At 39.2% G+C, this 115,343-nt stretch carries 88 protein-coding genes and 1 tRNA gene (2 of these 89 running past the window's edge); 21 read left to right on the forward strand and 68 right to left on the reverse strand.

All coding sequences use genetic code 11. From position 1 onward, the window contains the following. On the forward strand, positions 1–356 hold the end of the coding sequence (gene eno, locus OQ268_RS00470; protein WP_265854093.1) for a phosphopyruvate hydratase. The gene continues 940 nt to the left of window position 1, outside the view; the window shows 356 of its 1,296 coding nt (coding positions 941–1,296); the start codon falls outside the window, past its left edge; its stop codon occupies positions 354–356. A gap of 169 nt (positions 357–525) precedes the next feature. Further along, complete coding sequence (locus OQ268_RS00475) at positions 526–825, forward strand: FtsB family cell division protein (protein WP_265854094.1); 300 nt, start codon at positions 526–528, stop codon at positions 823–825. Between the two features lie 18 nt (positions 826–843). Here OQ268_RS00475 and OQ268_RS00480 read toward each other — a convergent pair whose 3' ends face one another. Both OQ268_RS00480 and OQ268_RS00485 read right to left on the reverse strand, forming a co-directional pair. Then, positions 844–1,464, reverse strand: a complete 621-nt coding sequence (locus OQ268_RS00480) for a trimeric intracellular cation channel family protein (protein WP_265854095.1) — start codon at positions 1,462–1,464, stop codon at positions 844–846. Further along, positions 1,451–3,535: a hypothetical protein gene (locus tag OQ268_RS00485; RefSeq protein WP_265854096.1), complete on the reverse strand. Its 2,085-nt coding sequence runs from the start codon at positions 3,533–3,535 to the stop codon at positions 1,451–1,453. Before OQ268_RS00485 ends, OQ268_RS00480 begins: the two co-directional genes overlap by 14 nt. A 264-nt stretch (positions 3,536–3,799) precedes the next feature. Here OQ268_RS00485 and OQ268_RS00490 point away from each other — a divergent pair, with 264 nt between their 5' ends. After that, positions 3,800–4,534: a L,D-transpeptidase family protein gene (locus OQ268_RS00490; protein WP_265854097.1), complete on the forward strand. Its 735-nt coding sequence runs from the start codon at positions 3,800–3,802 to the stop codon at positions 4,532–4,534. 100 nt (positions 4,535–4,634) lie between these two features. On the opposite strand, the gene fabG is transcribed toward OQ268_RS00490, so the two are convergent. The 12 genes from fabG to sucD all read right to left on the reverse strand — a co-directional run bounded on the left by fabG (position 4,635) and on the right by sucD (position 21,528). Beyond that, the gene (gene fabG / locus OQ268_RS00495) at positions 4,635–5,378 is read right to left on the reverse strand and encodes a 3-oxoacyl-[acyl-carrier-protein] reductase (RefSeq protein ID WP_265854098.1); all 744 of its coding nucleotides are present in this window, start codon (positions 5,376–5,378) and stop codon (positions 4,635–4,637) included. A 110-nt stretch (positions 5,379–5,488) separates the two neighbouring features. Next, positions 5,489–6,562 (reverse strand): agmatine deiminase family protein, encoded by a 1,074-nt coding sequence (locus tag OQ268_RS00500; RefSeq protein WP_265854099.1) that lies wholly within the window; start codon positions 6,560–6,562, stop codon positions 5,489–5,491. Positions 6,563–6,688: 126 nt separating this feature from the next. Next, positions 6,689–7,564, reverse strand: coding sequence for a carbon-nitrogen hydrolase (locus OQ268_RS00505; RefSeq protein WP_265854100.1), 876 nt, complete (start codon positions 7,562–7,564; stop codon positions 6,689–6,691). A 178-nt stretch (positions 7,565–7,742) separates the two neighbouring features. Then, positions 7,743–11,303 (reverse strand): glycoside hydrolase family 2 TIM barrel-domain containing protein, encoded by a 3,561-nt coding sequence (locus tag OQ268_RS00510; RefSeq protein ID WP_265854101.1) that lies wholly within the window; start codon positions 11,301–11,303, stop codon positions 7,743–7,745. Between the two features lie 172 nt (positions 11,304–11,475). Beyond that, complete coding sequence (locus OQ268_RS00515; protein WP_265854102.1) at positions 11,476–13,434, reverse strand: SPFH domain-containing protein; 1,959 nt, start codon at positions 13,432–13,434, stop codon at positions 11,476–11,478. Positions 13,435–13,905: 471 nt separating this feature from the next. Then, entirely contained in the window at positions 13,906–14,178 is a 273-nt protein-coding gene (locus tag OQ268_RS00520; RefSeq protein WP_265854103.1) for a cysteine-rich CWC family protein, read from the reverse strand. Between the two features lie 206 nt (positions 14,179–14,384). Then, positions 14,385–16,769, reverse strand: coding sequence for a ribonucleoside-diphosphate reductase subunit alpha (locus OQ268_RS00525; protein ID WP_265854104.1), 2,385 nt, complete (start codon positions 16,767–16,769; stop codon positions 14,385–14,387). Positions 16,770–16,896: 127 nt separating this feature from the next. Continuing rightward, the gene (locus OQ268_RS00530) at positions 16,897–17,868 is read right to left on the reverse strand and encodes a ribonucleoside-diphosphate reductase small subunit (RefSeq protein WP_265854105.1); all 972 of its coding nucleotides are present in this window, start codon (positions 17,866–17,868) and stop codon (positions 16,897–16,899) included. A 450-nt stretch (positions 17,869–18,318) separates the two neighbouring features. After that, entirely contained in the window at positions 18,319–18,699 is a 381-nt protein-coding gene (locus OQ268_RS00535) for a septal ring lytic transglycosylase RlpA family protein (protein WP_265854106.1), read from the reverse strand. Positions 18,700–18,842: 143 nt separating this feature from the next. Further along, positions 18,843–19,346 carry a methionine-R-sulfoxide reductase gene (locus tag OQ268_RS00540; RefSeq protein WP_265854107.1) on the reverse strand — a complete coding sequence of 168 codons (504 nt, stop codon included), beginning with the start codon at positions 19,344–19,346 and terminating at the stop codon, positions 18,843–18,845. 579 nt (positions 19,347–19,925) lie between these two features. Continuing rightward, entirely contained in the window at positions 19,926–20,318 is a 393-nt protein-coding gene (locus OQ268_RS00545; RefSeq protein ID WP_265854108.1) for a GxxExxY protein, read from the reverse strand. Positions 20,319–20,655: 337 nt separating this feature from the next. Continuing rightward, positions 20,656–21,528, reverse strand: a complete 873-nt coding sequence (sucD, locus tag OQ268_RS00550; protein WP_265854109.1) for a succinate--CoA ligase subunit alpha — start codon at positions 21,526–21,528, stop codon at positions 20,656–20,658. A gap of 265 nt (positions 21,529–21,793) precedes the next feature. Between sucD and OQ268_RS00555 the strand changes: the two genes are divergently transcribed. Next, a complete protein-coding gene (locus tag OQ268_RS00555) occupies positions 21,794–22,213 on the forward strand; it encodes a cupin domain-containing protein (protein ID WP_265854110.1) in 420 nt (139 codons plus the stop codon). Between the two features lie 252 nt (positions 22,214–22,465). Continuing rightward, a complete protein-coding gene (locus OQ268_RS00560) occupies positions 22,466–23,155 on the forward strand; it encodes a VIT1/CCC1 transporter family protein (RefSeq protein ID WP_265854111.1) in 690 nt (229 codons plus the stop codon). A gap of 226 nt (positions 23,156–23,381) precedes the next feature. Here OQ268_RS00560 and rlmF read toward each other — a convergent pair whose 3' ends face one another. From rlmF to truA, 5 genes are all read right to left on the reverse strand, one after another. Beyond that, positions 23,382–24,371, reverse strand: a complete 990-nt coding sequence (gene rlmF / locus OQ268_RS00565) for a 23S rRNA (adenine(1618)-N(6))-methyltransferase RlmF (protein WP_265854112.1) — start codon at positions 24,369–24,371, stop codon at positions 23,382–23,384. Between the two features lie 182 nt (positions 24,372–24,553). Next, positions 24,554–25,819, reverse strand: a complete 1,266-nt coding sequence (gene dctA / locus OQ268_RS00570) for a C4-dicarboxylate transporter DctA (RefSeq protein ID WP_265854113.1) — start codon at positions 25,817–25,819, stop codon at positions 24,554–24,556. A gap of 43 nt (positions 25,820–25,862) precedes the next feature. Continuing rightward, on the reverse strand, positions 25,863–26,891 hold the full coding sequence (locus OQ268_RS00575) for an isoaspartyl peptidase/L-asparaginase family protein (RefSeq protein ID WP_265854114.1): 1,029 nt from the start codon (positions 26,889–26,891) through the stop codon (positions 25,863–25,865). Between the two features lie 51 nt (positions 26,892–26,942). Beyond that, positions 26,943–28,712 (reverse strand): ABC transporter ATP-binding protein, encoded by a 1,770-nt coding sequence (locus tag OQ268_RS00580; protein ID WP_265854115.1) that lies wholly within the window; start codon positions 28,710–28,712, stop codon positions 26,943–26,945. Between the two features lie 112 nt (positions 28,713–28,824). Beyond that, a complete protein-coding gene (gene truA, locus OQ268_RS00585) occupies positions 28,825–29,580 on the reverse strand; it encodes a tRNA pseudouridine(38-40) synthase TruA (RefSeq protein WP_265854116.1) in 756 nt (251 codons plus the stop codon). 83 nt (positions 29,581–29,663) lie between these two features. Between truA and OQ268_RS00590 the strand changes: the two genes are divergently transcribed. From OQ268_RS00590 to OQ268_RS00610, 5 genes are all read left to right on the forward strand, one after another. Beyond that, positions 29,664–30,137: a DUF4293 domain-containing protein gene (locus OQ268_RS00590; RefSeq protein ID WP_265854117.1), complete on the forward strand. Its 474-nt coding sequence runs from the start codon at positions 29,664–29,666 to the stop codon at positions 30,135–30,137. Between the two features lie 69 nt (positions 30,138–30,206). After that, entirely contained in the window at positions 30,207–30,572 is a 366-nt protein-coding gene (locus OQ268_RS00595; RefSeq protein ID WP_265854118.1) for a DUF2200 domain-containing protein, read from the forward strand. A 497-nt stretch (positions 30,573–31,069) separates the two neighbouring features. After that, positions 31,070–32,941, forward strand: a complete 1,872-nt coding sequence (locus OQ268_RS00600) for a DEAD/DEAH box helicase (protein ID WP_265854119.1) — start codon at positions 31,070–31,072, stop codon at positions 32,939–32,941. Positions 32,942–33,199: 258 nt separating this feature from the next. Further along, positions 33,200–34,786 (forward strand): bacillithiol biosynthesis cysteine-adding enzyme BshC, encoded by a 1,587-nt coding sequence (gene bshC, locus OQ268_RS00605; RefSeq protein ID WP_265854120.1) that lies wholly within the window; start codon positions 33,200–33,202, stop codon positions 34,784–34,786. A gap of 113 nt (positions 34,787–34,899) precedes the next feature. Then, positions 34,900–35,985, forward strand: coding sequence for an Ldh family oxidoreductase (locus OQ268_RS00610; protein ID WP_265854121.1), 1,086 nt, complete (start codon positions 34,900–34,902; stop codon positions 35,983–35,985). 91 nt (positions 35,986–36,076) lie between these two features. Here OQ268_RS00610 and lepB read toward each other — a convergent pair whose 3' ends face one another. The 5 genes from lepB to OQ268_RS00635 are packed head-to-tail and all read right to left on the reverse strand — an operon-like array spanning position 36,077 to position 40,513. Beyond that, on the reverse strand, positions 36,077–37,267 hold the full coding sequence (gene lepB / locus OQ268_RS00615; RefSeq protein ID WP_265854122.1) for a signal peptidase I: 1,191 nt from the start codon (positions 37,265–37,267) through the stop codon (positions 36,077–36,079). Between the two features lie 51 nt (positions 37,268–37,318). After that, positions 37,319–38,053 (reverse strand): 4-hydroxy-tetrahydrodipicolinate reductase, encoded by a 735-nt coding sequence (dapB, locus tag OQ268_RS00620; protein ID WP_265854123.1) that lies wholly within the window; start codon positions 38,051–38,053, stop codon positions 37,319–37,321. A gap of 5 nt (positions 38,054–38,058) precedes the next feature. After that, on the reverse strand, positions 38,059–38,793 hold the full coding sequence (locus OQ268_RS00625; RefSeq protein WP_265854124.1) for a DUF5683 domain-containing protein: 735 nt from the start codon (positions 38,791–38,793) through the stop codon (positions 38,059–38,061). Next, positions 38,793–39,701, reverse strand: coding sequence for a ParB/RepB/Spo0J family partition protein (locus OQ268_RS00630; protein ID WP_265854125.1), 909 nt, complete (start codon positions 39,699–39,701; stop codon positions 38,793–38,795). The genes OQ268_RS00625 and OQ268_RS00630 overlap by 1 nt, the downstream gene beginning before the upstream one ends. A gap of 8 nt (positions 39,702–39,709) precedes the next feature. Further along, positions 39,710–40,513, reverse strand: a complete 804-nt coding sequence (locus OQ268_RS00635) for a ParA family protein (protein ID WP_265854126.1) — start codon at positions 40,511–40,513, stop codon at positions 39,710–39,712. A gap of 181 nt (positions 40,514–40,694) precedes the next feature. On the opposite strand from OQ268_RS00635, the gene OQ268_RS00640 reads away from it, so the two are divergent. Beyond that, complete coding sequence (locus tag OQ268_RS00640) at positions 40,695–41,216, forward strand: NADPH-dependent FMN reductase (protein ID WP_265854127.1); 522 nt, start codon at positions 40,695–40,697, stop codon at positions 41,214–41,216. Positions 41,217–41,228: 12 nt separating this feature from the next. Here OQ268_RS00640 and OQ268_RS00645 read toward each other — a convergent pair whose 3' ends face one another. Continuing rightward, positions 41,229–42,305 carry a DUF2891 domain-containing protein gene (locus OQ268_RS00645; protein ID WP_265854128.1) on the reverse strand — a complete coding sequence of 359 codons (1,077 nt, stop codon included), beginning with the start codon at positions 42,303–42,305 and terminating at the stop codon, positions 41,229–41,231. Positions 42,306–42,345: 40 nt separating this feature from the next. Further along, positions 42,346–42,798, reverse strand: coding sequence for a substrate-binding domain-containing protein (locus OQ268_RS00650; protein ID WP_265854129.1), 453 nt, complete (start codon positions 42,796–42,798; stop codon positions 42,346–42,348). Between the two features lie 46 nt (positions 42,799–42,844). Here OQ268_RS00650 and OQ268_RS00655 point away from each other — a divergent pair, with 46 nt between their 5' ends. Further along, positions 42,845–44,479 (forward strand): ABC transporter substrate-binding protein, encoded by a 1,635-nt coding sequence (locus OQ268_RS00655; protein WP_265854130.1) that lies wholly within the window; start codon positions 42,845–42,847, stop codon positions 44,477–44,479. Here OQ268_RS00655 and OQ268_RS00660 read toward each other — a convergent pair. The 12 genes from OQ268_RS00660 to OQ268_RS00715 all read right to left on the reverse strand — a co-directional run bounded on the left by OQ268_RS00660 (position 44,476) and on the right by OQ268_RS00715 (position 61,504). Then, positions 44,476–46,545: a S9 family peptidase gene (locus tag OQ268_RS00660; protein WP_265854131.1), complete on the reverse strand. Its 2,070-nt coding sequence runs from the start codon at positions 46,543–46,545 to the stop codon at positions 44,476–44,478. The genes OQ268_RS00655 and OQ268_RS00660 overlap by 4 nt on opposite strands. An 81-nt stretch (positions 46,546–46,626) precedes the next feature. Next, a complete protein-coding gene (locus tag OQ268_RS00665; protein WP_265854132.1) occupies positions 46,627–48,060 on the reverse strand; it encodes a SusD/RagB family nutrient-binding outer membrane lipoprotein in 1,434 nt (477 codons plus the stop codon). Between the two features lie 10 nt (positions 48,061–48,070). Further along, positions 48,071–51,196, reverse strand: coding sequence for a SusC/RagA family TonB-linked outer membrane protein (locus tag OQ268_RS00670; protein ID WP_265854133.1), 3,126 nt, complete (start codon positions 51,194–51,196; stop codon positions 48,071–48,073). Positions 51,197–51,494: 298 nt separating this feature from the next. After that, positions 51,495–53,939, reverse strand: a complete 2,445-nt coding sequence (locus tag OQ268_RS00675) for a TonB-dependent receptor domain-containing protein (RefSeq protein WP_265854134.1) — start codon at positions 53,937–53,939, stop codon at positions 51,495–51,497. A 266-nt stretch (positions 53,940–54,205) separates the two neighbouring features. Continuing rightward, positions 54,206–55,444, reverse strand: coding sequence for an SAM-dependent methyltransferase (locus OQ268_RS00680; RefSeq protein ID WP_265854135.1), 1,239 nt, complete (start codon positions 55,442–55,444; stop codon positions 54,206–54,208). Positions 55,445–55,455: 11 nt separating this feature from the next. Further along, positions 55,456–56,268 (reverse strand): DUF1365 domain-containing protein, encoded by an 813-nt coding sequence (locus OQ268_RS00685; RefSeq protein ID WP_265854136.1) that lies wholly within the window; start codon positions 56,266–56,268, stop codon positions 55,456–55,458. A gap of 59 nt (positions 56,269–56,327) precedes the next feature. After that, complete coding sequence (locus OQ268_RS00690; RefSeq protein ID WP_265854137.1) at positions 56,328–57,572, reverse strand: NAD(P)/FAD-dependent oxidoreductase; 1,245 nt, start codon at positions 57,570–57,572, stop codon at positions 56,328–56,330. A gap of 39 nt (positions 57,573–57,611) precedes the next feature. Beyond that, positions 57,612–58,649 (reverse strand): SAM-dependent methyltransferase, encoded by a 1,038-nt coding sequence (locus tag OQ268_RS00695; RefSeq protein ID WP_265854138.1) that lies wholly within the window; start codon positions 58,647–58,649, stop codon positions 57,612–57,614. A 29-nt stretch (positions 58,650–58,678) separates the two neighbouring features. Beyond that, complete coding sequence (locus OQ268_RS00700) at positions 58,679–59,482, reverse strand: DUF1295 domain-containing protein (protein WP_265854139.1); 804 nt, start codon at positions 59,480–59,482, stop codon at positions 58,679–58,681. Positions 59,483–59,541: 59 nt separating this feature from the next. Continuing rightward, a complete protein-coding gene (locus OQ268_RS00705) occupies positions 59,542–59,871 on the reverse strand; it encodes a DUF1475 family protein (RefSeq protein WP_265854140.1) in 330 nt (109 codons plus the stop codon). A gap of 249 nt (positions 59,872–60,120) precedes the next feature. After that, positions 60,121–60,849, reverse strand: a complete 729-nt coding sequence (locus OQ268_RS00710) for an acyl-CoA desaturase (protein ID WP_265854141.1) — start codon at positions 60,847–60,849, stop codon at positions 60,121–60,123. Positions 60,850–61,006: 157 nt separating this feature from the next. Next, positions 61,007–61,504 (reverse strand): cupin domain-containing protein, encoded by a 498-nt coding sequence (locus OQ268_RS00715; protein ID WP_265854142.1) that lies wholly within the window; start codon positions 61,502–61,504, stop codon positions 61,007–61,009. 324 nt (positions 61,505–61,828) lie between these two features. Here OQ268_RS00715 and OQ268_RS00720 point away from each other — a divergent pair, with 324 nt between their 5' ends. Further along, positions 61,829–64,501: an alpha-L-rhamnosidase gene (locus OQ268_RS00720; protein ID WP_265854143.1), complete on the forward strand. Its 2,673-nt coding sequence runs from the start codon at positions 61,829–61,831 to the stop codon at positions 64,499–64,501. 381 nt (positions 64,502–64,882) lie between these two features. Here the strand turns inward: OQ268_RS00720 and OQ268_RS00725 are convergent. The 3 genes from OQ268_RS00725 to OQ268_RS00735 form a co-directional block, all read right to left on the reverse strand. Further along, positions 64,883–64,956, reverse strand: a tRNA-Ala gene (locus OQ268_RS00725). A 342-nt stretch (positions 64,957–65,298) separates the two neighbouring features. Continuing rightward, positions 65,299–65,928, reverse strand: coding sequence for a chloramphenicol acetyltransferase (locus OQ268_RS00730; protein ID WP_265854144.1), 630 nt, complete (start codon positions 65,926–65,928; stop codon positions 65,299–65,301). Then, positions 65,925–66,620: an HAD family hydrolase gene (locus tag OQ268_RS00735; protein ID WP_265854145.1), complete on the reverse strand. Its 696-nt coding sequence runs from the start codon at positions 66,618–66,620 to the stop codon at positions 65,925–65,927. Before OQ268_RS00735 ends, OQ268_RS00730 begins: the two co-directional genes overlap by 4 nt. A gap of 60 nt (positions 66,621–66,680) precedes the next feature. On the opposite strand from OQ268_RS00735, the gene OQ268_RS00740 reads away from it, so the two are divergent. The 4 genes from OQ268_RS00740 to OQ268_RS00755 all read left to right on the forward strand — a co-directional run bounded on the left by OQ268_RS00740 (position 66,681) and on the right by OQ268_RS00755 (position 69,509). Continuing rightward, positions 66,681–67,277, forward strand: coding sequence for a Crp/Fnr family transcriptional regulator (locus tag OQ268_RS00740; protein WP_265854146.1), 597 nt, complete (start codon positions 66,681–66,683; stop codon positions 67,275–67,277). A 337-nt stretch (positions 67,278–67,614) separates the two neighbouring features. Beyond that, positions 67,615–68,214, forward strand: a complete 600-nt coding sequence (locus OQ268_RS00745) for a hypothetical protein (protein WP_265854147.1) — start codon at positions 67,615–67,617, stop codon at positions 68,212–68,214. 117 nt (positions 68,215–68,331) lie between these two features. Then, entirely contained in the window at positions 68,332–68,841 is a 510-nt protein-coding gene (locus tag OQ268_RS00750) for a flavodoxin family protein (RefSeq protein ID WP_265854148.1), read from the forward strand. 41 nt (positions 68,842–68,882) lie between these two features. Next, positions 68,883–69,509: a carbonic anhydrase gene (locus OQ268_RS00755; RefSeq protein WP_265854149.1), complete on the forward strand. Its 627-nt coding sequence runs from the start codon at positions 68,883–68,885 to the stop codon at positions 69,507–69,509. A 61-nt stretch (positions 69,510–69,570) separates the two neighbouring features. Here OQ268_RS00755 and OQ268_RS00760 read toward each other — a convergent pair whose 3' ends face one another. Continuing rightward, positions 69,571–70,338 (reverse strand): SDR family NAD(P)-dependent oxidoreductase, encoded by a 768-nt coding sequence (locus tag OQ268_RS00760; protein WP_265854150.1) that lies wholly within the window; start codon positions 70,336–70,338, stop codon positions 69,571–69,573. Between the two features lie 64 nt (positions 70,339–70,402). Beyond that, positions 70,403–71,242: a 5-dehydro-4-deoxy-D-glucuronate isomerase gene (kduI, locus tag OQ268_RS00765; protein ID WP_265854151.1), complete on the reverse strand. Its 840-nt coding sequence runs from the start codon at positions 71,240–71,242 to the stop codon at positions 70,403–70,405. Between the two features lie 301 nt (positions 71,243–71,543). Between kduI and OQ268_RS00770 the strand changes: the two genes are divergently transcribed. The 3 genes from OQ268_RS00770 (at position 71,544) to OQ268_RS00780 (ending at position 73,752) form a co-directional block, all read left to right on the forward strand. Next, positions 71,544–71,984, forward strand: a complete 441-nt coding sequence (locus tag OQ268_RS00770) for a hypothetical protein (protein WP_265854152.1) — start codon at positions 71,544–71,546, stop codon at positions 71,982–71,984. Between the two features lie 88 nt (positions 71,985–72,072). Next, entirely contained in the window at positions 72,073–73,320 is a 1,248-nt protein-coding gene (locus OQ268_RS00775; RefSeq protein WP_265854153.1) for a M23 family metallopeptidase, read from the forward strand. 9 nt (positions 73,321–73,329) lie between these two features. Continuing rightward, the gene (locus OQ268_RS00780; protein WP_265854154.1) at positions 73,330–73,752 is read left to right on the forward strand and encodes a secondary thiamine-phosphate synthase enzyme YjbQ; all 423 of its coding nucleotides are present in this window, start codon (positions 73,330–73,332) and stop codon (positions 73,750–73,752) included. Between the two features lie 32 nt (positions 73,753–73,784). On the opposite strand, the gene OQ268_RS00785 is transcribed toward OQ268_RS00780, so the two are convergent. The 25 genes from OQ268_RS00785 to surE form a co-directional block, all read right to left on the reverse strand. Beyond that, complete coding sequence (locus OQ268_RS00785) at positions 73,785–74,762, reverse strand: YihY/virulence factor BrkB family protein (protein WP_265854155.1); 978 nt, start codon at positions 74,760–74,762, stop codon at positions 73,785–73,787. A 122-nt stretch (positions 74,763–74,884) separates the two neighbouring features. Continuing rightward, positions 74,885–77,518 (reverse strand): PAS domain-containing protein, encoded by a 2,634-nt coding sequence (locus OQ268_RS00790; protein WP_265854156.1) that lies wholly within the window; start codon positions 77,516–77,518, stop codon positions 74,885–74,887. Between the two features lie 103 nt (positions 77,519–77,621). Further along, positions 77,622–78,941 carry an alpha/beta hydrolase gene (locus tag OQ268_RS00795; protein ID WP_265854157.1) on the reverse strand — a complete coding sequence of 440 codons (1,320 nt, stop codon included), beginning with the start codon at positions 78,939–78,941 and terminating at the stop codon, positions 77,622–77,624. A 320-nt stretch (positions 78,942–79,261) separates the two neighbouring features. Continuing rightward, positions 79,262–79,651 carry a LiaF transmembrane domain-containing protein gene (locus tag OQ268_RS00800; RefSeq protein WP_265854158.1) on the reverse strand — a complete coding sequence of 130 codons (390 nt, stop codon included), beginning with the start codon at positions 79,649–79,651 and terminating at the stop codon, positions 79,262–79,264. Between the two features lie 147 nt (positions 79,652–79,798). Next, positions 79,799–80,479 (reverse strand): ribose-5-phosphate isomerase RpiA, encoded by a 681-nt coding sequence (gene rpiA / locus OQ268_RS00805; RefSeq protein ID WP_265854159.1) that lies wholly within the window; start codon positions 80,477–80,479, stop codon positions 79,799–79,801. Positions 80,480–80,694: 215 nt separating this feature from the next. Next, complete coding sequence (locus tag OQ268_RS00810) at positions 80,695–83,040, reverse strand: TonB-dependent receptor (protein WP_265854160.1); 2,346 nt, start codon at positions 83,038–83,040, stop codon at positions 80,695–80,697. A gap of 70 nt (positions 83,041–83,110) precedes the next feature. After that, on the reverse strand, positions 83,111–85,078 hold the full coding sequence (locus tag OQ268_RS00815; RefSeq protein WP_265854161.1) for a hypothetical protein: 1,968 nt from the start codon (positions 85,076–85,078) through the stop codon (positions 83,111–83,113). Positions 85,079–85,089: 11 nt separating this feature from the next. Continuing rightward, the gene (locus OQ268_RS00820) at positions 85,090–86,499 is read right to left on the reverse strand and encodes a 3-keto-disaccharide hydrolase (RefSeq protein ID WP_265854162.1); all 1,410 of its coding nucleotides are present in this window, start codon (positions 86,497–86,499) and stop codon (positions 85,090–85,092) included. An 82-nt stretch (positions 86,500–86,581) separates the two neighbouring features. Then, positions 86,582–88,870, reverse strand: coding sequence for a GH92 family glycosyl hydrolase (locus tag OQ268_RS00825; protein WP_265854163.1), 2,289 nt, complete (start codon positions 88,868–88,870; stop codon positions 86,582–86,584). 45 nt (positions 88,871–88,915) lie between these two features. After that, positions 88,916–89,587: a basic secretory protein-like protein gene (locus tag OQ268_RS00830; protein ID WP_265854164.1), complete on the reverse strand. Its 672-nt coding sequence runs from the start codon at positions 89,585–89,587 to the stop codon at positions 88,916–88,918. A gap of 198 nt (positions 89,588–89,785) precedes the next feature. Further along, complete coding sequence (locus tag OQ268_RS00835) at positions 89,786–90,457, reverse strand: basic secretory protein-like protein (protein ID WP_265854165.1); 672 nt, start codon at positions 90,455–90,457, stop codon at positions 89,786–89,788. Between the two features lie 9 nt (positions 90,458–90,466). Beyond that, the gene (locus OQ268_RS00840; RefSeq protein WP_265854166.1) at positions 90,467–91,447 is read right to left on the reverse strand and encodes a basic secretory protein-like protein; all 981 of its coding nucleotides are present in this window, start codon (positions 91,445–91,447) and stop codon (positions 90,467–90,469) included. A 64-nt stretch (positions 91,448–91,511) separates the two neighbouring features. Then, positions 91,512–92,480: a hypothetical protein gene (locus tag OQ268_RS00845; RefSeq protein WP_265854167.1), complete on the reverse strand. Its 969-nt coding sequence runs from the start codon at positions 92,478–92,480 to the stop codon at positions 91,512–91,514. A gap of 50 nt (positions 92,481–92,530) precedes the next feature. Further along, the gene (locus OQ268_RS00850) at positions 92,531–94,363 is read right to left on the reverse strand and encodes a RagB/SusD family nutrient uptake outer membrane protein (protein WP_265854168.1); all 1,833 of its coding nucleotides are present in this window, start codon (positions 94,361–94,363) and stop codon (positions 92,531–92,533) included. Between the two features lie 10 nt (positions 94,364–94,373). Beyond that, a complete protein-coding gene (locus tag OQ268_RS00855) occupies positions 94,374–97,574 on the reverse strand; it encodes a SusC/RagA family TonB-linked outer membrane protein (RefSeq protein WP_265854169.1) in 3,201 nt (1,066 codons plus the stop codon). An 86-nt stretch (positions 97,575–97,660) separates the two neighbouring features. Beyond that, entirely contained in the window at positions 97,661–98,221 is a 561-nt protein-coding gene (locus tag OQ268_RS00860; protein ID WP_265854170.1) for a discoidin domain-containing protein, read from the reverse strand. Positions 98,222–99,158: 937 nt separating this feature from the next. Further along, on the reverse strand, positions 99,159–100,034 hold the full coding sequence (locus OQ268_RS00865) for an ROK family protein (RefSeq protein WP_265854171.1): 876 nt from the start codon (positions 100,032–100,034) through the stop codon (positions 99,159–99,161). A 57-nt stretch (positions 100,035–100,091) separates the two neighbouring features. Further along, on the reverse strand, positions 100,092–102,359 hold the full coding sequence (locus tag OQ268_RS00870) for a GH92 family glycosyl hydrolase (protein WP_265854172.1): 2,268 nt from the start codon (positions 102,357–102,359) through the stop codon (positions 100,092–100,094). A gap of 28 nt (positions 102,360–102,387) precedes the next feature. Further along, the gene (locus OQ268_RS00875) at positions 102,388–104,559 is read right to left on the reverse strand and encodes a hypothetical protein (RefSeq protein ID WP_265854173.1); all 2,172 of its coding nucleotides are present in this window, start codon (positions 104,557–104,559) and stop codon (positions 102,388–102,390) included. 345 nt (positions 104,560–104,904) lie between these two features. Beyond that, positions 104,905–105,906 (reverse strand): LacI family DNA-binding transcriptional regulator, encoded by a 1,002-nt coding sequence (locus OQ268_RS00880; RefSeq protein ID WP_265854174.1) that lies wholly within the window; start codon positions 105,904–105,906, stop codon positions 104,905–104,907. A 171-nt stretch (positions 105,907–106,077) separates the two neighbouring features. Continuing rightward, positions 106,078–107,715: a RagB/SusD family nutrient uptake outer membrane protein gene (locus tag OQ268_RS00885; RefSeq protein ID WP_265854175.1), complete on the reverse strand. Its 1,638-nt coding sequence runs from the start codon at positions 107,713–107,715 to the stop codon at positions 106,078–106,080. Positions 107,716–107,725: 10 nt separating this feature from the next. Beyond that, entirely contained in the window at positions 107,726–110,827 is a 3,102-nt protein-coding gene (locus tag OQ268_RS00890; protein ID WP_265854176.1) for a SusC/RagA family TonB-linked outer membrane protein, read from the reverse strand. A 257-nt stretch (positions 110,828–111,084) separates the two neighbouring features. Continuing rightward, positions 111,085–112,197, reverse strand: a complete 1,113-nt coding sequence (lpxB, locus tag OQ268_RS00895) for a lipid-A-disaccharide synthase (RefSeq protein WP_265854177.1) — start codon at positions 112,195–112,197, stop codon at positions 111,085–111,087. A gap of 64 nt (positions 112,198–112,261) precedes the next feature. After that, the gene (locus tag OQ268_RS00900; protein WP_265854178.1) at positions 112,262–112,531 is read right to left on the reverse strand and encodes a stationary phase survival protein SurE; all 270 of its coding nucleotides are present in this window, start codon (positions 112,529–112,531) and stop codon (positions 112,262–112,264) included. A gap of 10 nt (positions 112,532–112,541) precedes the next feature. Next, entirely contained in the window at positions 112,542–113,387 is an 846-nt protein-coding gene (gene surE / locus OQ268_RS00905) for a 5'/3'-nucleotidase SurE (protein ID WP_265854179.1), read from the reverse strand. A 217-nt stretch (positions 113,388–113,604) separates the two neighbouring features. On the opposite strand from surE, the gene OQ268_RS00910 reads away from it, so the two are divergent. Next, positions 113,605–115,343 carry the 5' portion of a M16 family metallopeptidase gene (locus OQ268_RS00910; RefSeq protein ID WP_265854180.1) on the forward strand. Its footprint extends 1,195 nt past the window's final position, so 1,739 of the gene's 2,934 nt are visible here — the first part of the coding sequence; it begins with the start codon at positions 113,605–113,607; the stop codon falls past the right edge of the window.

Consider the following 115,343-nt stretch of genomic DNA (forward strand, 5'->3'; position numbering starts at 1 on the left):
TAGGTGATGATTTATTTGTAACCAACGTAACACGTTTACAACGTGGTATCGATGAGGATACAGCAAATTCAATCCTGGTAAAAGTAAATCAAATTGGATCGTTAACAGAAACCATAAACGCAGTAACATTAGCACAAAACAGTGGCTATACTTCAGTAATGAGTCATCGTTCTGGCGAAACAGAAGATGTTACCATTGCAGACTTGGCCGTTGCTCTAAATTGCGGACAGATTAAAACCGGTTCTGCATCTCGTTCTGACAGGATTGCAAAATACAATCAGTTATTACGCATTGAAGAAGAACTGGGCGAAAATGCTCGTTTCATTGGTTCTTCATTTAAATACGCAAAGAAATAGGTGTTGGTTAGTTGAAACTAACGGACAGGATTTGTTAACAAGTTGAAAAACTTATTTGTAGAACATCCGGAGAATTTAAATCTTCGGATGTTTTTACTTTATATGCTTTAATGAAATAAAACTGCAGCAAAGTCATTTTGATTTTTTAATTTTAACTTTCTAATTATATATGAAACGTTTAATAGATCTTTTCCGCAGTAAGTATTTCCTGGCAACAGCGGCTTTTGCTGTTTGGATGTTGTTTTTTGATAAAAACGACATGATGTTGCAGTATGAATACCGTAGTCAGGCAAACAAATTACAAGAAGAAAAAGAATATTTCGAAAATGAAACCGAGCATGTTAAAAAGGATTTAAACGAGTTAAATACAAACTTAAACACAGCTGAAAAATTTGCCCGCGAAAAATATTTCATGAAAAAGGACAACGAGGATGTTTTTGTTATCATCCGCGAGGATAAAAAGGATTAACCTAAATCAGATTCAGAATTAATACTCGAATTTAGGCAAAGACAGTTTAAACTTAACGGCCACAATCCGAAACAGAAAGATAAATGCCACTACTGTAAGCTTGGCTACAATACTTTCTACACTAATGTAGATGAGTAAGTAATACAACAAGCCTCCCATAATACAGGCTGAAGCATAAATTTCTCTACGAAATACCAATGGAATGGTATTAAGCAAAGTGTCTCTTATAATGCCTCCAAAACAACCGGTAATGGTTCCTAAAGCGATACAAATACCGGGATTAAGACCAAAGGCCATCCCTTTCAGTAAACCTACCATGGTAAACAAACCCAAGCCCAAGCTATCAAACAAAAAAAGCGTAACTTTCATTTTTTGGACATGAGTTTTGAAAAACATGGTTACCAGTGCAGTAATTAAAATAACCAGGCAAGTTTGCATATCCCGCATCCACTCCACCGGCGTATCGCCGATTAGCAAATCCCTAACTGTCCCCCCACCTATTGCTGTCACGAAAGCAATAATAAGTACTCCAAAAGGATCTAACTTACGCTGCATGGCGGTAAACGTGCCCGATATTGCAAAAGCAATGGTACCTAGTACCTCGATAATTTCTGATGTAGAGATGTTATAATTCTCCATAACGCTTTCTTAAAAACCATTCGGTGGCCAATAGAGCTACAATTAATCCGAACAGCCATTTCATATTGATAAGCTCATTATAGGTTCGGTCTTCGTAGCTTATGGTTTTAATATTTTCATTTTTTAGAATTTCATCGGCAATTTGCAGCAGGTTTGCAGGCATAAACAGCTTACCATTGCTTTGCTTCGAGATGGTATTAAGCAATTGGTGGTTAGCAGTAGTTTGCTGAAACTCGGCAACAAGTGCATTAACATAAAAACTGCCCGTAGCTGCGAGCTTGTTTTCTCCTAAAGTGGTTTTTGCAACATAAGTATAATTACCAGCGGGCATAGCGCCAGCATCTAACTGATAAGCATTTTCAGTTTTTGAAAAAATATAGTTGAAAACCCTACCTGCCTCATTTTTAATTTGCAAAGCTACTTCGGGTTGGTTGGTGGGTTCATAACTTTCGTTGTACAAAGTGCCATTAAACTGAACAGCTTCATTCTCATCATATGCAGATTTTGAGGTAAAAACCTTAAACCTCCTTTTATCATCTTTTATAGAGAGGAATTGTATTGTTTTAGCAATTAAATCATTTAAAATAGATGGATTTTCTTCATTTGCTGCGGCTGATAATTTCCAGCGCCATAATCCCTCACCCAAAAGGTAACCTCGCTTTAATCCATTATCAGTAGTAAAGAATAGCAATGGCTGCTGCGTATTTACTTTGCCAATACGTTGGTTAAAAATTGGCGTGATGGTTGTGTTTAAGGTCAACCTACCAAAAGGCATCAATAAAGGATCGTAAGTAGAGAAAGATTTTTTCTCTACTTCTGATAAACTGAAACTGGAAAAATCGCTAGCTACGGTTGGGTATACCTCTTGCAACGACCCAGTAGCACCGCCAATGTTCACCTGTTTTTGCATTTGGTTAAAAGCATTTATTCCGCTTTGCGCACCTAAAATAAACCAAAGTGGTTTTTTTAAATTTGATATTTTCTGAGTAAAACCAGCAGATAAATTCTGGGCATCGGGCATTTGATAGAGCACAATCAAATCGAATTTTGCAGCATCGACCGTTGCTAGATCCTCAGCCAATACAAGTTTGGCTTCATAATGCTTATTGAGCGAAATGGCATCCCTTAGCACGGTTAAATCAGGGTGTGGTGCCGCGGCTGCAAGCAAAACCTTTTGCCGCCCATCAATTACTTCAACATAAAATGTTTGACTATTATTCTTTAAAGTGATTTCATTAGGAAGCGAACTTAATCCAATGGTAAATTTTTGAACGCCAATTTTTCCAGCATGTAACTTTACTGGAACGGTTTTAATGAAAGCATTACCACTAATCGCGACTGTTTGCTGTGAAACTTTATCTCCGTTTTGGTTAACAGTTAAAGTGGCATTTTCGCCAGTGCTCTGGTAGGCCTGCACCTGAACTTCTACAGTAAAATCATCATCAAGGTAAACAATGTTATTGTAATTCACGTTCGCGATAAGCAAATCTCGTTTAGGAATGCTATCGCCAAGAGCAATGGTATATATGGGTGAGTTAATTTGCCCTATTCCGTATAGCGGGTTGCCACCACGATTGAAGATTCCATCTGTTGCCAAAATTATGGCGCCAACATTTCTATTGGTGTATTCATCTTTTATCTTTTGGAAAAACAGTGATGCATCTGTAATTTTTCCCTTGTTACTAAAGCTGAGTCCATCTTTAACCTCATCTGAAAAATTATAAGTTTCAACTTCATATTTTTCTGACAAGCGATCTTGTAAAGTTTTTAAGTTTTGTTCGTACAATTTCTGATCAAAACCTGATGGCTTCACCTGCCCAATTGATAACGAATTATCCTGGCCAATTACAATGATTGGCTTATCTAAAGTATAATTAAGTGTTTTGATTAATGGCGAAAACAATAACCAGGCAATGGCGCTAACCTCAATAATTCGAAGTGCTATTAATCCATACCGTAGTTTTTGATTTAAATTATTATTGCTACGATAGAGTAACCACGCATATAAAATGCCTAATGCCAAACAGCCGATAAATGAGATGATAGAAGTACCTGAAAAAAAGCCATTCATATTTTATAAAGATGTGAATTTTGAGGTGAAATTCAAGTTTTTTTCATGCATAAACCAGTCAAAAACCAGGTTCCAAACAAAGATATTTGAAGCTTAACATTATTAGACAAATCACTTTGATTAGGTTTCAAATCTGTATTAATGGAAATACCTTTACAAATTACTTTGAAAAAACAGAATCCAAGATGAGAATCGATACAAAATAAATTCATAGCTTTCGGATTGTTGGCAGTAAAGTATTAGCTTTAGCACAAAGTAAAATTTATGAAATTTCAGTTTTTAACAATTTTATTGATGCTAAGCATGATGGTAAATGCCCAGGAAAATTTCAAAAAAGACCAGATACAATTCGAACGAGTTGGGAAAGCCTATACTGAAAAATGGGAGGTACTACAAAAATTTTTAAAATCTGATGGTTTTGGCGAAGATTTCTCTATGTTGATTAATGCTTACAAAGCAGAAGGGAAATTAGAGGTTTGGTTAAAGAACAAATCAGGCAAAAAATATGCTATTTTTCGAATTTACGATTTCTGTGCACATTCGGGGAAACTAGGACCAAAAATTACTGAAGGAGATTTGCAAACGCCCGAAGGGTTTTACTACATCAACATATTTAATCCTTTAAGTTCATATTACTTATCCTTAGGAATAAATTATCCTAATGAGGTAGATGTAGCAAGAACGGGAAAAGATCGGAAACCAGGTGGAGATATTTACATTCATGGCGATTGCGTTACGGTGGGCTGCATTCCACTTACCGATGAAAAAATTAAAGAAGTGTATTTGTTGGCACTAGAGGCAAAAAATGCTGGACAGGAAGAAATCCCAGTAAATATTTATCCGTTTAGAATGAATGATGGAAATATGAAAAAATATGGGGTACAATTTCCAACACAGATCGCTTTTTGGAAAACGCTACAACCTGGTTATGTTGCATTTGAAAAGAATAGTATTCTTCCAACTATTGTGCAGGAAAATGGAAAATATCTGATAAAATAAAAGGCGTGAGGTTTAGGGATTTACCCTCAACTCACACCTTCAAATTAACATCCAGAAGAGAAAACCTCCCACCCTGGATCTTTATATCATCAACTTTAGTTTAAAGCATCCCCCCACAAACTGATAAAGTTTGTCCGGTTACATAAGCGCTCATATCTGAAGCTAAAAATACACAAACATTAGCGATATCTTCCGTTTCGCCAGCACGTTTCAATGGGATGTCTTTTTCCCAACCGGCAACAACTGCCGGGTCTAAAACAGCAGTCATTTCGGTACGGATAAAACCCGGAGCGACTACATTAGCACGAATATTTCGTGAACCAAGTTCTTTAGCTACTGATTTGGTAAACCCAATAATACCTGCTTTAGAGGCGGCGTAATTTGCTTGTCCCGCATTCCCCTGAACACCTACTACAGAACTCATATTTATAAAAACTCCTTTTCGGGCTCTCATCATTATCCTGGAAGCAGCTTTGGTTACATTGAAGATAGATTTTAGGTTGATATTAATCACATCATCCCAGTTTTCCTCACTCATGCGCATCAGTAAACCATCTTTGGTAATACCGGCATTGTTCACTACGATATCAATTCCACCAAAATCTGCAACAATATCATTAATTAACTGCTCTGCCTGATCAAATTTTGAGGCATCAGAACGATAGCCTTTAACTTTCGTACCAAAGCTTTGCAATTCTTGCTCTAAAGCTTCGCCTTGCGCTACAGATGATAAGTATGTGAATGCCACATTAGCACCTTGTTCGGCGAATTTCTCGGCAATTTTGCGTCCAATTCCTTTAGATGCTCCTGTAATCAGCGCTGTTTTTCCTTCTAGTAATTTCATAAACCCTAAATCTCTTAATCGAGACTTTTAAATAATGTATAAAAATTTAAACTGTTGTAAAGTTAATATTTAATATGATTTGTTACCATGCTGCTTATCGTTCATAATTACTATGCTGGCTCCTGCTGACTTAAACAGTGAAAACTTCCCAATCCCCAAATAATATCTACGGAGTTGATCCCAAGAACTTTTCTATCTGGAAAACAACTTTGAATAATGGCCAAGGCCTTTTCATCGTTTACATCATCAAAAACCGGAACGATAACCGCAGCATTCGCAATGTAGAAGTTTGCATAAGATGCCGGCAAACGGGTATCTTCAAAGATAACGGGTGATGGCATTGGTAGTTCGACAATATTCAACGGACGTCCGTCTTTTAACTTCATTTCTTTTAAAGCCGCTAGATTCTCTTGCAACAAAATGTAATTTTCATCAAGAGGATTGCTTTCTACTACGGTTAAAACAGTGTCTTCATTAACGAAACGGGTAATATCATCGATATGTCCATCCGTATCGTCACCTACAATTCCATCGCCTAACCACAGTACCTGATCTTGACCATAATATTCAAGCAAATACTGTTCTATTTGTACCTTCTCTAGGTGTGGATTACGATTTTCGTTTAACAAGCAAGCTGTTGTTGTTAAAATTGTGCCTGCACCATTAAATTCTACCGAACCACCTTCCATCACAATGTCTGGCAGGAATAAAGGCAGATTGAATTTTCTGGCAATTTTCGTAGGTACGACATCATCCAAATCAAAAGGCGGATATTTGCCCCCCCAAGCATTGTAACCCCAATCTACAACGGCCTTTTCAGTTCCCCTAAGTACAAAAGCCGGTCCATGGTCTCTGCACCAGGCATCGTTGGTTTCGTTGTAAAAAAACTCAATTTGCGCTAAATTAGCTCCAACTTTATCAAGCTCAGCAACCGCAAAAGCTTTCATTTCATCATCTTTAATATTGATGCGTACTTTTTCGCCTTCTGCAACTGCTTTAATAAATTGGCAATATGGCTTGTAAATGGTTTCGATTTTACCAGGCCAGCTCGCCTCTTTGTGTGGCCAACTTAACCAGGTAGCTTCATGTTTCGCCCATTCGGCAGGAAAAGAAAAACCCTGTTGTTTAGGAGAGTAATCAAATTGATTAATATTTAATTCTTTTCTTGGAGGAAAGTTTGACATATGCTTTTAAGAATGAAAGACGGGTTGCCGAAATTCGATGTTTTAATTTTATCAATAGTCCGAAATTCGGATGTATAAGTTGTAGGATAGTTGGTTTATCAATCCGAAGATTATAAAGCGATCCAACTAATCTCCATCGAGATATCTTTTGGTAATTGGTTGGTAAGAATCGATTCTTCTGTCTCTCAAAAATGGCCAATGCTTCCGCATAAAATCACTTTGATCTAGATCGAGCTCAACCACTTCAGTTTCTTCCTGATCGTGAGAGGCGAGATACAGTAATTTACCCTGGGCATTAGTTGCAAAACTACCACCCCAAAATTTCATTGCACCATCTTGCTCGAAACCTACACGGTTTACACTTACCACAGGCACGCCGTTGGCAACCGAATGCGACCTTTGGATGGTTTGCCAAGCATTGTATTGGTCTTGATTGGTTTCTTCATCCTGGTCTGTTGCCCAACCAATAGCCGTTGGATAAAACATAATATCTGCACCCATTAACGCTGTTATGCGTGAAGCCTCCGGGTACCATTGATCCCAGCAGATGAGAATGCCGATTTTAGCAAATTTAGTCTCGAAAACTTTATAGCCTAAATCGCCCGGCGTGAAGTAAAATTTCTCATAAAAAGCAGGATCATCAGGAATGTGCATTTTGCGGTATTTGCCTAGGTAAGCACCGTCGGCATCTAAAACTGCTGTTGTATTATGATACAAACCTTCTGCACGTTTCTCAAACAAAGATGCAATAATCACAACGCCTAGTTCCTTGGCTACCACGTGAAGTGCATTAGTTGACGGACCAGGAATGGCTTCGGCAAGATCGAAATTATCATAATCTTCTACATCACAAAAATATAAGGAAGTAAAAAGCTCTTGTAAACATACAATTTGTGCTCCTTTGGCAGCAGCATCACGCACCTTTACAATCGCCTTATCTAAATTCTCTTGCTTATTTCTAGTACAGCTCATCTGCACCAATCCAACTTTTACTTTCTTCATGATCTTTTTAAACTATCTAATGGTTAAAGGAGAGATATTTGCGATAATTCTCACCCATTACAAAACCACGCATTCAAAATTTTCGTCAAAGTTACTATTTTGTTTAAAAGTAGAACGGCATATTTATGTAATTGTTTTAGACAACAATGCTCGGTTTTGGCTAAACAGATGGCTAAAACTATGGTGCAGAATCTATGCCTTCAATTCTAAAGGTATAACGTTGTTCGCCAGTTGGAAGTTCATATTTAAGCAATTGACCCGGACCGCAACTGGCGTTCCCTAGTCCCCTTTGCTGATAATCTAAATTTAAGATTGTCTGTGGCAAGCGGTTATCTTTCAATTTAAAACCATGCTTAAGTTTCCACGGCGTTTGATTTTTAAAATGCAGAGCCGAAAAGTTCAAATTTCCATCAGCACTAATCTTAAATCCTCCATTTGCGCCGGTTAATGTGACCCAACGTACATCTTCACGATTTCCCATACTTTGTGCCCTTACGTACGCTTCTTCCATCCCGGTAACCGTATTCTGGTAAACGCCGAGGTCTGCAGATACTTTCCTATCGATGTAATTTTCCTGAGGCCCACGACCGTAATAACTTACTTTTTCCAATCCGGGAGTTAAAGCCAGCTGTACACCTAATACCGGAATTTTAACTTTATCGTTTGTGTTATCAATCATCACATTTACATCTACAGTTCCAGTATTGTAAAATGTATAAACCAGTTCGTAGGGAATTGTAGTTTTAGCTTGATCCATAAACTCAGCCTTCATTTCCATCTTTAGCTTGATGGATTCGCCATTGTTTACCAAGGCATAATTGAATTTAGCTAAACTGTTTTTTATACTTTGATCTTTTTGCGGATCGTTATTGATGCTTCTATACCAGTCTAAAACGATGCCCTCCTGGTTGAAAATAAGCTCCTTACCTTTCAACTTCAAACTATTTAATAGGCCATTTTTAATGTTAAATACTGCCTGAACATTATCTCCAGTAATATTAAAGTACTCATCGGTGCGTTGCAATGCAAGTTTAACTCCCGCTAAAGACTCAACTTTTGGTAACATGCTTCGCTCGTTGATAGCGAATTGTGCACTTGAAATTTCCATACCTGCTTTACCCCACACCTGGTCTTTTTTTAGTGTGAAAGAAAGGTTCAAAAAGTATTCGTGTCCATTTGCAATGGGCACATCATTTGGGATACTAATGGTTTGCGAACGGTTAGGATCTAAATCGAGGGTTGCCAAATTGCCTTCCTTAACCACGTAGCCATCCTTCAGTAACTTGTAGCTCAGATTAAATTCATTCAGGTTAGTAAAATCGTATTTATTGGTGATTTTAATTTTTCTATTTATCAAATCTTCTGCCTCAATTTTAATATATTGATAAACACGCTTTACCTCCAATAGCTTCGGGGTGATCTGTCTATCTGGTGTAGTTAAGCCATTCAAGCAAAAATCACCATCATTGGGTTTGTCGCCAAAGTCGCCCCCCATGTAATACTGGTCTTTTGGCGCACCAAATTTATTAATACCCTGGTCAACCCAGTCCCAAATGCATGCGCCAATTGTACCATGTGCTTTATTCTCGATAAAGTCCCAGTATTCGGCCAGGTTTCCTACTGCATTGCCCATGGCATGAGCATACTCGCATAAGAAATAAGGCTTTACCGTTTGTTCATCGTCCATTTTCTTCATGTAGTCGATAGATGGATACATGTTCGAATACATATCAGCTGCGCTATTTTTACCTTCATAATGAACAGGGCGTACAGGGTCTAATTTTTTAATTGCCAAATAAACCGAATCGAAGTTGGCACCATTGCCAGATTCGTTACCCATAGACCAGAAAACAACCGAAGGAAAATTTTTGTGTTCTTCAACGTTCCGGATATTGCGATCGAGATATGCTGGTAGCCAAGAGGGCATCCTACTGATGGAATTGTTACCATGACATTCTAAGTTTGCTTCGGCCATGGTATATAAACCATAGTAATCAAACATGGCATACATCTTTATATCGTTAGGATAATGGCTGGTTCTAATGGTATTGATGTTAGCCTGTTTCATCATCAGTATATCTTTTTGCATGGATTCTACAGGAACTGCCTTACCAAACTCCGGATGAATATCGTGGCGGTTTACGCCTTTAAACAATACGATTTCGTTATTGATGTATACGTTCTTATCTTTAATTTCTATCTTTCGAAAGCCGAATTTTGAAGAAAAAACTTCGGTAGGCATCCCATTATTATCTGTTAAGCTGAAAATTAAAGTGTATAAGTTTGGGTGTTCGGCCGACCAAAGCAGGGGATTTTGAACCTGGGCAGATAAATCAATCTGCGCTGTTGCCTTGCCCTTCATGCCATCTACCGCTTGATTTACCGACACTACTTCTTTCCCATCTGGATTAAGTACAACTACCCCAAGGTTACCCTTTTTCCCTTTTTTCTTATCGGCATTATTAAGTAAGGCGCTTATTTTTAGGGTGGAAGAACTGAAATCGTTTCCATTAAAATCGGTATTGATGGTATAATCGCCAACATGCATTTTTGGTGTGGCATAGATGGCAACGTCTCTATATATGCCGCTTAAGCGAAACATATCTTGATCTTCGAGATAACTTCCATCGCACCAACGATAAACCTCCACAGCCAGCATATTGTTGCCTGTGTGCACTTGTTCTGTAATGTTAAATTCCGCAATCCCGTTAGAATCCTGACTATACCCCACCTTTACGCCATTTACCCAAACATACATGGCGCTATAAACGCCATCAAAGCGAAGATAGATAGCCTTTCCGTTCCAGGTTTCAGGGACATTAAAATCTCTTCTGTACGATCCTACCGGATTAATTTCTTTCTCATTGGTATATCCATCCTGTGGGCGAATAAATGGCGGCGAATTTTTAAATGGATAGGTGATGTTGGTATAGATGGGTGTACCATACCCTAGCATCTCCCAATTAGAGGGCACCGAGATTTGTTTCCATTTTGAGATATCAAAATCTGTTTTATAAAAATCTACCGGTCGTTCTGATGGTTGCTTCACCCAGCTGAAAGCCCAGTTACCGTTTAACAATTGGTATAAAGTAGATTTGTTCCTTTCCCATGGGAAGTTGAACGAAGCATCTGCTTTGAGGCTTTGCAGATCTGCGAAAGGAATGATGGGTGTGTGTGGCTTTTCCTTATTAATACCGAAGATGGTTTCATTTTCGATTTCCGTATCTCCCACTTTTTTTATGGGAACAATCTTGGCGATAGATTCGTTAATATCCCAAAATGCAGCACCTACAGTATCTTTAAGCTGATAAAGTTTGCCATCCTTCTCTGCCAAGGCATACCCGCTAGCCCTTGAAACGATGCTATACTTCCCATTTGCTTGCTTGGTAATACGCCATTGCTGATTATTATTGTAGGCATCGTTATCCCACAACACTGACGGGTTTCCAACACCTGTTTTTCTATTTGCATTATCAATACTTTTAAAGCCATCTGGAGTAGAGATGGTATAATAACCGTTTCCTAATGAGGAGAATAGCCATGCCTGGCTGGCTGCCTGTTCATCTGCTGCCTTAAAAATTGGCACATCATCATTTTGCATGTTACCATTATTATCGACCGCCATATTTCCTTTGATGAGTTTATAAAAGACACCCGTTTGGAAATTCTGGGCTAACAAAATATTAGGTATCGTAAGAATGATGAACGCGACAACGATACGAAGTTTTAGATTTGGCATTTTTTTTCTGTGGTTGGTTAGTGTTGATCTCCAAATATAAAAAACTATTACTAAAACGATTAACCAAATCCTAAATCCGCTTAACTTTAATGCAAAATGCGGGACTTTACTTTCGATGATATGTAAAAAGGCCTCGATTCTCATCAAAGCCTTTTTCAACTGTATCATAAGTCTATCCTATCCTGTCAGGCCCGGTCTTGGTTTCTATCATCTCAGTTACCGAAATGATATCATGGCGTTTTTCAGGGTCCATCAATTCCATCAACTTTAGACCAAGCAAACCATCCATTGCAGAACCGCCATTATTAGCGCCATTCCCGCCGATTAACACATCAGGTATGAGTTTCACATTTCCTTTAGACAATTCTTCAGTAATTTTATACCGCGTAAAGTTTTCTCCACCTAACGCTTTTACGGCAAGTTCATACGCTTCGGCTGTTGATTTACCTACGGCTAAAATTTTACCTGCCTCTGCACTACCTGTTAACGAAATTTGCTCCGCCTCGGCTGATGCCCGAAGCTTGATGGCTTCAGAATCTGCCTGCGCTCTTGCTTTGGTTGCTTCTGCCTCGGCATGTGCACGCATTTTGGTCGCTTCTGCCTCGGCACCAACGGCCAATTTCACGCCAGCTGCATCACCTTCCGATTTTTTTACGGTAGCACTCGCTGTTCTTTCCGCAATTTCGACACTTTGTTGTGCTTTAACTATGTCTTTTTGCATATCTGCAATGGCGGTTTCTTTCTCCATACCCTGCCTGGTTTCCTGGGCTTGTTTCTGGGTTTCGTAAGTTACCTTTTGCTCTTCTGCAATTTTTCTGTCAGTTAAAGTTTTCATCAAACTCTCTGGCGGAACAATGTCACCGATCAAGGTATCCACGGCATTAACATTATATTCATCGAGCACTTTGCGGATATGTTCCTTGGCAGATTCCTGACGCTCTTTACGTGTGCTTAGAAAAGCAATCACATCGCTTCCTTGTGCCGAGTTACGGAAATAGTTGCCAATGGTTGGCTCCAAAACCTGCGAAACCAAATTCACCATATTGCCAAACCTTGCAATCACTTTCGGGGCTTCCGTTGTAGGAACGTGAATAATCTGCGCAACATCTAAATTGAACGGAAAACCATCTTTAGAGCGCACGGTAATGGTGCAAAGGTTTTTATCTAAATTATGTGCCTCGCTCCGTGCCGAAGCCCAATTTAAAACCAGGTTGGTAGTGGGCACCAATTCAACTTTCATCACATATTTGTTTATTGGATACTTTCCTGGTCCGAGTGGTTCTAGCCAAACGCCCTTTGATCCCTTAGCTACAATATTTCCATGTTTGAAATCGGCACCGGTCAAATCACTTCCGTCGGTTCCAATAAATGAAATAACCACACCCACATAGCCAATAGCAATTTCGGTCATCGGGATCTCTTCCAATTGGATCGCCCATGGATTTAGGTTATAGGATCCAGCTAAAATAACTTGAGGTTGCAAACCACGGTTGCCTCCGCTCTTTATAAAAGCATCAAAATTCTGGAAGTTGTTATGCCCTTCTACAAGTTTGCCGGCGATTTGATTGGCCTCAATTGGCAAACCATCTAAGGTAGTCACAATCCCTACCATGCTCTCCTGAATACGGATCATATCTGTTACCGAAACCTGAAAAAGCATAGTATTGATACGGTAAGATCCGGAAGTGATGTACGAAGTCTGTCTACCTCGCTGACCACCATTTTCCAAAAACTTTACTGCGTCTTGGAAATTGTCGGAGTCTACCTTTTGTCCCAAAATGTTACCTGTAGGGATTTCGGCACCATCTTTTGCCATAATTAGTCCTATTTTTCCTTCGGGGATGATGGTAAAATGCTCCATCATAACACTGTACTGCCAAAACCACATCCCAAAGTATAAGCCGGGCGCCAACGTCTTTCCCTGAAAACCCGCTTCCCCTTTGATGGCAATAATTCGCCCATCGGGCAACTCTCGGTCCGAGCCGAAGAGCACAAATTTTTTGGTAATTAAACCGATTCTATCTTCGGGTACGATGACCATCCCAAACAGAAATCTTAAAATGTATTTGTATAAAACAATGCACAACAGTGCCACTAAAACCCACCAGTAATTAGAAATGAGCGTTTCCATAATCTTATATGTTTTCTATTTTTAAGCTTGATAAACCATTTATCAGGCAGCATGTTGATAGCAAATTGAATGCGGATCTGGCCGTTTTTAGGTGCCATTAGAAAATATATTATCTTCCGTTTTTTGACGTCAAATAGCTTAGGAGCAAGCGTATCTCGAAAATCTCACCTGCACTTGACTTGCTTAGAGATCATCTTTTAAACCCTACGAAAACATCAAAACTAACCCTTTAGGTTTAGGGGTGTTAACTCAGAACCTGATCAATATTATATCCTAATTTTTCGGTCTAAAAGATGCATGTTTTTGAATACAGAAAAATGTTTCAAAAACTATACAGCGCCTATTCAGTTCCTGGTTTGTAAACTGTTTGGCTGTGGATAGCTCCTATCTGAAAGCTGTTAGAGAATTCCATTTGCATGCAGCTATTGATGTAGATTGATCTTTTGTAATGAAGATGGTAGATTACTTTATTTAAAAGCCCATTTCGTCTCGGTATTCTTGCTGTAACTCAAATAAGCATTTTGCACAGAGGCAACCATCATGTTGCTCGGAAATATACTGCACCTCATTGATACTGAGCTGTACCACACTGCACTGGCATTTGGTGTAGGCATTTGCTTTACACTCGATAGCTGTTCCGCAACGTTCGCAAGGAATGATTTCGTGCTTGGTGTGTTTTTGAGTGTTCATAAGTTGAATGGTCATTAGTTCATTGGTGTTTGGTGCATCAAATGAATCAATCATTGTCTAACGAAGTATTGCGGTAAACAAAAGTAAGAACAAAAAAAAGGTTTCGAGCGTTTGCCCAAAACCTTGTGTATTTTATTGCTTTGCAATGTTCATCAGGTCATTTCCAATCATTCGAAATGTTTACTGGTTCAGTTGTTTTTGATGCATTATAAATGTATGTTTCAATGCAACATAAGTTGAACCAATGGCTAACAAATCTACTATCCAGAACAACTAATGCAACCTTCTTCCATTGAGCAAACTGGTCCGTCAACAATTTCTTCTGCAACCTGGTCTGCTGTCATTTGTGCTGGAATAACGGCTTCAATGGCTTTTCCGCCCTGGTTTTCTACTGTAAATTTAACCGCTTGCGATGCTGCTTGCGTACGTAGGTAGTACATTCCAGTTTTCAAACCTTTCTCCCATGCATAGAAATGCATTGAAGTTAACTTCGAAGTGTTAGGTGCATTTACAAACAAGTTTAACGATTGCGATTGACAGATATAAGCGCCACGATCTGCAGCCATGTCAATGATATTCCGCATTTTTATTTCCCAAACCGTTTTGTATAATTCTTTGATATAATCTGGAATAGATGGAATAGCCTGGATAGAACCATTAGCCAATATGATTTGGTTTTTCATATCGTTGTTCCATAAACCTAATGCAACTAAATCTTTTAAAAGGTGCTTGTTCACCACAACAAACTCTCCACTTAAAACACGACGTGTATAAATATTTGATGTATATGGTTCGAAGCACTCGTTGTTACCTAAAATTTGTGAAGTGGAAGCTGTTGGCATTGGCGCTACCAATAATGAATTGTAAACGCCGTCTTTTACCACTTTTTTACGTAAATCTTCCCAATCCCATCTTCCACTGTCTGGTGTTACATTCCATAAGTCGAACTGGAACTGACCTTTAGAAAGTGGAGAGCCTTTAAATGTTTGATATGCACCATTTTCAACTGCTAAATCGTGAGATGCCGTCATCGATGCAAAATAAATGGTTTCGAAGATATCTTTGTTCAAACGTTTTGCCTCATCGCTTTCGAAAGGTAAACGCATTAAGATAAACGCATCTGCCAAACCTTGTACACCTAACCCAACCGGACGGTGGCGCATGTTTGAGTTTTCTGCTTCCTGAACCGGATAGTAGTTATGGTCGATGATTTTGTTCAGGTTTAAAGTAGCCTGATAGGTAACATCGTATAATTTTTGATGATCAAATGCGCCATTAATTACGAAACGAGGTAAAGCCAATGAAGCCAAGTTACAAACCGCAACTTCATCTTTAGAAGTGTACTCGATAATTTCGGTACATAAGTTGGAACTCTTAATTGTACCGAGATTCTGTTGATTAGACTTACTATTAGCAGCATCTTTGAACAACATATAAGGTGTACCTGTTTCAATCTGCGAGTCTAAGATGGCGAACCAAAGCTCTTGTGCCTTGATGGTTTTACGTCCCCTGCCTTCAGCTTCGTATTTTGTATATAAGGCTTCAAACTCTTTTCCAAAACAATCTGCTAAACCTGGCGCTTCATGCGGACAGAATAAAGTCCAATCACCATTGTCTTTAACACGTTGCATAAACAAGTCGTTTATCCAAAGGGCATAAAATAAATCACGGGCACGCATTTCTTCTTTACCGTGATTTTTACGCAGGTCTAAAAACTCGAAAACATCAGCATGCCAAGGCTCTAAATAAATTGCAAAAGCACCTTTACGTTTACCTCCACCCTGATCTACATAACGGGCTGTATCATTAAATACACGCAACATTGGGATAATACCGTTACTTGTACCATTTGTACCTCCTATGTAAGAACCAGTAGCGCGGATATTGTGAATGCTTAAACCAATACCGCCAGCACTTTGAGAGATTTTTGCCGTTTGTTTTAAGGTATCATAAATTCCTTCAATGCTATCATCTTGCATGGTTAGCAAGAAGCATGATGACATTTGAGGTTTCGGTGTAGCTGCATTAAATAAGGTTGGTGTAGCATGTGTAAACCAACGCTCGCTCATTAGATTATAGGTTTTAATTGCACTTTCGATATCTTCTTTATGGATACCAACAGATACCCGCATAAATAAATGTTGTGGGCGCTCTACAATTTTACCATTAACTTTTAATAAATATGATTTCTCTAGGGTTTTGAAACCAAAATAATCGAAACCAAAATCGCGATCGTAGATAATAGAACTATCTAAAATATCGGCATTTTTTTCAATAATCTCATACACGTCATCAGCAATAAGTGGTGCTGCTTTTTGTGCTTTTGGGTCGAAGTACTCGTACAACATTTTCATCGTACCCGAGAATGATTTTGTGGTGTTTTTATGCAAATTGGAAACCGCAATACGTGAGGCTAACAAAGCATAATCTGGGTGTTTCGTTGTTAACGATGCCGCAGTTTCAGCCGCCAGGTTATCTAACTCTGAGGTAGTTACACCATCGTATAAACCCTCAATTACCTTTTTGGCAACATCAATCGGATCTACAAGATCGGCATTCAAGCTATAGCAAAGCTTTTGGATACGTGCCGTGATTTTGTCAAATTGCACCGCTTCTCTACGGCCATCTCTTTTTAGTACGAACATAATTTTTGAGATTTATTTTTTTTATCTAATCGTGATTAATAATCATCAAGACGCTTATTCACATTTATATTTTTTTCCTGGTACGAAGCAACAAGACTTCAAACCATCAATCGTTAACTATTAAGCTTTAGAAGTCTTCATCCAGAGAAAACGCCTGCGCTTTATTATCGGCAGAAGTTAATACGCCACTTTTTTGATAATCGCCAACGCGTTTCTCGAAGAAATTGGTTTTTCCTTGCAAAGAAATCATCTCCATAAAATCGAAAGGATTGGTGGCGTTATAAATTTTCTTGTAGCCTAATTCCTGTAACCACCTGTCGGCAACAAACTCAATATATTGACTCATTAACTTAGCATTCATGCCAATTAGCGCAACTGGCAAAGCATCAGTAACAAATTCTTTCTCAATTTCAACTGCGTCGCTGATGATCGAATGAACTTGCTCTTCACTTAATTTATTGCTTAACATGCTATACAATAAACAAGCAAATTCGCAGTGAGAACCTTCATCTCTTGAAATTAACTCATTACTGAAAGTTAAACCCGGCATCAAGCCGCGTTTCTTTAGCCAAAAAATTGAACAAAAACTTCCGCTAAAGAAGATACCCTCTACTGCAGCAAATGCCACCAAGCGTTCTGCAAAAGTTCCGTTATCTATCCAACGTAAAGCCCATTCTGCCTTTCTTTTTACAGCGGGCACGGTATCAATAGCATGAAACAATCTATCTTTCTCTTCTGGATCTTTGATATAGGTATCAATTAATAATGCATAGGTTTCGGCATGGATGTTTTCCATCATAATTTGGAAACCGTAGAAACAACGTGCTTCAGGCAACTGCACCTCGCTCATAAAATTCACAGCCAGGTTTTCGTTTACGATGCCATCACTAGCAGAGAAGAAGGCAAGAATGTGAGAAATAAAATGTCTTTCTCCATCATTTAAACTATCCCAGTGTTTTTGATCATCAGACAGATCAATTTCTTCTGCTGTCCAAAAACTTGCTTCAGTTTTTTTATACATTTCCCAAATAGCTGGGTATTTAATGGGTAATAATACAAACCTGTCTTTGTTCTCTTGTAGTAATAATTCTTGTTCCATACCTGATACTTATTTCTTCTATTTAAACAGAGCCGACAAAACCACGCATCCATCAATTTTAATATGATGATTGAAATGTTTTGTATTAAAACTCTAGTGAAAGTGCTAACCCTTGCATTTGGCAAACAACTGAGTTATTAGTCGAGAAAATTTATATCGTTATCAGAGAGATATACCTGTAAATTACTAAAAACTAAGCTTTTATATTTGTTTTCAAGCGCAAGAAGTTAAAGAACTTTGTTATAACAAATATATAGAAGCAGGCCGTTTTTTGTGAACCAAAGTTGTTAACACTACCATGAAACTGGTGGATAAAACAATCAGCTAAATATCATTTTTAAGCAAAAAAAAAGCTAATTGTTTCTTTTCAAGGGTTTAGCAAACAGAAATTAGTGTTAATAACTTAAATCGGAGTTGTAAACCGACTGTAAATTAGAGCAAAATGGTGTATTACTCTACAGTATAACTAAGCTTAACCTTAGCAACACCTTTGCTGTAGATACCGATCTGTTTAGCAGCACTTTCGGATAGATCTATAGCCAGTTTTTTTGAGAAAGGACCACGATCGTTTACCTTTACGACAACTGATTTTCCGTTATCAGGATTAGTTACTGTGATCATGGTACCGAATGGCAAAGTGCGGTGGGCGGCAGTAAGTTTTTTAGCCCGATATTTTGCGCCGCTTGTAGTTCGGCGGCCTTCGAATTTTCTGTGGTAATAAGTGGCGAGAACTGTTTTTTTAATACTATCAGGCTCGTTTGATGAACCATCAGTTTGTGCTTTACCTTGTAAAAACAGGAAACAAATACTTAATAGCAGAAAATACTTCATAGGCTAAAATTTCTTTATCGAGCCTGCAAATATAAGCATTTAGTTTATAATCAATAAATTGTGGAAAAGTGAAGGAAATACTGGCAGCAAAAAAGGCGTGCAACTTGATGTTACACGCCTCTACCTAACCCATCTATTCCACCTTATTTCTTATCAGGAACGAAATTCATTGAGATTGAGTTTACGCAATGACGGGTGTCTTTATTTGTAAATCCTTCTCCCAAAAATACGTGCCCTAAGTGAGCCTTACAGTTCGCACAAACAATCTCTGTTCTCGATCCATCCGGATCAGGAATGCGCTTAACGGCACCTTTAATTTCGTCATCAAATGCTGGCCAACCACAGCGAGCATCAAATTTACTTTCAGAACGGTACAATGGTGCATCGCAACGTTTACAGGTATAGGTACCTTTTTCTGTTGTATGCTCATACTTACCTGTACCAGGATATTCTGTTCCTTTATTAACAATTACGCGTTCTTCTTCTGGTGTTAATGTATTCCAATTCATTTTTTTCTTTGCTATAATGTTTTCTGGTTGCGTTGTCGATTTGGTTTCTTTCTTTTCTTGCTTTTGTGCACATGCAGATAAAGCTGTAACTAACACAACAGCCGTGACCAAAAATAGTTTATTTAACATCGTTCTCATACCACAATATACGCCATAAATTTAACTTTGGTTTGCTGGCTTAAGGGTTTGGCTTAGTGTTTACAAAGGGATGATATTTGAAGTCTTTTACCACAGAAATAAGGATTTTTTTTTTGCATCAGAAATATATGCCACGGAAGACACAGAATCGATTTTTTATGGAATAAATGCCTTAAGTATTTTGCCACGGAAACACGGAAGACACGGAATTAATTTTTCAAAGAATAACTGCATCAAGTAGTTATGCCACGGAAACATGGATGACACGGAATTGATTTTCTATAGAATAAATGCCTCAAGTATTTTTGCCACGGAAACACGGAAGACACAGAATCGATTTTTTATGGAATAAATGCCTTAAGTATTTTGCCACGGAAACACGGAAGACACGGAATTAATTTTTCAAAGAATAACTGCATCAAGTAGTTATGCCACGGAAACATGGATGACACGGAATTGATTTTTTATAGAATAAATGCCTCAAGTATTTTGCTACCGAAACACGGAAGACACGGAATTAGTTTTTTAGAGAATAACTGCATCAAGCATTTATACCGCGGAAGACACAGAATTAATTTTTTAAAGAATAACACGCCGGATTTCTAAAGTTGGTTTACCAAAGTTTAAAACTAAGCCAACTTTGCATTCAGAGCATTTTAAATAGTTTATAGCCTGAGCCAAATCTTCATTCGCAATGCCACTTTTAGCTTTAATTTCTAGGATTACAGAGTCGAATATTATAAAATCAGCGTAAAAACTATGAGGTAATAAAACATCTTTATAGTAAACTGGGTAGTGTTTTTCTCGCTCAAAGAAATATCCTCGGCTTTCCAACTCAATATAAAGTGCATCTTTGTAAACAATTTCCAAAAATCCACTACCTAAATGTTTGTGAACTTCAATTGCAACATTGATAATTAAATCGGTTTCATTTTTATAGGGAAGATTATCTTGTCTTATTCGATAATCCATAAAAGATAATTTTAAACTAATCTACCAAAAATCTCAAAATTCATCCTTTTTCTTTTCCGTGTATTCCGTGTTTCCGTGGCAATCACTTTGTAAACAATTTCCTAAAGCCCACTACCTTAATGTTTGTGAACTTCAATTGCAGCATTGATAATTAAATCGGTTTCATTTTTATAGGGAAGATTATCTTGTCTTATTTGATAATCCATAAAAGATAATTTTAAACTAATCTACCAAAAATCTCAAAATTCATCCTTTTTCTTTTCCGTGTATTCCGTAGCAACAAAAAAAGCGTCCCGAATTTAATCGAAACGCTTTTCGCTATATAGACTTTAAAACCTTACTTTGCTAACTCTTCTGCCATTGCAGCGCCAATCTCAGCAGGACTTTCTACAACACGAATACCACACTCACGCATGATTTTCATTTTGGCCGCAGCAGTATCGTCTGCACCGCCAACAATTGCACCTGCATGCCCCATTCTGCGTCCTGGAGGCGCTGTTTGGCCAGCAATGAAACCTACAACAGGCTTAGTGCCGTTTTCTTTGATCCATTTTGCTGCGTCGGCTTCCATACCACCACCAATTTCACCAATCATAATGATGCCGTGGGTTTCTGGATCGTTCATTAATAACTTAACCGCTTCAACAGTTGGCGTACCAATAATTGGATCGCCTCCGATACCAATTGCTGTAGTAATACCTAAACCAGCTTTAACAACCTGATCTACCGCCTCGTAAGTTAAGGTTCCTGATTTGGAAACCACACCCACATTACCCTTTTTGAAAATAAAGCCTGGCATGATACCAATTTTTGCTTCATCTGCAGTAATAATACCTGGGCAATTAGGGCCGATTAACGTAACATCACGATCGGAAATATATTCTTTTACCTGGATCATGTCCTTAGTAGGAATGCCCTCAGTAATACAAACAATTACTTTAATACCACCTTCGGCAGCTTCCATAATCGCATCGGCAGCAAAAGCCGGCGGAACGAAAATGATAGATACATTTGCTCCTGTTTTATCAACAGCATCTTTAACAGTATTAAAAACAGGCTTATCTAAATGCATTTGCCCACCTTTGCCAGGGGTAACACCACCAACTACGTTTGTACCGTATGCAAGCATCTGCTCAGCATGGTAAGTTCCTTCGTTTCCGGTAAAACCCTGAACGATAACCTTAGAATCTTTATTTACTAAAACGCTCATGTATCAATTTTTTTGTGCAAAGCTAATATTATTGCGGGGAAAGTCAAACCGAAAAGCATAATATTTACCTGGTATGACTAGGAAATTTCGCTTAAAAGCATTCGACCAATTTCTGAAACTGCATCGCTAATGCCCCGAGCCTGGCAACTTAAATATCAAGACAAAGTTGGGCAGCTAAATGATTAAGTACAAATAATGGGAAGTTGCTTCGATAGATGTGACCAATTGATAATCTAGTTACTAAATAAATAGTAAATTAGAACCAATGAAATACATCCTGATACTAAGTGTTATGTTATTACTATCTGTCGAAATGACTTCTGCTCAAAACACAGATACAATAAAGTACATTCTTGAAAACGACCTACAGATTGCCAAGAAGGAGCCTGGAACCCATGCAGGTGGCGGAGAAACAATTGGTTTTAGCTTTTTTGCCGACGCTAAAAACCTTAAAACAGTATTCAAAAAGCGAATACTAAAGCCCGGTTCTGCCATTGGTTACCACCTTCAAAAGGAAGATGAGATCTACTATATTCTTCGAGGTTTTGGTGTAATGCAAATGGATGGAAAAACTTTTCAAGTAAAGCCAGGCGATGCCATATTAACAAGACCGGGTAGTTCGCACGGCATAAGACCCCAAACTGAGCAGGATTTGGAGATTATGATTGTTTATGAGAAAAAGTAGCTTTCCAAATGATATAACTGCAAATTTTGGAACATCGCTAATTTTGCTGCGTTTTATTGGGAATGATGATTAATCAATCCATCATTTCGAGCGAAGCCTAGAAATCTAGCATGTAAGTAGAGATAGGCGTTATGGTCGGGATGATGAGGTAGGTAGATTTTCCTGCCCAAATTAAGATTGAAATAAACATAACCATGCCCTTACATGAGACATGTTTTCTTAAATTGCGTATGATAATCTGTAGGTACAACAATGGAACTAGAAAAGCACTATACGAACAGGACTGGATGGCTAAGGGCAGCAGTATTGGGGGCAAACGACGGCATCATTTCAACATCGAGCTTAGTGATTGGCGTTGCTGCGGCAAGCGATACCCGGAGTCCGATTGTGCTGGCGGCACTTGCAGGTCTGATTGCCGGGGCACTTTCGATGGCTGCGGGCGAATATGTGTCAGTAAGTTCGCAGGCCGACCTGGAAAAGGCCGACATTGAGCGAGAACGAAGAGAACTTGAGATGATGCCCGAGGTTGAATTGAACGAGCTTGCTAAAATTTACGTAGCGCAAGGTTTAGATGAAGATTTAGCTATGAAGGTTGCGATACAATTTAGTGAGAAAGATGCACTTGGTGCGCACATGCGTGATGAATTAGGAATTACCCCGCACTCGCAACCCATGCCTTTACAGGCTGCACTGGCATCTGGCGCCTCGTTTATTAGCGGTGGCATTTTACCTTTTTTGGTTGCGCTTTTGGCGCCTATACCATCAATGGTATTCTACCAATATGGTTTTGCTATTGTCTTCCTGGCACTTTCTGGTGCAATAGCAGCTAAAGCTGGCGGCGCTGCCATGTTGAAAGGTATTATAAGAATTTGCTTCTGGGGTACAGTAGCAATGGGGGTAACAGCTTTAGCAGGTTATATTTTCGATGCAAAAACGAGGTAATCCTGAACATTAGGATAGGAATAGTAGCAGTAAAATAACTTTAATAAACCGGATTGAAGTGGCATCCTTTTTTGTTGACGATAACATGCTGGAATGCACAAGAAAGAAATAATTTAGCCTGACAGAACTTGATACCACAAAAGTTGCAAAAAAGATAAAACGAAAAGCCGGAGTAACGTTAATTGTTGCTCCGGCCTTGCTTTACAGCTATTTAAACAAACTGAATTTATTTTCTCTGGGCCTTTGTTTCCATTTTCCAACCCTTTGCCCACTCGGCTTGCGCATATTCGTCTTGATAGGTCCATGCCACAAACCTGCTAATTTTTTGTCCTTGGCTCATGGTTACCGTACGCACCTCGAATGCGTTTGCGTTAACTAAAGCGTTATAAATGCTTTTTAGGTTTGCACTTTTAGAAACTAGTGAAGTAAACCAAAGAACTTGATTTTTGATTTGGGCACTTTGTATAATCATTTGCTCTACAAAGGCACGTTCGCCACCAGGGCACCAAAGTTCGGCCTTGTTGCCGCCAAAATTAAGCACGTGTTTAACTTCTTTCTCTTTACCACCCAGGTTGCGCCATTTTAACCGCGTACCTTGTTCGGCTTCCTTTAACGAAGCGTGGAAAGGTGGGTTGCATACTACTGCATCGAACCGTTCTTTGCCGCCCACAACACCTCTAAAGATGCCCATTTTAGACGATTGCTGACGGATCTCGATAGCGCCTTGCAAAGGTTTATTTGCCTCGATAATCCTTTTTGCAGAATCTACTGAAAGTGGGTCGATTTCTGAGCCTACGAAGTTCCAACCATATTCCTGATGGCCAATAATTGGGTAAATGCAGTTGGCACCCACACCAATATCAAGCACGTTTATCCCGGCACCTTTGGGATTGTTGCCGCTATTGCTAGACCCCAATAAATCGGCTACGTAATGGATATAATCTGCCCGGCCGGGTATTGGCGGACAAAGGAAATCTTTGGGAATATCCCACTGGGAAATATTGTAGTAGTGTTTCAATAATGCTCGGTTGAGTGCCTTAACAGCACTTTGATCGGCAAAATCGATTGATTCATCGTTATGCTCGTTTTTAAAAACAAAACGCTTTAGATCTTTGGAGGTTGCGGTAAGTTGCTTAAAATTGTAACGCGAACGGTGCTTGTTGCGTGGATGTAACTCGCTTTTTTCTTTGCGGTTATTTTGTTCTTCTTGGCCCAATGTGATATGGTTTAATTAAACATGCTGTGTGCATGTTTCTGCCACAAAGGTAATTAAAAGATGTAAGCTTTTGCACAGCCAAGATGTCGAAGACCCTTGTATATTTTGTTTTTACACGCTGGCAGGCTAACTAAACCAGGGATGTGCGAACAACAAAAATCTAAATAGAATTAATGAGGGAATTAATTTTCTTCTGTTTTTTCGATTGTAGCAGGCTTGATTGCTTGGAGGTATTTCTGTTCGTCGAACTGTTTTTCGCTCTTCGCAATAACAATTGTAGCCACACCATTACCTATTACGTTGGTAATTGCCCTGGCTTCGCTCATAAATCTATCTACACCTATTAAAATGGAGATATGCTCTATAGGCATAATTTTGAGTGCAGTTAAGGTGGATACTAAAACAATAAAGCCACTGCCAGTTACACCAGCCGCACCTTTAGAGGTAACCATTAAAACACCCAATACTGTTACTTGCTGACCGATGGATAAGTCGACATGGAAAACCTGGCAGAGAAAGATTACAGCCATGGCCAGATAAATGGCTGTACCATCGAGGTTGAAAGAATAGCCTGTAGGGATAACTAAACCAACCACCGATTTATCGCAGCCGATGGCTTCCATTTTTTGCATCATGCTGGGCAATGCCGATTCTGATGATGATGTACCTAAGACGATTAAGATTTCCTGACGGATGTATTTTAAATACTGCCAAAGGCTAAAATTGTAATAGCGACAAATACCATTTAAAATTACGAAGATGAATAAGATGCAAGTTAAATATACCGAACCCATTAACTTCGCCATGCCGAAAATACTATCTAAGCCATGTGTGCCGATGCTGAAAGCCATGCCACCAAACGCACCAATGGGTGCTAGGCGCATAATCACTTTCATTATTTTGAAAAGCACTTTAGAAATTTTATCGAATGCGTTTAAAACAGATGCGCCTTCTCCACCAAGCTTATTTAAGCCATAGCCAAATAAAATGGCGAAGAGTAATATTTGCAAGATGTTGCCTTCGGCGAAAGAACCAATAATATTATGAGGGATGATGTGAAGAAAAAATTCTGCCCAATTCATGTCCTTTGCTTGCTCGGCATAGCCTGCTACCTGACCTGTATTTTCAGTTTTAGCCACCATACCCGCTCCAGGTTTAAGTACATTAGCCACCAACAAACCAATTGCAATAGCTACCGTACTTACAACTTCGAAATATAAAAGCGCCTTACCACCTACCCTACCTACTTTTTTCATGTCTCCCATGTGGGCAATACCCAGCACAATGGTAAAAAAGATGATGGGTGCAATAAGCATACTAATCAGGTTGATGAAACCCTGACTGATCAATTTAGCAGACGGCGCAAAACCCGGAAAATAAGCGCCGACCAATATGCCTATGGTTATGGCGATAAGCACCTGGAAAGTTAAATTGGAAAGCAGCTTCATAAAATAAATTAAGGGATAAATGTGGTGTGATTTTAATGATATACTATTTATAAATACTTACTTCTACTTTACCATCAGCAGTAACTGCACCTCGGTACATACCTTCGGTATTAAAAGGCATGGCGATATTTCCCTTTTTATCCAGGGCAATTAAACCGCCATCGCCGCCCATTTTGTCAACTTTATCTAGCGCAATTTTGGAAGCTTCGCTAACAGACAGTCCTTTATATTCCATTAGATCGGAGATGGTTTTCGCTACCACGTTACGGATATAAAATTCGCCCCAGCCTGTTGCAGAAATACCTGCAGTTTCATTATTACAATACGTTCCGGCACCAATAAGTGGAGCATCGCCAACGCGACCATATTTTTTATTGGTCATACCTCCGGTAGATGTTCCAGCAGCCAAATTTCCTGCCTGATCGAGTGCTACACAGCCGACTGTACCAAATTTATAATCGTGGTTGATAGTGCCTAATAGTTCTGATTTTTTGCTACCATGATCTAACACGGCTTTAGTAGAATCTGCTTTAATGGCCTGTTGCAAGCCATCCCAGCGTTCTTTGGTCCAAAAGTATTTAGGATCTACAGTTTCTAAACCTGCCTCTTTCGCAAATAAATCGGCACCTGCGCCGACCAACATTACATGTTCTGATTTTTCCATCACAGCCCTTGCTGCAGAAATCGGATTTTTAATGGTGGTTACCCCTGCAACAGCTCCCGCCATTAACGTTTTGCCATCCATAATTGCCGCATCGAGTTCGTTCCTACCTTCGTGAGTAAAAACCGCCCCTTTGCCTGCATTAAAATGCGGATCATTCTCCATCACATGAATAGTTGCTTCCACGGCATCTAAACAACTTTTCCCAGCTTTAATTTGTGCATAACCTGTTTCGAGTGCTTTAGTAAGCACGGCGATATACGCAGCTTCCCGCTCTGGGGTCATGTTCTTTTTCAAAATGGTTCCGGCACCACCGTGAATTACCATTACATATTTCTTCTGCTGGGAATATGTCTGGCAAACAAGTAGCAAGAGGCAACCTAAAATGCTGAAGCTGATTTTTTTGATCATCAGAATAAATTTAGGTTGGTAAATTAAGAAATTCTTACGTGATTAAGGAAATTAAGCTTTGGCAATTCCCGCCGACGAAAATTGGAGATCGTAAAGCTTTTTATAATAACCATTTAGCCTCAATAATTCTTGGTGTGTCCCTTTTTCTTTGATTTCGCCTTTATCTAGCACAATAATTTGATTGGCTTTCTGAATGGTAGAAAGGCGATGGGCAATGACGATTGAGGTTCTGCCATCCATCAAATTATCAATGGCTTTCTGGATAAGAAGTTCGGTTTCGGTGTCTACAGATGAGGTAGCTTCATCTAGAACCAGGATTGCCGGATTATGCACCAATGCCCTGATAAAAGAGATGAGTTGTGCCTGCCCTGCAGATAATGTAGCACCACGTTCCATCACATTATACTGATACCCTCCTGGCAAACGCTCGATGAATTCATGAGCACCCACTTTCTTAGCAGCATTGACTACTTCTTCGATCGTGATTTCGGGGTTATTTAGTGTAATGTTATTTAAAATTGTATCAGAAAATAAGAATACATCCTGCAGAACAGTGGCAATATTGCTACGCAGGTAGTTCAATTCAAAATCTTGAATCCGGATACCATCAACAGTGATGCTTCCCCGTTCTACCTCGTAAAAGCGGTTTAGAATGTTTATGGTAGAAGATTTGCCTGCGCCCGTTGCGCCAACGAGTGCAACTGTGTCGCCTGCTTTTACATCGAAAGTAAGATCTTTGAGCACATAGCTTTCTTCATTATAGGCAAACCACACGTTTTTAAATTCAATGTTGCCTTCTAATTTTTGTGGCATTTGGCGGCCTTCGTTAATGGTAGCTTCATCGGTATCTAAAACCTTAAAAACACGCTCGGCTCCCACCATTCCCATTTGAAGGGTGTTAAACTTATCTGCCAGTTGGCGGATAGGCGTAAACACCATACCCAGATACATTATAAATTGTGTAATGGTACCTGGCGTAACATCCAACGGTTTAGCCAAAATACTTTTTGCACCATACCACACCAGTAAACCTAAAGACATGGCAGAGATTAATTCTACAACTGGAAAAAATATCGAGTAGTACCAATTAGAACGGATATTGGCATCGCGGTAGCGTTTGTTGATGGCATAAAACTTTTTGTATTCTTGTCTTTCTCGGGCAAAGTATTGCACAATGGAAACACCAGTAATGTGTTCTTGTAAAAATGTGTTCAGGTTCGATACTTCATTTCTGATTTCCTGAAACGCAACCTTGATGGCTTTTTGGAACTTCCGGGTAGCTATAATTAATAAAGGAATAGGCAATAGCACCACTAAACTCAACTCCCAATCAGTAGCTAGCATTACACCTATAATTACCACCACCTGTAAAGAATCGCCAATCATCGATATTAATCCTTCAGAGAAAATATCGGCAATGGTTTCCAGATCTGAAACTGTTCTTGTAATTAACTGGCCTATGGGCGTTTTATCGAAGTATTTAAGCCTTAAATTGGTGATGTGATTAAAAACCCTGACTCTTAAATCGCGGATAACAGACTGCCCAAGGGTGTTGGTAAGCAAGGTGTGGTTATATTGGATCAGTGTCTGAAGAATCAGCATGAAAATCATCAACATGGTGATGTTGACCAAGCCTGAATAGTTTCCGCTGATAATATAATGGTCTAGGGTATATTTAATTAAGAAAGGCCTAACCGGAGAAATTGCCGCCAGCAGCACAGTTAGAATAACTGACCAAATAAACACTGCACGATAAGGCTTTACGTATTGAAAAATACGTTTCAGTAGTCCGGTATTGTAAACATCTCCTGTTACCGCCATATTTATAGTTTAAATTGTGAGGTTAAGGGTTTAAGGTCCTGTATACCTTACATAAAGTTCAAAAAAGCTTCGAGATTATCCTGTAAAGCAAATTTCACCTTACATCTTTACCTCATTCTGTTAGGTAAGGATACGCTACCTTAACCAGATATAAACCGCAAGCAGGAACCGATTGACCAGCATTACTCCTGTTTTTACTTTCTATAATTGCTTTAAAATCGTCTAAATTAATTTCATGCTTGCCTACACGTACCAAAGTGCCCATAATTGCCCTTACCATGTTTCTAAGAAAACGATCTGCTTCAATGTAGAAAACCAAACCGTCATCACAAGTTTCGAAAACTGCCTTTGTGATGGTGCAATTATTGGTAAACGTTTGGGTATTCGATTTACTAAAACAAGAAAAATCGGTATAACCTAATAACACGTCAGCCGCTTTATTCATTGCATTCAGGTCTAAATGATCTTTTAATAACCACGATCGGTTCAATTTAAAAGGATCTTTCTCGAAATGAAGGTAATACTGGTAAGCCCTTGCGGTAGCATCGAAACGGGCATGCGCATCTTGATGTACGCTGAATATCTTTTTAACTGCTATTTGATAAGGCAACAGTGCATTAACGCCCGCCACGGCATTCGTCACTTTATTTTCCTCTAAATCTACAACATCAAAATGCGCATAAAAATCTTTTGCATGTACACCAGCATCTGTTCTGCCACACCCTAAGGTTTCGATAGGTTGCCTAAAAACGGTAGACATTGCCCCATCTAGCAACTCTTGAACCGTAAGCGCATTGGGCTGAGTTTGCCAGCCGTGATATAAGCTGCCATCGTACGCGATTTGTATGAAATACCGTTTTTTATTCAAAGCGATGCAAAAATACTTTTTTACTTTTATTCATGATGTTGTAAATCGGAATTAAATATATTTGTCGCAAATATTTGATGAACATGATACAAAGAATACAGACGATTTGGTTTTTCTTGGCCGCATTAATACTTGTTTTGATGATTTTTTTGCCGATCCTCGTTTCAAACGACCAGCATGGAACCACTTTACCGCTACTTTATACACAAGGATTTGCAGCCAGTTGGGATGCCGGGGAATTTGTTGCTGTGAAAATTGAGCCTACCTATCCGCTGTTGCTTACTAACGTCGGCTTAGCGGTGATCTGTTTAGTTAACATTTTTAATTTCCGCAATAGAACCCTCCAGAAGAAGGTAGCTATTTCAACTATTATACTTATTATTGGTTTTGCATTCTGGTGCAGTGTGTACGCAAAACAACTTCCTGGCGGAATTGAAAATGCAAATTTCGGTGCAGGCGCATATATGCCTGCATTGGCTATTCTCTTTATCGTATTGGGCATTTTTGGGATTAATAAAGACGAGCGCCTGATTCGATCGGCAGAAAGACTACGCTAGTTACGTAAGGGAAACAACTTTTGAATATTTGGATATTAGACCGCGATAGCCATAACCTAACAGACTGATATGGAGGCAACTGTAGCACAAAACGAAAAAATTGCCAAGATGACCTTTTCATCTGTATACCCCCACTACTTAACGAAAGTGGAGAAGAAAGGTAGAACAGTTGATGAGTTGCATGAAGTGATTACCTGGCTAACAGGTTATGATGAAAAAGCAATTAAGGCATTAATTGACCAGAAGGTAACATTTAAGGAATTTTTTGACCAAGCTACGCTGAACCCGAACGCGACGCTAATTACAGGTACTATTTGCGGTTACAAAATTGAACAAATTGAATTTCCATTGACTAGGCAGGTGAGGTATTTAGATAAGCTGGTTGATGAATTGGCAAAAGGCAAGAAAATGGAAAAGATTTTAAGGGGTGCCTGATTTAAACATTTTTGACAAGCTTAAGCCTGACCATACCTTGCATGGTTGATTTGCCCTGGCAAAATATTCTAGAAAAACCGGTGTGAAACCGTATAATACGCTTCGCCAACCTTAAATACTGATCAAATCATCATAACTAATGTTGCACCCTGCATGCGAAACAGACAATAAAGCGACTGTCTAAGGTTAATTAGCCCCGATTGAGCGGAAATACTTTTTGAACTGCAACAACCTAAAGATAGCAACTGCCGAATGTACCAAATGGACTAAGTAATTTCCGCAGCCGATTGGCAAAAAGATTGAAGTAAAAGCGGGACTTTCGGGAACTATCCGAGCTGAAGTTGCGCTTCTTAACAACTGTAAACTAAAACGGCCTTACATACATATTGCTAAATAGTTAATTTACAATTTATTAAGATAAAAACTATTTACCTGACTACCTGTAAAATACGAAATAAAAAGCGTACCTTTGCGGCTCAATTAAAAATAAAAGACGAATGACAAACCCATTTCAATTATTGGGGATAAGTGATGACGTCGTTAATGCCGTAAAAGAGCTTGGATTTGAAACTCCAACGCCTATTCAGGAGCAAAGTATTCCTGTACTGTTAGAAGGCACTAATGATTTTGTTGGTTTGGCCCAAACAGGAACAGGAAAAACAGCCGCATTTGGTTTGCCGCTGTTAGAACTAATCGATTTTAAAGTAAATAAACCGCAGGCACTTATTTTATGCCCAACGCGTGAGTTATGCTTGCAAATCGCTAACGACCTTAAAAACTTTTCTAAAAACATTGCTAATGCAAACGTAGTTGCCGTTTACGGTGGTGCTAACATTATGCAACAACTACGTGAAATACGCCAAGGCGTTCAAATCGTAGTGGCCACGCCCGGCCGCATGCTAGATATCATTGGCCGTAAGGCGATTGATTTTTCTAATGTTAAATATGTTGTGCTTGATGAAGCTGACGAGATGTTAAACATGGGTTTCCAGGATGACATCAACGACATTTTATCGACTACACCTGATGACAAAAAAACCTGGTTATTCTCGGCAACCATGCCTGCAGAAGTTCGCCGTATTGCTAAAAAATACATGAACGAGCCTGTAGAATTAACCATGGGCACAAAAAATACAGGTAACGTAAACATCGAACACGAATATTATATTGTTCGTGCACGTGATAAATATGCTGCATTAAAACGTATTGTAGATTTTAACCCTGAAATTTTTGCCGTTGTATTTTGTAAAACCAAATTGGATACACAAGATGTTGCCGAGCACTTAATTAAAGATGGTTACAATGCTGATGCTTTACATGGCGATTTATCGCAACAACAACGTGATAAAGTAATGCAACGTTTCCGTGAGCGTAACATGCAATTACTTATTGCTACCGATGTTGCCGCCCGTGGTATTGATGTAAATAATGTAACACACGTAATTAACTATTCTTTACCTGATGAAATTGAAAGTTATACCCACCGTTCTGGCCGTACTGGTCGTGCGGGAAAAACTGGTATCTCGATTTGTATCATCAACTCTAAAGAACTAGGAAAAATCCGCCAGTTGGAGCGCATTATTGGTAAACAATTTACCAAAGCAGAATTGCCGACAGGCTTTGATGTTTGCGAGAAACAATTGTTTTCTTTAGTACATAAAGTACATAATGTAGAGGTTAACGAAGAGCAAATTGACCAGTACATTCCTCGTATTATGGATGAATTTAAAGATTTATCTAAAGAGGATGTAATTAAACGTTTTGCTTCGTTAGAGTTTAACCGTTTCTTGGAATACTATTCTAAAGCACCTGATTTAAATGCTGCAGTTGGCGACGATCGTGGTGATAGAGGCGAAAGAAGTGGACGCGGACGTGGTAGTGAAGGGTATACACGTTTGTTTATTAACTTAGGATCTGTAGATGAGTTTACCCGTGGCGATATGTTATCATTTATCTGTAACAACGGTAAAATTGGTGGCAAAAGCGTTGGTAAGATCGATCTGAAAGGTGTTTTCTCTTTCTTTGAAGTAGAAGATGATGTTGCTGATAAAGTTTTCGAAGGATTTAAATCTGTAGAATTTAACGGCAGACAAGTGCGCATCGAAAAAAGTGGAGATGGTGGCAGAGAAGGTGGTGAAAGACGCGGTGGCGGAGAAAGACGTAGCGGTGGCTTCGGCGGTGAACGCAGAGGTGGCGGTGGCGGTGGTTTCCGTGGCGGCGACAGAAGATCATCTGGTGGTAGTGGAAGACGTGAAGGCGGTAGTCGTGATGGTGGTGGTTTCAGAGATTTCTCTGGCCGTAGCCGTGAAGACAAAGGTGGCGCTGGTCGCAGAGAAGGTGGAAGTGGCGAACGCCGCAAAAAGTGGTAAATCACTAAACCAAATATATTATAGGCCGTCGCGACATTCGCGACGGCTTTTTTGCTTTAAAAAAGAATACTACGAAGATCAGTTATCTGCAGAGTCGACTTCGGCATGCCGAAAATAAATTGGCAAACTTATCGTTCTGCGCTTGTTGTTTTCTCAAACATCTACAGGGATATGGAAGCAACGTAAAAATTATTTAACTTTTGTAAAATAGTTATTCACCTTTATGATTATCCTTAAATTGCAGTACTTTCGCTAATTATGCAGGCAAAATACATATCCTATCAGGAGACAGGGTCGTTTTCTAAACTGGTTGTAGATTATATCAATAACGAAGAAAGCTTACAAAGTTTTTATAGTTACCGGCCTGACATGGAGGGTTTATCTAAAGCCATTGAAAAACGAAATTTTTTGGGCAATAGAGATACACTAGTCCAGGTATTGAAAACCCAATACGAGCACTTAACGCCAAATAAATCGGTAGGTAAGAATATTGAGCTATTAGGTTTAGATAATACGTTTACCGTAACTACTGGTCACCAATTAAACTTATTTACGGGCCCGCTGTATTTCATATACAAAATTGTAACTGCTATAAACTTAGCTATCGAGTTGAAGATGGCCCACCCAGATAAAAATTTTGTTCCTGTTTATTGGATGGCTACCGAAGATCATGATTTTGAAGAGATTAATCATGTCAGTGTTGATGAGAAAAACATCAGCTGGATTCAGCATACCAATGGTGCAACCGGAAGGTTAAGCACAAAAACCGTAGCCGCTGCCGTTACTGCATACAAAGGGTACCTGGGCATTTCTAAAAACGGTAAACATATCGCTAAATTAGTTGAAAAGGCTTATCTAGAACATGATAATTTGGCTGATGCTACACGATACCTGGTAAACAAACTTTTCGAAAAGTATGGTTTAGTCATTGTTAATGCCGATGATGTTGCGTTGAAAAGAATCTTTAGCGACATTATTACTGATGATATTATAGCCCATCATAGCGCCAAAAATATAGAAAGAAGTTCGCAACAACTAGAAGCATTAGGTTACAAAACGCAAGTAAATGGCAGGGATATCAATTTTTTCTATTTGAAAGAAAACCTGCGTGAACGTTTAATTTTCGAACAGAACCGATATCTTGTTAACCATACAGAGATTAGTTTTTCTGAGGATGAACTGCGCCAGGAAATAGAAGATCATCCTGAACGGTTTAGCCCAAATGTGGTGATGCGCCCAATGTACCAGGAAGTAATTTTACCCAACATCGCCTACATTGGTGGCGGTGCCGAGGTAGCATACTGGATGCAATTGAAGGCAAATTTCGATTATTATAAGGTAGATTTTCCGGTACTGCTACTCCGTAATTCTGCTTTGCTTATAGATAAACGAAGTGCAGAGAACTTGTATAGATTAGGTTTTGCTTTAGAAGATATATTCTTACCTGTAGATACCCTGAAGAGTTTATGGGTGAGAAAGAACTCAACGGCGCAATTAAGCTTAGCCGACGAAACGAGGGCGATAAATAGCATCTTCGATCAGATAAAATTAAACGCTTACAAGATAGATAAGACCCTTTCGGTTTCTACCGATACGGCAAAGCAAAAAACTAATCGTTTATTGCAAAATTTAGAAAAGAAATTATTCAGGGCAGAGAAGCGTAAGCATGAAATGGCTTTAGTGCAGATAGAAAATGTAAAGAACAGACTTTTTCCTAATGGAACCATGCAGGAAAGAACACTTAACATTGCTCCGATGTATGTAAATTATGGTGAAGATTTTCTTTCCTCTTGTATTGAGAACTTTGAACCGCTAGGTGGCGACTTTACTTTGCTTTTGCCGTGAGCGCCAACAAACTTACAGACCAAAGCTGAAGCTGCGAGGGTTAAGACTAAAGCTTCGAGGCGACACTGGGGTAGTTTCTGCCAGCAATAATATATTTAATACAGCACATCAACATGAACTTCATCACGCTTACTGAAACAAATCTTCGAAATTTTACCCAAAGTGTTTTTAAAAAAATGGGTTGTTCTGATGCACATGCGAAGCTAGCAACTGATGTATTAATCAGATCAGATTTACGGGGGATAGATTCGCACGGTGTGGCCAGGCTGAGTGGCTACATTAGACTCTGGGAAAAACAAAGAATAAATGCAACGCCAGACATTAAGATAATACATGAGACTGCAACTACAGCAACTGTTGATGGCGATGCCGGTTTAGGCCTGGTAGTTGCTCCTTTTGCCATGCAGGTGGCCATTGAAAAAGCAGAAAAATATGGCACAGGTTGGGTATCAGTGAAAAACTCCAACCATTTCGGAATTGCTGGTTACCATGCTTTAATGGCTGTAGAAAAAGATATGATCGGGATAAGCATGACCAATGCCAGCCCGCTGGTAGCGCCAACTTATGCTAATGAACGCTTACTTGGTACAAACCCCATGTGCTATGCGTTTCCGGCAGGCAAATATCCTCCGGTAGTTATAGATATGGCTACATCTGCTGCTGCAAATGGTAAACTGGAAATTGCACAGCGGGCCAATAAATCGATACCTGATGGTTGGGTTCAGGATAAAACAGGTAAGGGTTCTATCGATCCAAATGAATTGAAAAATGGTGGGTCGTTATTGCCATTGGGCAGCGATAAAGATCATGGCAGCCATAAAGGATATGGGCTTGGGGCAACGGTAGATATTTTATCAGCAGTGCTCTCCGGGGCAAATTACGGACCCTGGGTACCACCCTTTGTATCCTTTTTAGAGCCCTCTCAAAATCCAGTCGGCGAGGGTTTAGGTCACTTTTTCGGAGCCATGAGTGTTGCTGGTTTTCGCCCTGCAGATGAATTTAAAGCTCATCTGGATAACTGGATAGAACGTTTTAAAAATGCGAAAACGGTAGCACCTGACAAGCAGGTAATTATTCCTGGAGAACCAGAATACAATTTTGAACAAGAAAGAAGGTTACATGGCATTCCGTTAATTGATGTTGTAATTAACGACTTGAATGAACTTGCTGCTCATTTGCAAATAGACAAATTAATTTGATGTTAGCTCGAATGGCCGAGCTTAACCCCCCAACAGAAAAAGCGTCTCGATAGTTATACCGAGACGCTTTTTGCCTTTTAGGCAACAGTGACTAGTGAATACCTCTAAACAACCGACTCCAACGAATCTTGTTAAAGAAAGAAGCTTCGCCATCCCAACTCATCCAAATAAATAATGCTTTGCCCACAATATGATCTTCTGGCACGAAACCCCAATAGCGAGAGTCGGCAGAATTATGGCGGTTATCACCCATCATCCAATAATAATTCATTTTGAAAGTGTAGCTGGTGGCGGGTTTATCATTAATATACCATACGCCAGCTTTTTGCTCTACTTTATTTCCTTCGTAGGTACGAATAGCACGGTAGTAAAGCGGCATGGTATTGCTATCAATAGCAACGGTCCATCCCTTCGCAGGAATTTTTATTGGCCCGAAGTTGTCTCTGTTCCAAACCCGTTTTGGGTCGTGAGGGAATATCCCACCTGGCTCATCACCAGCCGGATCGGGGCTCATCACTACAGATTTTACAAAATCCAGCGTTTTTAATTTTTCTACAATTTCTGTTGATGCATTTACGATATAGGTATTTGCCGCAACAGCCGGACTGCTTCCCAGCTCAAGTTTGTATTCATCTAAGGCGGAGTAATTGAAATCCATCGTTTTGAATTCAATACGATAGGGCATCATACCGGTACTTTTAATAGGCTCGGGTTTACCATTCACACTCACCACACCGGCACTCATGGTAATTACATCGCCAGCAATACCAATACAGCGTTTAATGTAATTTTCACGTTTATCAACCGGTCTATCTACAATTGTATAAGTGCTTCTTACAGCCTCTCTCCCACTCATTCGCTCCAAATCATAGTAACTGGCATCTTGTTTTTCCAATGCAACAGTATCACCTTCGGGAAAGTTAAAAACTACCACGTCATTTCTTTTAATATCTGATAAGCCCGGCAAACGATGATATTTCCATTGTACCCCGTCCCAGTAAGCTTTCGTGCCTGTTATGGGCATGGTATGGTGTGCAAAAGGAAATGCCACAGGCGTCATTGGAATTCTTGCACCATAATTTACCTTACTTACGAAGAGGAAATCGCCAATCAACAATGAACGTTCCATCGACCCAGATGGGATGGTATAAGCTTCGATGAAAAAGACACGGATAATCGTAGCCGCTACAACTGCAAATACAATTGCGTCTACCCATTCGCGGGTTTTGGTTTTTTTCTTCTTAGTGGCATCATTCTTCTTCTGCCAGAATTTATAATTCATATATTTTATTTTTTGTAAACGATTTAAACCAAACCGAAAACCATTATCTGCTTATTCAAAAATATCAGTAATACTGAAAAATCCTTTTTTATTCTTTAACCATTCTGCAGCAACAACAGCACCCAATGCAAATCCTGCCCTGCTATGTGCAGTATGTTTAATTTCAATTTCATCTACTTCGCTACTATAAATTACAGTATGCGTACCGGGTATATTTTCAATGCGATGAGATTCAATAAGTAACTGATCTGCCTTTGGAAACAGCTCTATATCTGTACCCACCACCTCATTCAGCCACTCCGTTTTTCTATCCAAATGGTCTACAATACCTTCTGCAATGGTAATAGCCGTACCACTCGGTGCATCTAGCTTTTGTGTATGATGAATTTCTTCAACTTGCACCTCATACGCCGGATAATTATTCATTAACTTGGCTAATGTTTGGTTTAGTTTAAAGAACAAATTAACGCCAATACTGAAATTAGACCCATAGAGAAGGGTATTGTTACTAATGTTACAATCGTTTTTCACTTCCTGCAGTTTGCCATACCAACCGGTTGTACCCACTACAACCGGAACATTGGCATCAAAACATGCACTGATGTTTGATAATACAGCATCAGGAGTGCTAAAATCTATCGCTACATCTGCAACTTTCAAGTTTTGCCTGGTTAAATCTGCCAGATTATCTATCGCTATTTTTAAAACAATCTCATGACCACGTTCAAGCGCAAATTTTTCTATAATCTGCCCCATTTTACCGTAACCTAAAAGCGCTATTTTCATATCTGTTAAAATGTTAGTGAGAACTTTAACGCTGGCGTAGCGTTAAAACCATAAATGGTGTTATTGCCTATAATAGAGGGGTTAACATTGAACGTTAGGTTATCATCGATATTAAAGAAATGCAATCTTGCAGCTACATAAGCATCGACAACATTAGCAATATAAACCAACCCATAAGAGAATAAAACAATCTGGGAGTTTCGCTTAAAAATATCTTTATTTCCTAAAATACCAGCAGTATCATACCGCTGAAGCGCGGGATTAGGGGCAAAATTACCAACACGATCTGCAGGTTGCAGTTGACGCGACTGCCCCTCTTTCAAGAAAATATTATAGTTCTTCCTGCTTTCGATATATGAAAGCGTAAGCGCTGTGATACCGCCATAAATAGCTACGATTTTGCTGGATGTATAAATTTTCTGTAAGGTTTGGCTTTTGCCTGCCCTGGTTCCATAACCGTCATTTAACAATTGCATGTTGTACAATTGTCCCCAACCAGGAATAATCATTGATCGGTAAACCGCCTTTCTTCCTGCTACTTTCCCTGGATTTACATACCTTGCTTTTGCAGAATCTCTACGCGTCATCACCTTCGGCGAATCTACTTTTAAGGGCCTTAAATTACTGTTTTTAAGCGTATCGGTTTGTTTCAATAGCGAATCTTTTACCTGTGCAGATGCCAGGCTTACAAGAAATGTCGTAAACAAAGAAAGAAGTACTAAAGGCCTAATGATACGCATTACCAGTCGAGAAGTTCTAAGATTCTATTAAGGTCGTCATCGCTCATAAAAGGAATTTCTATGGCACCCTTACCATTCTGCGTAACCTTCAACTTTACTCTGGTAGCAAACTTGGAAGCCAAATCATCTTGAAGTTTCTGGTATTGGAATGACACGCCACCGACTTTCTGATTACCTGCAGCTTTCAATGGTAAATGCTGCAGATTTCTTACCAATTCCTCAACTTTTCGAACCGATAGTCCTTTGTCTAAAATTTCCTGATGGATAAACAGTTGCTTGTCTACACCATCCACATTAATAAGTGCTCTAGCATGACCCATAGAAATTTTTTGATCGCGGATAGATGCCTGGATAGCGGGCGGAAGCTTTAGAAGGCGAAGATAATTGGTAACGGTAGTGCGGTTCTTACCAACACGCTCGCCAAGTTGCTCTTGTTTTAGTCCCACTTCATCAATCATGCGCTGAAAGCTTAGTGCAACCTCAATTGCATTTAAATTTTCGCGTTGAATATTTTCAATCAGTGCCATCTCCAACATTTGTTGGTCGTTTGCACTGCGAATATATGCCGGTACTTGCGTTAACCCAGCGAGTTTTGACGCCCTAAACCTACGTTCGCCGGAAATAAGCTGGTATTTATTAGCGGCAATTTTTCTTACCGTAATGGGCTGAATTAAACCCTGTACTTTAATGGAATCTGCGAGTTCATTTAAAGCCACCTGATCAAACTCTGTACGTGGTTGATATGGATTGGTTTCAACTTCAGTTAAATTAACATGGCTAATGTTACCAACCTGTTCCGTTTCGCTTACAGCATTTACTTGCTGCTTCGGCGGATGAGCAGATTCGCTATCATCTAAAAGCGCACTTAACCCTCTTCCTAATCCTGTTTTTCGCTGAAAAGATGTCATTTATTGATTTATAAAGTTGCAGTATCTATGTTTTCTTCTTCCTTAAGCAAGCCGTTTTTCTTTACAATTTCGCGGGCGAGGTTAAGGTAATTGATGGCGCCTTTACAGTTTGCATCATGCATAATAACTGATACACCATAACTAGGAGCTTCACTTAAACGCGTATTTCGCTGAATGATGGTATCGAATACCAGTTCGTGGAAATGTGTTCTTACCTCTTCTACAACTTGATTTGATAACCTCAAACGTACATCGTACATGGTTAATAAAATACCTTCTATTTCTAAGGCCGGATTTAAACGGTTTTGTACAATTTTAATTGTATTTAGCAATTTTCCTAAACCTTCAAGAGCGAAATATTCGCACTGTACCGGAATGATTACAGAATCGGCAGCTGTTAAGGCATTAATGGTTATCAAACCCAAAGATGGAGAACAATCGATGATAATGAAATCGTACTCATCTTTTATCTTCTCTAACACCGCTTTCATTTTATATTCGCGGTTGTTAAGGTTTATCATTTCAATTTCGGCACCAACAAGGTCGATATGTGCCGGCAATAAGTCTAAATTTGGAGTATCAGTTTTCTGAATAGCCTTTAACGGATCGATATCATTGATGATACATTCGTAAATACTGTCTTTAATGTTTCGGGGATCAAAGCCAATGCCTGATGTTGAATTGGCTTGAGGATCAGCATCTACCAAGAGAGTTCTGTATTCTAATACGGCTAAACTCGCCGCCAGGTTTATAGATGAAGTTGTTTTACCAACACCACCTTTTTGATTTGCTAATGCAATAATTTTGCTCATCTATCTTTCCGAAATTTACTTAACGTTTACTTGGGCGTTACTTGTTTATGCGTCTTAATTGACAAAAAGTGCTATTTTTGCCTAGTTTACGGCCTTTTTCTCAATCAGCTAAGATACAAACTATATGGCAATTTTAGCAACAAGGGCTTTTGGGTTTTACACATCTTATTAACAATTACGCATGATTACAATTATAGCTGCCACCAACAGACCCAATAGCAATACGTTAAAAGTTGCTAATTATTACCAGCAACAACTAAATCTGAAGGGAGTTAATTCTAATGTATTCAGTTTAATGCATTTACCAGTAGATGTCCTTAATACGGATATGTTTGGCAAAAGATCGGAAGATTTCCAGAAGATACAGGACCTAATCTCCGAAACTGACAAGTTTATTTTTGTAATGCCAGAATATAATGGAAGTTTCCCGGGAGTATTGAAAGTATTAATCGATGCCTGCAATTTCCCTGAAAGCTTCTACAACAAGAAGGCCGCTTTGGTTGGTATTTCTTCAGGCAAATATGGCAATATCAGAGGGGTTGACCATTTTACTGGGGTTTGCCACTACATTCACCTGAATGTTCTGCCGTTAAGAATTCATATCCCCAACATCAAGCAGGAATTAGATGGCGAGGGAAACCTGATCCAAGAAGATACCATCAAATTCACTCATGAACAGATGGATAAATTTATCAACTTTTAACAACTATTGATCCTACTTTTCTAGGGCATAAACTGCAAAAGATGCCAGCCAGTGGTCGCCGCCATAGTTGCCTGCAAAAACAAGCGGCAAAGCATTAGATAAAAATTTATCAGCCGTTAGCTCAAAATGCTTTTTTAATTTATGGCTTGCGGGTAAATCTTTGGCGATCCCTTTCATACACCATGCCCTGGTGAAGGACAGCCCCACCAGGTGTACGCCCTGATAGTCGTTAATATCGCTGATAACTGGCAAATCGCTAATTCGGTCAATACTATTTTTCTCGTAAAAGCGATTAAACCAATGCACAAAGTCTGCATTTAATAGCACCCTACGCATCAAGTCGGCAATTTCTAAGCTTGGCGAAAAGAAATCAGAACCATCTGGTTCTAAATAAGCCGGGGTTTTTGCGTTGTCTAAGTAGAATGCCTTAGCTTTTTCCTTTATCTGCTCTTCGAAGGAAGTATCTTTCATTGTGCTTGCCCAGTCTAATGCAAATACCAAACCGAAAGCGGTATTCGGATGTACCCCTGTTCGGTTAGGATAGGTTTGTTTTGGAAGATAGGCTTTCCATAACTTTAAGATCTGTGCTGTTAATGGTTGTAAAGCCTGGTGCCATCTTTTGGCATTTGGGTTATCCCAAGTATAAAGCTCTTGGTCCAGTTTAAGCAGCCATGCCCAACCGTAGGTCCGTTCATAAGTATTAGCAACCTCGTATTTAGTAAAATAATTGGCTTCGGCTTGCATTTTTTCGGGAGAAAAAGTTTTATTAAGCTGATCAATTATCTCACGCTCATTTGTTAGCCCAGGAATGGTTTTGAGCAGGCGGACCAGCATCCAATGCCCGTGAACAGCGCTATGCCAATCTAAACAGCCATAAAATGCAGGATGCAATTCACTGGGCAGTAATCGTCCATCCACCGCGGTATTGGCAACATGCGAAGTCTTATTAGGAAATTCTTGAACGATACAGCCAAGTGGCATTTTAGAAAGCTTTACCGCAATCTCCGGTGTAAGCTTTGGCGCTTGTGCAAGCAAACCCTGGCTAAGCAGCACTAATATAAATACCGAAACAAACTTCTTTATTATCATATGTTTAAAGATCAAATATTGAATAAAAGGCTTACACGTTCTAAGCTCCAAATCTAATCCATTTATCACCCTCGTGACCGAAAATAAAGGAACCGGGATGCAGCATTTCGGCCAGATCTTCAACCAAAGCAACCGCATTCTCTGCAGTTCTTTCGCGGGTTATATCATCATTCAATAAAATAATTCGGTTATTATTTACTGCCTGCCAATCGGGGTTTAAAACAGCAGGCACTTCCCTCATCAAATCAGTTAACGTTTTACCAGGCTCATAGTAGATAATAAAAACAGCACTCATGATATCCGATTCAACCATTCCACCAGCCAGTGAAATCTCCTCGTTAAGATTGTAGCTTACATTATTGTTCACATTCAATAAAGCAACAGGTACTTTATCCATAAATTTAATCTTATGCGTAACAATATCCAGGCGTTCTTGCAAATCCTCTACATTTGTAGCTTCAGCTGAGATAAATAAATCGTTTAAAAAAGACATCTGCATTAAATTTATTAATTTGTGCAAAAATAACAATCCTTATTGCATGCAAGCTTCATTTAGAGATAAATTTTGGATTTTTTGTATCATTCTTTTGGCTTCCTGCAAGGGAGTTACTGATGACGGCAACAAAAAAACCTTCAATATCAATTTAGATCAGGGTTTAACTTCAATGGATCCGGCCTTTGCCCGTAACCAGAACGCAATTTGGATGACTAACCAGATTTTTAACGGACTGCTACAGGTTGATTCAAATTTACAGGCGGTTGCCTGCATCGCGAAGAAATGGCAGGTATCTTCAGACGCACTAACATACACTTTCAACCTTCGCAATGACGTTTATTTCCACGATGACCCCATTTTCGAAAATGGCAAGGGCAGGAAAGTGGTAGCCAGTGATTTCGCCTATAGTTTTTACAGGCTAATTGATCCGAAAGTTGCCTCCTCTGGTGGGTGGATCTTTAGCGATAAAGTGAAAGACGAGCATAGTTTCATCGTACTAAATGACTCTACCTTTCAAATTAAGCTTGCTAAACCCTTCCCCCCTTTCCTCAATCTCCTGACAACACAATATTGCTCTGTTGTACCGAAAGAAGTTGTTGAGCACTATGGAAAAGATTTTAGAAGTCACCCTGTTGGTACTGGTCCTTTTAAGTTTAAGTACTGGAAAGAAGGTGAGATCTTGGTATTACTTAAAAATGAAAACTATTGGGAACAGGATAAGGATGGTACAAAATTGCCGTATCTGGATGCGGTGAAAGCAACATTTATTACCGACAAGCAGAGTGGCTTTATGAGTTTTTTGAAGAAAGACTTGGATTTTTATTATAATGTAGATGGAAGCTACCGCGATGATATTTTGACCAAAAGCGGTAAGATGGTTTCTAAGTATAAATCGAAATTTAAGTTGACCAAAAGCCCCTATTTGTGCACCGAATATGTAGGTATTTTGGTAGATACGAATTTAGCATTGGTAAAAAAATCGCCACTAAAAATAAAGAAAATCCGACAGGCAATTAATTACGCCATTGATAGAGATAAGCTGATTAGGTATTTGAGAAATGGAATAGGGATTGCAGCCACTTCTGGTTTTGTGCCCAAGGGCATGCCTGGGTTCGATAGTGTGGCTGTTCGTGGCTACGCATACAACCCTAAGTTATCAGAAAAGCTACTTGTAGAGGCAGGTTACCCACAGGGTAAAGGTTTACCAGAAATTACTTTGAATACAACCACCACCTACAAAGACTTGATAGAGTTTATCCAGGGAGAGCTTACGAATATCGGTATTAAGGTAAAAATTGATGTAAGCCCAAGTGCCAGTCTGAGAGATTTAATGTCGAAAAACAGCGTAAATTTTTTCCGTGGATCATGGCTTGCCGATTATGCAGATGGAGAAAACTTTCTTTCGATGTTTTATTCGAAAAACAAAGTACCCAACGGACCAAATTACTTTGCATTTTACAACAAGGAATTTGACCGGCTTTTTGAGCAAAGTTATTACGAAACTGACAGTGAAAAACGCTTTCAGCTGTATCGAAAAATGGATCAGATGGTAATGGATTATTCCCCAGTTGTACCACTCTTTTATGATCAATCTGTTGTGATGCTACAAAATAATATTAGCGGCTATAATTTTAATGCTTTAAGCTTAATGATCTTAAAGGAAATTAAGAAAAGCTAGTTCTTCATCAATTTTCTTTTTAAAAAATCTGCAGTAGCTTCACTTACCTTTACGGCATTAGAAAATTTCATCCAGTGGTGCGTATCATCTGGAATCGCTAAAAATTCAAAGTCGAACTTTTTATCTTCAAATCGTTTGGCCAAGTCAACGGTCTGGTTAAATGCTACATTTCGATCATCGTCTGCATGGATAAGTAATGTTGGCGAGGTCCAAGTTTTAAGATAATAAATAGGAGATGAAGTTTCAGCAATATGGGCGGCCAATTCGGCATCGGGTGCCTTTGCGTCTGGTACGGAACTGAAGCGGTTATTTACACCATGAATATCTACGCCTGCAGCAAATAATTTGGAATTCCTTCCAAGAGCCAATGCTGTTAAATAGCCACCATAGGAGCCGCCATAGATTCCAATCCTATTTCGATCGATATTTGGCTGAGAGGCCAACCATTCTCCTGCGGCTTTAACATCCAGGTATTCAGAAGCCCCCTGTGCCCCGGCTTTTAAAGGTTTATGAAAATCGTAGCCATAACCAAGCCCCAACCGATAATTTACAGACAAAACGGTGAAGCCCATGCTTACCAGATATTGATTCAAGGCATAATCGATGGAATAGTAGTCCATGGTACTCCAGCCCAGGTACATTTGCCTTTGTGGGCCACCATGTACATACACAATTGCCGGGCTATTTTTAGTCTTTTTTAGCGGTTCGAATAGCTGACCATAAACCTGCTGTCCATCTGCGGCTTTAAAACGAACATGTTTAGGGGCAACAAGCTGTTCCATCGGAAATTCCTTTGGCATCAGTGTTTCTCCTATTAGCTTTATGGTCTTTGAAGCTATTTTTGCCGGTAGTAATGGGCGTTGGGCAGTAGCGCTCAAGCAAAATAGATCATTATCATTATTTGCCATAACCGGAAAAGCTTCGATTCCATTGCCACTAGTTAGCGCCTGCATGTTTCCATTGTCAACAGCTACTTTGTAAATATGTCTTCGGTCTACATCTGCTAAATCCTTGCCCGCATTTGCTGCAAAAATTAATGTTTTTTTATCGTTACTCAGTTTAATATTCTCTACTGCGAAATTGCCGGGGGTGAGCAACATACGTTTAGACCCGTCGCTATCCATGGCATATAAGTGTGGCCATCCGTCTTCATAAGAAGTAAAAATAATTTTACCATTTGCCCACGCCAAGTTTGCGCCCCCCTCAATAGAAGGATACGATCCTCGCAGGGTTTCAGGTGCCTTCCAGATTTGCTTGCCCATGCCAGAGGCTACATTTACCGTCAAAATTGCCCAGGGCTGATGTTTCTTAGCGAGAATTGAATCGGCTTCGCCACCACTACCTTGCATACGAACGAAAGCAATCTCTTCATTATCCGGAGACCATACCGGAGCACTATCTTTAGAAAATGCAGGCATTAGCCATTGAATTGGCGTTACCTGATCAGAATAAATTCCAATGTATGAGTGGTCTGTTCGGTTACAAACAAAAGCTATTTTTTTTCCATCTGGTGAATACTTATATGCTGAATTTATGCCTTTTGCGTAGAATAGGTTTTTAGCGGTCGATGAACCGTCAATGGGCACCGATTTAATTTGTCCTGAGGTAGCAAAAATCACTGTTTTACTATCAGGCGAAATAACTGGTTGGTCTCCTTCGCCCAAAGCAATCATTTCCCCACCGATATAAGGTTGTGCAAACACTTGCATTTTAGGGGCTACTGGCGAAGAGTTAGCATTTACAGGTCCGCCGTCTCTACCGCCATGATCTCCTCCCCTCACAAAAACTACCCACTTTCCATCGGCAGAAATAGATAAACTGGTGAGTTCCTGGCCATCATCATCACTAAAACTAGTAACCTTTTTTGCTGAATAATCTGGAGCTTCGGCAACATAAATATTTCTTTTACCTTGCTCATTACAAGCCCAGGCAATTTTCCCATCAGTTGGGGATGCTACCAATTGAGTTGGAAAAGGATAACTTAAAACTGACTTTATTGAAAATGATTGCCCAATAGCCGGGCTTAGTGATGAGAACAACAAAAATATAAATAGCGCCTTTTTCATTGCTTAAGTTTGCAAGTTAATCTGAAAAAAGCCCTTACCATAAATTTGGAAAGGGCTGTTAGGTAATTGGTTAATTGCGGGTTATTGATCCCACCACAACTTGGTAGTTCTTGGTACTTCAGCAGGAACGTTCGACCCATTTTTACTTCTCTCTCCTTGCGGATAATCATTTCTACGAATAAAATCTGGTAATGTAGCGTTCACCGGAAGTGTAAAGTCTTTGTATTTATAATCGTAGCGACGGGCATCATTCCAAGCTTCGGGATTTAGATATGTGGCTACATACTTTTCTTTAAAAATAAGGTCTTTGGTAAGAGCCGTAGCGCCAACTGATACACGTGGGTCTGCAAGGTAAGCAGCTTTGTCTGCAGCAGCAACCTGAAATTTATCCATATTAGCAGAGATGGCTGCTAAATAGGCATTATAAGAACGGGTTTTATCTGTTGCGAATGCAGCTTCGGCCTCTATAAATTTCATCTCCGCATAGGTTGCTATAAAAATTGGAGAAGTTGGGGCGGTCCAGGTAGAATTTACGGATATATAAGATTCATCTTTAACGGTGTTAGCGCCAGGAAGCCTGTTTCCGGCCCCATTAACTGTTCCTATATAAACATTATTGATGGTTTTATCTGTTATTTTAGCAATTCTAGGATCAAGAAGCCCGTAAGTAGTTCCATTTAAATGATCAATCAATTGTTCGGAAAGCCAGCCACCTAATGATTGAGATGCATTACTGATTGCCACACTTGCCCAAAAGTTTCTAATGCTGAAAGTAGCCATTTGAGCATCTTCAGCATTTGATGCAAAGGAGTTGCTAACTGCCGTTAAAACATTGGCTGGGTTGTAAGTGCTTGTTTTGCTCACCTTATTTAGCAAACGTGCTTTTAAGGCATAGGCAAATTTTAGCCAGTTTGCCCGTTCGTTGGCACCAGTTGTTCCGTAAATTAAATCGCTGGTTGCAGCAAGTTTAACTGTAGCATTGGTTTTTGAAAGTTCAACAATTGCTTCATCTACCAGCGCCATAGTTTGGTTATACACTTCTTGGGCAGAATCGTACTTTGGAAAAAAAACGGAGGTATTAAATGCTTCAGAAAATGGTGCAGCGCCCCATAAATCATTCACCATAATTAAGTTATAGGCTATAAGTACATCGGCAACGCCTTTGTATTCACTCGAGCCTTGAGTAACTGCCATTTTTTTCATTTCATTAGCATCGGCCATGGCGAAATACAGGGCATCCCAGGTTCCACTGAAATCAATAGACTGATAAGTATCGCCAGCTCCCGCAGCAGCTGGATTTGCAGTGTATTGAACGTACGGAACTATTGTGCTTGCAACATTATAGTTATTAACGCCTGCTTTACTCGTAGAGGTAGCGAGTAATGAAGCCAACGTGGGCGTAGTTACCTGGTTTGGGTTTTTCGCAACGTCATCAAAATAACTGTCTTTACAACTTTGAAAAGTTACGCTTGCCATCAACGCTGACAACATGGTATATTTTAAAATCTTTTTCATCATCATCAAATTAAAAACCAACGTTTAGTGAAAACAAAATTGTGCGGGCTGTAGGATAGGTAAATCCAGCAGACCCGTCATTATTACTGCCTGCATCATACGAACTTGATTCTGGATCTACACCGTAATATTTTGTCCAAAGCCACAGGTTATTTCCCGTAACTGCAACCGAGGCGGATCTGATGGCCTTTTTAGGCAACCAGTTTGTTGGCAAGGCATAGCTTAAACTTGCAGAGCGCAAGCGTACCCAAGAAGCATCTGTTACAAACGGTTCTGACACGTTTCTATAAAACCTACGGTAATATCCTTCACCATAATCAACTCCGTCTGGACCAAAACGTTGACCTAGCCAAACTTGTTTGGTATTTGGTGTACCGTTGGCAAGGAAACCCTCGAAAGTTTTGAATGACCGCCTATCGGCAGTGTAATCAGGCAAACCAAAAGCCGAATAAAAATCTTCTAACCAGTTGTATTTCTCAAACCCTAGACGGGCATCGAATAGCACATTCAGACTAAATCTTTTATAACTGAAATTATTGCTCATTCCAACCACATAATCTGGCTGCGAATTACCTAAAATTCTTTGTGTACCACCCGAAATACTCGGGAAACCATCTGCACTAATCAGAAGGGGCAAGTTTTTATCTAAGAAATTAGGATCTAGCGGCTGACCACCTGTGTATCGATTAAAAAATGAGCCATAGATATTGCCGAATGATTCACCCTGAACCAACTTCATCGTTACCCCAGCATTTCCATAACCCCTTGCTGCACCGTAGATAATATCTGTTGGCAGGTAGAGAATTTTATTCCTGTTAGCAGATACATTCAAATTAACCCCCCATTTAAAATCCTTATTGTCAATCGGCTTCGCATTTATCACTAGCTCAACACCTCGGTTACGGATGTTTCCAGCATTTATTGAAGTGGTAACGTATCCGGTAGCCGATGTAATTTGAGCCTGGATAATCTGATCTTTACTTAATGAGTAGTAATAAGTAAAATCAAACCCTAAACGGCCCTTGAAGAAAGACATCTCCAAGCCAGTTTCATAAGTATTGGTAAATTCTGGGCGAAGGTTTGGGTTACCGAGGTTAGAAGCCAACGTTAAACCAGTTGTTCCGGTAGGCAAACCTCCATAGGTTCCAAATCCAGAGGAAGTTCCTGCGTAAGTTGGTGCATCTTTACCGAGTTTAGCATAGGATAATCTCAATTTAGCCTGGCTAATTACTTCGGGAAGTTTAAATTGATCTGAAAAAACATAGCTAATACTTGCTGATGGATAAAAGAAAGAACGGTTTTCTTTAGATAAAGTAGAAGTGATATCGTTTCTCCCTGTCAACGTTAAAAACAGGTAGTTTTTATAATCGAAGGTTGCCTCTCCAAAATAACCTACCAGTCTTTTTTGAATGATGGATTGAGACACTGAAACAACTTTCGAGTTAGCTAAATTAAAAAAGTTATAAATACTTAGCTGACTACCCAGGGTACCAATGTTTTTTGTTCTGCCATCGTAAGTTTCTTGCCCCAATCTTAATGTTGCATTCAGGTCTGGAAATATTTTACTAGTTAGCGTCGCAATAAAAGTTCCGTTTAAGCTCCTAAACTTTGAATTGTATTCACCATAGAATCCCTGGTCATTATCATAAACCTGTTCCCCTGCAATGCCCATTGGGCCAGGTGCAGTTCTTACCCTGTTATCGTTGTAAGTATCTAATCCAAATCTATAAGAAAAATTTAACCACTTGGTGGGTTCGTAGGTTAGTGCCGCACCGCCAATAAAGCGATTAACATCGCCTTTTAATTGATTGGTTAATGTTCCCCAGATTGGGTTGTTGGTTCCAATATACTTTTGCGTCCCATTTTCATTTATGTAATCGGCAACATCATAACGCGGCGACCAATATGCCAAACTTTCTCCAAATCTATCGGCACTGTAGGTGTAGCCACCCGAATTGCTAAAGTTCATGTTTACTGAAGCCTTTAACTTTGGGCTAATGGTAACATCTGTATTCAACCTTGCCGCTAAGTTTTTGTAATCGGTATTTGGCATCATACCTTTCTGATAAAACTGCGAAACCGAAGAGAAAAATTTTACGACCTCACTGCCGCCAGCAACAGACACCGAATTCTTAACCTGCTGGCCAGTTCCAAAGGCACGATCGTAGTTATCATAAAGTTGATCTGGATGAGTTGGATCTAGTAACTTAGCTTCGGCAATGGTTGGTCCCCAGGCTGGTCCGATTCCACTAGGTGGGTTTGCATAAACCCCTAAAACCCCTTGTGTATATTCTGTTTGTACGGCAGGCTTTTTTAAAACCTCATCTACTCCAAAACTACTGCTAAAGTTGATGTTTAAGCCACCTGCTTTACCTTTCTTGGTTGTTATTACTACCACACCATTAACACCTCTTAATCCATACAAGGCGGTTGCAGCACCACCTTTTAAAATGTTAATAGTTTCAATATCCTCTGGATTAATGTCTGAAGCTCGGTTACTAACTCCTCTGGCACCATACGCAGTTCCGCCAGGATTAGCACCCAATGTAGATGTTGAGTTGTCAATCTGTACACCATCAATTACATAAAGCGGATCGCTTGGGATGCTCGGGTCAATTGAGTTTACCCCACGAATTCTTATATTAGCACCCTGACCCGGACCACCACCCATGCTGGAAATTGTTGCGCCGGCAACTTTCCCTTGAAGTGCATTGATTAAGTTGGGTTGCTTATTAAAATTTAAATCCTCGCTATTTACCTGTTGGGCAGCATAACCAAGCGATCTTGCCTGCCTGTTAATGCCCAATCCGGTAGAGACGGTGACCTCTTCCAGCTGTTGAGAATCAGTAATCAGATTTACGCTCAACGTGGTTCTGTTCCCAACGATAATTTCTTGTGTTTTGTATCCAATTAAACTCACAACTAAAATTGAATTGGATGAAGGAACCTGGAGAGAAAAGTTACCATTCCCATCGGTCGAGGCTCCGGTATTTGTACCTTTTAATTTAATCGTTGCCCCTGGTAATGGACCTCCGTCATCTGAAGTGATTCTTCCTGTTATAGTCTTTACCTGAGCCACTACAGAAAGCCCGGTTAAAACACACAGAAAAAAGAGTAATGTAAAAATTTTTCTCATATCTCTATCGTTTAGGTTAAGGAATTAGTTTACTGCAATATATGCTTTTTACCCATAAAATCTTGTAGTAACACTCAAACTTTAAGATAGAAAAAGCACAAAGCTGAAATTTATCTGGTTAAAATCATGGAAAAATCTACACAAAGCTGCATTATCGTGATAAATACGGGAATTATTATCCTTAAAAAAAACAATGTCACGAAATGGCTACAGTTTTTGACTATATCTTTGGGTTTATTAACAAAAAAAGCCTTCAATGTGAACTGAAGGCTTTCATATAAACTATTTTGAACGGTTCTTATTGCTGCATTCCCCCCATGCCTCCACTACCACCTTGTTGCTGGTCTTGTTTAATATCGTCGTTCTTAATTTTGCTCTTCTCTGTAAATTTTAATTTACCAAAGCTGTAGCTAAAGTTAATTCCGAACGAGCGAAGCGGATAGTAGATATTTGCACTTTGGAAAACATTTCCTTGTGCTGTAACTGAATTGTTTTCTGTTTTTATATGCAAGTTCTTTGTGAACGGGTTTAGCGTATTTAAACCAATACTTCCTTTTTTCTTGAGAATTTCCTTTTTGATGGATGCGCCATAAAAATACAAGGCATCGGTTTTACCCTGGTAGGTTCTTCGTGGCGAAGTAGCTACACCGAAGAGCTCGAAGTTATATCCTTTACCGAAGCCATAAGCTGAGCGACCGAATAAACTGTAATTTAAAAAGGTGCCAGTACTAATATCTGTTGAGCTGTTAGTTACTTCATAGGTGTTTGCTGCAAGGTTGCTCATTAAGGTCCATTTTGGTTTTGGGTTATAAGATCCAAAAATATTCAAGCCATAAGTGGTAGACGTACCTACATTGATATAAGACGACAGCACTTTGTTAACGCCATTTTCTCTCAAGGGCGATATTGAACTTTCTATAATACCAGTTGTTGAACGATAAAAAACAGAGGCATTTATAACAGATCCTTTAATAAAGGTAGAATAACCTAATTCTAAATTATTGCTTAATTCTGGTGCCAATTGCGGGTTACCCTGAAGAATGTTAAACTGATCACTCTCATTTCTAAAAGGATTTAAAAAGTTTTCTGAAGGGCGTTGAACACGTCTATTATAGCTGAATTTCAGGGTTGCACCTTTTTTTAATGTTTGTGATAAGATTACGCTTGGAAACAAGTTAAAGTAATCGTTTTTTTCCAATCCGCTTGTAGAAGTGTTAAAAGAGATCGCTGTATACTCGGCCCTAACACCACCTTTGAATTTTATTTTTTTGGTGATGTCAAAACTTAGTACGCCGTAAGCAGCAGCCACATCCTGGCTGTAATCGAAGTCTCTTTCAGAAGCACCAAACTGGCTTTTTACATTGCGCAAAATACCTTTAGCTCCAATTTCTAGAATGGTATTCTTAGAAAATGGATAGGTGTAATCGGTTTGGCCAGTGTATTCGTTATTTTTTGCTGTGTTACTGCTTTGGGTTAAAACACCCGTAGCGGCGCCAGCAGGCGTAAGGAAGTTGCTGAAACTTGTAGGCGTTCTGCCAGTAGACACTTGTGCCGAAACGCTAAACTCTTCTCCTTCTTTTTTGCTGGTCTTTTTGTAATCCACGTTCCAATCCATATTGTTACGGGTCATATCCATATTGCTTACGTTGATAGCAGGCAAACCGTTAATTATATAGTTGCCAGAACCAGGGCCGCCATTTGAGAATCTGTTGAACTTTACGTTAGTACTAATGTTGTTGTATGCATTAAAATCGTAGTCTAAGCCTAAGCTACCATTTAAACCATTTCTGCTCCACTTGGATACACCAGACTGTATTACGCTATTGGTGCCGCCAGTATTCAAAACGGTATTTGTTACGAATGATGTTTCTGAATCTTGCGCATACGCATAATTGCTGCCGATGGCGGTATTCACACTTAATCGACCAGTTTTTGCAGTTAAGTTAAAAGCACCATTGTTTTGACGTGTACCAGCAGATGCGTTAATGCTTCCACTTACGCCTTGCGCATTAGATTTTTTAGTAATGATATTGATAATACCTCCAGAACCCTCAGCATCATATTTAGCAGACGGGCTGGTAATCACTTCCACGCTTTTAATTTGCTCTGCAGGAATCATTTTCAATGCATCAGAAACACTGGCGGCCATGGTGCCTGATGGTTTCCCATTAATTAAAACCCTTACCGCTGCACCACGTAGTTGTACATCACCATTCTGATCTACGGAAAGCATGGGCACTTTACGCATTACATCAGTTGCATCGCCACCGGCATTGGTTCCATCAGCTTCTGCATTGTAAACCATCCTATCTACTTTATTTTCGATTATGGCTTTTGTTCCCTGCACCTGCACATCAGCCAGATTGTTTTGTGTTGATGAAATGTAGAGCGTTCCTAGATTTTGATCTGGCTTTTCTGGTGTGGTAGTTATGCTTACAGATTTAGTTTTATAACCCATAAATCCAATCATTAATTTGTATGAATTCGGAGCCACATTCTGTAAAGTGAACTTTCCTTTTGGGTCGGTAACGCCACCATTTACCGATTTGTTGTCTTTAATGTTGATTAATGATATCGTTGCGTAATCAATAGGTTGCTTACTTGCAGAATCTAAAATTGTAGCTGTAATTCGACCGAAAACAGTTGGTTTTTTCGCACCCCCCCCAAAAGCGCCAGTAGGAAATTGAGCATTGGCGTTGATGAACGTACCTAGAAGGAGGACCGAGAGTAAAATTTGTTTCATGTTAATTTGTTAGTCTTTGGTTATTAGTCTGCGCAAATTGCAATTTGTTACATTGCAGTAAGATAGATTTTTCTGGCAGACCCGTTAATTTAGTGCGCAAAGGTGCGATTTTTTATCGTAAATAATAAACGATCAGTTAAGTTGTTTAGGGCACATGGGGTGTACCTTAAAAAACCTGTTCAAAAAAAAAGATGATAAGATTCATCTTATCATCCAATTAGTAGATGTTTTAATGTTAAGTAAAATTAAGCTTGAGCACTACGCCTTTACCTGTTCGTATTATTTGGACGGGTATATACCATTTGCATTACATTGATATTTCTCATTGCAAAAGCCGCTTCACAGTAATTTAGATAGTAATTCCACTTTCTTATAAAAGTCTCATCGAAACCCAATGCTTTTACTTGGTCGAGATGCTTATTAAACGCAACGAACCAAAGATGTAAAGTTTTGGCATAGTCAAGTCCCATATCTTTTAAATCTACCATGGTTAAATCGCCTGTGTTATTAACGGCGTTATTTATTGCAGCTACTGATGGCAGAAGTGACCCTGGGAAAATGTGTTTCTGAATCCAGTCTACCCCGTTCCGCAATTGATCGTACCTGCTATCTGGCGAAGTAATCACTTGAAATGCAAAAATCCCATCGGGTTTAAGGAGCGACTGACATTTCTTAAAATAAGTTTCCAAATATTGATGCCCCACTGCTTCCAGCATTTCTATCGAAACAATTTTATCGAACTTTCCATCAATATTGCGGTAATCCTGGATAATAATGGAAACACGATCATTCAGCCCCTCTGCAGTTACCCGCTCTTGAGCTAGCTTTTGCTGCTCCTTAGATATGGTAACTGAAGTAACTTTACAACCGTAATTTTTTGCCAGAAAAATAGCGTTTCCACCCCAACCACTTCCTATTTCAAGCACATGATCTGTTGGTTTTACCTTCAACTGTCTGGCAAGTCTATCGTACTTGGCATATTGCGATTCTTCTAAGCTTACGGTATCATCTGTAAAATAACCACTAGAATAAGTCATGGTTTTATCCAGGAAAGTCGCAAAAAAGTCGTTATTCAAATCGTAATGTTCGGCAATATTTTTCTGAGACCCGGCTAGTGTATTTGCCCTGCGTACATGCGTTAACTTGTTTGTAAATTTCAATAAATTTAAAGCCAACGATTTTACCCGGCTTCCAGTTACCGATGGGGCATTATCAATATTTAACAATACCCATTTAATTACATTAGTAATGTTGGTGGTGTCCCATAGTCGACTGGTATACCCCTCCCCAAAGCCAATGTCTCCATATAAAGCAATTGATTTAAAAAAATCGGGATGATTGACTTGAATGTTTGCCGAAATATTGATTTCGCCATTACCGAAAGTTAAACTCTCACCATTTGGCAAGGTTAATTCCAATTTCCCCAGTGTCATTTTTGAGAGTGCATTTAGCACAACCCTTTCGAAGAAACTGGAATGTGTTTTAGTGGCGACAAGCGTACTCATAATCTTTAATTCTATTTTGTTTGTGGTTTATACGGTTTATATACGTTGCGTTGTAGCTCAGGGTTTTTAGCTTTTGGATGAAAAGGTAGTTTTTTTAACCATAATCTGAAAGCTTGCCAATGAATCATTCCCATAACCTGTAAGGGAATAAGGGGAATGGATAAAAAACTTTTGATTAATGCTGCATCGCTGATCAACTTTCTATCCCCTTTTAAAGTGCTTGTAAAAAACTTATTGCCACTTTTATCAATATCATCAATCCTGATATCGAGTTTTTGCTGAGGAATTTTTAAATGGAAATCAAACTTGTCGTCATGATCAATAAACGGAGATACATAAAAATATTTAGTTGTAACTTTTTCGAAGGTTTCTCCGTAAAGCGCATCTTTTCCAAAGAAAAAAAGTTTCATTTCCCGGTAAGTGTTGCTTATCTCTGCCACACAACACACTGGCTGATCTTGCTGATCAAAACAAAAATAAAAAGAAACGGGATTGAAATTATAGCCCAATACGTTAAGATTCGTAAGCAACTTAATTCTCAGGTTAGCCCCATCAACACCATTTTCTTTCAAGTAAATTTCCAAGTGTTGCCGAACATTCTTTGTTTGGTTGGGATGATCTTTTGGTAGCTGCAAGTGTTCAGCATCACGAAAAGAAAACAGGTTAAACCTATTCCTGCTAAACCAACGAAGCCTTTTCGCCAAATCATCAATCTCATCCAAATCAATATAAAACATATACACGTTATACCAGAAAGAATGCTTTTTTGGTGCTAAGCGGTGATGCATTACTTTGGCGGTATATATGGCTGATTGATCGGGCATTGTGCTAACAATTTATAAAATATTTTTATCCTTAGGCAGATGAAAACGAAATGGATAAGTTAGAGCCCTTTGCATAGATCGACAGCACTTTTATAAGCATCTTCATGGAAGCCATATTTGAAATAACTGCCACAAAAATACACTGGGCCATTTTGATTAAGCGCTTGCAACCGATCTTGCGCCTGCATAGCAGGTACATCAAACAAAGGATGATGGTAATCTATTTCCTTGATAATTTTGGCTGGGTTTAAACTTGCTGTGGGATTAATAGACACGAAGTAGTTTGTTTTTTTAGAAACACCCTGTAAACTATTCATCCAATAAATGGTACTTGGCAACAATTTTTCTCCTTGCTTTTCTACGCGATAATTCCAGCTGCTCCAGGCCAATTTAGCTTTTGGCATTTGGTTTTCATCAGTATGCACAACTGCTTTATTAAGCTGGTATTTAAATTTAGAGAGCAGCTCAATCTCCAAATCGCTTTTATCAGTTAGCATTTCAAAAGTTTGGTCGGCATGGCTGGCCATAATTACTTTATCAAATTCGAGTATTTCTCCTGAGGCGTTTTTTACTGCAACTTTGCCATTTTCCAATCGGGTAACGGAAACGATTTTATTATTTATTTTAATTCGATCTCTAAAAGGGGCAATCAATTTTTCGCGGTAAGCCTGACTACCATTTTGCAGCGTAAACCATTGATGTTGGGTATCTAAACCCAAAAACCCATGGTTTTTAAAGAACCTAATTAAGGTAACAGCAGGGAAATCTAAAATTTGTTCCATCGGCGCACTCCATACCGCAGCACTCATAGGAACCAAATATTGCCAGAGCATTTCATCGCTGTATTTAAATTCTTTGAAGAATTCGCCAACGGTATAATGCTGATAAGCAGGCTCATCTAATATTTTTACACTTTCTTTGTTAAAACGATTAATTTGCATCAACATCTTTAAGTAAGAAAGATTAAAAAGGTTTTTGCGCTGTGCGAAAAGATGGTTCAAGCTAGAGCCACTATATTCCAGTTGCTTAGGCAAAAACTGCACACTAAAAGACATATCTGTTTTCATCACAGGCGCCTCAATCTCGGCAAACATTTCCGTCAAGTTTGGATAGGTTTGGTAATTAAAAACCATAAAGCCACTATCCAGGTAAATGGGCTCTCCATCTTCTTGCAAAGTAACGGTGTTAGTATGGCCTCCAACATAATTATCCTGTTCAAAAAGGGTTATATCATACTTATTCTGCAGTTTGTGGGCGCAGCCCATACCCGCTATTCCAGAACCAATAATGGCAAGCTTTTGCATTTCTTTTATTTCAGATATGTTTAATTTATGAACCTGCTATTATCCTTGTGTTGTTTTTTCGAACAAGTAATGGCACACCATCCATTCATTACCGTCATTGTAATTAAATAATTCTGCGCAAGACATGTAAAATAAACGCCAGTACACCCACCATTTCACAGCCTGATCTTTACCGTATGTTTTTTCAAAAATAGGCATGATTTCCTTTTTGTGTTTATCCATATTGCTTAACCATGCTTCTGATGTTTTGCCATAGTTAGTGCCATTTACAACCCAATGCTTTTGGATCTTTAAATCATCATTAAAGTAAAAAAACAAATGGTTGGAAGGCATAATACCACCGGTAAAAAAGTATTTGCTCATCCAATCTGTTTCATCAATTACCTCAAACTTGTAGGCCAGGGTTTTGTGAGTAAAAATATGCACAAATAATTTTCCATCGGGCTTTAAGAAACCGGCAACCTTATTTAAAAGAAACTTATAATTGCGCATGTGCTCGAACATCTCTACAGATACAATCCGATCAAAGCTATCGGCAATGGTAAACGTATTCATATCTGCGGTAAGCACCGTAAGATTTTGTAGGCCACGCTCTTTGGCCGTATTATCAATATAAACCTTTTGTGTTGCCGAGTTAGACACCACAGTAATATTGCTTTCAGGGAATTTGGCTGCCATGTACAGCGATAGCGACCCCCAGCCACAACCCAGCTCCAACACGTTTTGGCCATCTTCTAGTTCGGCTCGCTTACAGGTTAAGGCAAGCATATCATCTTCGGATTTATCTATATCCTTAACTCCCTTTTCCCAATAGCCACTGCTATATTTCAAGTTTTTACCGAGGCAAAATTTAAAAAATTCAGTTGGTAGCTCGTAATGTTGCTCATTGGCTTCTGCGGTGTTTACCGCAATGGGCGACTCCCTAAGCTCGTTTACCAAATGCATAAACTTTTGCTGTTGCAGTTCTTCATCGCCAAGGCTTTCATCATCTAAACGTTGCTTACATAATTTTCTAATGCCCATTCGCAACGCTGCATCTGGCAATTTGTCGTTTTCTAAAAGTTTATCGTACCACATAATTAAGGTAGAGGGTTGTATATTAAAAGTTAAATGCCTGGCTTTTTCTTAAACCATGGTATAAATGCACTTGTTGTTTGCTGGTATTTTTTGTAGGCTATTGGCTTACTGCGCAAGTTTTGTTCTTCGTTATTGGGTACACCTGTTACCTTAGTAAGCAAATACAAAATTATTGCCGGACTTACGATTGCCAGAACACCCCATGGAGAAGACAACGCAAAAATAAAATACGCCATCCAAGTTAACCATTCGAAGAAGTAGTTGGGGTGCCTGCTGTAATACCACAAACCGGTATCGCAAACCTTTCCCTTATTTGCCGGGTCTTTTTTAAAAGCGGCCAATTGTCTATCAGACACCATTTCTCCTACAAAAGCAACAAGCCAAATGGTTAGGCCAAAATATTCAGCTAAATCTATTACGGGCGAGGGGTTGGCGCAAATAATAAAGAATGGTAAGGCGAGCAATACATTAGAAATTGCCTGGAACTGAAAAAAAACGAAGAAATTTCGGTCTGCTTTTATGCCCCACTCTTTCCTTAACTGTTGGTAGCGCCCTTCTTCTTCCTCTAAATGGCCAATAACCCGTTGCCATAAATGTAATCCTAAACGCAGCTCGGCGATTAGAAATATCCCACAAATTAAAAGCTTTCTTAAGGCAAAACCATCCGATAGGAAAAAAGTAATAACCGTTATAACAGGAAAGTTTAATGCCCAAAATACATCGACAACACCTGCATTATTAATGCGTTTGGCCCAAAGCCAAACCAAGGCCATAATACTACAACAGGCAATCAGGCAAATGAGGGCTATAAAAAATAAATGTGCGTAATCCATTTGTTTGGTTAAGGTTCTGGATAATTCAATTGACCCTAAGATTAACCTCAGCCAAAAAATTATCTTTTTAACAGTAGTTCTGCAATCCCTTCACCATCTTTTAGTTTAAATAAGTAAACCAAAACGTAGGCTAATGTTGCAATACTTCCTAAACATACGAACAAAATTGCGATAGAGATTTTAAGAATAATGCTTTTTTCTTTATAGAACATCCATACAGATATGATGAATATATTGGCGTAAAAATCCCATAGCGTTGCCCGCATCCATGGTATGGAACCTAAAAAATCCCATTGCTCAAATAAATTACTCTCTAGCGAAGTAGCAATTACTTTGTAGCACATAAAAACAAAAAGGGCAGAGAAAACAACTCTTAGAAAATTGATCATGGCGTTACTTATATTTATTTGGAAAGCAAATTCCTGTGTTTATCGGTCACGAAAGTCCCGCCATCCGCTTTATTCCCGCACCAGGCCGGAATGCCCGCTCCTGTCGGGTTTATTATACAAAATCGCTGCACGTAATCTAGGAAGAATATCCCTTACAACATGCAACAGCTAGCCGCAAATATTTGTAAGGAAGCTACAATGCTAAGCTAAAATATAAAGATTTCAGAAACATTTCGCCATGTAGGTGTGCTAAACCTTTCTGATCTTGATAATTTTCATCCAATGCAAAACTTTCATCACAGGGTAAGTAGGGTCAAACTCCCACCATTTGCTTGCGAAATTAGGGCTGTTGGGTTTTTTATGGTGATTGTTCTGAAACAGCTCGCCCATCAACAGGAAATCCCAAGGCAAAGAGTTTTTACTATGGTCTTCATTGTCGTGATTGGAATAGCCATATTTGTGTCCACACCAATTCACGATTGCGCCATGTAATGGACCCATTAAAAAATGGATTGGCAAAAGCAAAAACATCCACCAATAGTTGGCAAACATGATATAAAAACCAATATAAAACAAACCGCAACCAATTCTCCACAACCACGAGTCGCCAATTCTATCAATTATTGGCCATTCCGGATAATTTCCCTGAAAAGCTGGCTCTGGTTGTATCTTAAAATGAAGGTAATTCATGTACATGTTTTTGGTTGCAATCATCATCCCGAAAACATCCTTAAAAAAATGTGGCGAGTGCGGATCTTTAGCCGTATCGCTATATGCATGGTGCATCCTGTGCAAAATTGCGTAAGCACGTGGATTTAAAAAAGAAGACCCTTGCGAAACCAGTAGCACTAAGTAGAAAAACTTTTCCCAAAAAGGCTCCATCTTAAACATTTTGTGAGAAGAGTATCGATGCAGGAAAAAGGTTTGACTAAATAAAGATAAAAACCAGTGGCAAAGGAAGAAAATGAAAATAATCATGTATAATGTGTATGCTCTATAAACGGATTTTAATGCCTTTTAGTTTTTTTTATAGGCTTCCGTAAGCTTGGTACATTTAGAAATAGATACCAAGAAAATGTAAAAAAGGCACGAGACCAGCGTCTTTCATGCCTTTTTTTAAAAAAATTGAATGTAATTATCTACCGAAATCGTCTTGAACTCTTACAATATCGCTTTCATCAGATGGATTTGAAGCGTCGGTATGTTGCCAAATCTCTGCAACAACACCCCAGTCTTCTAAACCGATAAGGCGATGGCGCTCTCCCTGTTGTAATTTAATTTGATCTTTAGGACCATAACTTTTCAATTCGCCCTCTTCATCAGTTTCGCTGGTTTTAATACCAACTGTACCACTTACTACCTGCCATATTTCTGCCCTGCGGTGGTGGTACTGCCAAGATAAACGGGTATTTGGTGCAACAATTAAAATTTTCGGACTTAACTTACCGCCAATTTTCAAGCTTTCTACGTCGAGGCCATCAAAATAAGTATCGGCAAATTGCTGTGCCTGTGCTTCATCTAGCACAAAGAAGCCACCCCAAGGGCGAGTTTCATCGCGGTTAACAACGTTAAAACCCTCTATTTTTAAGCGTTGTGCAACCGTATCGAATATTTCGTTTTTGTCAGTTTCCATAATTGTTGTAAAAATAATGCTTTGAAATTAAAAAACGCCATCTGCGATATTTTTTTTCAACTTCGCCATCGAGAGATCAACCTAAAAGAAATTGCGCTTCCAAATCACAAAGCCAACCGTGCCAACAAATTTTACAAGCAATACAAGGGCATAGCTAAAAGTAACAATACTGAAAGGTTATAATTAGCAGACAGTAAAGGACAGTTGAATTTCTAAATTTGTTTATTTTGAGCCCTTATATATTCAACATCAAACATCAAACATCAAACATCTTCATCCAGCTCGGCGCTGTGATGAAGCGTTTGATCGTATTTACACAACACAATGACCATAACCAAATTAAATCCACTTGCTTACCTCTTCAGTTTCATGTTATTTTTTGTCGGATTCCAACGCGTAAAGGCAATTGAAATTGTGAAGTTAGAATGCGAACATCTAGTAAATCCGTTAGGCATTGATAATCCAAATCCACGTTTATCATGGATGATGAAAGATAGTAGACAGGGTGCCGTGCAACTTGCTTACCGAATTATTGTTGGTACAGATTCTTTGCAATTAAAAAGTAAAATGAATGTGCAATGGGATACCAATAAAATAAACTCTGGAAATAGTTTGGTTACCTACAAAGGCCGGGCTTTAATGCCTTTTACCAAATATTTTTGGCGTGTAGAGGTTTTGGATAAAGCTAGCAAGGTCATCAGCTCCGGTATTGCAAGTTTTGAAACGGGTATGATGGCGGTTGAAAACTGGAAAGGAACATGGATTAGCGATGGAAGAGATATTAATACACGCCCTGCGCCATACTTCAGAAAAGTTTTTGAGCCACTAAAACAAATACAATCTGCAAGGGCTTACATTGTGGCTTCAGGATTGTACGAGCTTTATCTAAATGGGGAAAAAGTTGGCGACCATCGATTGGATCCCATGTACACTCGTTTCGACAGGAGAAATTTATACGTGACTTACGATGTAACTAAAAATCTGCAGCAAGGTAAAAATGCTGTTGGTGTTATTTTAGGAAACGGATGGTATAACCACCAAGCCATGGCAGTTTGGAATTTCGACAAAGCGCCGTGGCGAGCAAGACCTGCTTTTTGCATGGATTTGAAAATTACCTACATGGATGGAACAGCCGAAACCATTACTTCTGGAAGTGACTGGAAAACAAGCTTTGGCGCAATCATATCTAACAATATTTACACCGGAGAACATTACGATGCCAGGTTAGCGCAAAAAGGCTGGAACAAGGCCAATTTCGACGATACAAAATGGCGTGGTGTAAGTTTGAGGGCTGCACCGTCCAAAAATATCGTATCGCAAACCATGTACCCTATTCGGAATGTTGAAGAAATTAAAGCAAAAAGTCTGCGGAAATTTAACGACACCACCTACTTATATGATTTGGGCAGAAATATAGCCGGTGTAAGCAGCATAAAAGTTTCTGGGGCAAAAGGAACCATCATTAGGTTAAAACACGCAGAGCGATTAGCTGCAAATGGCCGTGCAGATTTATCAAACATTGATGTTTATTACCGGCCAAAAGATGGTAACGATCCTTTTCAGACTGATATTTTTATCTTGAATGGCGAGGGAGAAGAAGAATTTATGCCTTTATTTAATTATAAGGGGTTTCAGTATGTAGAAATTACCTCAAGCGAACCCATCAACTTAAAAGAAGCAAGCCTAACAGCTTATTTTATGCATAGCGATGTACCTTCTACTGGCAAAATATCATCGTCAAATCCGTTGATTGATAAAATATGGTGGGCCACCAATAATTCATACCTAAGTAATTTATATGGTTTCCCAACAGATTGCCCGCAGCGGGAGAAAAATGGATGGACAGGTGATGGCCATTTCGCAATAGAAACAGGGTTATACAATTTTGATGCATTAACTGTTTACGAAAAGTGGCTGGGCGATCATCGCGATGAGCAGCAACCAAATGGTGTTCTTCCAGATATCATACCAACCGGTGGCTGGGGATATGGCACCGCAAATGGTACCGACTGGACAAGTACGATCGCCATTATCCCCTGGAATATTTATATGTTCTACGGAGATCCAAAAGCCTTGGCTGATAATTACAAAAACATAAAACGATATGTGGATTATGTAAACAATATCAGTAAAGATGGATTAACTACGTTCGGAAGAGGCGATTGGGTTCCCGTAAAATCCACGTCGAATTTGGAATACACTTCTTCAATCTATTTCTATGTTGATGCTGATATCTTAGCCAAAACTGCTAAACTATTCAATAATCAGAACGATTATTTGGTCTATAGTGCTTTGGCAAAGAAAATTAAAGGCGCCATAAATGCGAAGTATTTCGATGCTGATAAAGTTACCTACGGTTCTGGTGTTCAAACTGAGTTAAGTATGGCTTTGCAATGGAATATTGTAGATGAGCAGTATCGGTTAAAATTAGCCGAAAATCTGGCTAAGCGTGTTGCAGCAGATGGCATGCATATTGATGTTGGCGTTTTAGGCGCTAAGGCAGTTTTAAATGCCCTTAGCAACAACGGGCAGGCAGAAACGGCATATAAACTGGCTGCCCAGGATACTTACCCAGGTTGGGGTTGGTGGATTGCAAATGGAGCAACTACACTCCATGAAAACTGGGATATGCAGGCAACCAGAGATATCTCTGATAACCACATGATGTTTGGAGAAATAGGTGGCTGGTTTTTTAAGGGAATAGGAGGGATAAAAATAGATGAAAAACAACCAGGATTTAAAAACATCTTGTTACAACCGCATTTTGTTGAGGGGTTAGACCATTTTAGCGCCAGTCATGAAAGTCCGTACGGCACAATATTATCTGAGTGGAAGAAGAATGCCAAAGGCATTACTTACAATATTCAAATTCCTGCAAACTCAACTTCCAGTTTGGAAATTCCGACCACTGCAAGACAGAAAATTTATTTAAATGGAAGAGTGGTCAATAATAAACAAGAACTAGTTGCCGGGAGGTATATTTTCGAGATCAGGTAGTTTAGCTAAACAGCATGCCGTGATACACTTGTTCACGACATCACTTCCTTTTTGATGTGATGGTTAAGCCACCTTTTGTAATTTATTAAGAATGCTAATCTATTGGGTAAAGGAGAAAGTGAAATGCATTGTTACGAAAGGATGAATAGTAGCAATTTGGGCCTATTCGGAGACTGGAAATTTCATTGGACGAACCTACATCCACCAACAACGTTGTGCCCTTTATGGTGGCTCAATAATCTATTTTCCAAAAAAAAGGGCTATTGGGAAGGTTTGACTACACTATTATGGGCTTTCATTTTTCTTAATGGCCCGTTATAATATATATACGGGAGCCATAACAAAGCCCTTAAAACTTAATTTAAGGGCTTTAAGAAAGGGTGGAGAATATCGGATTCGAACCGATCACCTCTTCACTGCCAGCGAAGCGCTCTAGCCAAATGAGCTAATCCCCCTTGGGCAGCAAAAATAACAATAACTTTATTTATTGCAAGCGATATTGGCTTTATATTTTAAAAAAACTTTTCATCCTTCAAACATTAATATTTAACCTTAAATGCCGATAATGCTAAGGCGCAGGTGATGCTTAATGCAGAAGACAATGGATGGCGAAAAAAAAGAAAAATAATAAATACGGTAACCATCAACAACAATAGAAACATTAGTGCTTTAAAAGTAGAACCCATATAGCACATCGCCAAAATGGTAAACAAACAACTGGTACATACAACTGCGAGTAAAAGCATCTTCGAAATTAAGTACAACCCATTAAGTTTGAGTTAACAACTAATTAAGAATCAGTTTTTTTGATTTAGGAGTAGTTGATATGCATCTACAAACTGGGCAACGTGTAACCCATCCATCAAAGCATGATTAACGTGAACTGATACCGTCATAATTTTTCTGTCGTTTTCCGTTCTTAACTTCCCGAAAGAAAGTTTCGGACAGCTATCTTTAAACTTCAAATTTCGTGCATGTGACAAAGACTTAAAATTTAACCAAGGCAAGGCCGAGTAGTGGATTACATTATCTCCAGAAGCGGATGCGATAAGTCCACTACTATTCCGCACCTTTTCTATTTCGAGTAGTGCGGCAGTGTTAAAATCTCTAAAGTCACTATAAAAATCGATGTAGCCGAATCCAAATGTTCCGTTTGCCCGATTAATAGTAGCCGATGCATGTATTTCATCGTATTTCCACACTTCACCTTCTATAATTCGGTAGCGGAAATTTTCGATTTGATTGGCTGCTAAAAGTGATTTGTGTAGATAGAGCAGAAAAAACGAGACTTGGTTTGCCTTTGCCTGGAAATAGGTTTCGGTACAATCTACATCAACAGTAATACCAAAAAATGGTTCATCGAAAGTATTAAAAAAATGGAAATGCTCCTTTCTTGCCCAATTATTTACATCTATCTTTTCTTTCATCTATTTAGTTTTATTAAAACTTCTAATAAACTTCTCACTTCGTAAAAGTTCGTATGTTCTACCGTGTGGTCTACGTGTTCGTGCACCCAGGTAGTATGGTAAGGCACGTGAACGGCATTACCGCCAATAGCCAGTACTGGTAAGACGTCTGACTTCAATGAATTTCCAATCATCAGAAATTCTTCCGGTTGGCAATCTAAGTGTTTCAATAACTTCTGGTAATCTGTCTCTTGTTTATCACTCATAATTTCAATATGGTGGAAGTAATGATCGAGACCAGATTTACTTAATTTACGCTGTTGATCTAATAAATCGCCTTTGGTAGCAACCACTAGTTTGTAATTTGGTTTAAGCGCTCTCAATACCTCCTCTACCCCATCCAAAATTTCGACCGGCTTATTTAGCATCTCCTGCCCAAGTTGGATGGTTCTGCTAATTACCGCTGGATTAATTTTCCCATCGGTTACCCGCAAAACGGTTTCGATCATGCTAAGTATAAAACCTTTAATACCATAGCCATACAATGGTAAATTGTTAATCTCGGTTTCGTAAAGTGCAGCAACGATACTGTTGTGCGGCATAAAATCCTCTAAAAGTGCGGCGAATTGTTGCTCTGTTTCTCTGAAGTAAGGTTCGTTTACCCAAAGTGTATCATCAGCATCGAACGCTATTACCGTAATTTGATTGTTCATTGTTTTGCTTACTTTTAATGCCACAAAGGTAGATTTAACAAACCACCTAATAAAGGACATTTGTCTGTACCGAAAATTATGTTGCGCACCAATCTCGAGTTTTTACACTTCATAGAAAAATATATCACGGAGCATGAAGCCGGAAAAATCAGCATAAAACACCTGGCTCCAAAAACCCGCTTTATCAACCAGGGAGAAAAAATCAGGGATATTTTCATCATCAAAGAAGGGATTACAAAATGTTTTATTTCTGAAGAAAATGGTAAAGATTTTATTATAGAGTTTTTAGGGAAAGGCGAGGTAGTGGGCGAGTTAGAAGCTTTAAAAGATATTAGCTGTCTGTGCAATGTAGAAAGCATCAGCGATGTAACAGTCTATGCGGTACCCAAAGATCTCTTTCTTCAATTAATTGCAGAAAACAATCATTTCACCAATATTTTACTCCAGGAACTTTCTACAAGAATTATTCAAACAAGCTCACGGGCATCCTTCCAGCAGTCGTATACCTTAGCGTTTGGCCTACCTAAATTACTTCAGCTTCAGCAAGAGGCAAACTTCGAAATTTCTAAAGAAGACATGGCGGCTTATTTAGGAATTAGTATTAGGAGTTTCAATAGAACATTGAAGCTGCTAATGGAGAAGAAAGGCAAGCATTAGGCTAAAAATTTCATATAACTTAAAATCAATAAGTTAATATTTCTATCCCAAATTTAATACTAAAAGGGGCATTGGTGGTACAATCTTTGCCAACATTTTTTTTAAAAAATTGTAACGTTTATAGCGCTTTTCTCGTTTAGAATAAAACACAATTTTTAAGTATCTGGAATAATCAATCTCTCATTATGCAACACACAACAAACAGACATTACAAATTAATAATTCGACCTTTTAGCAAGATTGGCGGATTAGTCATTTAGGGAAAAAACCTAACCCCTGATGAAATAACTGGCGTAGCCCGCTATGTGCCATATTATTAATTTAAAGCCTTAAAAAAATGAATGCCTTTATCAATATTTACAGCAATTCTTTAGCCGATACGCTAATTCCTAAACTTTTAGAACGTTTAAACGAACACGAAGCAATTTTAAACATTAACCAATCTTTTTCATTTAAAAATTCAAGCGGAAATCTTTCCATAAGCTTTAAGTGGGATAAGCCAACTTTAGCAATATTTAACAACAACAACCTTACTGTAAACTTTAGCACCAACACCAGGCCTTTTGATCTTAAAGAATACAAAAAGAAACTTCTTAAAGACCGAATCGTTAGCAAACCTTTCTTTAGCAGGTTTTTCGGAAAAAAGAAAAAATACGTTACAAAGGTTGCAAAGCTAAGTTCAGCAATAGAGGAACAATTACAAGCTTATAATCAGGTGTTTAGCATCAAATATCATCCAGGCGATCTTTTTGAGAGTCATTTTGCAAGGTTAGTCGGATCAATTGTTACCGAGCTTTCATCGGGAATGTGCCATTTCGCTCACGAAGATATTTGGTACAATAAGGCTAACGCAGTTGCAGAATGCCTCGTTCAGCTCTATACCCTAGAAGAACTCCCAAACCATATTAATAAAAAACCTATCGCTGTTGCAAGCTGATAGTAATTTACAGCAACGGATAAGTGCAGCGTTAACTGGCACCTAACCGTTGCAAGTTTCTTCCAATCGGTTTAGTTTCTTCCTAAACATTGTTACTCATTGGTTTGTTAACATGGCATGGCTGAAATTCTCATCATCAACGGAAGCGCAAGGCTAAATGGTGATACCCAAAAGTTTATCAATAAAATAACCGAAGGTATAGCGTTTGATCAACTTAACCTGCTTGAACATTTCTTAGCGCCCTATAATTACGAGAGCGTATATCCTTCCGAAGACCAGTTTAATTTTTTCGCCAAAGAGATACTTTACCACAAGCATATCGTATTGGCTACACCCGTATATTGGTACGCTATGAGCAGCCGGATGAAAACCTTTTTTGATAGATTGACTGATTGGGTTACCTTTAATAAGGAAGTTGGCCATAGCCTTAAAACTAAAACGGTTAAATTAATGGCAGTTGGTACAGACGGAGAGCTCCCTGACGGATTTATCACCCCATTTAGCATGACGGCCAATTACCTGCAGATGCATTTTGATGGCTATCAATATTTTAATGTATCAATTGAGCCAAATGCAGAGGAGATGCACACAATAAGAGAATCTTTTTTTAGTTTTACAAAAGTGTAGCTTTGTTACACCAATATATTTTGACCCTAATTTGAAAAAAAATGAATGTACAAGATGTTTTTAAGAATAATGAACAATGGATAACTAATAAGCTATCTATTAACCCGGATTATTTTACTGATTTAGCAAAAGGACAAACTCCAGAATTTTTATACATCGGTTGCTCTGATAGCCGGGTTACTGCTGAAGATTTAATGGGCATACAGCCTGGGCAAGCTTTTGTTCATAGAAATATTGCCAACCTGGTTAATAATGTAGACTTAAATGTGATGACTGTATTAAATTATGCGGTTCGCCATCTAAAAGTTAGCCACGTGGTGGTTTGTGGACATTACAACTGTGGCGGTGTAAAGGCAGCCATGCAGCCGGCTGATATGGGTATTTTAAATCCCTGGTTAAGAAATATTAGAGATGTATATCGCATTCATAGAGATGAACTCAATGCAATACAAGATGAAGACAAACGTTATGATAGACTGGTTGAATTAAATGTACAAGAGCAATGCGTTAATCTGCTAAAAACTGCAGCCGTTCAAGAGGCAGTAACGCAGCGAGGGCTTACCGTACAAGGCTGGGTTTTCGATATCAGAACTGGAAAATTAATTGATCTTAAAATAGATTTTGATAACATTTTAAAAGACATTAAAGAAATCTATAACCTTTACTAACTTTGCTGTTAGCGTTTTGATGGGTACAGCAGCTTACCCATCAAAATGCCAGCTAGTTGATTTATCTTCCCATCCAACCGCCATCTACGGTTAAGATGGTACCATGAACGTAGTCGCTTGCGGCCGATGCCAAAAATAAAGTTGGTCCTTTAAAATCTTCAGGCTTTCCCCACCTTCCGGCTGGGATACGGGCCAGTATCGCATTACTCCTATCCTCATCTTCTCTTAGTGCAGTCGTATTATCGGTAGCTATATAACCTGGTGCAATAGCATTTACATTAACACCTTTTGAAGCCCACTCATTGGCAAAAGCTTTAGTTAGTGATGCGATAGCGCCCTTACTGGCAGCATAGCCTGGTACGGTAATCCCTCCTTGAAAGGAAAGCAACGATGCTGTAAAAATTACCTTTCCACTTCCTCTTGCAATCATCTCTCTGCCAATTTCACGGGTTAGAATGAATGGAGCGGTTTGGTTTACTGCAATTACCTCATCCCACATATCATCTGGGTGCTCTGCAATAGGCTTACGTAAAATGGTTCCTGCATTATTCACCAAAATATCAATAACAGGATGATCGGCTTTCACTGTTGACACAAAGTTTAAAGTTGACTTGCGATTGCTAAAGTCGCATTGGTAGGCGTAAAATTTCCTTCCTAAGGCAATTACTTCTTTTCCAATTTTGCTATTCTCGAGTTCCAGACTAGCTGAAACCCCTATAATATCGGCACCTGCTTCTGCTAATGCTAAGGCCATAGCCATCCCAATTCCTCTTTTACATCCGGTAACTAAGGCTACCTTCCCTGTTAAATCAAATAGTTTTGTTAACATCTGCTTTTATTTAAATCATAGGATTGAAATGCATTTAACATCTAATCCCCGCTTTAATTCTAAATTATTTTAAATCAATTATTGCACAGTGGTCCATATCTCCATAATCCAGGTTCTCGCCAGCCATACCCCAAATAAAAGTATAATTACTGGTTCCTGCTCCTGAATGGATAGACCAGTTTGGAGATATTACAGCCTGATCATTTTGCATCCAAACGTGCCGGGTTTCTTGGGGCTGACCCATAAAATGACAGACGCTTTGACCCTTTGGTACTTCAAAATAAAAATAAGCTTCCATTCTCCTATCGTGTGTGTGTGCTGGCATGGTATTCCAAACACTACCAGATTTTAGCTCCGTCATCCCCATCTGCAGCTGGCAAGTGGGCAATACGCTATTTACCAGAAGCTTGTTAATGATACGATGATTTGCAGTTGCTGGAGTTCCCAGCTCTACAATTTCCGCCTCTGCTTTGCTTACTTTTTTTGTTGGGTAAGCCTGATGGGCAGGTGCTGAGTTGATGTATAATTTTGCAGGCATGCTTCCATCTGCAGATGCAAGAAAAACTTCTTTGGTACCTCTTCCAATATACAATGCTTCCTTATAATCAAGTTCAAAGCGAACGCCATCCGCATCAATAATGGCTTTTCCACCTACGTTGATTAATCCCATTTCCCTACGTTCGAGGAAATAGTTTGCCTTTAGAGCATCTGGGTTAGGCAATTCTAGTTTTCCATCAACAGGCATGGCCCCACCAACAATATAACGATCAAAATGAGATAAAGTCAAATTTACTTGATTGGGTTCAAACAGATTCTCTATTAAAAAATTGGCACGCAGCGATGCGGTATCCATTTGTTTAACTTCTGCGGGGCTTTGGGCGTAACGGCTCTCGAATTTATTCATTGGTTAAAATTTTGATTGAGGTAGCGAATGGTATAAAATCTTCTCAAACGCAAATATATTTATACTTAGCTTATTATCAGCCTAAATCTAATTTGGTTTGAAATAAATATGATTACAATTTAGCCATGCAGATCGAGGCAAGCTGACGCTCGTTCAATAAGACGTTAACAATTGCAGTAGCGCTTTAAACACAACACCAGCTCATTTTAGAAAGAAGCAGAAATTTCAATAGCGAAGAAATGGAAGATGCTGGGACTGAAAGTATTCAAAACAATTTTGCTTAAACCATACTTTTATTCATATGAAACTATTGAAAGCAATAATAGCCGGTTTTGCGGGAGCTACTGTATTAAACATCCTGCACGAAGGTGTTCGCAGATTTAATCCCGATGCACCGAGGGTCGACCTTCTTGGCGAAGAAGCCCTGAGTCGCTCATTAAATAGCCTCAACATCAATCCGCCACAGGGCGATAATTTATATGCAGCTACCCTGGTTGGCGATTTGCTTAGCAACACCATATATTACAGCGCCATAGGAATGGGCGGCAGAAAAAACATACTGCTAAAAGGTGCAGTAGCTGGGCTAACAGCCGGCATTGGCGCCGTAAAATTGCCAGAAAAAATGGGTTTAGACGATAAGCCGGTTACCAAAACAACTACCACTAAGATATTAACCGTTACCTGGTATCTTGTTGGTGGCATAGCTACTGCTTTAGTTTTTGATAGGATAAGCAAGAAGTAAAATGAAGTCTTCTGTTTATTTAATTAAGTTTCATCTCTGCATTATTTTATCGATTGTTTGTCTTTTATCGGCTTGCAAAACAGGTTCTGTGAATTTATTTAAAGCTGCAACACCGCATGAGCAATATCAACGGAAACTGATCAATGCAGGTTTAGACCAAACAGCAATGGGAAGCCAGTGGATAAAATCTGCCGCAGAAAGCTTCACCAAGGCCATCGAAATAAAAATCCCATACCAGGAAACAGGCTACTTTGCCGCAGACAAAATAACAGCTGCAACATTCAAGTTCGATGCTACAAAAGGTGAAAAGCTTAAACTGGCACTCACAAAAAAGCCAGTAGGTGCAAGCCAGCTTTATTTAGAGCTGTATCAGCTTAAGGATGATGGTAGCTACAAAACAGTAGCATTTGCTGATACTTTAAATAGCCCGTTAGAATATGAAATTGGAGATACTGGTACATTCCTGATCAGGCTGCAACCCGAACTGCTCCAAAGCTTGCAGTACACGTTGGAAATCGCAACTGGTCCTTCTTTGGCCTTTCCTACAACATCAAAAAAAAGCAGTAGCATTAAAAGTTATTGGGGTGATGGAAGAGATAACAACGCCAGGAAACATGAAGGTGTGGATATTTTTGGCTCATTTAGAAGTCCGGTTTTGGCAAGTGCGCCAGGTACCGTAACTAGGGTAAATGAAAATAATCTTGGTGGCAAAGTGGTTTGGCTGAAACCGGACGGAAAAGACTACAACCTTTACTATGCCCATTTAGACGAGCAACTTGCAACGGCGGGAAAAATAGTTAAGATTGGCGATACCATTGGATTGATGGGGAATACAGGTAATGCAAAAACTACGCCCACGCATTTGCATTTCGGCATTTACACTTACGGTGGGGCCGTTAATCCTTTGCCGTTTATTAACCCGCTCGTTAAGAATCCTCCGAGCATAAACAGCTCAGTTGTTAATTTAAATAAAACGTTAAGAACCGCGAAAGTTGTAAATTTTTATGCAGCCCCATACCCTCAATCTGCTGTTTTGTCACGCTTAAAGCCAACAACCATTCTGCATATTGGTGCTGCAACCGGCAATTATTATAAAGCGGAGCTTCCAGATGGCAGTACTGGTTTTGTGCAAGGAAATCAACTTGATCAAGTTGAAAGGGCAATTAAAGTAATCAAAATTGAGCCTAAACAACAGTTAATGTATGACTTACCCAATACGCTAGCGGCAACCAAGAAAACGCTGCAATTGGGTGAAAGGGTAAATGTGCTTGGAAGTTTCGGCGATTTTGAATTAATTAGCGATGAATATTCGCAGGTAGGGTGGATTGTTAGGTAAATTTGAGATATGAAAATGTATCAACAAAGTATTTCTTTGAACGAAAAAACACGCGGATTTCATATCATTACCAACGAGGTAGAAAATGCCATTCCAGACATTAGGACAATGGAAATGGGCATTTGCCAGGTTTTTATCCAACATACCTCGGCATCTCTAACCATCAACGAAAATGCAGACCCAACGGTAAGGACTGATTTCGAAATGTTTTTTAGCAAGACGGTTATCGAAAACGATCCTGCTTATAAACATGATTATGAAGGTGCCGATGATATGCCTGCACATTTGAAAGCATCGTTGCTAGGAAGTGCTGTTACAATCCCCGTTAGAAATGGCCGACTGGCGCTGGGTACCTGGCAAGGTATATACCTGTGCGAACATCGCAATTATGGCGGACGAAGAAAACTGATCATTACCGCCTGGGGGCAATAGAAAGCTTAAATTTCATCATTGAGATGGAAAAGTTATTTTTCTTCTTCCTTCTTCACCTGCTCAAGAATTTCGGGATGGTTGTCTTGTATTGATTTATTACCAGATTCTACCTCTACTTCTTTCATCGTAACTGCGTAATGTGCAGGATAAATTTCTGATCCGTAAGCGATGGCGTATGCCTTGGTAAATTCTGCCCCAAAATATAAGATAATAGAAGAATAGTAGGTCCAAAGTAAAACAACTACCAATGATCCAGTTGCGCCATAGGTGCCTCCCACATCACTTTGACCGATATAAACTGAAATTGCGAACTTACCTATCATAAATAGCACGGCAGTTACGACTGCGCCTGCCATTACATCTCTCCACTTAATAATTGCATCTGGCAAAACTTTAAAAATTACGGCAAATATTAGGGAAATGACAGCCAGGGTTACTACCTGGTTTACCACGTAAAATATGTAGAAGGAAACATCTTCGAAGCGAGCTTGTAGCTTCTGGCTAAACGTATCGAGTACCGACGTTACCGCCAAAGACACCAAAAGCACAAAGCCTAAACTTATGATTACCGAAAAAGATAAAAAGCGGTTTTGCAATAACTTCACCCAGCCTCTTTTTGGCTTAGGTTTAATCCCCCAAATGGTATTGATGGAGTCTTGAATATCTCCAAAAATCGTAGTGGAACCAATAAGCAAAGTAACAATACCGATAATTAATGCAATGGTGCCTTTACCATCCAGATATGCATTCTTAATTAATTCCTGCAAAGATGCAGCAGAATCTCTTCCCAGGAAACCTTCGAGTTGCGCATAAACCTTTCCCTCGGCAATTTCTCTTCCTAAAAAAATCCCACACAAAGAAATGATAACCACCAATAAGGGCGCCATTGAAAATACGGTATAATAAGCAAGCGAGCCACTTAATTTGGTAACCTTATGATCTCCAAAGCCAGTAAAGGCTGCTTTTAACACGCCCCAAATTCCTTTAAGTGTAATTTTATTCTTCGCCATAATATCAGTAGTTTAAGGTTTTAAGTTATGGGTTGTAAGTAATACTTACTGTTGATAACTTATTACATATCACTCAAAATAGAGAGGTATATGTTATTTAAACCTGCTATGACAAGAATTGTTTAAACTTTATTAATCGGGGATGAGGCTTGCTGGTTAACCGGAATGGAGAAGGAAAAGGTTGAACCTGCCCCTTTTACCGATTTTAGCCAGATGTTTCCATCTAGGCGTTTTACGATCTCAGATGAGATATGCAGCCCCAATCCTAAGCCTGGAAACGTGTGTTCGTGGTTTCCACTAACGCGATAGAATCGATTGAAAACCTGGCCTGTTAAATCTTCACTGATGCCGATTCCAAAATCCTGAACACTAACATGCACTTCGTTGTTAAGGGCTCTGGAACAAATTTTAACTTCATTTGCATTAGGGGAATATTTAACGGCGTTAGTAAGCAAGTTTGTAATAACCTGGCTAATGCGATCCCGGTCGGCCGTAACCATCCCCTTAAAATTCAAATCAGTTCTGATGATGTGCTTAATTGTAGTATGTTGAACATCTTCAACCACTTCCCGAACCAAGTCATCAAAATCAAACTCGGTATTATTGAATTGTAACTTTCCTGCATTTATTTTAGTTACATCGAGCAAGTCGTTTATCAAGCTGGTAAGGCGATCAATTTGTTTGTTCATCCTACTCAACATTTCGGCACTATTAAAATCGCCAGAACGCTTAAACATCGATTCCATTACCTGTGCATAAGCCTTTAAGCTTGTCACAGGCGTTTTCAGTTCGTGGCTGGCAATACCCAAAAAGATATCTTTTTGCTTTTCAAGCTCTTTCTGGTCGTGCACATCTGTATTGGTGCCATACCATTTAACAATTTCGCCTTCTTGATCTTTAAATGGAATGGCTCGCACTAAAAACCACCGGTATTCCCCAAACCTGTCTAAACAGCGGAATTCAGTTTCGTAAGGCATCCCGGTCTCTAAAGCTTTTTGCCAGCTGCTTATGGTTTGCTGCAAATCGTCTGGATGGAGGCTTTCTAGCCATCTGCTACCCCAGCTATCTTGTGGCGTTCTGCCCGTTTGATCGAACCACCGCTGATTCACGTAATCTACCTCCCCATTAGGTTTGCTTGACCATACTACAGGTGGGACACTATTTGCCAGGAAACTTAACTCCTCTACGGCGTGTTGCAATGCAGCATTTTTATCTGCCAGAACTTTCCTAATGTTAAGTTCTGGCCGCAAATCTCTGGCAATTGCTGCAATAGCTACAGGATTTCGGGTAAATTCTTCCCTTATCATGTAGAATTGCTTATGAATCGGGATTATTTCTTGAGTTGTCTGATGAACCAATTCAAGGTATCCCGACCACTTACCCTCGGCAAATAATACCGGGAAGATTTCCGATTTGATTTTCTCATTTGAAGCCGCACTATGGTAATTAAATAGGGTGAGTGCTGAGATCTGGGTATGATCGATACCAAGAAGCTTTATTCCGGATGGATTAATGTATAGCGTGTTCCCCTTAATATCGCAGTAGTTGCAAAAATCTTCACTGCTGCCTACAATTGCGGCCAGTTTTTCCAAATCTGCCTTCACTTTCAATTCCGGACGCAAATCCCTGGCGGTGGCACCTCTTCCAATAATATCACCCGTTTCCGGATCTCTAATTAAAAGATAACTTACTAAGCAGGGAATTATTTCTTTCGTTTTATAATTCTGGAAGTAAATGGTTCCCTGCCATCCGTTAACTTCGTCTATTTTAGTAAGAATCTGGTGCTGCACCCGCTCCAACTCTCCTGGTGTATAAAAATCTTTCGCACTAAAAGTAGAAATATCTGTTTCTAGATCTACACCCAACAGTTTGCGGGCAGCGTTATTCATGTAAATCATTTCGCCTTCCATAGTAGCCACTGTCATATGGTCGGCATTATTATTTATCAGCGTAAGCAGCTCATGCTCTTTTCGTTTTCCCCTAATTTCATCTGTAATGTCTTGCGCTATTCCTGCAAAGCGATAAGCTACATTGTCGCTATTAAAATAAGCTTTCCCTTTGCAATGTAGCCACCTTATTAAGCCATTAGTTTTGCTAACGGTTCGATATCTAACATCATACTGTCCGGTATTCACTGGATTTATTGCATCAGAAACAGCCTTATTAACCATCTCTCGGTCGTTTGGATGAATGCGCAGCAATAATTCATCATACTGCACAACACAATCGTTACTAAAACCAAAAAGTTCTCTGCACTTTTCATCCCAGTTTATGGTGTTAGTTATGGGATCTAAATCCCAGGTGCCTATTTCTGCCGAATAGAGTGCAAAAGCTAACCTTTCTTTGGTTTCTGCAATTTGTTTCCTGGCTTCTACAAGCTCGGTAAGATGTGCTGCGGTATTTATAATGGCAACCACGTCACCACTGCTGTTTTTAAGTGGCTTGTAGGTGAAGGTGAAATAGAATCGCCTTAATTGGCCCCCGATCTGTAAGTCGGCTGGTGCTTCTTTGCTATAATAAGTTGTGCCTGTCTTATAAACGTTTGCCAAAATATCGGAAAATGGCTGACCTTCTAATTCTGGAAGCGCTGTTAATAACTTCTGACCGATTACCCCATTTGTTCTACCCCATAAATCCAGCATCGCTTCATTGGCTGCGCCGATAATCATCTCCTCTCCAACGTAAATGGCAGTTGGCATTGGCGATGCCTCAACCAACGATTGATATCCTTGCTGTTCAGAAAATAGCGCTAACATTTGATTTTAAGTTTACTAAAGATAGAAAATAACCATTCAATTGACAATAAAAACAAATGAAAAAGCCCCGATAAATCGAGGCTTCAAACTAACGTGTTTTAGCTTATTTCATTTTTATCCAGCTGGCAATGTCGGTTACCACCACTTCAGCAACATTTGCAGGAATTTGGTACTGGGCGGTTGTACCTTTTTCTGTCTGCACAGTTAATAAATGGTTAATTTCTGGGTAGAACTTAAGGGTTACATTTTTCTTTTTCGCCAAGGCAGCATTCCAAATATCAAAATCTGTTTTCGATACCTGAAAATCGTTACCTCCTTGCAAAACGTATACCCTGGTTTTTGCTAATGCCTTAGCTGCATTCACTTGGTTGTAGGCATTCAAATCGGCCCAGTATTTTGCTGGCAGGCCTAAAATAGTTGAATCTGGTTTGATGGTTTTGCCGAGCTGCGATATTCTGCTCGTGTTAATCTGCGTAATGGCATCCTCCAATTGCTTCTTATTGGCATCAGTAGTATCTTTTGATAGGCTGAACATATATTTGTTCTGATCGGTAATAATATCTGCAAGCTTTCTCGCTGGTGCCGCCGCTAAAATTATACCGGCGAGATCTGGTATTGATGTGGCAATTTTTGGAGCCAGCATGCCACCAAGGCTATGGCCAAGAACATATATACCTTTAGCATCAACACCAGGGATGGTTTTAGCCATTGCAACAGCCGCAAGAGCATCATCCATTACTTCCTCCTTAACCGTATATGCATTTGCAAACTCATTCGGATAAACGAGCGTTCTTTTGACATACCTGACAGAAGCTATACCTTTCGATGCCAAACCACCTGCCAAATCTTTAAAAGGCTTATTTGCGCCAACACTTTCATCCATATCTCCAGGCCCGGAACCGTGCACCAATACCACAATAGGAAAGTTTTTTACGTTCTTCGGCGTGGTAATCACAGCCGCCAACTGCCTCCCTGCAGGCCCTAGATAAACAGATTTTTCTTGGTATAGATTGGTATCAACATATGCAGGCTTTGCATAAACCGCAGCACTCCGGGTAGGAGCGAGAAAAATACCGACAATCTTTTGAGCCTTATTAAATCCTAAAATAAAGTTTTGTTGGCCATTCGCGAACTGACCTTCAACAGTTACCGCAAAGAATTCGCCTTGCGCTTTACTTTGTATTGCATCAAAAGACACAGGCTTTCCTAATTTGGTTTCCATATCAAACCAAAGCTTTTTTAAACTCTCTTCAGTGAGTTTGCTCTTAAGGGTATCATCAAATACGCCGTGGGCCTCGGCAAATTTTTCATCCTGTAACAATTTAAAAAAATCGTTAGCACCATTAAATAGTTGGATAACATTTTGAGAAAATGCGCTTGTGGTTAGGAGCAAGGCAACAACAATAAAGAGGATTTTTTTCATCTAAATCAAGAATTTTTACAATCAACCAAAGTTAACAATATTTACAAGCCAAAAGTGCTGGCAGTAACTAGATGATTAGTTTTAACTATTTTTAACATTTGATTGTATAACCACGCGGGAAACTTGCCATATTTTTCAAAAAAAAACGCTCGTGAACAATAATTTCATAGTTGAGCGTTTATGTTACTGAGAGCGTTAATTTAGATGACGGGGATACTGCCTTAATGGTGGAATCCCCGTTTCTTTTTTATCCTATCTTTAAAGCGAAAGAGGCATATTGTTTACATAGCTCTGTACGATTTTATAGTCGAGTTATAATTTTAATATTTCAGTTCATCTCCATTAACTGGATTTGAGTTAAAAGGCTGGTTAAAGGAGATCGTTCTTTTTGGCTTCAAAATCAGGTATGCACCCAAGGCGATCAAGCACATAGCGATACTAATTTTAGAAAATGCGAAATCGAACAAAGCGATGTCTCTAAATGTAAATATGCCACCAATAATGGTTAATGCAAGCCAGCGTCCACCTTCGAAATTTTTACGATAACCCAGCCATATACCAGCTCCAAACATAATGGTATGCCAGCTTAAAATCCAGTGCGGAATAGGTAAACCTGAATTCCTGAGTAAGAATACAGCACCGATAAATACAATTAAAATACCTAAACCAAATTGTTTATCTCCGTTAGTTTTGTTGATTAGATTTTCCATGATCATTTTGTTTTATATCCAAAAGTACCATGAAATGTATAGGCACAAAATACTCGTTCCCCAAACAACTTTATATTATCGGTGAACGCAATATTTATATCGGTTAACAATCTTCTAAATCAACAGCGTTAAACTATAGTCGGTGAATTACTCAAAAATAGTAAGGTTGTTCTGGTTGCTCATGATAATTTTATCGGTGAGCCCTACAAAAAGCCCATGCGCAAGCAAGCCATCAATATTGTTTAATTGGTTAGAAAGTGTCTTCGGGTTTTCAATAAAGCCAAAATCTACATCAACAATATAATTGCCGTTATCTGTAACATAAGCAAGTTGCTGTTCAAATCGTTGTACTGGCTTTGCATTCAGGCTTGTTATTTGACCGATAACATATTGAAACGCCGCCGGAATTACTTCAACGGGGAGGGTGAAAGCGCCCAATTGGCTTACTCTTTTGCTGGCATCAGTAACGATTATTCTATTTTTACTTAATGAAGCTAGGATCTTTTCTCTAAATAAAGCCCCGCCCCCACCTTTTATTAAATTTAAAGACTCGGTAAATTCATCCGCACCATCGATACTGACATCGATATGGGCCACTTCGCCCAGGTTTAATAATTCTATACCCAAAGATTTAGCCAGCCCTTCTGTGCGAATGGAACTCCCTACAGCCTTGATCGACAAGCCTTCTGAAACAAGTTTACCCAGCTCCTTTATGGCATAAGTTGCGGTAGATCCTGTGCCCAGTCCCACAATATCGCCATCTTTCACAAACTTCACCGCAGCTTTTGCCGCTGCTAACTTATCTGCATCTTGCTGGCTTTTATCCATCTGTAACTTCTTATTTTTTGTATCAAACAAAGATAGCCTAAATTCTAAAACGAAAAAAAATTCATCATGAGGCAATAATTAAGAATTACAGCGTTTATATAACTGAGAGCGTTAATTTAGATGACGGGGATACTGCAACTTGCGGGATCCCCGTTTCTTTTTTACCTCGTTTTTTATTTTATTGAACAATTTGTTATTCCCTTCTAAGAACCCACTTAGAACCTGCCAACTAGGCTGATACCATAAGTTTTAGGATTGCCAAGGTGGGCTGCACCAAAATCATACGCATAATCTACATAAGTTTCGTTAGCCAGGTTTCTTCCCCAAAAAAACAAATCGAACTTTTTAGCGGTTAAGCCAACCTTAGCATTATAAACGGAATAACCTTTCTGCTGTATTTGATTCGCCAAATCGAAAACCTGATTTCCGGTAAAAAACATTTCTCCCCGAGCTAACAAATTTACATGACTACTTTTATCAAGATCGTATGTATATTGGAAAGCCAACATGGATGTTGTTTGTGGGGTAAAGATTTGCCTGTTGCCATCAAAATTTACTTGTTGACCATCTTTAACCAGGATTAATGATTGATATGTAGCATCGGTATAGCCAAAATTATAATCAACACTTAAGCCTTTTGCAGGCTTGGCAGATAATTCTAGGTCGAATCCCTTGCTATCTAACTTACCTGCATTTCGGGTGGTGGTTAATGCATCTGGAAGAATTAAGACCGGAATTTGCGCATCGGTTACCTGGATATAAAAAGCGGCGACATTTAAGCTTACACGCTGGTTAAAAAATATATTTTTTGAACCAAACTCTATGTTGTTACTGTACTCTGGTTTGTAGCTATCTAATGGCTTAGCGGTTGGGTCTGAAGCCAACTGCGTAATGCCTCCGGCACGATAGCCCCTTGTATAGCTGGCGTAAAGCTGATTTTGGTTTGCAAGTGCGTAACTTAAACTAAACTTGGGCGATATGGCGTTAAAATTTGCTCTTGCAGCAGTATCTCCTTGGGTTACAATGGGATCCATACCGGGGATGAGGTATTCGCCAGAGGCTGTAAGTTTTTTATGTTCATAATCGTATCTCAAACCAGCAGTGGCTGATAGCTTTTCTGAAAGTTGATAGGTAAGTTGCCCAAATGCAGCCAGCCCAATACCATTACCCGAATTGATATTTATAGCCGTGGTATTCGGAACTGCGCCAAATAGTGCGCCATCATTACCAAAATACGTACCTTGTTTTACCGGGTTATGCTGATAAAAACCATATAATCCAGCAACCCATTTTAACTTAGACTCGGCTGATGCTGGCGAAGTAAACTTAAATTCCTGGGTATAAACCTGAACCCTATTGTAATCTTTTCCGTAGTTATTTACCACCGAAACAATGTCAGCAGGAGAAAAATCGCCATCTAGAGGATCCTTGTAGAATCTGTAATTAGATTGATAAGCGGATGTGCTATTGAAATTGAAATTGCTTCCCGCATAGTTTGCAGATAGTGATGCATTGAAAAGATTATCGACCATTTCGGCGGTGGAATTTTGGCTTAACCGAAATGGATTATTCAGCGCATCTGCTGATGAGGCAACCAAAGGAAAGGTGCCATCATTTCTGTTTTCGTTGTGTTTAACATTTAAAGTAATATCAAACGTTGATGAAGCAAGAAACTTTAAATAGTAGTTACCCAAAAAACTATGGCGATTGTCGAATTTCGTATTATTATATTCGTTGGTATAAAAACCATCCTGCTTGTTAAACAACGCTGCAGCACCAAAAAACAATTTATCTTTTATAATTGGTGTGCGAATACCGATACTATAGCGTTGCTGATTATAATTTCCAATATCAACACCAGCAAAACCAGAGGTATAATTATTAGGCTGTTTGGTAATAATGTTAATTACCCCGCCCATCGCATTTCTACCATATAGCGTTCCTTGTGGACCTCGTAAAACTTCAATTCTTTCTATATCGAACAAATTAGCAATGTAAGTATCTAAACTGAATTGGTTAACGCCATCTATGTAGGTTGCAATCGCCGGATCGTAGGAAGTAGTACCGATACCTCTAACGGCAGTGACATTCCTGCCATCCCCAGGGCTACTGCTAAATAAATTTGGCACCAATGTGCTTAAATCCTTAGTGTTTTGGATGCGATAATTTGTAATCTGTTGAGCCGAAAAAGTCGTTATACTTGCAGGCACCCTTAAAGCCTCCTCTTCTGTTTTCTGTGCGCTTACTACAACTTCATCTAATTTAAGGTCTTGCGCTGCTAAAACAACACTAAGGGGTTGGTTATTATAAACAATAACACTGGTGGCATAACCTACAGCGCTAAATTTCACCCTTACTTTACCAGGTGTTGCGAGCGTAAACCGAAAATTACCTTCTTGATCAGTGATCGCGGAAATATTAGTATTTAAAACCTGCACAGTCACATTTGCAAGCCCTTCGTTATTAATGTTCTTTACGGTACCCGACAAATCATTTTGTTGTGCATTCGCTGCAAAACAAGCCAATAAGCATATGCTAATGGCCATTATAGTCCTTTTCATCTTATATTTTAAAATTTTAAAAAAAACGGTTAGCGTTTCCACCAACCGTTTTAACAACTAAACTGAATTATTATTTACCTAATGAGTTGATCCAAGCTGCAATTTTTAATGCTTCTGCTTTGGTAACTTGAGGCATCGGCGGCATCTCGGTTGAATATCCAGGCCAATTTTGTGGTTGTGGATTGTGAATTAACTGATAAATTTTTTCAGAAGAATACTTGCGTTTAGCAATTTCTACGAATGGCGGGCCGATTTGCCTTTTTGTTTGGTTATGGCAGGCTAAGCAAGTATTTTTAGTAAGCAACCCTTCTACTTCCTTAAATGTTGGTGCTTTAGCTACCGTTGCATTGATAGCTTTGCTCCCTGCTGCTCCCTTAGCCTCTGGTTTGGTGCCAGTTGTAGCTTTGGGTATTGCACTTTTGCTCACTGCCTTTGTGTTGGTTACTAGGCTGCTGTTTTTGGTGCTTAACTCATTTTGGCCCAATTTTGACCCATCTGGAATTTGATTTAAAGTGTAATAAGCTACCGGATGAATGAGTGAATAAAAACCACTTTGAGACCTAACTCCATCCAACGTTAAAGTATGAATATAGTACTGACGAAGGTTAGGAATAACTAGACGAGCTTTCAAACCATCAGCAGAAACCTTTACACCAGAAATTTTTAGTTTTTCTGTATTTACCGGAGGGGAACCATAAACCGGGTGGTATTTGTAGATGAAGCTTTCTGCATTGTATGAAGCCAAATCCTCTGCAGATTTACGATCTACAGGCATGGTAAATTCCACTTCAAAGCCATCTGGCATTGCCCTTACTGCTTTCATTTCAAAAGGCATTGCTTTATTGTAGACCATTCTTTCTAGACCTTCATTGGCATCGCCTGCAGATCCCCATCCACGGTTGGTTTCGCCAACAAACAATGATCCGTCAGTTCCCCATTCCAGGCGTAATACACCAGACCGGAATCCTTTTCTAAATAAAAAGGCTGCACCCTGCTCTTCACCTTTTACCGTTTCCAGAAAAACCCTCGAGATAATACTCATCCCCTGATCGCCAACCAGAATTTGACCGGCGAAAGGCCCGAAGGTATTGGCAGGAATCTTAACAGGTTCTGATGATGAGATCCCCAGGATGCCATAAGGCAACCATACAGAAGGCAAACGTAATTCCGGAAAAGTTTTCTTCATTTCGAAAAGGGTCTTAAAATTTTCGTTAACCCTATTTTCAGGCTTAATGTACCTTCCCTGCTCATTTTTAAGCCGGCGTTCATCCATTTGCGAGTAGAAGAAATCTGATTGCAATTTTACAGGCGAATTCGGAAGATTTGTCCATCTTAAGCTAGCGGGATGTCCCATAAAATCTCCTTTGTTTACTTTCCACAATCCACCAGATCCAACCCAGTCGCCCTGGTTTTCGGTGAAATAAAATTGACCGTCGATACTTCCAATACCTGCTGGCGAGCGAAAACCTGCTGCATAGGGAGTCATTTTTCCATCTTCAGTAATGTTCATTGCCCAGCCACGCATAGGCACTCTGCTTTCGGCTCTCCACCATTCCTCATCGCCGAAGGCTACGTTTCCTGTTACCATAAAAGTACCATCAGAAATTAACTTCGGCCCAAAACTATATTCATGATAATGCCCACTTAAAGGCCAGGCATAAACGGTTTCATAAACATCGGCTTTACCATCCTGATCTTTATCTACCAACTTGGTTAACTCGCCACGCTGTGCCACGAAAAGTGCTCCGTTTTTATATGCAATGCCTAAAATTTCATGCAATCCATAAGCAAATCGACGCCAGTATGGCTTTGCGCTGGTTGGATTTTCTACCACGTAAACCTCGCCACGGCGGGTTGAAAGGGCCAAATCTCCATTTGTGAGGGTAACTAAACCGCCAACCTCCAAAATTGGTCCTTCTGGTACCCTAACTTTACTTACTTTGAAAAAGTCTTCTTCCTTTGGCGTTTCTTGTGCATAACTAACAGAAAAGCTAAACCCTAAAGCCAGTATTGCTAATTTTTTTAATGTGTTTCTCATCTCAATCTCAATTAAAACAAAATGGTATAATTTAAGGCATTGCCAATGGCAGCAACCAACTCTTTCTTTCCGTCAACCTCTCTTATAACAGGTTTTTCAGAACCTTCAGCAAGTTGAATATAATAAGCTTTATCACCTATTAAATACAAACCTTTAGCTACCTCCTCAATATCAGGCGCTGTAGCCAATAAGAAATATAAATCTTTTGATGGCTTGTCTACCGTTACCGTTCTGGTTACCCCTTGTCCGTTTTCCATTATTTTAATTGCATCAGTAACATAAGCACCATAAATCATATATTTAAATTCTGGTCGCTCTTGTTTATCTAACACGTAGCCTTTTGTTCTAAAACCAGTTCCTGCAGTATCAGGATTCCAGGCAGCTTTACTGCTGGCTAATTTTGCGATAGCTAATATCGGTTTGCTTGTAAAACGTGTAATGCTTCCTAACGGGCGAGATGTTCCATTTCCCCTTCCATCGAACATGGGCGTAGCATCTATAAATTCGCCGTGCCAGCCTTGCAAAAGCGTCCCGTTATCCAGATCGTAGCTATATGCCACTTTCTCTGGGCCACCTACGGAAATTGCATGTACAGATCTTACTCCCGGAACAACATCAACAAAACTTCTAAGCATATTATTACTAGCAGCATCAATATAAATTGGATCTGCTCCGCCGCCTTGGTTAGTTTTAGGTATTTCTGAAAGCGCAGTAATCTGAATATTCCTGAACGCAACAGCACCGTGGTCGCCTTGTAAACGAAGTGGCCCTTTAGCTATTTCTGCTCCTGCTGCGCCACGCGTTGCTCCGAAAAGCTCTACATTTTCATGAATGGTTACGCCGTTAAGTTCAACGGTTACCATTTTTGCATTTTGGATTTTTTTTCCGCTACTATCAAATTTCGGAGCCTGAAAAACAATTTTGATGTGTTGCCATAAGCCCGGCGCCTTGCTGGTATTTTGGCGAGGTGCCAGTCCTCCAAAGCCTTTCTCAGCTTCAGGTTTCGTATCATCCCAGCGCTGATAAATGCCCCCATTATTTGACGAAGAGGCTGTCTTCAATCCCCAGGCATCATCGATTTGGATCTCATAATTCCCTTGTAGATAAATGCCGGAATTTGATCCCTTAGCAACAAGATAGTCTAGTTCTAGCGCAACATCGCCATACTCGGCAAGGGTATACAAGTCCGATCCGGCTTTTTTCGCTGATGATTGATTGACCAAAACCCCCTCGCCTTTGCTTGTCTTTAAAGTATTCTCGCTATTGATATCAGCGGAGACATTTCCAGCAATAGACCAGGAATTTCCAGGGTTTTTAAAAGCAGATAGATCTTTAAGATCCAGGCGTTGGCCGTAAGCCAAAAGAGTTCCGCTTAACCAGAGTATGGCTGCGAAACCCGCCTTCGAGACGTTCAATTTCATATTTGGTTTGTGTGTTTAGCCCTTTAAAGGCTTTAAAATATAAACCGATTGGAAAGCTATGCCCTCCAATCGGCACTGTTTTTTATTTCTCCGTTGATAAAGAGTAAGGGAAATCAATCGGATTTGAACCCCTTGCCTTATTTGGACTTGCCGCCATGTTGAAATTTAGCACTGCACCTTTCTGCAGGCCACTGTGGCTAATCCAGTTTTTGGAATAAGGCTTACCGTTCATTTGCAACGATTGTACATAACGATTGCTGTCGCTATTTGCTGCTGCATTGATTACAACCGTTTTTCCGTTATCTAAGGTTAAAGTAACTTTCTTAAACAAAGGCGCACCTAAAACATACTGATCTGTAGCTGGTGTTACCGGATAAAAACCCATTGCTGAGAAGACATACCAAGCTGAAGTTTGTCCGTTATCCTCATCTCCGCAGTAACCATCTGGCGTAGCTTTGTACATCCTATTCATGGTTTCTCTTACCCAATATTGTGTTTTGTAAGGCGCACCACCGTAATTGTACAAATAAATCATGTGTTGAATAGGTTGGTTACCATGCGCATATTGACCCATGTTAGCAATCTGCATCTCTCTAATTTCGTGAATTACTCCGCCATAAGCGCTCTCATCGAAAATTGGTGGCATAGAGAATACCGAATCCAGTTTAGTTACAAATTTTTGATGGCCACCCATCAATTTAGCTAAACCATCAATATCTTGAAATACCGACCAAGTGTAATGCCAGCTATTACCTTCTGTAAATGCGCCACCCCATTTAAATGGACTAAATGGGCTTTGGAAAGTACCATCCTCATTTTTACCCCTCATTAATCCAGATGAAGGATCGAAAAGATTTTTATAGTTCATGGCTCTTTTCTTGTAAATATCAATCTCCGATGCAGGTTTGCCTAATGCTCTACCTAATTGATAAATGGCAAAATCATCATAAGAATACTCTAAGGTTTTTGCCGCATTTTCACTTTTCTTAACATTAAAAGGTACGTAACCTAGCTTGTTATAATACTCCACGCCATCACGACCAACAGCTTCGATAGGCCCCTCATTGTTTGCGCCATGTTTCACCGCATCCCATAAGGTTTGGATGTCGTAACCACGCAGCCCTTTGATGTAAGCGTCTGAAACCACAGATGCAGAGTTGTTACCCACCATAATGTTGGCGTAACCCGGACTGCTCCACTCTGGCAACCAACCACCTTCTTTATAATCGTTAATTAAGCCTGCTTGCATCTCCTTATTTATAGCAGGATATACCAAGTTTAAGAATGGATATAAAGCCCTGAAGGTATCCCAAAATCCTGTACCTGCAAACATATAGCCGGGTAGTACTTGTCCGTTGTAAGGACTCCAGTGTACAACTTTGTTGTTAGCATCTAACTCGTACAACTTGTTCGGGAAGAACAATGTACGGTATAAACAAGAATAGAAAGTACGGGTTTGATCTACCGAGCCACCTTCTACGGAAATTTTGCTTAACGTTTTGTTCCAAATGGCTCTGCCTTTTGCTTTTGTTGCATCAAAACCATCGTTAGCCACTTCTCTCTTTAAATTCAAATCTGCTTGCTCAAAGCTGATGAACGATGATGCTACTTTAGCTGTAACCTGTTCACCTTTAGCGGTTTTGAAACCGATGATAGCACCACTATGGTCGCTTTCCAGTTCCAGCTCATCATCTTTAAGTTTATTTCCGCTCCAAGTCTTCGCTAGTTTGAAGTCTTTATTAAAATAAATAACAAAATAGTTTTTAAAATTTTTCGGTAACGGTCCGCGGGCGTATTTGGTAGTATAACCAATAATTTTACGTTCTGCCGGAATAATTTTGATGTATGAACCTTTATTTAATGCATCTACTACCACATAAGAACTATCTGTTTTCGGAAAGGTAAACCTAAACTGAGCAGCTCTTTCTGTAGGCGTAATTTCGGTAGTTACGTCTGCATCTGCCAAATAAACACTATAATAATATGGTTTAGATACCTCTGCTTTGTGGCTAAACCAACTCGCACGCTCATCTTCGTTAAACCTCATTTTGCCAGTTACGGGCATTATGGTAAAGGCAGCATAATCATTCATCCAAGGAGAAGGCTGATGCGTTTGTTTAAAACCCCTCATTTTATCCGCATCGTAGGTGTAAGCCCAACCGTCGCCCATTTTTCCGGTTTGTGGCGTCCACATGTTCATTCCCCATGGCAAACCAATAGCAGGATAGGTATTTCCATTTGATAAGCTTGGCTTAGACTGTGTACCCATTAAGGGGTTGATCCAATCTACCGGATCGGTAATTTTGCCTACGGTTTGGGCAAAGCTAGCCGAAGCTGCAAAACTCAAAAAGGCAATAAATAGTTTTTTCATTAGTTTATATCAATTTATATGTGTGTTTTGTATGGTTTGTATCTTTTAAATTGCTGGATTTGCAACATATGCTGCCCAAAGTGCATCCAAGTCCTTTCCGGTTAACTTTGCCCAAATTTCTGGTTGATAAGAATGATCACGCAAAGCGGAATCAACAGATTTAATTGTACCAGACTTTACATTTTTTTCTATCCAGGCAAAAAAACGTGCCGTAATTCGATAGCTGTTTTTGTAGGTGTGTTCTGGCTTTAATGCAGGGAGGCTCCATTTGGCTCCGGCATTATCCACACCAAATTTAAACCTGGCGTAATCCGCAATACCTTCTGTTAACCAACCCGGACCAACGCTATTGCCATAATCCTGAACAATGTGCATCACTTCATGCGTTACCACATCAATATCTTCAGGATGCTTATCCATCCAAATTGAACTATATGTAACCTTTCCGTTTGAAGTGGCAGCCACACCTTTGTAATTGGTATCAACCATAAACTTAACGGTTTTCAAAGTTTTGGGGTTATACTCTTGAGCAAGTTTCGGATACACCACAAAGAAAGTTTCAATGAGTCGCTTTTTTAACTGAGGATCAAGCTGTGCATAGTTGCTCTCGAAACTTAGTGTGTAGCCATTCTTTTTGATAATTTCTTGAGCATTTAATTTCGAAAACGGAAGGATTGCCGCTAATAATAAAGGAGTTAAAAAGGAGTTCTTTTTCATGTATTTCAATTTTCAGATATTTTGGCTAGCGTTTAACGTTGCAAAATAAAAATAATATGTAAAACGTTTTACTAATAACGATACTTTTTTCATAACATTTTTGTTTTATACACATTTCGTTAGTGTACAAGAAATAAATTAGCGCAGTAACATGCTGGAAAACAAACGCTTCATCTTCAAAATGAAATATTTCAATTGTCAGTCTACATCTTTATTCTGAACATAAAGCTCCCAAAGGTTGTCTAATGTTTTGCCGGTTGTTTCTTCCCAAAATGCGGCGTTGTAATTGTTGCTTTTGAGTTTGGCATTAAGCAACTCGATGGTGTTTGGTGTTTGGTATTTATCTACCCACAGTAAAAAGCGGGCTGCAACCCGATAGCCTTGTTTATAGCTCTGCCACGATGCCACCGGAGGAAGTGTCCAACTTGCTGGTGCATTATTGAGTCCATATTTAAATCTAGCGCAATCTGCTAGGCCTTCAACCAGCCACTCCGGACCGGTACCGCTAAAATTTTGTGCAATGTGAAATAACTCATGGGTTACTAAATCTGTATCTTCTGGGTGCATTTCCATCCATTTGCCACTAAGCGTAATTTTATTATTTCCAGAGATGGCAACCCCTTGATAGTTGGTATCAATTGCAATGGTTACTTTTTTACTAGCCTTGGGGTTGTATTCGGCAACCATTTCCGGATAAACTTTGAAAAAGGTATTGGCAATATCCTGTTGCAATTTATTGGTTACCAATGGTGAATTGTTTACAAAAGATAAGCTGTATTTTCCGCGTTTAATAAGTTGTTCTTGCTCTGCACCTGCCTTAAAATGCACAAGTAAACCAAAGAGAGAAAGCATTAAAATAGAATTTTTCATGATTAGTTGTTATTTAGATTTTTTATCGCTGTATGTTAATGTCACTTGGTTAGGATTTTTAGCATAATCATCCCATAGCTGATCTACCGTTTTACCAGTTAGATTGGCCCACGATTGCTCGGTGTATTGATGAGCACGCAGTTGTTCATCCAGGCTTGTAATTAGTCCGGGTTTAATATTCTGCTCTAGCCAGGCAAAAAACCTTGCGGTAATGCGGTAGCTATTTTTGTAGCTTTGTTTCTCATTAAAGGCTGGCAAACTCCATTTTGAACCTACGTTATCTACACCATATTTATAGCGAATATAATCTGCTATACCTTCTGTTAACCAAACCGGACCAGCAGAGTAACCATAACCTTGCACAATATGCATGGTTTCATGGGTAACCACATCTATATCTGTCGGATGCGCTTTCATATAGCCGGCACTAAATAAAATTCTGTTACCACTTGCTTCTGCAACTGCTTTGTAAGCAGTATCTACAACAAAAAGTACATCGTGGGTAGATTTATTGTTAAACGTTTTAACTAGCGTAGGATAAATTTCGAAATAGGTATCAATTAAATTTCTCCTTACTGAAGGATCTAAGTTTGGGTCTTTGCTGATGAAAGTGAGCGTGTACCCTTTATGTTTGTCTTTACTGTAAGAAGACCAATTTTTAGACAAGGCAGCCCAGAGCTCCTTATTTATTTTCTTAACTGATTTTCCTTTAACCCAGTTGCTGTTAACTTTAATCTCACCAGCTTTGGCTTTGATGGTTTCTGTTTCCGTGTTAGCTATTTCAAGCACCACATTTCTTTTGGTACGGTATCCATCTGCACTAGCGAAGCCGGGATATTGGGCATTGAACGAAGCAGTTAAGTTGGCTTCAGTTTCTTCATCTAATACGTTTTCGGCATCGACTATTTTAATTTGGTAACCACGATTGTTTTGGCCAAAAGCGCTAACAGATCCGGCAAGTAAAATCGCTAATAAAGTTTTTTTGATCATGTTGTGTGTTTGTTTTTAAAAATAGGTATGATTTCACCTTAGACAAAATCATTATTGTAATAAATTAGTAGGTAATTGCTGGAAAGTCTGATTTAGCTTTAATAAGCATCGGTATCCAATCGGCTCCTTTTTCGTCTTTTGGGCCAAATGCCGTTAATGCAAGCTGTGTTAAATCAGCATTTGCAGCACCGCTCCAGAAATGAATGAATTCGCCAAAATTCATTTTACGGGTATATTGTTGGTAGGTTTTGCCCTGTACAGTAATTTGTTGTTTAGGGAAATGCTGGGCTAAGCTTGTGAAAAAGTTATTCAGCACTTTTGTTCTGCCATAATTATCGTAAATGGGTAGAAACCAATTCTTAAACCATTGCGTTCCTGCCCGTGGATAGCTGTCACTGGTAGTCATCATTTTGTTATACCACCGCTGCGCATCAGCAGACCTGTTTAGGCCTAAATACACATCGTACTGGTAGATCTCCATCCACTTACTATCATGCCAGATATCGAAAGCAGGCGATTCTTTCACACCTTTTGAAGCGCCTTCAACAATGTGACCGATCTCATGAGTTGATAGATCAATATCATTATCGGTACCATTGATCCAAGCATCTAAGCTACTTGCCCCACAATCGGTCACATTTCTAAAATCGTGTGCCCCATCAAGGTAAGTACCTGGATGACCTCCACTATACTTTCCGGCATGATAAATTACGAAGAGTCTGCTGTCATCGCCAAACTTACCATAGGTTTTTTTGGTATAATTCCAGGCTTCAGCCATATAGGTTTTTGGCCATGCTATTGTCGGTTTTACATCTCCGTCGTAATAAACCACAACACTAGTGTCGTAATAAACCCGGTTTACCAATTGTATATGTTCAAACCAATGTTCTTTCCAAGTTTTTGGGGGAGCGTTTGGCGGGTCGACACTTTCTACAATCGGAGGAGCAGGCTTAATAATTTCTTGCTCTTTTTCACTATTACAAGAACAAATTGCAGAGATGAAAAGCGCTGCAATGAAAAAGGTTTTTTTCATAAAATCAGTTTAAATTAAAAGCACCGGGTAAAACCCGGTGCTTAAATGTATTACCAACCTGTATTCTGTACAAGCAAAGGAACTTTTTGAATTTCATTATTCGGGATTGGCCATAAATAGTGCTTTTTCTGGAAAACTCTATTTTCTGTTAAAACAGGTGTGTAAAATCCTGGTGCATTCTGTGTAATGTTTAAACCTCTAATTTGCGTATCGGTAGTTTCGGCAATCTTCCACTCTCTGGTGTAAAAATAACGATCTAACTCGAATGCCAATTCTACGCGGCGTTCTCTACGAATTGCATCTTTCATGTCGGTAGGGATCGCAATCGCTCCTACCCCATTACCATAAGGCGCAATGCCTGCTCTTGCACGAATTCTATTTAAATAGGTTAAGATATCTGGGTCTGATGGATTTGATTCTTGAAGCGCCTCGATGTAATCTAAATAAATTTCAGCGAGCCTAATTACTGTAAAAATTGGTCTCCCAGAGGTCCATCCGGCTACGGTTAAATGCTTTCTGGAGGTATAACCAGTTTTAGTATAATCGTTGTTTGCAATTGCAGCCTTCCCTGCATTTCCGGTATTGGTGAAATCGGTGATTATGTTCGATTGTGGATTAATCCATTTCCGACCAGTATACGTGATACTCGAATAAAATCGAGGTTCGCGATTTACGTACATATTGCTAATTGAACGGGGAGCGTTTTGATCGTTTGGATCTGGCGCTTGATAGCTAGAGGTACCATTGGCTGTGTAAGAAGGATCGTTTTCAATTGGCAAACCGTTCGCAGTAAAGAAAGCATCAACTAATTGTTGGGAAGGCGATAAGAATGAACCTCCTTTATCTCCACCAGAAGCACCGTTATGATTTGGTGCTAACGAGTATTGATAAAAAGTTACATCACCACCTCTACCGAAAATAACTTCAGAATTCCAACCGCTTAAAAATACATCTCTCGTTGCAATAAATGCTCTATTAAATGCCGTATTAGGCAATCCTGAAGGTGTAGCTGCAACAGTATACAATGCATAACTGCTATAGTTTGGATTGGTTAGAAACGCTTTGGCGGCAGTTGCTAACCTTGTCCATTTTGCAACGTTATATGTCTGGTTAATCAGCTGTTTACCGTCTGGATTCTTTAATGCAGCATAATCGGCATTTCCGTTAAACAACGGACGTGCTGCAGTAAGCAATGTTTTGATTTTATATGCGTCTGCTACCGATGCCGTAATATGACCGTAGTCTTCGTTTGCCTGAGGTGTTGCTGGGAGAGCGGCAGCTGCACTAGTAAGCTCGCTAACGATATAATCTACGCATTCATCCATCGAATTACGTGGCTTACTAATGGCTTCAAGGGGTGCGTCTGACTGGATTGGATCGTTACCCAGTAGAACGACAGGTCCATATTGCCTAATCAAATGGTAATAATAGATTGCCCTTAATGCCTTGGCTTCATTAAAATAACGGTTTACAATGTCGATTCCGCCAATGTTGCAATCCTGGCATCTACTAACATTAGCCATAAATGTGCTCGCTGCCTGAATACCGCGATAATAGAATTGCCAATGGTAATTTACTTCTCCACTTGTTGGATCCCATGCGCCTGTATTGATGTTTTGGGTAAAGTTTGGCAGCGTGTAATCCGCCTCATCAGAAGCTGCTGTCCAGGGACCACTATTTCCAAGCCCGCTTGCACTCCTATCAAAGTTCTGATTTGGAAGGGTAGAATAAACATTAGCTAAAGCCTGATCTACAGTATTTTTTCTTTGATACTGTTGCTCGAAGGTTAGTCTATCGTCGGGAACTTGATTTAAAAATTTCTTGCAGCCGTAATTACCTAGTAATAGCAATGCACCAACTGTATATACAAATATTTTTTTCATCCTTTTAAATTTAGAAATTAGCTGTTAGACCTAAAGAGTAGTTAGAGGTTAATGGGTACCTGGTACCGTTATTTGTGTTCAACTCTGGATCCCAAAGCTTAAATTTACTGATGGTAAACACGTTGTAGCCCATTCCATAAATTCTTAAGCGTTTGATTCCTAATTTTTTGATACCTTCTTTTAAGGTATAGCCCAAATCAGCATTTTTTAGTCTCAAGAAGCTGATGTCGCGTAACCACCATGTACTAGCCTGATAGTTATTATTATTGGTACCACCGTAAGATAAACGAGGATAAACAGCATCTTGACGTGGGTTTGTTGGAGTCCAACGGTCGGCAGCAACTGCCAATGCATTACCCAAACCACCAGAATTTGCAAATGATGGAATGTTCATGATGATGTCTGCATTGTCCTGGCCCTGGAAGAACAACCCGAAATCGAAGTTTTTATAGGTTAATGAAAACCCAAATCCATAAGTCGTACTTGGTAGATCTCCCCTTCCAATTATAGTTCTGTCGAATGAGTCGATTTTGCCATCACCATTTAAATCTTTGTATTTTATATCACCCGGCATTAACGTTCCAAATTGAGTTGGGCTTGAATTAATTTCAGCTTGGCTTTCGAAGAGCTTCTCTGCAATGTATCCCACACGAGTGGAAGCCAATACATTAAAGCCACGTTGCTCCATCCAAGGGTAAGCCTGCGGTGCCTGGTCGTTCTCAATAACTTTGTCTTTATTAAACGTAACGTTTGCTCTTAAGTTTAAAGACCAATCTTTGCCTAATTGAGCATCGTACTGGATCGTTCCATCAATACCTTTATTTTCTACAACACCTAAATTGCCAATGGGTGTATTAGCCAAGCCTATATAATTTGGTACTGTACCTCTGGAAATAAACTGATTTTTCCTACGCTCTTGAAAGAAATCGACAATTAAGGAAAGATTATTGTTCAGGGTTTTCAACTCAAAACCTAAATCTTGTTTACGTGTTTCTGCCCATGTTACATCTACTCCATATGCGGTTACACCTAATCCTGAATTAGAAATATTTCCATTCTGACCAAATGTATAGCCATCTGCCGTGCCCACCTTTGTAAGGTAATAGAAACGTTCACTTTCGTTTCCAACATATCCGCCGCCACTTCCACCACTACCAACAATACCATCCGAATAGCGTAGTTTTACCATTTGAATAGCATTTTTTAACGGCTCGAAGAATTTCTCATTTGATACCAGCCATCCAACACCGAATGCCGGGAAAAAGCCGTAACGTTTATCTGGTGCAAAGTTCTCTGAACCGTTATAACCTACGTTTGCCTCAAAAAAGTACTTATTATCGTAAGCATAAGTTGCACGACTGGCTATACCTTGTAAACGATATGGGAGAGACAGCGTTAAGTTTCCTGCAAATGGTGTTGTATTATCATTTTGATTATATAATAATAAACCAGTTACGGCGTGTTTACCAAACGTACGGTTGTAGTTAATTGCGGCTTCCAAATATATTTTCTTATCGCCACCATTGCCAATACCATAGTTTAAGAACTCCTGGCCCTGCAAAATTAGACCATACTTGTATCCTGATGCTGGATCTCCAGGCACGATATACGGATCATTTGGATTTATTCTGTATAAGCTTTCTCTTTTTGTTCTGTTAACTGAACTATTAGTATTAACATCAAAGGAGAACATTGTGGTAGCTGATAAGCCAGGTGTAACTTCCTTTAAATCTTGCGTTAAACGAATGTTAGAATATAGCTGTGTACTGTATCCTACCCGATATCCATTTCGGGTTACGTCTCCGTATGGGTTTCGTTGGTCGGCCTGAGGACTAATGCCTGGCAAACTTCCGTTAGGATATAAAATTGGAAAAGATGTTGGGTTAATTAAGAAAGCTTGATTGAAAATATCTTGTGCCAATAAATTACTAGGGTATCTCGTTTGACCCAAGATTCCTTTTATACCTAAATCCAACTTGGTGGTCCCTGTAATATCCCAATTTAAATTTGCACTCACATTATAGCGCTCGAAATTCTGCTTCGCAGCATCATTTACGGCTTCATCGGTTTTGAACAGACCATCTTCGCCATAATAACCCAAGGAAACATAATATTTAGCATTACTCACGCCACCAGATAAGTTTGCCGTTACTGATCTGTTTCTTCCAAAATCATTGTAAATGGCATCAAACCAGTTCACGTTTGGATAAAGAATGGGATCAGCTCCAGCCGCAGTTTTCTGGATAGCATCAATAGAATATGCTGGTGTAAATGCACCGGCAGCACCAGACCGTAAATAATCAGAATACTTTGCCTCATTGGCTAAGTTCATATAATCTACCCCATCAATTAAGTCTGGTTTTTTTGTAAATCGGCTTATGCCTTCATAATACTCTACGTTTATACGAGGTGTTCCAATCTTACCTTGCTTGGTATTAATTAAGATTACGCCGTTCGCCCCACGAATACCATATACTGCGGTTGCAGCTGCATCCTTTAGCACTGTAAAATTTTCAACGTCATATACGCTAATATCATTAAGGTTACGATTGGGAACACCATCAATAATTACCAGCGGACCCCTATCGTTTGCCGTTAAAGATGATACCCCACGAATAAAAATGTCTGAACCAGTTGCACCTGGCTCGCCATTTCTAGAAACGTTCACCACTCCGGGAATACGACCAGCCAGTAATTGGCTCATGCTCGAAACAGGCTGCCTAAGCTCATCTGCTTTAACTGATGATTGTGCACCAACCAAACTCTCTTTTTTTTGTGTACCGAAACCAACAATTGCAACTTCTTGTAGATCGGAGCCTGTAGTTTCTTTTAATTTAATATCTAATACCGTTTGAGTACCAACAGTTATTTCCTGTGTTTCATACCCTACATAGGTAATAATTAAAACTGCATTTTGATCTGGAACAGAAATGGTAAATGCTCCGTTAACGTCTGCAGCTGCACTTGTTGAGCTTCCTTTTACTTTTACGCCAGCACCAGGTAACGGTAAGCCTCCCTGGTCTTTTATTATACCACGAATAACGATATCAGCTTTGTTTGGTTTAGCTACTACAGAACTGTTGATATTAATAACGGTAGCATTAACCGCAATAGAAACACCACAATTTAGCGCAATTGCCGTAGCAAGTACCTTAAATGTGCCGCCTTTTACGAGCCTGCCCTTGGTTATATTTGTAAATTTTTTCATCATAATTTTTTGTTAGTAACGGATTACTTTTTAAGGGATAAATAATTTTATTACCGAAGCTTGATGCCATAATATGGATCAAGTTTAAACTATTGCTGTTCTTCTGGGACTTCAATTAAACGCCATTCGGATAGTTGGAATAGCGATCCGCTACCGATAGCTGATATACTGATTCGGTAGTACCTGTATGCAATCTTGTTCTTGAAACTGTAAGTTTTTGTAAGGTTCCGTCCAGAAAAGGTTTCACCAGTTCTGGTATCTAGATCTACCCAAGTGGTACCATCTACCGATCCACTAAACTTCCAATCTTTAGGGTCTCTCCCCGGCGCATCGTTACCCGATGTTAAGGTGTAAGACGCCACCTGTTGTGGAGCAGGGAAGGTCAATTGCATAAAAAAATTTGTTTGGTAGGGATTGATCAAAAATTTCGTCGAGAAATCATTATCAACCACTTTTGCAGAACCCTCGGCACCTGCAGCGCCAGCAGAACTTTCGATATTAACAGACAATACAGCCTTTGCGGTAACATCTACCTTTGCTTTCCAGGTAAAAAGTTCAACTGTTGGGTATTCTTCTTTACCACATCCGAACAGAAATACTACGGCACTAGCTATCGCCAAAGCCCTCTTAGTCATTTTTAAGGGAATCATAATAAATTCGTTAAAGTTTGTTTCAAATTAAGTTCGTGATGGTTAGTCACTTCATTTACCAGATTTTTCATCCAGATAAGTTTGTAGAATTTTTGGATCGTCTAGGTAAACAACTGATTGAGTAATCTTCAGTTGTAATGCGATAATTGCTAAACCATCTCCCTAACAGAAATTCAATACTTTAGGAGAAATAATTTAAACAAATAGGTACCTTACAATGAACCTCTCTGTTTACTTAGTCGACACATGTACGGGTTGACCAAAATAACGTTGATTAGGAGATTCATCTGGACCTTTCCAAAATAGGGCAACCAGCTTGATAACTTAAAGAATAAGCCTGGTGACTTAATCGTTCTGTAGAGCCCTTTAACTTAACTAGCGAGAGAGAAAAAATCTGTTTATTTAGTGGTAGTTTGCCACTCTTGGCCTTCCCTTCCGTATGAGCAGTTACATTGAGGGCATCAGCCGAATTATTCTAAGTTTGTTTATGCCATATTTTGTTGTTTAGGTTTAGGTTTAGGTTTATCTATCATATATTTCTAATCTGCAGTTAGATGTTCGTTGTAAAAAATGCTAACCCTAAAACGTTTTAGTATTATTGCCTAAAAAAATTTTCAGAAAGACAATAAGGTAATCATACACAATAACTTGCAAACTAAAACGTTTTAGTTTTTTTGGCAAAAAAAAGGCCACGTTTAGATGGCTCATATATCTATGGTAAAGTTGGTTAGACTTACCATGATGACTTAACTTTTGTTAAATCACACTACAATAATAATCAAAAATTATAATAAAAGAGATTTTACCTATATTTTTTTTGTTTTCATTTTATTTTTCCAGTAATAGAATTTAAAAGATCGTAAAAAAAAAGATTTTAATCCATTTTTGAAGGTGAAAAATTGATTTCATAATTTCACCTTCAAAAACGAAGAGTTTCTTAGATTAAAGTTACATCGCAACAGCTGGCAGCACCTATTAAAGTAGCGTGTTCTTTCAATTCAGAGATTTTTATGGTCGCCTGGATATCATTTCCTTTAAGCGTTGCTTTTAATTCTGGTGCAAAGGCATCAAAAGCCTGCGAAATATTTCCACCGACAATAACAGAATCGATTTTGTTTGCATTGATAATCGGAATCAAAAACTGAGCAAGATTATATCCAAATTCCATAAACACTCGGGTAGAATGATAGTCTGTATCAACCAGCGCCACGAGTTCTTTCACACCAGGAACCTCTTTATTTGTGAGTTGTTTGTATCTCTTTACAAACCAACGTGTAGATAAATAATCTTCTGCTATTCCATCCAAAAATGATGAGTTCCACAAATCGGCGTCTATGGCTTTATATTTTAAACAAATTGAAGAGCCTAATCCGGTCCCCAGTGTTAAACCAAGTACATTTAAATTACCTTTTGCTGCACCCGCAAATACTTCGCCTTGTAAAAACCCGGCTGCATCATTTATAAAATGGATTTGTTCTAGTGGAATATCCAGTCGATTTGATAATTCTTCCTTAATATTGATATTGTATAATGCCTGAAATTTGTCTTGATCCTTAATTAGGGAAACTCCCTCTTCATAATCAAATGGTCCGGGCATAGCCACTCCTAAGCTCCTTTCACCATTTTTTATACCTTTAAACGCTTGGCTAATAATATCACACCATGCCCCTAGAATTTCCTCTTTACCCTCTTGCGAGTTCACAGGCATACGCCTTATCGAATCATTAATTAACGTTCTAGTATCTAAATCTACCAATGCGGCCGTAATATGCGAACCACCAATATCTACACCCAATGCTACAGGCTTTTCCATTCTTCTTATTATTACTTTTTAATCTTTTATCTATTTTATCAAATTTGGCGTTGGCAGTTATTTACTGAGCGAAAATGGCTTATCCGTAACTGCAATGCCTCTGGTAGTCGATGGTTTGCTGCTCATCGTTAATTTCAATGTACCTCCATTAATCAAATCCTGATGTGTAATGAAGTTACGTGTATATGTTGTACCGTTTAAACTGGCTCCGGCGATGTACACATTTGTTGCATTGTTGTCTTCAGCATCGATAATAAACTTCTTTCCATTTTCTAAATTAATAGTGGTTTTTTTAAACATCGGACTCCCTAAAACATATTCACCTGTGCCTGGCGTAACGCTATAGAAACCTAGCGCACTTAATACATACCATGATGAGGTTTGTCCTTGGTCTTCATCTCCCGGATAGCCATTTTCTGTTGCGTTATATAATTTTTGCATTACTTCGCGGGCATGGTATTGGGCCTTCCACGGTTGGTTTGCATAGTTATAGAGGTACACCATATGTTGGATGGGTTGATTGCCGTGAGCGTACTGACCCATGTTAGCCATTACCATCTCAGTCATTTCATGAATCATTCCGCCATAGGTACCCACATTAACCTTGTTGGGCTGTGAAAATACCGAGTCGAGCTTGGCCGTAAAATTTTCATTACCGCCCATCATATTAATCAATCCTTTTGTGTCTTGAAAAACCGACCATTGCCAATGCCATGCGTTTCCCTCGGTAAATGGTCCACCCCATTCTGTAGGATCAAACTTTGGTGCCCACTGTCCGTTAACATCCTTACCACGCATAAAACGCGTAGCCGGATCGTATACATTTCTGTAGTTGTACATCTGGCGTTCGAAGATATCCATATAGTATTTGTTGCCTATGGCTTTTGCAAGTTCGTAACCACAATAGTCATCGTAAGCATATTCTAGTGTTTTTGCAGTGGCCTCTCTGTATTTAGGATAAGGCACATATCCCAACTGATAATACTCCCGCCAGCCGTCTCTTCCATTTGCAGGCCCCCAAGGCCCCTTATTTGTAGCCTCATGTAAGTATGCATCTAACGCCTTTTTTGGATCAAAAGTACGCAGGCCCTTTGCCCAAGCGTCGGCAAAAAGAGAAATGGCGTGGTTGCCAATCATACTCCCGGCCTCACTAGGGAAAGACCAGGAAGGTAACCAACCGCACTGATCATAAGCATCTAACATTGCTTGCATATAGCGGCCATGCATTTCAGGCTGGATCAGTGTATTCAAGGGAAATTGTGCCCTAAAAGTATCCCAAAAGCCAGTATCTGTATACATATAACCGGCATGAACAGTTCCGTCGTAAGGGCTAAAGTAATATGGCTTACCATCTGGCCCTATCTCATAAAATTTCCTAGAAAATAAGCTAGCCCTAAAAAAGCAAGAATAAAAGGTTTCTGTATCTTCTTTTGTACCGCCTTCTACCAGAATTTTGCCCAATGACTTGTTCCAAACTGCAGCAGCTTTAGCTTTTGTTTGTTCTAAAGATTTATCGCTTCCAAGTTCATTTTTTAGATTTAATTCTGCTTGGACTAAACTGATGTATGATGATGCTGTTTTAACTTGTACCGTTGCACCATTTTTAAATTCAAGGTAAGCCCCTTTTCCAAATCCATCAGCCATTAAAGAATCTGGTTTGATGGTGTTTTTCTTGTTCTCCCACGTACCGTAAGCTTTAAAAGGCTGATCAAATTGCAGCACAAAATAGCTTTTCCAACCTTTTTTAAACCCCTCCCCGTTATTAACGTAACCAGTAATTTTATTTTCTTTAGGATAGATTTGCACACCACTTAAACGCGTATATCCATCTAAAATTAAATAGCTTTTCTTTCCCTTTGGATAAGAAAATCTTAAATGGGCACCTCTTTCAGATGGGGAAATCTCTGTGCTGATATCATTGTCTAACCTAACCTTGTAGTAATTCGGTTTGGCAATTTCGTTGGCATGGCTAAACTTGGCTTCACGCCTGTTTTCGTCTACTACAAGCTCATCAACCATTGGCATTAATGAAAAAACGGCATAATCCCTGGTCCACGAACTGCACTGATGTGCTTGCTGAAAGCCCCTTATTTTATCTTTGCTGTATTGGTATTTCCATCCATCGCCATTCCGACCGGTTTGTGGCGTCCAGGTATGCATACCAAAGGGTAAGGCGGTTGTTGGATAAGTGTTTCCTCTAGTTAATTCGTGTTTGGAATTAGTTCCCTGGAGGGTGTTTACATAATTGACCAAGTCTTTCTGCTGCGCCATTAACCCATTGGCAGCCAGGCAGAATAAAATGGTAGTGACTAATTTTGGTTTCATTGTGTATTTGTTTGTGTTTATTGTGTTTCTACCAAGCGATTTTGACTGTTACACCTTCGCTGGAATTCTCAAAACCGAGTAAAAGGGTTTTAGACTCGTCATCCCACTCATTTCTCGATAATTCTAACTCCTTGGAACCTAGCGCAGCAGTTATTAATGTTGGCTTTGCAGGCAGTAAAATTCTCATTATGTTTTTAGTGTTGACAGGACTTTTGGCTATAAATTGATAGGAGCTAGATCCAAATTCCTCATCGGTTACCCTGGCGGCCGCCGCTAAAACCTGTGGCTTTTTACTTTTAACAGCCTGTACATCGTAAAGGTAAGCCTGGGCATTAGGCGCTATAACCTTGCTTTTCAATATTGGAAGTTGAGGATCGAATAAGTCGATATATGTACCGCTTAGTGTTAATGGCGATTTGCTTTTGCCTTCATCCAATACCGCAGCAATAACAAATGGACCCCGCCGTAAAACAAAGTTGTTCTTAAGAATAAGGTCGCCCGCCTTTGCATCTTTCTCATAAGCTTGGGCAATTAGCGCTAGAAATTGCTGATCTCCATTATCGGACATAATTAATTCTTTCGGGTCGGTTCTTACCACATATACCCTACCTTTACCGACAGCATTTCCAATTAAATTCTCGTCTGTAGGTATTCCTAACAATTTAAAAAGATGCGCTGATGGCGCAGCGAATTTATTATTTCCGGTATTCCACCACTCTTTAACATTTTGGAATGGATCGGTATCTTTTCCATAATAAAGCAATACACCACCATTTTTAACCCATTTTGCCAATTCCTCATGAAATGAGGAAGATAGGGGTTTCATATTCGAATAGCTCATAATTAACACTTTGATGTCTTTCAAAGTATTTTTATTTGCCAGGTTTTCAATGTGAACCGTTTCAATGGGTATACCTTGCTTAAGCAGTGGAATGGCCATACCGTAAAAATTAGATAACTGTGGATCACTGTAGCCCGCATGCGTTGGGAAACGTTGAAACATCATGGAGTTAGACAATAACACGCCTATACCCCGACTACCGTTTAGGTGATTGTCTGATTTGGGCATCTGGTTTAAGGAGTTAACCATTACCTGCATTTGGGTAGCATAGTCTGGTGAAATTGGCTGCTTTTCCTTCAGCCCTTCAACTGGAAATTTACCATTATAAATTCGATTTGGCCAGGGCATCACTTCATAGTTATCTACCATGGGATATAACAATTCGGCGGTAAATGTGGCCTGGTAGTTGACCTTATAGTCATCCCAAGATCTGCTTCGGTCTTCAATCGGATCGGTTAAAAAATAAATCTTTCTTCCGGTAGGAGCCGTCATCGAAACCATAGAACCATATTCCAAGAAAGCATTTTCAAAAACACGCTCTTTTTTTATACCATTATAAAAGATTGGCTCTCTTGCCGTACCTGTCCAAACTTGGGCAATGTACCCATCCATTCCCTTTAAATTTGCCAAACTTGCCTCAGGGCTTACAATTTGCCAGGATGAGTAGTTGATTAACGAATGAGTTGGCACAAAACATTTTACCCGTGTACCTTTACTTTCGCTATAAGATTTTACATAACTAAAAACCTCTTTTAAAGCATTGAAATAAAGCTGATATTTTAGTTTGGAAGAAAGGTAGGTAGCCTCGGGCGACTCATGTTGAGCCATCCAGGGGAAACCATAAAATTTCTGCCATTCATCTTTAAAAGTTTGGCTATACCCTGCACGAGCCCAAAATTCTGGTTCTTCTAAATAAATTGCGGTTACGCCTGCATCTATCGCCCTTTTAACATGGCCTTTCATATACTCAAGGAAACTTGAGGTGGGTACAATATAGGGTACGTTCTTACCATGCCAGATGGTTTCTCCATTTTGCATCATCTGCCCTTCTCCGAGGTGATTTTTTCCATCCCAATCTCCAAGAAAATAATCCTGATACTGGCCCCAGGCAATACCAGTCATGAATTGAACTTCGTAACCTTTATCTTTATATCCTCTTATACGATCCTCGAAACTTCCACCATCGTTTATACCATACACCATGGCAATATCGGCCCGTACATCATAATTAGCACTCCATGGGGCTGCAACCTGAAATGAGGTTTTCTGTTTTGACTTTGTTTGAGCGAAGCTACCTAGCGCAGAAATACAAGCCAATGCCAAAAGCATAAAAAAACCATAATTGCCCTGTTTATTCATAATGCTATTGCTTTAAATCTAAATCGTAAGAATGCTGGAGATTTCGAATTAACGCCCAGTGGAATAATCATTGAAAGTTTAGGTCTTATCATACGGCTTTATCTATGGATTAAACCGGAGATTAATTTCTCTAGTGAATTTGAACATTTGGGCAATTTATTTGGTTAAAGATAAATCGATTTACCTAATTTAAACTAAGTGACATACAAAACTTACACAGCTGTAAGGCTAGTTAGTATCACATTAGTACTAGATTTTAAATAAAACGTTTTACTAACTCAATATTAAAAATAAAAATGCCATTTGTTGACAATAATCTAGCAACATTTATGTGACACTAAGCGACTACCTTTCGATTAACTTGGTGGGGATAATAACTCGGTTAGATTCGTTTTTTGTTTTGGAAGATAACTGACTTAAAATTAATCTGATAACGGTTTCGGCAATTTCTTCAAGGGGTTGCTGAACTGCCGAGATACCTGGGGTATGAAGTTCGAAGACTTCATGATCATCATAAGCTATGACAGCCAACTCATCCCCTATTTTTTTGTTAATCAGTTTTAGTACCTTGAGTCCGCTTATTGCAAGATAATTGGTCGCAAATAATACGGCGTCGGTATCAGTAGAAGTAAACAGTTTTTTAATTTGCGCAATGGTTTCATCCTCATTTTGGTTAAAATGAATCTTAACAATCAACTCCTCATCAAATGGGATATGATGATCTTCTAGTGCTTTCTTATATCCATCTAAACGCTCAGTAATCTGTTGAACATCGATATCAGTGGTAACTAATGATATTCTCTTTTTTCCCTTTTTGATAAAACTTTCGATAGACTGATATGAGGCATTAAAGTGATCTGCACCAACGTAGTTTGTATCTACCGTTGGCAAGTTTCTGTCGAACAGAATTACCGGTTTATCATCACTCAAAAGTTGCTGAATATCATCTTCAATTCCTTTTATTGGCGAGATGATGTAGCCATCTACTTTCCTGGATTTGAACATATTGATAAGCTCTTTTGCCTTATCTACACTGTTTTCGGTACTTGAATAAATAATTTTATAACCTTTTCTATACGCTTTATCTTCAATTAACCTGGCAATACGAGAAAAGAAAGAGTTTGAAATGTCTTCTATAATTAAACCTATGATATTAGAATTACCTGTTCTTAAACTTCGTGCAATCTGATTAGGTTTATATCCGCTCTCTTGAATTATTTTTTCTACGTTTTTGATAACCGCTTCACTAATAGATTTCTCTTTGGCTTTACCATTAATGATAAAAGATACGGTTGTGATAGATACGCCTGCCTGTAAGGCGATATCTTTAATAGAGAGAGATTTCATTATTAATGGTTGTTTTCAAAGTGGCCTCAATTTTTTTTATTGAGTTTTGGCTAAGATAATGTATAATCGTTAATTTCTAGGAATGTTAACCGTTTTAGTTGGTAGAAATACCGTTAATTTTTGTTAAAACTAAAAAGGGCGCCGAATTGGGCGCCCTTTTTAAGATGGTTATTAGTAACCAGGATTTTGTTTCAAATTTGAATTTAATGCAATTTGTTGTTGCGGAATCGGATAAAGTTGCCTGATCGCGTTGGTTGGTTGGTGATCCCACCATGATCCGGTAGCGAACTTTCCGAAACGAATTAAATCATCGCGACGGAAACCTTCGAAGATAAACTCTCTTCCTCTTTCAATTAATAGCTCATTCAGGTTTAGGGTGGCAGTTGTATAAGGAGTCCAGTTTGCTGGCGCAAATGCACGTACTTTACAATCATTGATCAGCTGTACGGCTTCTGCGGTAGCTGCACCACCATTTTTACGCATTAATGCTTCTGCTTTTGCAAAATAGATCCAGGTAAGTCGATAAATGTTCCAGTCGGTGTTATTGTATACTAAACTTGGCGGCGTAGTTGCATTACCAACTTGATTACCTAATTTGTATTTGTTAAAACGAACGCCACTATTCTCTTCACCTTCACTCATATTAGATACTGTAGAACCGATTTTATTTTTTTGAATGTTATCTACAAACTCCAATTGTTTCCCATCATACTCATTTCCTCCGGTTGCGATCAACGGCTGTCCGTTATCGAAACGGAACATCTTACCTTCTAATAGCCAAGTCCTCTTTCTCAGGTCGGTATCAACATAAGTGGTAAAATTGCCTGGCACGACAACAATTCCGTCGTTTCCGTTTCTACTTCCGCCATAAATGAATTGCTGGTTAAAGTGGTAAAAATCGCTCGGAAAGCCCGGTTGGAAATTTGCTCGCTGAAATTCGTATGCTACCGAAAATATAGATTCTTTACTTAAATCGTTGTCTGGTTTAAATTGATCTGTGATGTTAGGGTCTAACTGCATGTTTCCGTTTAAACCACCTGCTTGGTTGGTAATTAACTTATCTGCCGCCGCAATACAGTCGTCCCACCGTGCTGTTCCGGTCCAAACCTCTGCATTTAAATAAAGTTCTACTAACATCGCGTATCCTCCTGCCTGGCTCATTCTGCCCAACATCGATTTAGATAATTTTGGAGCCTTTTCTATGTTGTCTTTAATTTCTTTTTCTATAAAATTAAAAACTTCCTGGCGGCTAAGTGTCGATGGTCTTGCTGGTTCCCCAACAACCGTAACCACAGGGATATTTCCAAACAAATCCATCAGTTTTAAATAATGATAAGCTCTGAACAACTTCAGCTCTGCGATGAAAGCATCTTTTTCCTGTTGTGTTATACCTAGCTGTGCCGCATCTCTTTTTTCAAGATTCTCAATCGGCACGTTACACAAGCCAACACCCCAGTACATTAAAGACCATGCATTGTTTATACCGCCTTCATCAACTGTCCAGGTGTGATAGTGTAAACGTTTCCATTTCCCTCCATCCTCACCATGTCTTCCTTTAGTTGGCCAAGCCAATTGGTCGCCAGATAGTTCGGCCAATCGCCACCAACCATCTTGCCCTGATGATGTTCCCCATGCATTAGCATGGGTATAAGGCCTTAATACCGCGGAGATAATTTCATTCTTATTTTGATAAAAACTATCACTGCTAATCGTGTCATACAAGTTTTCATCGAGTTTCGTACAACCATTAGCTGTAATTAGCATCATAGCTGCTAAGCACGAAGTATATATTTTATTTATCGTTTTCATATAATTGTTTCTAAAATCCAAAACTAACCCCTAATAAAAATGAAGATGTACTTGGATAAGGTCCTCTACCGTCTACGCCCAAAACCCCATCGTTTGCTGCTTGACCTAATCCTGTATCTTTAACAAAATCAGGATCATTTCCTGTGTATTTAGTAAAGGTTGCCAGGTTCTGACCAGTGATGTACGCTCTTAGATTGCGAACGTTTTTCGATTTTAATTTAAAAGTATATCCAAACGTTACCTCATCAATTTTTAAGAAACTACCATCTTCGATATAATAGTCTGAATACATGTAGGTATCATTGATCTGAGCATATTTATCAAAAGCAGAACTTAACAGATTAGTACCAGACACTTTGTTTCCGTAAGATAGCGCGGTTGTATTCAGGATTTGATAATCAAACTTTCCTCTTAAGAATACCCTTAAATCAAATTGCTTATAATTAAAGCTGTTGGTTAGCGACAAGTAATATTTAGGAATTGCGTTTCCGATGATTGCTAAATCAGTTTGGTCTCTAAAGAATGAATTATTGATTTGATCATTTCTAATTGGCTGACCGTTTCTGTTGAAGAATAGCCATTTACCATCGCCAGTAAAGCCAGCAAAGCGTTTACCCCAGAAATCGCCTATATTTCCACCTTCATAAATTCTAATGGCATTTCCTAAGTCTCCAAAACCGCCAATTGGCGCTGTAGATAGATAATCCCTTTTGTATTCGCTATTAGAATAAGAATCTAATTTATTACTGGTAGTACTCGCAGCTAAGTCGATATTATATTGGAAATCCTTTCCTTTAACAGCTTGATAGCTTAATGCCAATTCGATACCTTTTGCAGATATAGACCCCACGTTGGTGTAAATCTGACTTCTTACGAAAGGTGGCTGAGGAGAGTCATAATTATCTAACAAATCTTTTGTAACACGTTTAAATAAATCTAATGATCCAGAAAGGCGATTAGATAAAAGTGAGAAGTCTAAACCTAGGTTAATCTCTTGTTTTTTCTCCCACCTTAAGTTTGGATTTGGATTGGTATTAGGCCCATAAGTTTCCCTATATTGTCCATCAGGATATAAATAAACACCACCTGTACCCAATGTAACTAACGATGCATAATTAGAGATTCCTGAGTTACCTGTTTCACCATATCCAATTCTCACTTTCAAGTTATTTACCCACTTTACATTTTCCATAAATTTCTCTTCGGTTACGGTCCAACCTGCAGAAACTGCCGGGAAGTTTGCCCATTTGTTGTTGACACCGAAACGCGAAGATCCCTCTCTACGTAAAATTGCCTGTAAGTAATATCGGTTTTTAAAGGTATAGTTTACCCTTCCGAAGAAAGCGATCAAAGTATTATCATTTTTGAAACTTCCTAGAAATGCTTTACCAGCTGAAAGCTGATTTCCTGCATTTAAATTGTTTTCCTGGAACTGATCATTAAGAAAACCTAAGTTTCCGGCATTGAAACCTTCATTTACTTCGTAGCGATAACTATATCCAGCAATACCTGTTAAACTATGGTCTTCACCAAAAGTTGTAGAATATTGTAATGTAGGTTCCACATTGTAGTTCTGCTCTAAAACTGTCGAGCGTGCGGCATATCCACCATTCTTATAGATATCGTTTTCTACTGAATATTCACCGAAAATAGATCTGTAAGAACCATCGATATAACTGTTTCTCTGAACGGCACCAAAGATGGAAGCTTTTAAACCTTTATAAAGTTCATACTCAACTTTTGCATCGATAGAGCTTGTTTGTTGTTGTCTTTTATTGGTTTCTTGCTCCAATCTGGCAATTTCATTTGTAGCGTTCGGATCAAAAAAGTATGAACCATCTGGATTATAATAAGACTGCGTTGGGTTTCGTGTCAATTGGTTTTCCCAACCGCCACCACCTAATAAGTCACCTTTGTTAAAGTTTGTAGATAGATTTACCTGCGTAAATAACTTATCATCCAAACCTCTGGAATTTAGATTAAGCCTGATTCCGTATTCAGTTCGGCGGTTGTTTTTTGCAAAACCCTGCAAATCCCGGTAATTGATACTGGCCCTGTAACTTGTTTTGTCTGAGCCGCCAGACATCGAAAGGTTATGGTTTTGACTAAAGTTCTGGTGATTAACCAAATCATCAAAGGGATCAAGGGAAGCGCCATAATCTTGTCTATCAAATTGTCCTGATTGAATCTTTTCTCTAAACTCATCAACAGTTAAAAAATCTGGCCTCCTGTACAAGTATTCTTTACGCACATACGCTGAATAATCAAAGCGGGCCGGACCAGCCTTACCCTTTTTTGTTGTTACTAAAATTACCCCAGCGTTTGCTCTTGTACCATAAATCGCAGCACCAGATCCATCTTTTAAAACGCTGAAAGAGGCAATATCGTCTTGTTGCAATAAATCTAGGTTACCGCCAGGTATTCCATCTATTACAATTAAAGGGCTTTGACTACCTGTTACTGAGGTAACGCCACGTAACTGGATACCAACACCAGAGTTGGGATTTGACCCTCCTGTTCGGGTAATTTGCAAGCCCGCCACCTTACCTTGCAATAAATCGAGGGGATTGCGAGACCCACTTTGTCTAAATTGTGAGGTATCTACAGTTGCTATTGCTGAAGTTACTTCCTTAGCCTTTAACGTTCCATAACCAACAACTACCACCTCATCTAGTTTCTGAGCGCCTGATGGTACCAGGTTAACCGTTAAGGGTGTAGCGCCATTTCCTGCCGGAACAGACTTTTGTTGATAGCCAATGTAGCTGAAAACTAGGATATCGGTTGGAGCTGTTACAGCAATGCTAAAACTGCCGTTCTCTTGCGTTACGGTTCCACCTGTTTTACCTTGGATTTTGATTCCAACGCCTGGAAGGCCGAGTTTTTTTTCATCCAATACCACACCTTTTATGGTATTTTGTGTTGAGGTACCTGTTGCAGACGTAGCAGGAGCATTTGCCGGGGGCGCAGCAGGTACAGGACTTGAGCCACCTAGCGGGTTCACCGGAACTTTAACCGAATCGGCTGGCGTTGCTACCGGTACTTTCTTGGTAGTGTCTCTTTTGGTAGTGTCTTGCTGAAAATAGTAATGATTGAAACCCGCGGTTTCTCTCATTGATTTAGCAAACAACTGGGAGTTTGAAATTAGGATTAGGCATAGGAAGGCCGCGATCCTGGGTAGAATGTTTCTCATTGGCACTCATTAGTTTAGTTTATAATTAGTTACGCAATGCGACTAATGTTTCGCTTAATTAAAGAGGCGTAGAAATTAATTAGGGACGAACAGCAGTACGCAAAACGTTTTAGTAACGCCGAAATGAGGTATTTGTTTTAAGAATTGTGCAAATGGTTTATAACAAAGTTGTGATATAACTATGAGCTTGCAGCTGCATACTTGTAAATAAGCCTGGCGGTTTTAGCCGAGGCGCCAGGTTTCCCCATCAATTGGAGAAGCTCATCGTATTGGTTAAGCATGTTTGATCTACCTGTTTCGCTTAAAATGGCGCTTAGGGAAAAATTAAGGTTTTGGATATTACACTCTTCCTGGATAAGTTCAGTTACAATTTTTTTATTTACAATCAAGTTCACTAAAGAGATAAACTTGATTTTGACTAACATTTTAGCAATTGCTATGGAAATGACCCCTCCCTTGTAAACAACAACTTGAGGAACTTTAAACAATGCAGTTTCTAACGTAGCCGTACCTGAAGCAACTATTGCAGCATGTGCATGGTGTAATAAATTGTAGGTATTGTTAAAACAAAGCTGCACATTTCTATCCCCAATAAATTGATGATAATAACTTTCAGAAAAACTAGGCGCAGCAGCAATTGCAAAACAATATGCTGGGTATTGATCTGTCAAAAGCAGCATTACTGGCAATAGGCGTTCAATTTCCTGCTTCCTGCTACCAGGCAAAAGCGCAATGATTTTACCGTCACCTAAACCGCCTGCTACCCGAAAATTGGCATCGGGAGAGAATTGTGCTACTTCATCTAGCAATGGATTGCCAACATAATCTACTTCCATTCCCCAGTTTCGATAGAAATCTACTTCAAAAGGCAATATGCAAAACATATGGTCGACTACCTTTTTTATTTTTAGCACTCTTTTTTGGTTCCATGCCCAAACTTTTGGAGAAATATAGTAGCACACCTTAATACCACAGGCCTTTGCAAACTCAGCTATTTTCAAGTTGAAACCCGGAAAATCGATCAAAATCAGCACATCAGGTTTCCAACCAGTTATATCTGCTTTGCATGCTGATAGATTTTTGAAAATTGTTCTAAGGTTTAGTATCACTTCTGTAAAGCCCATAAAAGCCATATCGGCGTAATGCTTTACCAATGTGCCTCCTTCAGCCTGCATTTTATTTCCACCAAAATACCTGAATACAGCCTCATGGTCTTCATGCTTAAGCGCTTTCATTAGGTTGGCGCCATGCAAATCGCCAGAAGCCTCTCCTGCTACGAGATAATATTTCATGTGTTTGCTTTCCTTTTTATTGTCTGGTGGAAAATTAATTGGGTGTTTTACTGATAAAAATGAGCTAAAATACTTTGTAGGCAAAAAACAAGAATGCGCACACGAAAGTAGCTGCTAAAATCCCTCGACCAATATTTTCTTTATAAATTTTGAAGAAATATTGCATGGTGTAGGCATTTACAGCTATAGCACCAATGTATAATAAATCGGCCTTAGCCAACAAAGCTACATGGTGAATAATAAACCAGGCGATTGAAACCAGGATGGCAGGAATTACTAATCCTATAGCCAAACCAACCCAAACAGAATTATTTAACTTCCTAATTGTATCCATGCCGTGTACTTTAACCAAGATTTATTCCATCAGCGGCAGATGTATTCTTAGTGCTTGCGCTTTCTACATCACCAGCAGCTAAACCGAAATCCCAGCTGTTAAGTGTTTGTATCGCATGGTGTGCAGTCAAGTCAAATTGTACAGGAACAATAGAAACATAACCATGATCGAGCGCCCAAACATCAGTATCCTCACCATGATCAAAATTTTCGAAAACACCAGTTAACCAATAATAGGGCCTTTTATATGGATCGGTTCTTTCGTCAAACTCTTCCATCCACTTAGCATTTGCCTGTCTGCAAATTTTTATCCCTTTTAATGTTGGTCCTTTGGGGAAGTTAACGTTTAACAAAGTACCTTCAGTTAAACCATTGGCTAGAACCTGTTCGCAAATGGTTTTGATATATTTTTTGGTGTGACTAAAATCCGCATCCGCTGCAAAATCATCCATAGAAAAACCAATTGATGGAATTTTTTCTATTGCACCTTCCACAGCAGCAGACATTGTGCCTGAGTATAATACGTTTATCGAGTTATTTAAACCGTGGTTAATGCCTGATACGCATAGATCGGGCTTTTTACCTTTGAAAATTTTATTAACGGCCAATTTTACGCAATCTACAGGCGTACCGCTACACTTGTACATTTCTACACCTTCATAAAGCGTAACTTTATCAAACCGAATAGGCTTCCCGATTGTGATTGCATGGCCCATTCCACTTTGAGGACTATCTGGTGCAACAACAACTACGTTTCCGAGTTCCTGCATCACCTCCATTAAATTTTTGATGCCTGTTGCGGTGATTCCATCATCATTTACTACTAATATATTGGGCTTAGAACTTTGCTCTATCATGCTGGTAAAAATACGGAATATAAAATTTACCCCAACGATTATTGCCAATTTAATCTAACAAGCAAAATTTTCACTATTTTTTTAGTTTGAAAGATGAAAAGCATTTTGTTGGATGCAATAAAGCCTTATATTTGGGTAAATAACTTATTATAATGAAGCTCGATTGCCCTGTATTCCGGGTTAATTTAAAGCCATTACATAAACCAAACTCAAATCAATGAAAATCAAACTATTTTCTCTTGCTTGTTTTTTAGTTGTTGGTACTGTTGCCCAGGCGCAAACTACCTATCAATGGAAAACAGGAACATCTGGTGGTTACAACTATAAGTATGTAACAAACGATCCCACCAAATCGCGGTTTTATACGTTAAAAAATGGACTTACAGTTATCCTCTCACAAAATAACAAGGAACCTAACATCGTATACAAAATGGCAGTTAGGGCAGGTAGTAATACCGACCCACGAACCAATACCGGCTTAGCGCACTACTTAGAGCATTTATTATTTAAGGGAACAAACAAATTTGGAACCCTAAATTATGCAAAAGAAAAACCTTTATTAGATAAAATTGAATCGTTGTACGAAACGTATAACAAGACAACTGATCCTGCAAAGCGCAAAGAGATTTATGCAGAAATTGATAAAACCTCTGGTGAAGCTTCGAGCTATTCCATCGCAAATGAGTACGATAAGATGATGAAATCTATTGGAAGTGGCTCAACTAATGCACATACATCAGTAGAAGAAACTGTTTACGAAGAAGATTTGCCATCTAATGCCATTGATAAGTTTTTGGCGGTACAGGCAGAACGTTTCCGTGCGCCGGTTTTTAGAATTTTCCATACAGAACTAGAAGCTGTTTACGAAGAAAAAAACATTGGCATGGATAACGACGGACGTAAAATGTACGAGAAAATGCTTTATGCTTTGTTTCCAACGCACAATTACGGGCAGCAAACTACTATCGGCACTATAGAACATTTGAAAAACCCATCACTCGTAGAAATTCGGAAATACTATAACAAGTATTATGTACCAAACAATATGGCGCTGATCATGTCTGGCGACATTAACTATGATGATCTGATTAAAAAAATCGACAAGGATTTTGCCTACATGGCTTCGAAACCATTATCATTGTATAATCCAGCTCCAGAAAAGCCACTTACCCAAGTACAAAAAGTAGATATTTATGGCCCTAGCGCCGAGAGTCTTTATGTAGCATACCGCGGGTTTGCACAGAACAGCCGCCAGAGTTTACTTCTTGATCTTATCGGTAGTATTCTATCGAATGGTAAAGCGGGCTTAATGGATATCAACATCAACAAGCAACAAAAGATGCTAAGGGCTGGTGCAGGTTATAATCAAATGAAAGATTATGGAATCTTTATCCTTTCCGGTTCGCCGAAAGCTGGTCAGAGTTTAGAAGATGCCCAAAAACTTTTGTTGGAACAAGTAGACCTACTTAAAAAAGGCGAATTCGACGAAAGTTTAATTAAAGCTACTGTTGCCAATATCAAGTTAGCCGAACTACAGGCTTACGATAATAATGATGTAAGGGCTGATGCAACCATGAATGCTTTTATACAAAACCGTGGCAACGAGTGGGATAAAATGCTTTCTGCTACCGATGCAATGAGTAAGGTTACCAAGAAAGAAATTGTTGATTTTGCTAACCAGTTTTTTATCAACAACTATGTGTCTATCTTCAAACATAAAGGCGAAGATAAAAGCATTATCAAGGTAGAAAAACCTGCTATTACCGCAGTTAAAACAAATGCGAACGAAGTGTCTCCATTTACAAGGGACATTATTGCTGCACCGGTTAAACCAATTGCACCTAAATTTTTAGATTACACTAAAGACCTTCAGTTTGGAAAAGCGGGTATTGCCGATGTCATTTCAGTGCAAAACACCGAAAACGGCATCTTTCGTATGAGCTACCGATTTGATAT

Source organism: Pedobacter sandarakinus, assembly GCF_026240095.1.
In the GTDB taxonomy this organism is placed as follows: Bacteria; Bacteroidota; Bacteroidia; order Sphingobacteriales; family Sphingobacteriaceae; genus Pedobacter; species Pedobacter sandarakinus.

Bases quoted from the DNA above. Each gene is read 5' to 3' on its own strand.
- OQ268_RS00475 (WP_265854094.1), top strand. From the start codon at position 526: ATGAAACGTTTAATAGATCTTTTCCGCAGTAAGTATTTCCTGGCAACA.
- OQ268_RS00480 (WP_265854095.1), bottom strand. From the start codon at position 1,464: ATGGAGAATTATAACATCTCTACATCAGAAATTATCGAGGTACTAGGT.
- OQ268_RS00485 (WP_265854096.1), bottom strand. From the start codon at position 3,535: ATGAATGGCTTTTTTTCAGGTACTTCTATCATCTCATTTATCGGCTGT.
- OQ268_RS00490 (WP_265854097.1), top strand. From the start codon at position 3,800: ATGAAATTTCAGTTTTTAACAATTTTATTGATGCTAAGCATGATGGTA.
- fabG (WP_265854098.1), bottom strand. From the start codon at position 5,378: ATGAAATTACTAGAAGGAAAAACAGCGCTGATTACAGGAGCATCTAAA.
- OQ268_RS00500 (WP_265854099.1), bottom strand. From the start codon at position 6,562: ATGTCAAACTTTCCTCCAAGAAAAGAATTAAATATTAATCAATTTGAT.
- OQ268_RS00505 (WP_265854100.1), bottom strand. From the start codon at position 7,564: ATGAAGAAAGTAAAAGTTGGATTGGTGCAGATGAGCTGTACTAGAAAT.
- OQ268_RS00510 (WP_265854101.1), bottom strand. From the start codon at position 11,303: ATGCCAAATCTAAAACTTCGTATCGTTGTCGCGTTCATCATTCTTACG.
- OQ268_RS00515 (WP_265854102.1), bottom strand. From the start codon at position 13,434: ATGGAAACGCTCATTTCTAATTACTGGTGGGTTTTAGTGGCACTGTTG.
- OQ268_RS00520 (WP_265854103.1), bottom strand. From the start codon at position 14,178: ATGATTGATTCATTTGATGCACCAAACACCAATGAACTAATGACCATT.
- OQ268_RS00525 (WP_265854104.1), bottom strand. From the start codon at position 16,769: ATGTTCGTACTAAAAAGAGATGGCCGTAGAGAAGCGGTGCAATTTGAC.
- OQ268_RS00530 (WP_265854105.1), bottom strand. From the start codon at position 17,868: ATGGAACAAGAATTATTACTACAAGAGAACAAAGACAGGTTTGTATTA.
- OQ268_RS00535 (WP_265854106.1), bottom strand. From the start codon at position 18,699: ATGAAGTATTTTCTGCTATTAAGTATTTGTTTCCTGTTTTTACAAGGT.
- OQ268_RS00540 (WP_265854107.1), bottom strand. From the start codon at position 19,346: ATGAGAACGATGTTAAATAAACTATTTTTGGTCACGGCTGTTGTGTTA.
- OQ268_RS00545 (WP_265854108.1), bottom strand. From the start codon at position 20,318: ATGGATTATCGAATAAGACAAGATAATCTTCCCTATAAAAATGAAACC.
- sucD (WP_265854109.1), bottom strand. From the start codon at position 21,528: ATGAGCGTTTTAGTAAATAAAGATTCTAAGGTTATCGTTCAGGGTTTT.
- OQ268_RS00555 (WP_265854110.1), top strand. From the start codon at position 21,794: ATGAAATACATCCTGATACTAAGTGTTATGTTATTACTATCTGTCGAA.
- OQ268_RS00560 (WP_265854111.1), top strand. From the start codon at position 22,466: ATGGAACTAGAAAAGCACTATACGAACAGGACTGGATGGCTAAGGGCA.
- dctA (WP_265854113.1), bottom strand. From the start codon at position 25,819: ATGAAGCTGCTTTCCAATTTAACTTTCCAGGTGCTTATCGCCATAACC.
- OQ268_RS00575 (WP_265854114.1), bottom strand. From the start codon at position 26,891: ATGATCAAAAAAATCAGCTTCAGCATTTTAGGTTGCCTCTTGCTACTT.
- OQ268_RS00580 (WP_265854115.1), bottom strand. From the start codon at position 28,712: ATGGCGGTAACAGGAGATGTTTACAATACCGGACTACTGAAACGTATT.
- OQ268_RS00590 (WP_265854117.1), top strand. From the start codon at position 29,664: ATGATACAAAGAATACAGACGATTTGGTTTTTCTTGGCCGCATTAATA.
- OQ268_RS00595 (WP_265854118.1), top strand. From the start codon at position 30,207: ATGGAGGCAACTGTAGCACAAAACGAAAAAATTGCCAAGATGACCTTT.
- OQ268_RS00600 (WP_265854119.1), top strand. From the start codon at position 31,070: ATGACAAACCCATTTCAATTATTGGGGATAAGTGATGACGTCGTTAAT.
- bshC (WP_265854120.1), top strand. From the start codon at position 33,200: ATGCAGGCAAAATACATATCCTATCAGGAGACAGGGTCGTTTTCTAAA.
- OQ268_RS00610 (WP_265854121.1), top strand. From the start codon at position 34,900: ATGAACTTCATCACGCTTACTGAAACAAATCTTCGAAATTTTACCCAA.
- lepB (WP_265854122.1), bottom strand. From the start codon at position 37,267: ATGAATTATAAATTCTGGCAGAAGAAGAATGATGCCACTAAGAAGAAA.
- dapB (WP_265854123.1), bottom strand. From the start codon at position 38,053: ATGAAAATAGCGCTTTTAGGTTACGGTAAAATGGGGCAGATTATAGAA.
- OQ268_RS00625 (WP_265854124.1), bottom strand. From the start codon at position 38,793: ATGCGTATCATTAGGCCTTTAGTACTTCTTTCTTTGTTTACGACATTT.
- OQ268_RS00630 (WP_265854125.1), bottom strand. From the start codon at position 39,701: ATGACATCTTTTCAGCGAAAAACAGGATTAGGAAGAGGGTTAAGTGCG.
- OQ268_RS00635 (WP_265854126.1), bottom strand. From the start codon at position 40,513: ATGAGCAAAATTATTGCATTAGCAAATCAAAAAGGTGGTGTTGGTAAA.
- OQ268_RS00640 (WP_265854127.1), top strand. From the start codon at position 40,695: ATGATTACAATTATAGCTGCCACCAACAGACCCAATAGCAATACGTTA.
- OQ268_RS00645 (WP_265854128.1), bottom strand. From the start codon at position 42,305: ATGATAATAAAGAAGTTTGTTTCGGTATTTATATTAGTGCTGCTTAGC.
- OQ268_RS00650 (WP_265854129.1), bottom strand. From the start codon at position 42,798: ATGTCTTTTTTAAACGATTTATTTATCTCAGCTGAAGCTACAAATGTA.
- OQ268_RS00655 (WP_265854130.1), top strand. From the start codon at position 42,845: ATGCAAGCTTCATTTAGAGATAAATTTTGGATTTTTTGTATCATTCTT.
- OQ268_RS00660 (WP_265854131.1), bottom strand. From the start codon at position 46,545: ATGAAAAAGGCGCTATTTATATTTTTGTTGTTCTCATCACTAAGCCCG.
- OQ268_RS00665 (WP_265854132.1), bottom strand. From the start codon at position 48,060: ATGAAAAAGATTTTAAAATATACCATGTTGTCAGCGTTGATGGCAAGC.
- OQ268_RS00670 (WP_265854133.1), bottom strand. From the start codon at position 51,196: ATGAGAAAAATTTTTACATTACTCTTTTTTCTGTGTGTTTTAACCGGG.
- OQ268_RS00675 (WP_265854134.1), bottom strand. From the start codon at position 53,939: ATGAAACAAATTTTACTCTCGGTCCTCCTTCTAGGTACGTTCATCAAC.
- OQ268_RS00680 (WP_265854135.1), bottom strand. From the start codon at position 55,444: ATGAGTACGCTTGTCGCCACTAAAACACATTCCAGTTTCTTCGAAAGG.
- OQ268_RS00685 (WP_265854136.1), bottom strand. From the start codon at position 56,268: ATGCCCGATCAATCAGCCATATATACCGCCAAAGTAATGCATCACCGC.
- OQ268_RS00690 (WP_265854137.1), bottom strand. From the start codon at position 57,572: ATGCAAAAGCTTGCCATTATTGGTTCTGGAATAGCGGGTATGGGCTGC.
- OQ268_RS00695 (WP_265854138.1), bottom strand. From the start codon at position 58,649: ATGTGGTACGATAAACTTTTAGAAAACGACAAATTGCCAGATGCAGCG.
- OQ268_RS00700 (WP_265854139.1), bottom strand. From the start codon at position 59,482: ATGGATTACGCACATTTATTTTTTATAGCCCTCATTTGCCTGATTGCC.
- OQ268_RS00705 (WP_265854140.1), bottom strand. From the start codon at position 59,871: ATGATCAATTTTCTAAGAGTTGTTTTCTCTGCCCTTTTTGTTTTTATG.
- OQ268_RS00710 (WP_265854141.1), bottom strand. From the start codon at position 60,849: ATGATTATTTTCATTTTCTTCCTTTGCCACTGGTTTTTATCTTTATTT.
- OQ268_RS00715 (WP_265854142.1), bottom strand. From the start codon at position 61,504: ATGGAAACTGACAAAAACGAAATATTCGATACGGTTGCACAACGCTTA.
- OQ268_RS00720 (WP_265854143.1), top strand. From the start codon at position 61,829: ATGACCATAACCAAATTAAATCCACTTGCTTACCTCTTCAGTTTCATG.
- OQ268_RS00730 (WP_265854144.1), bottom strand. From the start codon at position 65,928: ATGAAAGAAAAGATAGATGTAAATAATTGGGCAAGAAAGGAGCATTTC.
- OQ268_RS00735 (WP_265854145.1), bottom strand. From the start codon at position 66,620: ATGAACAATCAAATTACGGTAATAGCGTTCGATGCTGATGATACACTT.
- OQ268_RS00745 (WP_265854147.1), top strand. From the start codon at position 67,615: ATGAATGCCTTTATCAATATTTACAGCAATTCTTTAGCCGATACGCTA.
- OQ268_RS00750 (WP_265854148.1), top strand. From the start codon at position 68,332: ATGGCTGAAATTCTCATCATCAACGGAAGCGCAAGGCTAAATGGTGAT.
- OQ268_RS00755 (WP_265854149.1), top strand. From the start codon at position 68,883: ATGAATGTACAAGATGTTTTTAAGAATAATGAACAATGGATAACTAAT.
- OQ268_RS00760 (WP_265854150.1), bottom strand. From the start codon at position 70,338: ATGTTAACAAAACTATTTGATTTAACAGGGAAGGTAGCCTTAGTTACC.
- kduI (WP_265854151.1), bottom strand. From the start codon at position 71,242: ATGAATAAATTCGAGAGCCGTTACGCCCAAAGCCCCGCAGAAGTTAAA.
- OQ268_RS00770 (WP_265854152.1), top strand. From the start codon at position 71,544: ATGAAACTATTGAAAGCAATAATAGCCGGTTTTGCGGGAGCTACTGTA.
- OQ268_RS00780 (WP_265854154.1), top strand. From the start codon at position 73,330: ATGAAAATGTATCAACAAAGTATTTCTTTGAACGAAAAAACACGCGGA.
- OQ268_RS00785 (WP_265854155.1), bottom strand. From the start codon at position 74,762: ATGGCGAAGAATAAAATTACACTTAAAGGAATTTGGGGCGTGTTAAAA.
- OQ268_RS00790 (WP_265854156.1), bottom strand. From the start codon at position 77,518: ATGTTAGCGCTATTTTCTGAACAGCAAGGATATCAATCGTTGGTTGAG.
- OQ268_RS00795 (WP_265854157.1), bottom strand. From the start codon at position 78,941: ATGAAAAAAATCCTCTTTATTGTTGTTGCCTTGCTCCTAACCACAAGC.
- OQ268_RS00800 (WP_265854158.1), bottom strand. From the start codon at position 79,651: ATGGAAAATCTAATCAACAAAACTAACGGAGATAAACAATTTGGTTTA.
- rpiA (WP_265854159.1), bottom strand. From the start codon at position 80,479: ATGGATAAAAGCCAGCAAGATGCAGATAAGTTAGCAGCGGCAAAAGCT.
- OQ268_RS00810 (WP_265854160.1), bottom strand. From the start codon at position 83,040: ATGAAAAGGACTATAATGGCCATTAGCATATGCTTATTGGCTTGTTTT.
- OQ268_RS00815 (WP_265854161.1), bottom strand. From the start codon at position 85,078: ATGAGAAACACATTAAAAAAATTAGCAATACTGGCTTTAGGGTTTAGC.
- OQ268_RS00820 (WP_265854162.1), bottom strand. From the start codon at position 86,499: ATGAAATTGAACGTCTCGAAGGCGGGTTTCGCAGCCATACTCTGGTTA.
- OQ268_RS00825 (WP_265854163.1), bottom strand. From the start codon at position 88,870: ATGAAAAAACTATTTATTGCCTTTTTGAGTTTTGCAGCTTCGGCTAGC.
- OQ268_RS00830 (WP_265854164.1), bottom strand. From the start codon at position 89,587: ATGAAAAAGAACTCCTTTTTAACTCCTTTATTATTAGCGGCAATCCTT.
- OQ268_RS00835 (WP_265854165.1), bottom strand. From the start codon at position 90,457: ATGAAAAATTCTATTTTAATGCTTTCTCTCTTTGGTTTACTTGTGCAT.
- OQ268_RS00840 (WP_265854166.1), bottom strand. From the start codon at position 91,447: ATGATCAAAAAAACTTTATTAGCGATTTTACTTGCCGGATCTGTTAGC.
- OQ268_RS00845 (WP_265854167.1), bottom strand. From the start codon at position 92,480: ATGAAAAAAACCTTTTTCATTGCAGCGCTTTTCATCTCTGCAATTTGT.
- OQ268_RS00850 (WP_265854168.1), bottom strand. From the start codon at position 94,363: ATGAAAAAAATATTTGTATATACAGTTGGTGCATTGCTATTACTAGGT.
- OQ268_RS00855 (WP_265854169.1), bottom strand. From the start codon at position 97,574: ATGATGAAAAAATTTACAAATATAACCAAGGGCAGGCTCGTAAAAGGC.
- OQ268_RS00860 (WP_265854170.1), bottom strand. From the start codon at position 98,221: ATGATTCCCTTAAAAATGACTAAGAGGGCTTTGGCGATAGCTAGTGCC.
- OQ268_RS00865 (WP_265854171.1), bottom strand. From the start codon at position 100,034: ATGGAAAAGCCTGTAGCATTGGGTGTAGATATTGGTGGTTCGCATATT.
- OQ268_RS00870 (WP_265854172.1), bottom strand. From the start codon at position 102,359: ATGAAACCAAAATTAGTCACTACCATTTTATTCTGCCTGGCTGCCAAT.
- OQ268_RS00875 (WP_265854173.1), bottom strand. From the start codon at position 104,559: ATGAATAAACAGGGCAATTATGGTTTTTTTATGCTTTTGGCATTGGCT.
- OQ268_RS00880 (WP_265854174.1), bottom strand. From the start codon at position 105,906: ATGAAATCTCTCTCTATTAAAGATATCGCCTTACAGGCAGGCGTATCT.
- OQ268_RS00885 (WP_265854175.1), bottom strand. From the start codon at position 107,715: ATGAAAACGATAAATAAAATATATACTTCGTGCTTAGCAGCTATGATG.
- OQ268_RS00890 (WP_265854176.1), bottom strand. From the start codon at position 110,827: ATGAGAGAAACCGCGGGTTTCAATCATTACTATTTTCAGCAAGACACT.
- lpxB (WP_265854177.1), bottom strand. From the start codon at position 112,197: ATGAAATATTATCTCGTAGCAGGAGAGGCTTCTGGCGATTTGCATGGC.
- OQ268_RS00900 (WP_265854178.1), bottom strand. From the start codon at position 112,531: ATGGATACAATTAGGAAGTTAAATAATTCTGTTTGGGTTGGTTTGGCT.
- surE (WP_265854179.1), bottom strand. From the start codon at position 113,387: ATGATAGAGCAAAGTTCTAAGCCCAATATATTAGTAGTAAATGATGAT.